Consider the following 115,343-nt stretch of genomic DNA (forward strand, 5'->3'; position numbering starts at 1 on the left):
AAACAGTTTTGTCTCGAATGGGAATATCTTTAATATGAACATAGACCTGATCGTGAACTTTTGTCGATTTGGTTGCACACTTTGGACAAACCTCAAATTTAGAAAACTTATATGCATCTAATTGAATAATATGGTTTGTGAGATTGCGTTTGTTAGTAAATTTTAGTTCTGGAAGTGATAGAAATTTGTTAATCTGTGATTCAAGCATTGAGTATTCTCCTGTAAAATTGTTTTGTGGTAAAAAGAATTTTATCAGATTTGAATACTCGTGCTTATCTTGATCGTTTTGGTCTTGATTATGTGCGTTCCACTGTTAACCGAGAAGACCGGTGTCGCACCTATTAAAGTTATGGCAATGGGTGGATGGGCCGACTTAAAAACAATGCAGCGTTACATTAGAAAAGCCGGTACGGAAATCAAAGGTATTACTGATAGCCTTAACCTAGGCTAAATACCGAGTAAAAGGGTCCAGGAAATGGACCTTTTTATTTAGTCATAGCTAGTCTTTACTTGTAAAGACAATTCATAAGTGTTTAAATTTACAGAAATAATTTTACTTTAATCTATTGAGGAAATCTTCATGACAGATGTAGATCGATGGCTCTCAGTTGAAGAGATTGCAAAGTATCTTGGTGTGAGCAAAGAAAGTATTTATCGGTGATTGGAATCTAAAAAGATGCCTGCTCATAAAGTAGGTAGGCAGTGGAAATTTAAGATTCAGGAAGTTGATGAATGGGTTATGAATGATGGAGCGACAAATGACTAAAAATAAAATTGAAAAGTTTAAAGATATATTACCAAAGGAGTTCTTTACTTTCTTTAGTAATGAACTTGAGAAAGCGCTTAAAGCATCAGATTGCTCTAGGTTAGAAGAGGAACTAGTCTCGTTAGAAAACACAATACCGAGAAGAAAAAATGAGAGTGAGTTTTTTGATGAGGATAAATTAAACCTCTTAATAGAACAATCTAGAACTTTTTTAAGGAATATTAATAACTATGATGACGAAACTAAGTCTTATATTCTCGCAGCAATCTCTTATTTGATTAATGAGGATGACGCCATAGAAGACTCCGATAAATATTCAGGGTTTGATGATGATTATGAAGTTATGAAGTTATGAAGGCCGTTATGGAGGCATTCAAGTTATCAGGTCCCCTGCTAGATAAGGAACTCGAGTAAGATGAAATTGCAAAGAGAGAGCATCGCTCCTGGAGCGAGAGTAGAAATTAGGGATGCTGAATGGATTATTAGAACTGTTCAACAAACATCAACAGGTGGTTATGCGTTACATTGCGTAGGGGTGTCAGAGATTGTAAATGGAAAAGAAAGCATCTTTTTATCTGACATAGAAAAACAAATCAATGTTCTAGACCCTGAAAATACTAAACTTGTCGTAGATGACTCAAGATATTTTAGGGATACGAAACTATATATTGAAAGCTTAATGAGGAATACACCTCCTGGTGATGAAAAAATCCATATTGCCCATAAGGCAGCGATAGATGTAGTTCCTTATCAGTTTGACCCAGCACAGATGGCACTTGAGCAGCCAAGGCAAAGAATCTTAATGGCCGATACTACTGGTTTGGGTAAGACCATTGAAGTAGGAATATTGTTATCAGAACTGATAAAAAGAGGAAAAGCAAAAAGAGTATTGGTTCTTGCCGTGAAAAGCATGTTGACACAATTTCAAAAGGAATTATGGTCAAGGTTTAATATCCCGCTTGTGAGGCTCGACTCTAAAGGCATTCAAAAAATTAGAAGTGATATTCCTTCGAATAGTAACCCTTTCTTTTATTACGATAAATCGATCATCCCAATAGATACTCTTAAAAGAGATCGCGAGTACAGAACTTACTTAGAACAATGTTATTGGGATGTAATTGTTATCGATGAAGCCCAACATGTTGCAACTAGGAAGAAGAAGTCTGATAGAGCAAAGCTTGCTGAGTTATTAGCAACAAGATCTGATACATTAATTTTAGCTTCTGCAACTCCACATGATGGTAGTGCAGAGTCATTTGCTAGTCTTATGAATATGTTAAACCCAACGGCTATTGCAAATCCATCAACATATGGGCCTGAGGACATTAAAGGGCTCTTCCTCAGAGCATTTAAAAAAGATATTAAGGACCAGGTGTCAGGGGATTTTCCTGAGAGACAAATCTTTAAACAAGTAATTACAGCTTCAAGTGAAGAAGAGGCACTATATGAGCAATTCACAAACTTAAAATTTAAAACAATAGATAATAAGCGTACGGGAAATCATTTATTTAAAACAGTGCTTGAGAAGTCACTTTTCTCTAGTCCTCAAGCTTGTAGTGCAACTATTAATAATAGAATTAACCGAATCAAAGAAGATTCACGATACGAGGATGATGTAAAGTTATTATCTGAGTTAGATAAGAGTGTTAGCTCAATTAAGAATAAAAGCTTCTCGAAGTACCAGGCTCTTTTAAGCACTATTAAGGAAAAATGTAAATTCGATGCAAAGGAACCTCTTTCTAGAATTGTAATATTCTCCGAAAGGGTGGATACAGTAAAGTTCTTGGTGGAAAACCTAAGAAAAGATTTAAAGCTCTCTAAAGATCAGCTTCAAAAATTAACAAGAGAAGGCATGTCTGACATTGAAATACAGAGTGTTGTCGATGAATTCGGACGTGAATCAAGTAAACTTCGTATTTTGGTTGCTAATGACTTTGCTTCAGAGGGTATAAACTTACATTTTACATGTTGTCAGCTTATTCACTTCGATATTCCCTGGTCTTTAATGACCTTCCAACAGCGTAATGGTCGTATTGATAGATATGGACAAAAAAGAGTCCCACAGATCCATTATTTATTAACTGTAAGTGAGAATGAAAAGATAAATGGTGATTTAAGGTTTCTGGAAATCCTTATCGAAAAGGATAATGAGGCTCATGAGAATATTGGTGATCCATTAAGTTTTTTAGATAAGGAATATAAAGAGGAACCAGAGGAGATTGTTTTTAACGCTATAGAAAGTAATCAGTCTGTAAGTGACTTTGAAGATATGTTTAACTCAATATCTTTGGAAGCAAATGACGTAAGAAGTAATACAGGTATAGAAGATGCACTTGCGACAGTAAACGCTTCTTATGGAAAAAGGGGGTGGTCTGTTGACTCAATGACAAGTTCTTACAGTCTTTTTGAAGATGAAATGAAATATTTTTTAACAGCCGTTGAGTATATTAACTCGGATGAAAGTTCGAAGAAGGTTAATGTGCGACTAGAGAACAATGATAAAATTGCCTACATCTCAACAAATGAAGAACTTAAGTTTCGTTATAAGTACTACCCAAAAGATATTTGGCCTGACGATAATGAATTTTGTGTTACTACAGATGAAGAACTTGTAAAGAATGAAATTGAGCATTCACGTAGTGAGGATGATACTTGGCCTAAAGTTCAATTACTCTGGGAGCAGAACCCATTAATGGAATGGCTCGGAGATAAGCTTCAATGCTCTTTTGGACGTCATGAAGCACCAATCGTTTCGCTCCCAGATTATCTAGATAAAGATGAATGTATTTTCTTAGTTAATGGAAGCTACCCTAATAAAAGAGGAGATATTGTAATATCTAAGTGGTTTGGAATTTTGCTAAATAAAGGTAAATTTCAAGACCACTTAACTATAAAAGAGGTCTTCGAGAGAATTAAAAAGATAGATCATCCAAACTCGGGGAATAGCTCTAATATTTCAAAATATCAAAACTTTCTTGATGTTGTTGTTTCTAATGCAAAAGAAATTATGAGTGAGTATAGAAAGGGGCGAGGAAAGAAGCTTGGCCCAAAATTAAAGTCGGAGCTCTTAAAATTAAAAGAATTAAAGAAGAAGCAATTGGAAGTTGTTCAAATGGAGTTTGATTTTGAAAATGGATTTGCTGAAAAGAGAAAAGCAAAAAAAGAGCAAAGAGAGAGAAAAATTCAGATTACATTTGAAGCTTATGAAAAATGGATCGAAGAAACCCTGGAAACTGAAGATAAGCCTTATATCCAGCTTGTAGCTTTGTTCAAGGGAGGAGAGTAATGGATTTAACAGGTGTTATAAATTCTAATGAGTTTTATCAAAATCACTATCTTAACTCTATAATTGAGACGGACTTAAAAGAGGTTTATAAAAAATGGACAAAGAAAGAAGAAGAAAATGTTGAATATCAATCTCCCGTTAAACTCATTGGCAGTATTGGAAAAAAATACTTTAGTAAGATTGAAGAATTTAATAATTTAAAAAGTTATGAGCAGAAAATAAAAATTCAACGTGAATTTTTCGAAGAGTTAATCAATATATTAGGGTATTCCTTTAAAGTAGATCATGTTGAAATTGGTGATCAAAAGCACGCTCCTCTTTTGTCTCAAGCTACGGACTCAAAAGGTGCGCCACTATTATGGATTATAGAATCATTAACGGACTTAAACGAAGATCCACTAGTTGTTAATGTCCAGTCTGATTTGTTTAAACCTTCAGATGTAGAATGTCTTGATACTACATATGAAAATTTGATCAATATTACTTTTTATTCAGTACCTGAACCTCCTCGGTGGATAATTCTTATGAGTTTGGGAGGAGTTACTTTATTCAACAGGGAGAAGTGGACTGAAAGAAGATATTTGAAGTTTGACTTCCAAGACATTTTTGATAGAAAAAATGTTGAAATTTATAAAATGATAGGTGCTCTTTTATCATCTGATAACCTAATTCCAAATGATGGCCAATCATTATTAGACGTACTTGACGAAAAATCCCACAAACATGCTTTCAGTGTATCTAATGATCTGAAATATAGTCTTAGAGAGGCTGTTGAGCTTTTAGGAAATGAAGTGATTTTTTATTTAAGGGAAGTTCGTAGAGAGAAAGTCTATGGTGTTGAATTAGCACAAAACTTAACGAGCGAGTGTTTAAGATATTTGTATAGACTACTATTTTGTTTCTATGTTGAATCCCGACCACAACTAGGGATATCACAAATGAAAAGTGATGCATATCGAAAAGGGTATAGTCTTGATTCATTAAGAGATTTAGAAATGATACCTTTGGTATCTCAGGACAGTGTAAATGGGTATTATTTGCACGAATCTTTAAATACTTTATTTAATATATATTATCAGGGGATCGGAAATCGGAGCTTAGAAGGTGATTATGAAAAGCTATCATTGCACCTTGAATTTACTGAAAAGAAAATGTTTAATACTTTTGAAATCCCATCTCTGAAAAGTCACCTTTTTAATGATTCAAAAATCCCTTTGATCTCAAAGGTAAAGTTAAGAAATGGAGTGTTGCAAAAAGTAATCCAATTGCTTTCTTTGTCTAGGCCAGGATCTACTAAAAAAAAGAGAGGAAGGATTAGTTACTCAGACTTAGGCATAAATCAATTAGGTGCTGTTTATGAAGGCCTACTCTCTTATAACGGTTTTTTTGCAGAAGAAGATCTTTATGAGGTGAAGATTGCGGGGAGTGATTACAACATATTAGATGAGGCTTTTTTTGTTAATAAAGATCAATTGGAGAAATATTCTGAGGATGAAAGGGTATTTGAAGCTAATAAGCTCAAAAAATTCGATAAAGGAACTTTTATATATAGACTTTCTGGTAGTGCTCGACAAAACTCTGCAAGCTATTACACACCTGAAGTTTTAACTAATACATTAGTGAAATATACTTTGAGGGATTATCTAAAAAATAAGACTTCTGAGGAGATACTCTCAACTACTGTTTGTGAACCAGCTATGGGGAGTGGAGCATTTCTGAATGAAGCAATTAGTCAGCTTGCCACAGGATATTTAAAGAAGAAGCAAGAAGAGACTGCTAAGGTTATTTCCCTAGATATTTATGAAGAAGAACTACAGAAAGTAAAAAGTTATATTTCATCTAATAATATTTACGGTGTAGATTTAAACCCTGTAGCTGTAGAACTTGCTGAGGTCTCTCTTTGGCTAAACTCTATTTACAAAGATTCTTCAGTACCATGGTTTGGATCTAGATTGAGGTGTGGAAATAGTTTATTTGGAGTAACTCTGAGTAAATATGATAAATCCGTATTAATTGAAAAAAGTAAGAAGAAGCAGTGGTATAACTTAAAACCAAATCAGGTAGAAAAGAACTTTGAGCTTCTAAACGAAGGAATACTTCATTTCTTAGTACCTAGTTCTTTTATGATAAATTATTCGGATAAAGTTATTAAATCTTTAGCTAAAGAAGATCTAGCACTCTTGGCCAAGACTAGAAAAGAATGGTTAACACCATTTTCAAATGAAGAAATTGAAGATTTGGAGCTTATTACATCTAAAGTGAAAGAGCTGTTTATTGATGTGGCTACCAATATGAAAGCAATTTCTGAAGAAAATAAATTACGGCTTAATGTTTGGGAAAGTGGTATCGAAAGCTTAATGAATTCCGATCCTATGACCAAAGAGGATGGAGTCGTTCGAAAGTTGTACACAACTTTATCAGGTAAATTATCATCCTATCATAAACTTAAAGTCATTTGCGATTTATGGTGTAGCTTTTTTTGCTGGCCTATAAAACATGCAAACCGACTACCTAGTCGCAAAGAACATATCGATTTATTAAAGTATGTAGTTTTTGAGGACAGTGTTAAACAAAAGCATACATTAATTAGCCTTAAAGAAACTTGTACTCCAAATATCATTGATTTCAGTTCTGTGAAAGACGACTTTGTTGAATTAATAAAAATTTCACAAGAAGTGGCATCCAATAACAAGTTCTTCCATTGGCCACTTGAATTTGCTGACCAGATCATTTTAAATGGTGGTTTTAACCTAATTCTTGGGAATCCCCCTTGGGTCAAAGCAGATTGGAAAGAGTCGAGCGTTTTGGCTGACTATGACCCAGGTATTGTTGTAAAAAAGATGTCTTCAAGTGAACTAAAAAAAATAAGAGAAAAGTTTTTTGAGAATAATGAGCTTAAAAAGGAGTACTTTTTTAGGTTTGAAATGAAATCAGGTTTAAAAAACTTCTTAAATAGTGAGATATATTTTGATCTAAAAGGGCAGAAGGCTAATTTGTATAAATGTTTTCTTCCGTTGTCTTGGAGAATGTTGACAGAAGATGGTTACTCCTCTTTTGTACACCCTGACGGAGTTTATGATGATCCAAAAGGAGGACCTCTTAGGGAACGTTTGTATAAAAAACTTAAGTTTCATTTCCAGTTTAGAAATGAGTTGAATTTGTTTGAAGGAACTAATGACCATGGTCGACTGATATTTAGTTTAAATGTTTACTCAGAGAGTCGAGAAGAAGATTATTTTGTTCATATTTCAAATTTGTTTCACCCAAATACTATTGATGAGAGCTTTAATCATAACGGCGATGGTGATGCTCCTGGAATAAAAGAAGGGGGTAAGTGGAGCACTAGAGGTCATAGTAATCGAATTATCAGGGTCACGGAAAATGAATTAAAGTTGTTTTCGCAAATGTTAGATGGTGCTCCGTCAGTATGCGGTAGATTGCCGGTTCTTCATTCCTCCTCCCTTAGTCAGGTACTGTTAAAGTTTAATCAATCAAATAGAAAGCTTATGGACATTTCAGAAGAATGTTTTGCTACTCAAATGTGGAATGAAGTTACAAGTCAGGATGACGGAAGCATAGAGAAAATTACGGATTTCCAAAGTATTGATTCATTTGTAATGTCTGGACCTCATTTCTATGTTGGAAATCCATTAAATAAAACCCCTCGAAGAGTTTGTACTGCAAATATGCATTATGATGTACTTGATTTGATGGATCTTGAGGATAATTACTTGCCTCGGTCTAATTTTAAAATGACTGATTCCCCAGAGGTGATTTCCCGTATCCCTAGATTATCTTGGGCAAATAAGCCTGTTCATTCAGAGTATCGTCATGTTAACCGTGAAATGATTGGTCCAGCAGCAGAAAGAACATTGATTTCGGCTATTATTCCTCCCGGGCTAACTTTTATAAACACATGTATATCATTGAACTTTAGAAATAAAGAAGAACTTCTAGATTTCCATTCTTTGACTCTCTCTCTGCCATTTGATTTTAGGGTTAAAAGTACTGGTATGGGGCACGCAAATATTAGTCTTCTTGAGCAATTGCCTTTGTTGGGTTCTAAAACGTTTCAAAAGCAGTTGCATTTGCGTAGTCTGCTTTTGAATTGTGTGAACTCATATTATGATGATTTGTGGACCTCGTCTTTTTGCAAAGAGTTCCTTTCAGATAGCTTTACGAAAGAGCATGAGTTGCTGTGTTTGGATTTTGGGGGGTTATCACCAAAAAAGAGAACGTTTTTGAAAAGTCCTTTTTCTAGAAGACAGGCATTAGTAGAGATTGATGTGTTAGCTGCAATGTCTTTGGGGATGAGCCTTTCAGAGTTAAAAGAAATATATAGAATACAATTTCCAACTTTAGTCCAAAATGAGAATGAAACCTGGTATGACTTTGAAGGGAAAATAGTGTTTACGGTTAATAAGGGGCTTATTGGAGTAGGGGTTAGCCGTAAGGAATGGAACGATATTGTTTCTAACAAGCTTGAAGAGTACTCTATTGAAAAAGAAATAGATGTTACTCCAGGTGAGCCATCTTTGAAAAAGATTACGTACAAAGCTCCCTTTGTAAAGTGTGATAGAGAAGAGGATTATGAGATTGCTTGGAATGCTTTTTCTAATATTTCTGGGGATTTATTATGATTCCAACACTGTTATCTTCCCAGGTTGAGCGTGGAGTAAAAGAATTTCTTGAGTCTTCATTTCAGATAACCAATGAAGCGTTTCATCCTTTAGTCAGAAATTTTGTAGCACAAGATGAAAATGTATTTAAGGGCCCATATGTTTCTTTAAAACTTCCATTTAAAAAAGGTATAAATAAGGAGTTATATTTCCAAAATATTCTTAGCACTCCATTTTATCCGTATTTACACCAAGAAAAAGCATTTAATCGCCTAGTCGGTGACAAACCTAAGTCAACAGTCGTAGCAACTGGTACTGGCTCAGGTAAAACTAAATGTTTTATGCTTCCTGTTTTAGACTATTGTTTTCGAAATCGAGATAAACAGGGCATAAAGGCCATTTTAGTTTATCCGATGAATGCTTTGGCAACAGATCAAGCCAAAGAATTAGCAAAACTTATATCTAGTAATGAATCATTGAAAAATAGAGTAACTGCAGGTGTTTTTGTGGGTGGGAAAAATGAGACGCCTAACAAGTTTATGAAAGATGATGAGCTTATTACTGATAAGGAAACTTTACGTAAAAGCCCCCCAGATATACTTATAACCAATTACAAAATGCTTGATATGCTTATGTTAAGGTCAAAAGATTATCCTATCTGGAGGCATAATGAGTCGGATACTCTAAGATATTTAGTTGTAGATGAGTTGCATACTTTTGATGGTGCTCAAGGATCGGATTTGGCATGTCTCATAAGACGCTTGAAATCAAGACTTAATATTTCGAGAGGCGATCTTTGCTGTGTTGGGACCTCAGCGACACTCGGAAGCGGGGAAGAGTCAAAAAATGAGTTGATTAGGTTCTCTAAGGAAATATTTGGAGAAGATTTTGATTCTGACTCGATTATCGGTGAATCTGTTCAATCAAGAATTGAATTTTTTAACGAAGTAGATTTAAACAATGATTTAAAGATACCAGCTATTAACGAACATGATCTATTGGTAGCTGAGGATGAAATAGGTTTTGCTAAATTACACTATAGAAAGTGGTTTAAAGATGAATTAGATACAGAAAATAAAGATTGGCCGCTTTTACTTTCTAAGTCTATTAAGAGTCACCCTTTGCTTAATGATATTTTAGCTGCTTTAAATGGGAAGACATTAGGTTATAAAGAACTAATTAGGCTCCTAGAGGAAAGCTTTAGTTATACAAAATTGGAAAGTCCTCAAAATATCTTAAGTAGTTTTTTAGGCCTAGTATCGCTAGCTAAAGTTGACATTGGGGAGTGCAGAGCACCATTTTTACATACTAGAGTACAGTCATGGATGAGAGAGCTTAGAAGAATGGTAGCAAGCGTAGACACTAAGCCTCAATTAAAGTTTTCAGATGATCTAACTGGAAATGACCTGAAAAGACATTTGCCGGTAGTGTGTTGTAATGACTGTGGATATACAGGGTGGGGGGCAACAAAAGAAAAGAATTCAAGTGTGTTAGAGCCAGGATTAAGTAACTTTTATCAGAAGTATTTTGCAAATAGTACTCAGGCGATTTTCATTTTCCCGTGGGAGGAGAGGTTCTCTAACAATGAAGAGTTACTACCTTGTTATCTACATAAAGAAAGTCTTTCTTTATACGACGGTATTCCTGAGGATGTTGAAAATTACGTGAGAGTTTATCCTTATCAAAAATTAGGAAAAAGAAAAGGTGGCGCAAATTTTTTAAGAAAAGATTGTCCTGTTTGCAACTCAAAAGAGTCATTAATTATTCTTGGAGCGAGAGCCGCAACATTAACAAGTTCACTTATTAGCCAAGTTTTTTCTTCCTCATATAATACAGATAAAAAGCTATTAACATTTTCTGATTCAGTACAGGATGCTTCTCATAGAGCATCTTACTTTGAGGCTAAAACATACAGACAGAGTTTGTTAATGGCTATCCAGCAATATGTAGATAATCATGGTGCAGATCTATGCTTAGATGAGCTCGATGCTAATTTTTCTCAAAAATGGATTGAGAAAAACGGAATTGATAACTATATCGCTACTTTTTTACCTGCGGACCTTTTTTGGTTAAAAGAATATTCTAATTTTAAAAAGTTAGTTCATAAGAAAGATGATATTGATACATTATTAAGAATTGTAAAAAAAAGAGTCTCTTTTGAAATAAATTGTGAATATGGTTTGAAGGCCAGGATTGGAGACTCTCTTGAGAAAGCAGGGGCATCTGTAGCTTACATTGATAGAAGTAAACTAGATGACTTTGTTAGTAAGTATTTAATAAAATATAATAATGAACTTGGTGGATTTAGAGATATTTCAAAAGACAAGTTTTATGCATTTCTCTTAATTTTTCTTAAAAAGATGCTTGTAAGTGGTGCGGTTGAACACGAGGATTGGTTTCCTTATATAGAAAATAAGGGCAATCCATATTTACTTGGTCGAAAAGAGCATACGAAATCATTCGGGCCATCGTCGAAGCTTCCTTCATTTTTAACGAATACAAAAATTGATAAGTTTAACTTGGTACTTCCAACATCGAAAAATGGACGAACTTGGTGTACTGAGAGATTTTTTCAACATCTTTCTACTACAACTTCAGCAGTAGATTTCTACAATTTATTTATAAATGATCTCGTAGCTGAAGAAATTTTGTTCCAAGTAGAAATAAATCAAATAAAGGTCTGGGGAATAAAGTCTTCAGTTGTGAAAGTAACAGCTGAGGTTAGTTCGCATAAGTGTGAAGAGTGTGGGCATAAAATATCACTTCCAAGTTTAGACGATTCTATTGAATTAACATGTCTTCAATTGGATTGTAGTGGAACTTACGGAAAATTTAACGAACAAACGTCTTTTTATAAGAAACTTTATAAAAATGGACAGGTTCAAAGAGTCTTTGCCGCTGAACATACAGGATTATTAGAAAGAGATGCTAGGGAGTCACTTGAAAAACGATTCATGAATCGTAAGTCTTTAACTGATGAAAACTTGTTGTCTTGTACTCCAACATTAGAGATGGGGATAAATATTGGAGACCTCTCCAATGTAGTGCTTTGTTCAATTCCACCAAGGCAGGCTAATTTTATCCAGAGGGTAGGACGTGCAGGGAGGACAACTGGGAGTGCATACGTTGCAACTATTGCGAATGCTAAGCCGCATGATTTATTTTTTTATGATGAGCCAGAACTCATGAGTAATGGAGCTGTAAGGTCTCCAGGTATATTTCTAGATGCTCCAGAGGTTTTAAAGAGACAGTATATAGCTTTTGTTGTTGATTCATGGGTAAATGATAATAACGGTGAAACCGGGATTCCGCTTAAGTTGAACAGTGTTTTATCTAGCTTTGAAGCGAGAAGTGAAAATAAGTTTCCGTATAATTTCATCGCATATCACAAAGAACATCGTGATCAATTATTGGAGAAGTTCTTCAATGTATTTGATAGAGAAGTACGAGATTCTTCTAAGCAATACATAAAAGAGTTTGTTGTCGGTGGAGATGAGAGCTCTGATAGTATTGGTAGTCTTATTATTGATGGCGTAGAGGGCATAAAAAAGGAATTAGACGGTTACCTTAAAAAAGTTCGTTCAATTACCCAAAAGATTAAATCAATTAAAGAGGCAAAGGATAAAGATAAAAACTATCTAGATCAAATAAAAGATTTAGAGAGTGAAAAGAAGATTTATAATGAGTTGGCAAATACGATAAAAAAGAAGTTGATGTTAAATCATTTAACAGATGAGGGACTTCTTCCAAACTATGCATTTCCCGAGCAAGGAGTCGTTCTAAAATCTATTATTTTTAGAGTCGTGTCAAAGGGAGACGGTGAGAGAAGTTTAGAGACAGATGTCTTTGAGTATGAACGTGCTGCAGCAACTGGTATTTATGAGCTTGCTCCACACTCCAAATTCTATGCAAACTCCAGAGTTGTTACAGTTAACCAAGTTAATATGTCGACAGCAACTAAAGAAGAATGGCTATTTTGTGATACGTGTGACCATATGGAGATTTATAATCCCTCAGATCCTGTGTCATCTTGTCCTGTTTGTGGAAGCACTGGTATTAGAGACAAAGCTCAAGTTAAAACTTTAATAAAAATGAGACAAATGATTGCGACTGCTAGCGATAAAGATGCGCGAGCTCTTGATAAATCTGAGGATAGATCATCAGCGTTCTATAGTACAAATCTATTTGTTGATATTGATAGTAAAGATGTTCAAAAAAGTTACAAAGTTTCCGACGAAAAGATTCCATTTGGCTATGAATTTGTAAGCAAGGTAGCTCTTAGGGAAGTTAATTTCGGTTCTCAGGGTTCTGGTGATGAACTAATTAAAATTGGCAATAAAGATTACCCAGTTAAAGGTTTCATACTATGTTCATCATGTGGAAGAGTCGCGGATGATTCTGGTGAAATCAATCATACAAAATCTTGCACTGCTAGAAATAAAGAAAAATCAGCAGTAGAAGGAGTCTATCTTTACAGAGATTTTGTTTCAGAAGGGATCAAAATATTACTACCAGTAGCTTCCTTTGATATTACTAAGTCTGAACAGCAAACATCTGTTGTGCAATCATTCAGTGCAGGACTCTTTCTAGGGTTGCGTGAAAAGTTCAAGGGAGATCCTGGGCATCTAAAAATCACATTATTTGATGAGCCCGATAAATTAAACCCTAATACGAGAAGATGGTACCTTCTTCTTTACGATGGAATTCCAGGCGGTACTGGTTATTTAAAAGACTTGATGAAAAGTCCTCAGGAACTCATGGATGTTTTAGAGTTATCTTTAGAGAGATTAAAATCATGTTCTTGTAATAAAGAGGAGAGTAAAGATGGCTGCTATAGATGTTTGTATGCCTATAGAGAAAGATTTAATAAGTTAAATACATCTAGAAATTTAGCAATAGAAATATTGAGTCAAATACTGACTCATAGAACAGGAATTGAAGAAATAGAAACGATTGACACGATTTCGTTAAACACTCTTATTGAATCAGAACTTGAAAGAAGTTTTGTTGAGGTAATGGCAGATTCTATTAGAAGAAATAATGGAAGTTTCGAAAAGGGAATTGTTAATGGTAAAAATGGGTGGATTGCTAAGATAAATGATTTCTCTTACGAAGTAGAACCTCAAGTAGAAATTGGATGGAACGAGGGAATAGATAGTCATATGAGGGCTGATTTTGTCATGTGGCCAAAACCTTTAAACAAAGAAAATCAAAGGAAAGTGGGGGCTCAAAAATTACAGCCAATTGTTATCTTTGTTGATGGGTTTGATTTTCATCCTGGAGGTCCTGGAAAACACTCAAGGGTAGGAAAAGACTTTGAGCAACGTATGGCCTTAATTGACACTGATTCAAGCATTAGTTTAAGTAAAGACTCTTCTTATATTGTATGGTCCCTAAGTTATGACGATGTGACTGATTTCAAAAATGGAATAACTCAGGCTGTCGGATTAAGTAATACAAATGATTATAATAAAATTTTGAAGGTTTATGCTTCAAAGATTCCTTCTCTTAAAAAGTTTCAGCCATACCATAATGAAAATTCCTTTTCTATATTAATGGAGTTTCTTGCAAATCCAAATTTGAACTTATGGAGAGCATTTTGCCATATAACAGCTTTGTCATTTTTCCCGAATGACATATTTACGAATGAAAAAGAAGTTGAAGATTTTAAGGATACACTTAAAAGAAATGAAATTGGTGAAGATGATATATCACCATCACCTGTAGACGATGGAAGTTATAAAGTATCATATAATGATTTTCATGGAGAGTTAGATCAACCAATACTAAGAATCTTTTTAAATGCGAATAAAAGTGAGATCACTTCTTTGGGGAAAATTGAAACTATTGTTAGGCTCTATGATGATCTTGAATTTAAGAATGAACCTTCATTTAAAAAATATTGGGAAGCATTTTTAAAGCTACATAATATATTTCAATTTGGAAGAAACCTTCAATTCTTTTCAAGTACGTCTGAATTAAGAAAAGCAACATCAATCCAAATTGCAGAGCCTTTTGTTGATGACTCGATTAATGATTTTCTAGACCTAGTTAAGATTACACTTAGACCAGTGGTTCAAGATGTTTATACAAGAATAGGAAAACTGCCAGAATGTCCTTTAGAGTTACTGGGCCAGTCAGGAGAAGTTATTGGACAGGGCGAAATCGGTTGGAAGGAAAGTAAAATAGTCGTTCTAACTGATGAAGACATGGTTGATTTAGAAAAGTTTAAAGATGCCGAATGGACAGTCTTTACAGAGTTTGAAGCAAACTCTGAGCAAATAATTAAAAAACTAAGTGAGAAATAAATGGAAAACATTAAGATAGCGATATCAGATGACTTTTTTACAGCATACTCCAAACTACCACAGGGGATACAGAAAAGAACTCGAGAGTTTATGGATAAGTTTCGATTTAACCCTAAGTCTCCAGGATTGAATTATGAAGTTATCAGAAATACAGCTTGTAAAGATTTGAGGTCTGTTAGGATTAATCAAGAGTATAGAGCTATCGTACTTGAACCGAGTGAAGGAAGTGTTTATTTATTACTTTGGGTTGATAAGCATGATGATGCTTATTCTTGGGCAATGAAAAAGAATATCCTTGTTAATTCATACACTGGAACTATTCAAATTTTAGATACAGAAGAGATAGAAAGGCTTACGCCCAAAAAGGAAGAGAAAGAGAAAAGGGATGACTTGTTCTCAGGGCTGAAAGACAAGCAATTATTACGCCTTGGTGTTCCGGAACCCCTTGTACCCGCAATACGAGCAATAAAGACAGAGTCTGAGCTCGATACATTAATACCTCATTTACCCTCAGACGTTTCAGAAGTTTTATATTTACTAGCATCTGGTTACTCTGAAGAAGAAGTCCACTTAGAGTTGTTATCACAAAATGACGATGTTGATACTGAAGATTACTCGGCAGCACTGGATGTTGGTGCGACGCGAAAGAAATTTTATGTTGTGGAGGATGAATCAGAGTTGTTAAGCATGTTGAATGCTCCAATGGATAAGTGGAGAGTGTTTCTCCATCCATACCAAAGAAAGCTAGTTGAAATGAATGCTTCAGGCCCTGTTAGAGTTCTTGGCGGAGCTGGAACAGGTAAAACTGTTGTTGCAATACATAGAGCTAAGCATTTGGCCGAAAATATCTTTAAGGATGAAAAACAAAAAATTCTCTTTACGACATTTACTAGGAATTTAGCAGCAGATATTGAAAATAACCTTAGAAAAATTGCAAGTGCAGATGTGTGTAAAAAAATTGAAGTTGTTAGTGTTGATCAATGGGTTATGAACTTTTTAAAGAGAGAAGGATATAAGTTTAAACTTGTTTTTGATAACTCAAAGGAATGGAATGAAGCCTGGCAATGTGCTTTAAACGTTAAGGACCCTGAGTTAAACCTTTCCGATCAATTTTTTAAGGATGAGTGGAAGCATATCATTCAAGCTAAAGATATAAAATCTTTTAATGAATACAGTAGAGTTCGAAGAATCGGCCGAGGGCAGAAAGTAGACAGAGCTACAAGAAAATTGGTTTGGGAAGTTTTTGAAGAGTACCGTGCAATCCTGGATGATAAGGGTTTGAAAGAAGTAAATGATTGTATCAACGACTCCTGTAACTTACTGTCTTCCAAGGGAGATGTTTTACCGTATGCAGCTGTAATAGTTGATGAAGCCCAAGATATGAATGAACCAATGTTTAAGCTCGTTCGAGCAATATCTGGAGCTGAAGATAGAAGAAACAATATATTTATCGTAGGAGATGGACATCAAAAAATTTATAGCAATAAAGTTGTTTTAAGTCATTGTGGTATAAACATTAAGGGCCGTTCTAAGAAATTGAAGATTAACTATAGAACTACAGATGAAATTCGAAAATGGTCTGTATCACTCTTAGAGGATCGTAAAATTGATGATCTCGATGGGGGAGAGGACAATAATAGAGGCTATAAATCACTTATGTTTGGCTCTAACCCCACTATCGAAAAATTTCCGACATATGATGATGAAATTTATTATATAGCTAAATATATCAACGAGCTGCTAACTAGTGGTGTAACTCCTGATAAGATATGCCTAGTAGCACGTACAAATAGTATTGTGGAAGACTATAAGTTGTTTTTGGCTGACCAAGGACTTGAGATACATCAAATCCAAAGAAGAAGTTCTGAGGACTCCAAAGAAAGAGGAGTTAGGGTTGCTACTATTCACAGAGTTAAAGGTCTAGAGTTTGAGCATGTCATTATTTCTTCTGTTAATGACGGAGTAATACCTTTAGAGTTCTCTGAAGACGAAGCCGATACTCCGTTTGACTTAGTCGAAAATGAAACTACTGAGCGTTCCTTGTTATACGTTGCTGCAACTCGAGCAAAGAAGAGTGTACTGATTACTAGTTACGGGAATCCAAGTAAGTTTTTGAGCTAGCAATGACGTTCAAATTAAGGAATTAGAGGGAATTGATTTAATAATGAGTGATGTTAAAGAGTATCAAATCTTTCTAAAAGGCGAAGATAAAACTAATTGTGTTAGTCGATTCGAAAAAATAGGCAGTAAGTACAAAATAGTTTTTAACAGTGGCAAGGCATTTACTTACAATGCGAGAAACGTTCAGATAGTCGAGTCTGTTTTAAAACAAGAAAAACCCAGAGATGTTTTTGACTACTTAAGTAAAGTAGCGAACAAGGTCGGTTTAAAAGCTAAAGTAGGTGATGGGAAAGAAATAAACATACTTTCTCATAATCTTTCTAAGTTAGGATTTATTGATAAAGACAGCTTACTGGGACACTTTTTATCCAAGAGTGGCCCGAATATTAAATCTCAATTGCTGAACCCGAAAGAACCCCAAAAAACCAAAAAAACACTAAAACATATCAATTAATCGTGGAAAAACCGAGAATTCGGAAGCCGAGTGACGAATTTTCGTCAGTATAAGACCATTAAAATTAACAAAGAAGGAGGACCCTATGGCGTATAGGAAGTACGATCCTATGGTTAAAAAGATGATCATTGAAAGTGGAAATCGAAATTTGTTTCCTGACTTGAATATACCGAGAACGACAATTAATTATTGGCTCAAAGAAAGTAAGGAGAGAGTGACGGTAGAAAGCGATTCTGCATATGAGCGTAGAGTTCAAAAGTTAAAAGAAGAGAACTTTGAACTAAAGGCAAAGAATTTACTACTAAAAAAAATATTTCATAAGTTTTTGGAAGAACTTGAAGTTCATAATTTAAAAGGTAAAGAGAAGAGGAGACAGGCCATTGAGCTGATAGAGTCCTTTCGCGATTTTCTAATTTTAAAACGCTATTTGCTAGGCGAAAAGCTGAACATCGCGGCAGCATTAACTGTAAGAGGAGCTTTTTGTTAAATGAGAGGGTTTATAATTAATCTCATTCTCAGTGTGGAGAGAATTAGATATTCTTAACTTAATATGTACGAAAATTCTCTCTTTAGTGAGAATTTAATGCTTTAAAGCTAAGTTTGTGTTATAATTCTCTTTGTAGTGAGAACATAGGAGAGTCGTTTGAAAGTCGAAATTCGAGATGAGATTAGCTTAGCAAAGGCCTTAAAAGAGAGAAGAAAAGAGTTAGGGGTTACTCAAAAAGATGTGGCCAAGCTTTGTAACTTATCTCATAACGGCATTAGTCGTATTGAGGTTGCCGATTCTGATATTAAATTATCAACACTTCTTAAAATGAGTAAACTTCTTGGTTTCAAAGTAATTTTAGAGATGGAAGACTAATGAAGAATTTAAATGTCTTTTTCGAAGGCCAGCTCGTTGGTGTATTTTCCCAAGATGAAGAACTTCTTCATTCGTTTAAATATGATGAAAAGTGGAGAGAGTCTGAAGCTTCTTTTCCAATTTCAATTTCAATGCCCTTAAGTGAAGAGACTTTTGGAAATAAGATAACACTTTCATTCTTTGAAAACCTCCTACCGGAAGGTGAGGTGAGAAAGCACCTTGAAAAGTGGCATAAATCCAAGGGAGTATTCAATACTCTTTTGAAGCATGGAGAGGACTGCGCTGGAGCACTTGTTATTACGGGTGAAGAAAATCCTCCCATTTTAGAAACGAATGTTTCTAACGTCGAAGTAAGATATGAAGATTTATATAAAGCAATCGATGAAAGTAAGAGTGCTGTGGACCTCATTGCAGAAATGAAGCCAGGCTACCTTTCTGTTGCCGGTGCTCAGGATAAGTTTCCTTGTATTCTTGAAAATGGAAAAATCTACTTACCAAAAAGTGGGATGCCGACGACTCATATTGTGAAAACACCAATCATGGTAAAGGGTGTAAAAGAGTCTGTTTATAATGAATACTTCTGTATGAAACTAGCTGCCAAAATTGGCATGAATGTTCCTGAGGTTCAAATTATCGAAGGGGAGTATCCTCTCTTTGTGATTAAAAGATATGATCGCTACCTTGATAGTGATCAGGTGAAGCGACTTCATCAACAGGACTTCTGCCAAGCCATTGGTATAACGAGTGATGAAAAGTATGAAGCTGAAGGTGGGCCGGACTTAGTAACAGTTTATAAGCTGATGCTTGAGAACGTAACAGCGAGAAAAAGAATTGAAAGTTCATTTCGATTTATTGATTGGATTTGCTTTAATTTATTAATTGGAAATAATGATAGTCATGCAAAAAATCTTTCATTTCTTATGACCGATAAGAAGCATGATCTTTCTCCATTTTATGATTTAATTTCAACTGCAATTTATCCTAATATTTCAAAGTCATTTTCATTTAAAGTGGGCGGTGCATTTGCATTTGAAAAAATGGGAAAGAAGAGACTTGCATTAGAGGAGAGCTTACTCGGTATCAAAGAGGGTACGATTGCAGAGAGAATGAGTCTTGTTTATAAGAATATTTTAGCTGTTCAAGATGAGCTGATTGAAGAAATTAGTTTGAACTTTCCCGAAGTGAAGATTCACAAAAGAATAAGGGAACTTATTTTAAAGCGTGCGAAGTTCTTTATTAAGGCGGGGATCATTGTTAAGTGAGGAAGAAGTTAAGAATGTTTCAATGGTTTATTAAACTACGGTAATAATTCTAAGAATGAACCCATATCTTAAGAGTAATTGAAGTTAATAGACTTAAAGAAGAAATTTATTTTTATTGCCTACACAATTTAGTAATTATAAAAGAAATCAGACCAAGCAATACAACTTGTAAGGGGAGTACTCGGTAAACAGTGGAGAAGCAATCAAACTATCGATCTAGAAATAATATAAAGCATTCTAAAAATCTAATTTTTTTTCATTAGTAATCTAACTATCGGTTTTCTTATTCAATATTTTAGCAATTAAATATAGCTCACTAGGCAACATTAAAAAATGAGGTCCAAAAACTATATTTAAAGATTTGATCTATCTACAATCGTAGATCAATCTAAGCCTATAGTTTCAAAATTTCTATAACCGAGAAGTACCCATGAAAGTTGTTAAAGTTAGTATAATGTTATTACAATGGATTTTAAGTTTAAGAAATGATATTCTCTAAAAGAAGAAGCCTCAGAGCAAGTCGTAGATAGAATTAGCATTGATAGCTTCATGTGACTTGACCTCCCTTTCTCGACTCTTAAAGAAAAAAATATTTTTTAAATTGTTATATTTATACTACTCCTAGCAGGATTGTTTTATATCCTTTTTGGCAAGTAACTTATCTTCAATGTGAGAGAATGTCTCTTTAAGTTTCTGTCGTTCATTTTCGTTATTACGTCCATAAACAGAGTTGTAAGATGAACCCGTTGCATTGTAGGGCGGAAGTACTCCATATTTCAACAAGTGTCCTGATAGAATACTTTTTTCTAATGAAGAAATTTCTCTCTTATAGTCAGGAATCTTATTCTTTAGGTAGTCTAGAGGTATCATTATTAAAAAGGCTTTGTTACCTGTAAACGTTGGAGCATTCAGCTTGTTTATGCAGTCATGAATAAGAATGTCTCTAAAATACTGATCACTTTCTTCGCTCTTGTCTTTAATTTTACGTGCAAACTCGCATTCCTGATCTTTAGAAATATCAAAATCTAAAACCCAATACAATGAACTATGGTCAAATCCATATTGAGTTTTCTTATGGTATGATTTTTTTTGAAATTTCTTAAGATTATGCCTATTTGCAAAGCTATTAATTGTTTTTCCTACATATAAGATTCCTAGCTCATCTTCTCCATATAACTTTGATATTGTAGTAAAAGAGCATAGAATATAGATGCCAATTTGATTCTCTATTCGTCTATTTGGCCAAAAATATAGCTCAACTTCGCTTAGGTAGTTATTTTTCATTTTTACTCCGATACAAATGAAGAACTATTGCTAGCAATATTATTGACTTCGATGATTAGACTTATCGTCGAATAATAGAAATCACTTTAATTTATTAGTCATTGAGAAATTTTCATAAAAATCCGCATTTTAACAGGACATAGTGACAATCTTTGTCAATTTATTCTGTTAATCTAATTTGTATAGACTTGCAAAATATGATTAAGAATTAGACTAGAGAAGTAGTTTACTTAGTTATAGTACAACTCTTAACAAGCTAGAATGAAGATCAGCTATCATTTTATGTGGTTATTTTCTTATAAACAATTTTCCAAAGTTTTCATGTTTTTTTTATTTTTTTTCCTTATTTATTTTCTTGTGACTAAAAATGTCACGTACTATTTATATGTTTGGTTTACTAATAAATTAGGAGTAAGTAATGGAGTATATTAGTACAAATCTCAATAAAGCTGCATATGAAATTATCAAAAGTTTTCTTAATAATTCTGCTAACAAGTATTCTCATACCCTTACAGTTTATGGTGAATCGGGGAGTGGAAAGTCCTATCTATTAAATGATTTAGTGGAGAAACTCTCGAGAAAAATAAATATCAAGAATATCACGGCAATGAAATTGGTCCGTGAGTACATCAAGGCCTACAAAGCAAATATTGTCGAAGATTTGAAAGATACATTTGTTAATGAGTATGATTGTATCGTAATTGATGATACCGAGTATTTAAAAAGAAAGCCAGGAGCTCAAGAGTTTTTAGTTGATCTAGTAGGAAGTGCATCACTTCTTGGTATCCGAATTATTTTTATCACATCTACTTTAGATGAGGGATGGTCTGATCCGAAGTTTTTCAATATCATTAGAGCTTCAACAAAAGTAAAGGTAAGTTCTCCAGATAAAAAGGAAAGAAAAGAGCTTCTGTTGGCTCATCTTGGAGACAATGCAAGTGAGCTGAAAGTTAAGGCTCTAAGTACAATGAGTGAGAGGAAGGTTGCTCTAAGCTCACTTATAGGTACTATTAAGTCGATGAAGAATAAAAGCGATGAGGAATTTTATAAATTATTTATCGATGAATATTGTATCGACGGAAAGTATGATGATAATTTGGGTCATTATACTAGTGAAGATATTCGTAGGCTTTTAACTAGAGTTAAATCTATAACGTATAAGGAAAAAAAATCAACTGACGAAGATTTTCTAGATAGGGTGTCTTCAATTGAGTTCTTTTAACTATGAACTACTTAATGAATGAAAGAAAGAAATGAATGAAGCCAATAGTTCTATTCAAAATAAGGCCAATAATTTAAGTTTCACAAAGAAAATGTTTATTTCTCTTATGTCAATAATTGGCGGCTATGCACTAATCATGGTCGTAGGATTACCTTTTGTCTGGCTCTTCAGTCCACTTCCTGATTCGTATAAATTTATACCTCATGAAAACTTAATATATTCGAAGCTTGGAAATATATTCTTTATTCAGGCTGTTCTGATGACGATATTTTTAACTTCGGTTTTTCTTATTGGAGATCAATTAGAGATTAGCTACGAGGAAATCTTAAAAGAGGTTCCTGTCTTTGAATTAACTTCTTTTTCTATAATAGTATTTATCATGGATATCATTAGCTTGATAGAAGTATTCAATCGTTGATTTTTTTAAAAAAATCAAACTACAATATAATGTAAAAAAGGTAAAAAAGGTAAAAAATGAAACTAAAACAATTTCAAGAGGAAATATATAAATCCCTTAAAAAATCTTATAAAGAAAATGATAACTTAAGAACCTATTTGCACATGCCAACAGGTTCAGGAAAGACAGTTGTTGCTTCAATGTTCATATTAAATGAATATATTAGTAAGGGGGGGCATGTATTGTGGATTACTGACTCTTGGGCCTTGATTAATCAAGCGTATAAAACTATTAAATCAATTTCTGGAGAAACATTATGTGATGATCTTGATTTTGGTTTATGGATAAAGTATTTGAGTAAAAAAAATCATGAGATAGCAAATAACCTTGATAGCTTTAAACGAGATTATATTGTTGATAATATGGACTGGATTCCTAAATTTTTGTTTTCGACGAATAGTACTCTCTCAAGAAGTTGTGAAAATAAAAGCTCTAAAGAATATGAAAAAATTATACATTTTAAACCAAGCATTATCGTCGTAGATGAAGCCCATAGAGGGAAGGGCGGAAAGCAAGAGGTTGAAATTTATGAGCTTTTAAATGGACCATGGAAGAATGTACCAGTATTAGGGTTATCGGCAACACCAAAATTAAGGGAAATTAATGGCTGGGATTCAAGAATGAAAGTCGGTAATTATTCGTTTCGAGATCTCGTAGAAATGGGGGAACTCGCGGAACCTATTCTTTTGAAAAGAAAAATTCAAGAGTCTGTTGAGTATAAACAGGATCGTAATGGTTTTCTGAATGAAGAAGAGTTGGCTGATGATAAAGTTAGAAATGATTCGATAATCGAAGATTATTTAAGGAACAAAAAGAACTATCGAAAAACAATGATTTTCGTTACAAATCAGATTCAGGCGAGTTACTTTGCTAAAGAACTATCGCATCATGGTGTCGAATGTTATTTGATTCACGGTAAGGTTAAAAACCCCTACAGAGTTTTGAAGAAATTTAAGGAATCAAAGGGTCATGACTGCATAGCCATTGTTATTCGTATGGCAATTTGTGGAGTTGATATTCCTGACATTAACACTATTATTCTTGCTAAACCTGTGACTAGTGATATCGAGTTTTCACAAATGATTGGACGTGGAAGTCGTATGCATACTGATACAGGTAAGAAAACATTTAATGTTGTAGATTTTTATGGAAGCTTAGAGAGGGAAAGTCATTCTTTAAGCTTAACTCATTTTGTCGATTTTTATAATGGTTCGGGTAGAAATAGTGAGCTAGTAAGTAAAGGTGCTCTCAGAAAAAAGAAAGTACAGTACACAAAGCATGAATATATTGATGGGTATGGTCTAACAACTCTTAATTATGAGGAAAGTTCTAAGTACTTTGAGGCCCTTGATGGTTTAAGAATCTATAATGGGCAAACATTTGGTATCGAAATCGAGCTTAGCACAGGAGAAGTTGATGTTCATGATATATCTCATGATGAATGGACTGCAATAGCTAATCAAATAATAAAAAAAATAATGGATGGTACGAACTATATCAATTTTGATCCAATTTCAGAGTATTCAGAACTTGGAAATATTAATCATGACGTATGGAATATAGTTTATGACGGATCTTGTGGGTTTGAAATTGTTTCTCGTATATTAAAAGGCCAAGAAGGGTTTGAAGAACTAGTGAATGTCGTAGGGCTCTTAAATAGTGAGTTCTTAGGGGAGTTGGGACTTAAAATCGATTATTCCACTGGGCTACATCTCAATCTAGGATGGAGAGATTTTTCTAAATCGAGTGTTCTTAATATGATTAATTATATGAGAAATATAGAACCTGCACTAAACTCTCTTGTTTCTCCTAGTAGAGTCATTGTAAATGATAAAGCTTCTTTTTATTGCAAGTCTCTAAGAAGTATTTTTGACTCGAAAGATTTAAAAGAAACGAGCTACAATAAACTTTTAACAAAAATTGACAGTGATGATGGAAGATATATGTCATTTAACTTACAAAATAGAGACGGGGATGGACAGAGGGTTGAGGTACGACTCCATAACGGGACAATTAGTACAAAAAAAATCTCTTTGTGGACCTCTTTGTTTATGAATATCTTTGTAACTATTAACTCTAGACATACTATTCCCTTGAAAGAAGATTTGGACTTTCCTTCAGAAATTGGACTACCTCAGATAGGTACTCATGGTGATATTCTATATATCGCAGAAGAATACCTTGGCCTTTCTAGTAATCAGAAATTGTTAAATAAGCTAAATCAAAGAAGAAGAGAGTTACTAAATAGCAGTGCATGGAGAGAAATATTAGGTGACGAGGTAATAGATGAACTCCTACGTTATTGGGATAGCTCTAAGTCTATTGTTAATCTTAATGAAGTAAGGGAGTACAGTAACATTTCTCTTTACGATAAAAATAGAATATTAACAAAACTTATTAAGACTAACGAGTTAAAAATACATCCTTCAAAACTTGATGAAAGAATATTTAGATCTAAACTTTTTTGTATAATTGAGGATGAGGATATCTTATGTGCAGGAGTAAAGGAAGATAGCCCTAAGCTTTTAAGTGCAATTCTAAATTATTTTGAAAAAAAAATAAGTCAATGCAATGACTCTTTTATTACTACCTTTATTGATGATATTAAAAATAATAACGCTTTCGAAAGAGGATGGTCAATGAATGCTTCTCGATCAAATGACATAAATAAAGAGCGATGGAGAAAAATCAATTTAAGGGTTGATCAACTGTTACGCGAGGAAAAATATGCAACAGCTTCAATTTTTTCGTCAGTAAGTATTGATAATAAAAAGGGGATGCAATATTTAAAAGAACAAGGTTTCCTAGAAATTATGACTATTCCAAGTCCCTGGAATAAAAATAAGAAGCTTAAAATATTATTGAAAAAAAATCAATAAATATTAAATAGTCCTGCTTAATTACGAGTTAATTAAGCAGGAGAAAGTTAAGCGCTATAGAAAACTAAGCATTATGTAGTTTTTTTTCAAGAATGATTCTCTAATAGTAAAATTTTCATCGTTATCATTATCAGTTTTCACATCAACTGTGCCTCTAAAGAACTTGCCTTTATTTACTTCTATAAGAGTTGCTGTCTTCATACACATCCATACTTCTGTCACGAGTCTCTCCTTTGAGGTTGTTATGGATATATTGTATATTTCTAATAGGACAAATTATGTCACATAAAGATTAATTCTATAACATAGTGAAGGAACGTAAAGAGAGATTAAGAAATATTCCTAATTCCAGACTCCCATATAGCTTTAACCTCATCATAAACTATTTTAGGAGTAATATTAAGAACATGGCCTCCAAATGAAGATATAAAACGAATTATCTCGGAACTGTCAGCGCATTTGAAGTTCAGAATATAATTTCCATTTCTAAGTTCATGTAATGTTTGACTTTGGTGTATCTTTTTTTCTTTAAAATATCCTGCCATTATCTCGTCGCATGTAATTTTTATTGAGATAGGTTTCTTTGTAATTCCAAAGCCTCCAACGTGAGACTTTAAATTTAGTTCTTCATTACGATTGAGTTCAGTAGCTTTCTTCTCTGTTAGATTCACATTTCTTAATCTCGAAACTCTCAGGGTCTTTATTTTTTTATCCTCCTCATCTTTAACTACAAGGTAAGCAGTTCCAGAAGCTAGATTAAAAAGTATGGGGGAGAATTGCCTTAGTCTCTCATTGTAAGCCTTATCTTTATAGGGAGACTCATTAAAGCAGGTAAAGATTCTTTTTTCCCTAATTGCTACCATAATCATTTCGAAGTCATATAAATTTGTGTCTTCTGGTTTTCCTGATGAATTGAATCCAAAAAAGTACTTTGTTTTAGCATGTCTGAGTTCATCAGAGAGACTTTGATCTATATTAGATAGAATAGCAGTTTCAGCTTCTGTTGCAAATTCATTGAAGTATTCATGAGATGTATGCTTTAGATTGTTTAGCGCAATCATTAGGACTTGGAGTGTATTTTCATTTAATTCGAGTTTATGTTTAAAATCTAAACTCTGCGAAATATAATATCTCTCAGGCCTATCCTCAGTAGAGAGCATCGCATGTACAAGAGAGAGTTCGTCAACATCTCTTCTAACTGTTCTTTCATTCACATAAATATCTTCGGACCTTAAGCGCGAGCATAGTTCACTAATAGATATAGCTGAGTCTTCATCTTTATTCTTTAAATACTCAAAAAGAATATCTTGTCGTCTACCTTTTGAAATCTTCGCCATAGAAACTCTTTCTATTTATAGTGATATTTATTGCTAACCTAATCGGTTATATTGATAAATACTTGAGGGATATACTCCGCCATAAGATGGCCAGCTCAGATAGAGTTTGTAAGATACTAATATTTCAAGAGTACTGCTTCATCAGATGATGATTTATATTTTTTTTAAATTATTAGCTTTCATGGCCAATATAATTTTTGTCCTAATTGAGGGAATCTACTGTTTAACTTCGAAAACCATAAAAGATCATATTTATCTTATTTTTTACAATCTTGATAAGTATCCATAATTATTAGTGATGAAAAGTATCTGGTTTATTGTGATAGATCTAAGCACCACTAAATATAGTGATTTCTATGTGTACTTTAAACCAGATGTGGTTTAATATATACCCATAAATCAATATATGGAGTAGTGAAATAAGTGTCTAAAATAAACCAAATGCTAATAGAGTGGGTAAAGGGTGATCTTCATTCACTTAAGTGGATGAAGAAGCGAGGTGTTCCTCAGAACTTGGCCTACCTTTATTATAAAAAAGGGTCTTTGGATAAAATAGGCCCTGGTATCTACAAAAGAAAAGGGGAGAGCGCTAGTTGGATGGGAGCAGTTCGACTTTTACAAGAAGAGCTGGGCAAAGCTTTACATGTTTCAGGTAGGACGGCTTTAGAGTTGAAGGGAGCTTCTCATTATACTCCAATGGGAAAAACTGCGAAAATATATTTGGCATCCTATGAGAAAGCGAAGCTACCAAAATGGCTATTAGAGAATGATTTTGGTTGTGAGTTTTCCTACCGAAGCTCGAAATTATTCACTAGAGAACTTGAGCTTTCTGAGTTCACTTCCCCATTAGGTTATAACCTAAAAATCTCAAGTAGAGAGTTGGCAGTTTTGGAGTTGATAGATCTATTGGATTTAAAGGACTCTTTTGAAACAGCAGAAAACTATTTAAATGGCTTATCAGGATTAAGGGCTGATAAGTTGCAAATACTTCTAGAAAATTGTACTTCGATAAAGGTGAAGAGGGTCTTTTTATATTTATCCGAAAAAATAGGACATAATTATTTTCATAAATTAGACACTTCAAAAATAGAATTAGGAAAAGGTAAAAGGCAAATTGTAAAAACAAACTCTCAATTAGATAAAAAATATAAAATTACTGTACCAAGAGATTATGGGGAGAATCCATTTTGAAAGAAACTTATAAAAAACAAGTTCAACTTCTTCTGATGGTTTTAGAAACTACTTTAAGCGATGAAAGATTTGCTCTTAAAGGAGGAACAGCAATTAATCTCTTTCATCGAAACTTTCCACGTTATTCAGTCGATATTGATTTAACTTATCTTCCTTTGGAGGATAGAGGTACAACTTTTGCTAATATGCACGAGATACTTAGAGATATTGAGAAGAAATTCAAGGAGGAATTTGGGCTTGATGTTACTAGCTCAAAGCCTCTTGATGGAAAATCAGAGACAAAATTATTTGTTTCAAATGCAGATGTTCAAATAAAAATAGAACCTAATTTTATTTTAAGAGGGAGCTTGTTTCCTGCAAAACAAACAAAATTATGTGAAAAAGCGAGTAACGAATTTGAAATGGAGATAAGTGTTAATTGTCTTAGCACTGAGGATGTTTACGGTGGGAAAATCTGCGCTGCCCTTGATCGTCAACATCCAAGAGATTTGTTTGACGTCAAGTACTTGTTTGAAAATGAAGGAATAACTGAAGAGGTAAAGGACTCATTTATTTTTTATCTTATTTCACATAATCGGCCGATCAATGAACTACTTAATCCAAATTTAAAAGATATTAGTGCAAGTTATGAGTCAGAGTTTAAAAGTATGGCCGAAGTAGAGGTTGAGTTAGCAGAGTTGATCAAAGTGAGAAAATTACTTATTTCAAAGGTTAGAGAGTCTCTTAATGAAAATGATATTGCGTTTATAAAAAGTTTTGTCTCGAATAAGCCGGACTGGAGTCTAGTAAATGATAGTAACGTTCAGAACTATCCGTCTGTGAAGTGGAAGCTATTAAATCAAGGGAAAATGGATAAAAAGAAACAAGAGAAATATATCGAAGACATAGCAAGCCTGTTTGATACAAACTCAGAGGTAAAATAGCTTGACCTATAAAGATAAAGCTTCAAAAGAAGCGGCTAAAAGATATAGCTCAATTAAAAGTAGGGCAGAGTTAGATTGGAAGAAGGAAGACTTCACTTTTTAATCAAATGACTGAAAACGAAAACTTCAAAAAGAAGTTTGAGGAACGTAAGCGTATTTTTGAGATTGAATATCAACTAGCTCACATTATGGAGCAATATGGGATCTCCCAAAAAGAACTAGCTGAAAGGTTAGAAATCGATAAGAGTGTTGTCAGTAAAGATATGGCCGGAGCACTCAAAAAAGCCGGAATGAAAAAACTTCAAGCTATAGCTGAGGCCCTAGATTGTGATTTTGTTCCATTGTTTATTCCTAAAGAGGATAAGAAGATGCATAAGCAATTAGAGGGTATACTCGCCGGGCAAGTTGAGAAGAGAGCATAAGAGTATTGTTTATTTTATAGGGTAATTATCTGAGTTCTAGAAAGAAAGCCTAAGTGTTTAAAATTACATAAATTAAGTTAAGTTTCGCTTGACTCCGACGATAAGCTAATCAGAGGAGTTCTTTATATGAGTGTGATACCTAAATCGAGTGTTAGCTGGATAACATTAACCCCTGAAGATGTTCAGCAGGCCAGAGAGGTTATTAGAAATTTAGGAGGAGATTCTACTGTTGACTCTATCGGACTAGGCCTTCCTTTTGAGGTTATATCAGATATCTTTTTCCCCGGAACTTCAACACTGCACACAAGAATTAGATATCAAATTTTTGTTTCAGGTATCTTGTATAAGATGATTATAGATTCCACATCTAAATCCAAAAAGATAAAAGATCCGAAATATTTACTAGATAAGTATGAACTTCAATTGCAGGATATTTTATTAAAAAATGATCCTGATGGTGGAGTTATTGGTAAAAAATCTCGAGAAAACTTAAAGTATTGGCCAAGTATAATCTACTGGGGTGGTATAAATACACTAAAGTTTTTCAATGAGTCTGGTGTAAGTAAAGAAGATTTATATAAAGAAATCTTAGGCCAAGGTAATAATACTGTTATTAATGATGATGGGGAAGTTGAAGGGGATGTTAAATCTGTTTTTAATTTTGATCATCAATTTGCAAATATTGTTCTTAATTTATTTGACGATGATACATTTAAAGAAAATACCAACTTTGAATTAACTAAAGAAGAGGCTTTGTTTTACTTAAGCAAATTCAAAAATGTATCGGTTGGTGAGGACACACTAATGAATGAGTGGATTAACTCTTCATACAAAAAAATAAGAGTATATAGTGATTTTAATCAAATAGAACCTACCGGAAATAAAAAAGTAGACACCTTATTAGAACAAGCAAAAAACTATTCAAAGTTCAGTATGGGGATTAACCATGCATATCGATGGGCTTTATGTAAGGAAGTGGCTAGAAGGTATCATGATCCAGAGCTTAAGGATGAGTGGACTCAACATCAATTAAATAATCAAAAATATTTTGAAAATTGGCTAGAAAGAAATGAAGAATTAAAACAATGGTCAATTACTCAATTGAAGTTTGCTGTCAAAGCTTATGATATCGATGACAAAGTTGATGGGAAGCTAATTGATATGTTTGATACATTCAAAGATTTATGGAACTCAGGCATTGATTCACAGAAGTTTTTGGAAAGTTTTGAAAAAACAGTTAGAGAACAAGAAAAGCATAGAAGGGGAAATAGAAGTCATTTTATAGACCCTACTATGAGTATTCCTAAACTGACACAGGGACAAGAGTCTGATTACCTATTTGACTTTCGTTTTTCCCAAGGCTTTAGGAATGCAAGAGATATTTTAAAAGCATTGGAGAAGAAAGGTGTTTAGTGAACTTAATAGAAAATCTTTCTTTGAAGAGATAAAAGCTCCTCATGGATATGAAATTGAATACTGTATTGGAACGACTTTCTCTATGGATTTAGAATGCTTAACACAAATGTGTATTGAAAGCTACAAAAGGCGTTTTATTGAAAAGGAAATAAGTGTATATGAAGCCATTGAGGCCATAGAGAATTTTTCTTCTAAATCATGTATTATTGTACAAAATTGTAGAATTAATGAATTACCAATTGAAGAAATTAGGAAGGACTCATCGAAAAAAGCAAAACTATATGTATTATTGGATTCTTGTGTTGAACAAGTTCCTCTTAAGGTCGCACAGAGTGCATTCCATCCAAAAGTATGGTTTGTTAAGTATACTGCACATGAAAAAGAAGAATCTTTTTGGAAATTGATCGTAATGAGTAAAAATCTAACGAAGTCTGTACATTGGGATATCTCATCTACGATGGTTGGCCAATTTTCAGAAAATAAAACTAAAAATACTAAAATAAAGAACTTTTTTACTTACTTGTTAGAGGAGAGTTCAGCTAAGAACTCGAAAAAGAATTCAGAGCATCTAAAGCAGGCAATTGAAGAGCTGGATCATATTCAATTTTCAGATCCCCAGGGGCTTTCTGATGGAGAGTTTTACTTTAAATGGGGAAGTCTAGAAAAAGGTAAAAGTTTTAAAATAGATGATTCCTATCAAAAAATAGTTGTTGTCAGTCCTTTTTTGTCAGAGTCAAGACTTTCTCAGTTGAATGAGCACCCCAATGCCTATTTAATTACAGGGAGAGCTGACTTATCTAAAATTAAACCTTATGAAAAGCTTCATAAAAGAACGTATGTTGTTAATTCGTTAGATTTGGAATTACATGCGAAAATATATTTAGGGTTAAATGATGAGTACACTGACTTATTCATAGGATCACAGAATTTTACAAATGCGGCTTGGTTTAATGAAAATGTTGAAGCAACAATTAATTACCATGCTCCAAAAAGTCACTATGATGCTTTTAAAAAAGCATTTATATTTCAAGATGAAAAAGCTAAAAAAGTACAAAATTGGTTAATTCCCTATGATAGTTATGTTTTTGATTCAGAATTAGAGTCGGAAAGTGAACTTACACAAATTAATGAAAGGAAACTTAGTTATGCCCAGCAGCTATTATCTACTTGTGAAGTAAAAATAAATGTTTCAAAAAAATCATGCTCAATTTCACTTGAGGGGAGTCTTGATGACTTTCCTGAAGAAGTAACTGGGAGCCTTAAGGTTATTGGTATCGATGATAAATTAGAATTAAAATCCCTCTTTGCAAATAAGTTTGAGACATCTAACTATCAAAAGTCTGAAATAAGTTCTTTTGTTATTTTGAGACTAGAGCTTGATGGTCAGGTTAAGTCTTTTTGTACTGTTGCAATTACAAATATTCAAAGGGTTTCTAGAAATAAAAAAATCTTTAAGGAATTGATTAAAGATTGGGCATCTTTTTGGGAATACCTTGGAGTTATTCTAGACATAGACACTGGTGGACCAAAGACCAAACTAAACAAGAATTCATCAAATAAAAGGACTGAAAATGTAATACCACTAAATCATAATAGAGGAGTTCTTCCCAAATATATAGAACCTATTATGTTAGGGGGAGCAAATGATCCAGAATTGATAGAAAAGGTAGACCGAGCATTAGATGTGTTACCAAAAGACAAAATTACTTCTGAGGTAGAAGAATTCTTAAAGTTCTGGACCCAATATAAGCTAGCATATGCGGAGTTTAAGAATCATGGTTAAGAAAACATTTGCACCGACTAAATTTCAACAATGTACTGTTAATCAAGTTGTAGAAGAACTTTACAATAAGAATAAACAAGGACCTAAAAGGTTTCTTGTCGCAGATGAAGTGGGACTTGGAAAGACAATAATCGCTAAAAATGTTATTGATCATTTAAGAAGTGATAACAAGTCACATACAATAATTTATGTAAGTTCAAGTTTAGATATTACAAAGCAAAATAAATTCAAGTTAGCACAAAATCCAGATCTTGAAATCGTACAAGCTGACAGGATTAATCTTGTATATGAAGAGGGTTTAAAAAAATCAAAAATCAAGATTATATCAATGACTCCTGGAACTTCACTGAACTTTGGAACAAGTTTAGGTCATCAGTACGAAAGAATTTATATGGCAGCGTTAATTCGATTAATACTTGGGTTTAAGAATGAAAAACTTGCTCGTGTCTTTTGTGGAATGGCCAACGAAGATAATTTTTATAACCGTTTGGCCGATTATGAAATTACAAATCGATTATGTTCTAAACTTGAAGATAAAATAGTTAAGCGATGGCAAAATATACAATTAGAATCAGGTGAGTCGTTTAGGGATACTCTTAAGCGAAGTAACCTAGACAAATCAGAGTGCAGAGAGCTTGTTAGAGCTATAAGAAAAGAAATGGCGATTGCTATTCTTGAAGATATAAATCCTGACTTAGTCATTTTTGATGAGTTCCAAAAATTTAAGGACATCACAGAAATTGATTCTAATGGCCGTTTAAGTCATGAGTTAGGAAAAATACTTCTGGCACCTAAAATACCAGTATTACTACTTTCAGCAACACCATATAAGTTGTATTCTGATGGACCTTTGAAAACATGGAATTCTATTAAAAATACAGATAACTACAATGATCTGGTAAGAACATTTTGCTTTTTGACTGGAGATAATCAATTAGCAGCTGATATCGTTGGTGAAATAAAAGAATATGGTGAGAAGGTTAAAGATTTATCTAGTGATAATATACTGCAAATGCTAATGCAAAAGGAACAAATCCAAAAACATGTAATGGAATATATGTCTAGAGCAGAAAGGATTAACTTTGAAAATGACCAGAAGCCAATGATAAAAGACCATTTCTTATCCGAAAAGTTATCAGGCTATGATTTAACTAAAGAAAATATTTTAGAATTTATGAAAATCGCACAGAATGCAAGTTCACGTAAAACTCTACTTACATACTGGAAGTCAGGTGTAAGTTCAATGAGTTATATGCATAACTATAAACTACTAGAAAATGCAATGCTAGAGAGTCAGAAAAAAACTAAGTGTATAAGTAAAGACAATTCATTGTACAGCTTGCTTAAAAAATCACCATCACAACACATTAAAATTAAATATTTATATAAAGAAGTATTTAAAGAAGGACAAAACCTGGCCTACCTATGGCTCCCTCCTACTAATCCATATTATGAGGGAACAAGTATTTACTCTCAAGAAAAGATTGCTGAAAATAATCCACAAAAAGCATTAGTCTTTTCTAGTTGGGTTTTTGTACCCAAAATGGTCGCTTCTGAGCTTGGAGCTATGAAAGAGAATATTCTTAAAAAGGTAGCTAAAAATGTAAATATTGAAGTCACTGGGCCTTCTTTTAGAAGATTATTATTTCCATCGACACTGTTGGCAAATTCGTTGTCTCACAAAGACTTTGTAGAGAGTAAATCATATAAAGAACTAGTTAATATTGCTGCAAAACGAATAAGAAAAGTACTTGAGGAAAAATATTGCTTTGAACTATCTGAAAGTTATACGGGGAACTCTTCCTGGGAAATTATGCAATATACAGAATTTACAAATAATCCAGAGAAAATGAAGTTGTTCCATAATTACTGTAACGGAACGGATAGACATAGAAAAAGATGGCATTTAAATGCAGGAAAAAAGTCTGAAAGAGAAGCATTTAGTATAAAAACAAGCCTTTCAGATAATAATATTCCACTGAAATTTAATAAACGTACACTAGAGAGTTTAGCGAAAGCAGCAATTTCAAGTCCTGCGGTATGCTTTCTTAGGTCTATAGAGCATATGCGTGGAAAGAGACTGCCATTTAAACAATGGATGCAATTAGCAGCATTTGGAATGCATGACATTAGGACATTTATAAACAGGGAAGGGCATAGTGCTATTATTTCTAAGTATGGAAAAGGAAAAAATTCTGTCTCAAAAGCTGCGGATTATTTTAGAATTGGAAACTTTCAAGCTGTTGTAGATGAATATCTCTATCAAATATATTTGAATAAGTCAGAGGAAGGAACTGTCACCTTAATCAAAAAACTCGGGCAAATTTTTGGGCCAAATAGATCAAGATGTACTGTTAGAACATCAAGAAATAGAGAACATGATAGGGCCATTTCTAATGATCTTGTTTGCTGTTTTGGTGATGGAGCAGAAGAATCAAATTCTAGAGATTTAAATAGAGAAGCATTTAATTCACCTTTTTGGCCATTTGCACTTGCTACAACTTCAGTAGGGCAAGAAGGTTTAGACTTTCATTTATATTGTAATAGTATTTATCATTGGAACCTACCTACTAATCCGGTAGATTTTGAACAAAGAGAAGGAAGACTAAACCGTTTCAATTGCTTTATGGTCCGCAAAAATATTGTTGCAGATCAAAAGAACTTAGAGGTTTCATTAAAAGAAGGTGAAACAATTTGGGAGCATTACTTTGATAATGCAAGGAAGTTTTCTAATTTAAGTGATAGATATAATTTAGAAATGTCTCCAAATTGGATTTACACACCTGACTCAAACGAATATTTCAGGTTTAATAGACATATACTAGATCTTCCTTGTTCAAATGATAAAAATAAATATTTTCAACTTAAGAAAGATATTGAGCTTTATCGTTTAGCTATTGGCCAACCTAATCAAAGAGATTTCTTAGAAGAAATTAAAAGTAACGAGTATTTTAGTCGAATTGATCCAAGAGGGGTTATTTTAAACTTCTTTCCATTCAAGTCTAGGGACTGGAAGGCTGAATTAAATAAATTCTTTGCGTCTAAGGATGAAGTAAAGCTATTGATTGAAGATAGTATGAATTTCTTAGGTAAAATTGAGGCAAACCTACTTTATCCCGAATTAAAAGTAGAAGTTATTCGTAATGTAAATAGAGTAGAGCGATTTATAAAGAATAATATTGGTACAGAAGAAGAGTTTAAACGAAGTATTGAAGCTCTATACTACTTTTTAGATCCATTTGATGAATTGTGCGATAGAGACCCTGAAATTGGATTTAGTGATGATTTGGCGAAATTGAAGGCAGCTTAAATGTACCAATTGCAGGAGGCTCTTACCGCCGAAAGCAATATTAGATTATTTAAATTAACATTTTATATTAACTAATTAATTTTCTTTATACCTTGTTCCCATGTGCGAATAACTTGTTCTTTTATTGATTTGGGACTTATTTTTGAAATGTGCCCACCATACGAAGCAATCAATCTTACAATTTCGTAACTAGGGGAGCATTTTAGGTGAAGCTTGTATTTATCCTTATTAATCTCAGTAATAGTCTGTGGGGAGTACTCGGTAGATATGGAAAAGCATGCTCATCAAGCTGATCTAGAGAATGAATATGATGATCTCGAATTAGATAGTGAAGAAGTTGAGGATGAGAAGGAGATTAATTCAACATCTCATTCTTTACCATACTAATTGATACAGTACTTATCAATTGACTTGAGCGTTAAGAGCTAAGCAGCCTTACTCATACCTGATGTCCATATTTCTTTGACATCATCATACAGATCATTAGGTGAGATGGAATTAACATTGCCACCGAATGATGAGATTAATCTTGCTAGCTCTGAACTCTTTGCACAATTAAAGGTGATCTCAAAAGTATTTTCAGAGACTTTTCTAACTACTTGAGTAGGATGGATAATCCTTTCTTGAAAGTATGTGGCCATTTGAGCATTACAGTTTATTTTAATTTCAGTAGATTTTTCAGATATACCGCCCCAACCGCCAATTAGTGTTTCAAGATGAACTTCATCTTTGATATTAATTCTTTCAAAAGACTTAGTTGAGAGGTGTACATTCTTTACTCTAGTGGCCCTAAGCTTTTTAAAGGTAAAGTCACTTTGATCTTGGACAATTAAATAAGGAATTCCTGAAGTTAGAATAAATATGTAAGGAGCAAATCTCCTTCTTTTCTTATTATACTCATCAGACTTATAAGGGGAGTCATTGTTGCAAGTAATTATTTTATTCTCACGAATAGCAATCATTATCTTTTCAAAGTCTTTTGTATTTGTACTGGCAGGCTTTCCGGCTGTACTATAGTCGAAGAAGTATTTTCCCTTCGACTGCCTCAGAGAATTAGCTAAACTTGAATCAAGTGAGTTGAATATCGTTGTTTCTGTTTCAGTCGCAAAGTTTTTAAAGTAATCATGAGAAGTAAACTTCAAGCTGTTTAAAGCAATTAGAAGAACCTGCAATGTATTTTCATTTAAATGAAGTTCATACTTAAGTTGATAATCAGAAGACGGATAGTACCTTTCTGGTCGAAGCTCATCAGAGCAGAGTCCATGACTTGATGTTAGGGCTGTTAAGTCTCTTCTTACAGTCCGTAAATCAATGGCCAGGCCTTCGTTTTTAAGGCGTTTATGTACTTCATTAGCAGTAAGGCCATCATCAATAGCTCTGCCCTTTAAAATTTGAAATATAAGCTCTTGGCGTCTTTGTTTAGTGATTTTATCCATAATTTAAGTTAGTTATAAGCAGTTGTTCGCGACACTCCTTGTCACAACTATCGGTCATAATAGAGAAGAACTTGAGAAAAAATGTTTATATGTTTAAGGAATCGAAGCAATTGCGAAATATGGAGTAGTAATATGAATAAGTCATTTTTTTATAGAGATTTTAAATACTGGTTAAAAAGAAATCGATCAAAGTTCTTAGTTGAACCATACATTGCTCATGTAAGAAAAGATCAGTTCAGAGTTTACTTTAGAGGCTGTAAAGGCTTAATTTACTTGAAAGTCGATAGGTGGGGTGAATTTTCTATTTGGAGTTATTTCAAGTCAGAATTGGTTAAGATGCATTATGAAAAACATTATTCTGATCGTTATCAATATGAAGGTGCTTTGATCGATTGGGTCGAGTCTTTTGATACTTCTGTATGGAGGGAGGATAATGGAAAATACTTTTGTGAGTTTTGCAGTATTTTGCCTGATCGCCATCGTGAATATTATAAATCCCGATCTGATCTAATGATCGATCATTGTTATAGCCCTTTTTTAGAATGGTGTAATGAAGTATTAGCTAAATCTGATTGTATAGCATTTTATGAGTGCTATACAGAAGTTGGAGTGAGAAAAGAAATTTTAAATGCTCCTAGTAAAAGAGGTTTAAATTCTATTGATCAGGTTATTTATGTCTTTGATATACCTAAAAGAACGAAATTTAAAATTATCGAAGGTGAGGAGCCAGTATAATGAAAGTTTTAACTTATGATATGGTACCTCAGTATGTTTTGCAGAATATGTTGTCACGTAAAACTAATTTCTTAGGTAGTGGCAATTGGGACTTGTTGCTGTGTGTAGTACAAAGCTACATTGAGCGAAATAAAATTGAAGAAGCTAGGAAGTGTTCGCTACTTTTAAGGTATTTTCAAGAGGTTGTTTTTCCAGATGAGGGAAACACAATCCATCATGAAGAAATGAAGCTACTAAAACAAGATTTCTCCTATATTGATCGTAAAGCTAGATGTGGTAGCAATAATTTATTTTATCATTTTTTTAATCATTGTACTTTAAAAGAAAGCTATCCTAAAAGTTATGCAAATGAAGAATTATTACACAAGATTTTAAAAGAAAATATTATTAAAGTTTTTCCTGATATTTCCTCTAAGAAAAATAAGGGTTGGGATCAAATAATTACGAATGCAACTAATGGAGAGTATCTTGAATCAATTGTTGAGGATGTTTTTCTTGATGCAATCTCCTATCGCTACAATGATGATTGTAGATTTACTCTAATAGGAGAAGTTTGCGAGACTTTATTTTTGCAAGATCGTAATTCACAATATGCAAAACAAATTTTAGGAATATATTTGGATGTCTTAAACTTACCTTTACCCACTCGTTATAGTCATCAATATTACCTGTGGACAACAACTCCAACTGAGCTAGGCCTTAAGTTTGGCCATATTGATATTGCAATTAAAGGAATAGAGAAGTGTATCTTATTGGGGCACTCAGAAGACCTTGATTGTCTTTCAACGCTCCTTGTTCCATATTTTGAAAACAATGATCTAAAATCACGTATGATAATCAAAAAAACATTAAAAGCATTAGAGATGATTCCAAGAACGCAGGGCCAAATACTATGTGATGTTGCAGATGTTTTTTTTGAAAAGGGTAATATAAAAGAAAGCTTTAGGTGTATAAGTTTGATTTTAGATGAAAATATTAGATTCGATGAATATCTGTTCTGGCTTCTGAATTTAAATGAAAAATCTATATTTAATGTACAGGAAGAGACCCGAGAAATATTGGAGCTTTCAAATGATATAATTGGATATGATACTGAAACGAGTATCGACGATCTATTAGAAGCAGGAAAGAAATATCTCAAGTTATAATTTATGAGAGCTGATGCTATAGCTCTATACATAAGTGCAAGCATATGGGGATAGGTGCCACGTTCATTAGAGTAGTCAAAGGGAGAAAAAAATGGATTCGAAAAAGATAAAGGATAAAATACTTGTATTAGATGTAATCACAGAAAGAGAACGGGGCTCATTTTTTAAATGGCTTAAAGAGCAAGAAGCTGAAGTCATGGACAAAGGTAAAGATGTTGTAAAAACTTTAGAAAGAACTGTTGAAGAAGTACTTGGGTAGAGAATAAACATGAATCGTTGTTTCTTTTATAAAAATTTTAAATATTGGCTTAGGGGAAATCGTTCACGGTTTAACTTTGTTCCTTATATAACAGAGGTCAAAAAGAATTCTTTTAAAGTAAAGTTTCATGGTCTTGGAAATATTGTTTTTTTAAGGATTCAGAAAGGACATGAGTTTTCAATGTGGACAAATTTAGTTTCACAGAAGATTAATTATCCTTGGGATTGGGTAGCCGACTTTGATCTTCTTGAGCAGAAAAGTTCTCGTGGTTACTCCTGTGGCCTCTGTGAAGGAGATTATAAAAAGTATTATCTTAACAGAAAAGATATGTACATTGAGCACTGTTATGAGCCTTTTCTTGAATGGTGTAATAAGAAGTTAGTGGTTGGCGACTACATTATAAATATGGGGAAGATTGATCGTGGAGGATGCTCAAGATTTTGTTCAAAGAGTGACCTGAAGACGATTAATAAAAACGAATTAATAGATGCATTTGAAATTAAACCTGTGAAGAAAGGAAGGAGGAAGAATGTCAATTAGCCATGTCAGAGAAACATTATTACTAAATGTCTTTGACCTTTCCCTAACAGAAAAAGAGATTCTTGCTTATATTCATGCAATAGGTTTTAAAGATGAATCTATTGTGAGAGCGTATTCATTTTCCGTAAAAAGAAAAATGCCAGTTTTAGCAAAAGCTTTATTTAAAGAAGAAGCTGTAACGAAAAAATTTTATTTTATGAAAGAGTCAATCCCATTCTTTATCGAGAATGATAATGTTCTTTCTTTGACGGTTTTATATGCACCATTAATAGATAAGTCATATGATGAAATTTTAGAAGTAATATTTGGAAGTGGACAGTTCGAACGATATCGAAAGAGAGTTGGTGCTGCCTTTGATAAGTTCGGAACAAATTTACTTAACAATATTTATATTTTAAGTCTTCTTGTTGATATACATCAATTCATAGATAACGTATTGGTACTAAATCACAGGCAAGCAATTGATGAAAATATCATAACTAAATTAAAACAGCCAGAGGTTAGTCTTGATTGGCTTGTTAGTAATTATAAATTAACTAGAGTGTTCAGAGTTCTTTTAACATGTGAAGATGAGAATTTTACTGATTCACTTAGAATTATAAATATGATCAGAAATGTTGAAGGCGATGACTACAAGGAAATTGTGAAAGAGTGTATTGGAAGAAAACCAATATCTTTCTATGATATTCATACAAAGTTATTACCAAAATCTTATGAAATAACAAACAATCAGCTACGGAGCATATCTTTAAATCAAGATATTGAGAATTTAGATGGAGAAAACCTGTATGAATATACTATTTCTGTTCCTAAGACGGGTGAAGACTTACTTATAACAGGTGCAACTTTAAAACATTGTGTAGGATCATTTATTGAGCCGGTCGTAAATAAGACATGCCAAATTATAAATCTAAAATATAAAAATAAATTAGCATATACAGTAGAACTCCTTCCTTCTTCATTGGGGTATAGGATTGGTCAATTTAAAGGGAATCGAAACTCTAGTGAGTACGAAGGTTATGAAGGAGAGAGGTATAGAAATGTATTAATTGAATTGTTAAATAAAAAAGTGGAGATAAAATGAAAAGATTAGATTTTTACATAGATGATGACTATCTTCATAGAAATAAAATAAAATTTTCAACTGGATATAGAATTTTAGATGATTTTTTTGAGGGCAATGGACTTGGCGAAGGAGAAGTGATTGTTATAGGTGGACGTCCAGCAATGGGAAAAACAAGTCTTGCTCTAAATTTATCATTAAATATATGTAAGAAGTACAGCAAAAAGATTCTATATTTCTCTCTAAACGAACCGGCAGATGATCTGGTTTCAAAGCAATTAGCTGCAGAGGCAAATATACCACTGCATAAACTTGTTCGTGGTAACAAAATGGATAGGAAATCTCTAGATAGAGTTATTGTGTCAATGAATGAAATGAAGAAGTTGAATATAAACTTTGAGGATTCTGATGATCTAACAATTGATATAATACAAGACATCTGCAATGAATATTTTGATTCAGATTTAGGAGCTATTTTTATTGATGATATACAAAGTATAAACATAAGGGCAGATCATTCAATAGAAGAATCTTATAGAATCATTATGAAGACTCTAAAAAGAATCTCTGTAAAACTAGGTTGTCCTGTTTTTGTATTATCTCAATTAGATAGGAGGCTTGAGAGACAACAATATAAAAGGCCACAGTTAGTGAATTTAAAGGGATGTGGCGAGATTGAATATAAGGCAGATGTTGTAATGCTTTTATATCGTGATGATTATTACCACCCTGATACAAGAGAGCCTGATGTTGCAGAGATAATTATTGCTAAAAATCGTAAAGGTGAGGTTGGTATGTGTAAACTTTCTTATTTCAGAAAAACTTTTAAAGTTAGGAGTTTATGAAAAAAATGACTATGTTTGCCCGTCAGGTCAACTGTTGACTGCGTTGTGGTTAATTCCTTAGCACATTCTTGATAATAAGAATGACTACACAAAGTTTTATTCATTTATCAAAAGTAAGGAGCCCTATTTTCATTCTTCTCTTTATCGGAAGAATCAATCCCTCTTTTAATATTAGTAGGTTAGTACTTCTCTTTTGTGACACTGATTATCACAAATAGAACCTAATATTATTAAGTAACTAAGGTTTTCAGAAGGGGAAGAGACGTGGAAATTAAATCAAGTAATCGACACATATATTCAGAAGAAGAGGAAAGGGTAACTTTCATAAGTACATATTTTGATATTGAATTTGTGTCCAAGGAGCATAACTTTACACTCTCTGATTTTGTTACATTATTTTTGTATTATAAAACTGACTATTATTCCGAAGGTGCATTATATAAAAAAGCAGCAGTATCTCTTGCTGAAGGGATAGGGCTCAATTTTAAGTTCTTAGATGAGGTTGTCCAGAAGAGTAATGATAAGTTTCAGCTATTTAATCTTAAGATTGAGACTGCTGAAAAAACGAACTCTACTTTAATATTTAATAATTTAATTAGAGTTAGGCAGAACTATATCAATGCTCTTGGTAGTGAGCCTGTAGGGTTGATTGAAGGGCAAGTTTGGAAACTTCGTTGTTACGTTCAAGATCCTCAAGAATATCTAGAAGCAGAGGGCCATCCGTTTAACAAAGATGAAGCTTTGAAAATTCGAAGTATTTTCGATCTTGAAAGTGAGAGAATAGTTTCTACTGTTAAGGTCTTTGATAAGTCATTATTACGATTATTTGGGCTGGAAAGCAGTAGAGAGTGTATTGATTTGAGTGAATTGGTCGGTGATTTTGATTTTCCTTTAGATGAACTTGAAAAGAACTTTGATTATCTCTGTTGAAATGTGAGATTCCTATTAGAATTTTCTATATATTATGACGAGAGTTCCGAAAAGAAGATAAGTTTAGTTTTAATAAAAATAATAGTTTAGATGCGAATTTAATTCGTAGAGCATTCTATTTGAGGGTTTTATGATTGTGAAGACTTATATAGTTAGTTCGAGTGAATTAATGTCAAAAAGGTACTGTAGAGAAATATCTAATATTGGATATATACCATGCACGCTTCGTAGTTTAGTGGAGGAGCTTTATAACCATCCCTCATTTTTTTTAGAGAACACCGATGTCGAATACTTAAATCATCACGAATTAGATTTAAAATTATGTGAAATTCACCAGAAATTAAAAGCTGATAATTATTTTCATGAAGCTATGAAAATACGCGGAAACAGAGGACTTATTCTTAATGCTCTTGAAGAGTTAAGGTTGAGTTTAGATGGAACAAGTATTGATAATTTAAAGCTTGAAGATCCACACAAATCGTCATCTCTGATTGAGTTATACACTCTATATCGAAGCGAAGATTTAGCTGACTATTCGAAAGTGTTTTTTTCTGTATTAGAACGTTTGAAGATAGGGAAATATGATTCTTTACTACGAGATATAAGAATTACATTTTTAGATGATGTTGAAGTTGTTGGTTATGAGAAAGTACTGATCGAATTGTTAGAAGAGAAAATTTCGATCACTCGCTTTTCTTCAAAAGAGATCGATGCCGATTTGTCAAAAGTTAGTTGTTCAAGCTCAATAACGGCCAATAGTAGTATAAGAAACACTTTTCGTTGGATGCATGAAAATAAATTTACGAGTGATAACACGAAGCTTGTTGCCTTAAATTATGATTTGTATGCAAATGAGCTATATAAGCTTAAAGAAGAAATGCCAGTGTACCTTGAGAGAGGGCTTAAGTGCTCAAACTTTTCGTTCTTTGAATCATTTATGACAACATTAGCAACACAGAACAAGAATAATAAAGAACAAGATATATTTTTAAATATAGTTGAATCTCTTGTCAGAATGAGAAGCGAAGAAAAAGAACAGACTGAATTATTTAGAGTTTTCTATAAGCTAGTACTTAATATTGTCTCTGATCTTAAATTGGCCAGCAATATATATCTTGATCTCAAAATTCCAATTGATGCATATGAAATTTTATCTAAAGAAGTATCAGACCTGAATTTCACAAGCATTGATCTTGATTTAGATCAAACAGGGCTAACTCTTTGTTCTCTTGATGATTGCTATGCCCTTAGCTGTGAAAATATAGCGGTATTAGGACTAGAACATGGAAATTATCCCAAACGACAAAAGATTGATCCTTTGCTAAAAAAGAATGAGCGAGATTTAATAAACAAATCTACAGATGCAATACTCATTGTCGATGCTTATAGAGTTGAAGATATGCTTGGAACATTAATTAAAAACTCGTCCGGTCAACAACTTTTAACATATGAGAGTCATAACTTAGAAACGGGTAAATTAAAAGTTCCTTCAACCTTTTTTAATAAGGTTCTAAAAGCGCAAGGAAAAGAGATCAAAATTGAAAACATTTACGATCTTTGTAATGTTAAGGAACAATATGTAACAGACCTTAAAGAGCAGGGAGTCTTTTTAAATACTCTTTCTAATGAAGGTCTAATGACCAGTATTAATAATCAAGCTAGTAAATTGTATTCTAAAGAAGTTGAAGATATTGATTTTGGTGTGAGCGATAACTTTAAGAAAGATTTGTCTGCATCATCATTAGAGAACTTTTATCACTGTCCTTATCGCTTTAATCTTAGGTCTAACCTGAAGGTCTATCCTCCAGAATTAGAGGAAGTAGATAAATCCTATTGGCTTGATGCGATGTCTCGGGGGACTTTTCTTCACAAAGCGTACGAGAACTTACTTAAGCCTTTTTGTGTAGATGATGGCCTTTATTCTGAATATCTTGGAAATATCAAAGATGCTGATATAAAGAAGGCAATTGAAGGTGCTCTTGATTCAAAACTGAACAAAGAGGTGACTTTCAGGGAATATAATTTAGATGTTCCTGAGTATGTCAGACAAGAAGAGCTAACTGAGATGAGCGAAAATCTTGTAACATTCTTAGCTCAAGAAATTGAAAAGAATGATTCTTTTTATCCAATAGCGCACGAATATGAATTTAATTTTAAATGGGTTCTTGATGGTGTAGAGCTTCTATTCGATGGTCTAATTGATAGAGTAGACACAGATGGAAAAGGAAACTATAGAGTTGTTGATTACAAAACTGGAAAAAACCCCTTTAAATCAGAGAAGCAATATCTTTTTGTAATTGAGGGGAAAAAGCTTAGAGATCCCTACAAAGTATACTTTCAGCATGCTCTTTATACAAAAGCGTTGCTTGAGTCGGAGTTTTCAAAAGATATTAAGTCTATTGAGGCCGGGTATTACTTTACATCCGATCGAGGTGACTGGACGAAAGTCTATCATGATGGCCAGACACCAGAAAAGAAATTTGAAAATATATTAAAAACATACATATCTGAAGCAAGTACAGGCAAATACTTTAAAAACTCTACTCAATGTTATTATTGTGATTACAAACAAATATGTGCCGGAAAGCAAGAAAAAAGAGAGCGCATAGACTTTGAGCAATTAGTTAACCTTAAAAACGCAGTTATGGAGGACTAATGGCGACTATTAAACAACCAAAAGATCAAGAGACTAGAGATAAGATAACTGGAAACAACACAATTGATGACTTGAAATGTGCACAATTTGTAAAGGCTGGTGCAGGAGCAGGAAAAACGAGCTCAATTAAAGACCGTGTATTAAATCTTGTTTCCAAAGCCGAATTATCGCCTGAGAGAATGGTCATCATTACATATACAACAAAGGCAGCGAATGAATTGATGACTCGAATTCGGGAAATAATGGAGAGTAATTTACAGCTTCCAAATGTTGAAGATGCACTAGCGAAGCTAACAGATTCTAAAATATCAACTTTTCATGCTTTCTGTTACGATCTACTCAAAGAGTATCCTATAGAATTTTGTATAGATCCAGAGCTTGAGTTAGCAGATGAAAAGACAACTGAAATTATGCTTGAGAACTGCTTTGACCTTATGTTGCAAGATAGTAATAACCAAGAGAGTGAATCAAGAAAGTTATTTGCTTCACAAATGGATACTTTTTTAAATCTTTATGATTCAAATACTCCAGATAGTCTTAAGCAAGCATTTCTTTCCCTTTATCAGAATAGAGATTTAAGCCCAATCAAGATAGATAATAGCTCTTTAAAAGATATAGATACTCTAGAGAAAGGTATCACACAAAGTATTGGAGAGTATTATAATTTAGTAAAAGATCTATATGCGAATATAAAATCAGGTAAAGAGACTGATAAAATGTATGTTTACATGCAAGAGTCTCTTATTAATATTATAAACTCAAAAACTGAAGAGCAATTTGTAGAGTATATCTGTGATAACAGGATTGGGTTGATTAAGGGGGTCGGTGCACAAGGTGCTTATAAAGATCCTCAAATCCTAAAAGACTTAAAGGCATGTGCAAAACTAGTTAAAGCTGATAGTGCTTATATAGAGAGTGTCATTAAGATTCAATATTACAATGATGCACTTGAAGTGTATCCGTACTTTGAGAGTGTTGTAGAGGATTATAAAGCGCTTTATGGCTTCATAGACTTCTTTGACTGTTTATACCTCGTAAAAAAGAAACTAGACTCAGATGATCATTTGAGAAAGTTGATTCAAGAACGTTTTGATATCGTGATTATTGATGAGTTTCAAGATAGTGATCCAATGCAAGCGGATATTGCTTTTCATTTAGCTGGTAAAAATACAGATAAATTATTCTTTGTAGGAGATCCCAAACAGAGTATTTATGGTTTTAGCCGTGCTGATATTTCTGTATATCTCGAAGTCATGGATAGAATATCGGATATGGGAAATGGTGAAGTACTTGAGCTAACATCTAATTTTAGAAGTTCTGGTGGACTTTTAGACTTCATAAATGCAAATTTTGAAAAGATTCTTATAAGATCTGAAGAACGCAAGGATGTGAGTGTTGACTATACTCCAATGGAAAAATGTGAAAAGAAAAAAGACCTACCATTTACAACAGAGCATTGGAAGTTAAATTATCTTCTTGATGAGGAGGCTGAACTACCTTTTAGGGAACGTCCCAACAAGGGAGTTCTTCGTCCAAGAGAAGCATATATGGTTGCAAGTCAAGTTAAGGTGATGATGGATGAGCAAGGTTTGACTCCTGGAGATTTTCTAATCTTATTTAGAAGTGGAACATCAATGGAAGCCTATGAAAAAGCACTTAAGGAATTAAATATTCCAGTTTTAAATACAAAGAGTAAGAACTTCTTAAAAAGAAATGAAGTCATAGAACTATTAAACTTATTGGCCCTTAGTGCCTTTCCGAAGGGCCAAAATGGTAAATTCTACAGATTCTGTGTTCTAGAGTCCGATTTACTCAATATAAGTGAGGAAAGTTTAAATATTGTACTAGAAAAGGATTGGAGTTTTGAAGACAAGTTTAGAGAGTTATGTAATATAGCAGGATTTACTTCTCTTGCTATTGAGTCAGAAGATGATCTTTACTTACAGTTTATTGAGAACTTATGCAGTCTTGCTAAAACTGAACTTGTTGCGAATAACTATGATCTCAAGAGAACGTTTCATAATCTGTTTGAAAAGGCGGTTAATGATTCATATTTCTCTGCGGTAAAAGTTAGTGATGAAAGTGTTAATCTTCAAACCAAAAAAGCTAATGCAGTTACTCTTATGACTATTCACTCGTCAAAAGGCTTAGAATCTAAAGTTGTTATTATGTCAGCTTTTGAATCAAAGCCATTTGAAGATAGACAATATGTGGATAGGCACAAGGGAGAAATCCTTATTGATTCTCCTTTTTTAAGCTCTAAATTGGCAGATGGACTAGAGCTAACACAATTGCAGGAATATTATAATAAAGAAGGAGTACGAAGAGAGGAAGAGGAAAAGAGAGTTCTTTATGTAGGCGTAACTCGTGCTGAAGAGCAATTTATATTGATATCAAAAGAAGATGGTGAAAATACTCAATTTATCTCTACATTATTAGATGTCGCTCCAGAGTTCAAAGAAACCATTGAACTTGATTTTAATAAGCATAGTAAAGAATATGAAACGAGAGAGATACATCACGAAATTGAATGTTCTAATAAGGCTCCTGTTTACAAAAAGGAAGTTCTTAAATCATTAATTAATACTGAGAACTCTTCTAAGTCAGTATCTACTCTTATTGAGGATAGTGAACTCTTTATGGGAATTGAGGGAAGGAAAAATGGACAGGCCTTTGGTACTTTTACTCATTTGGTAATGGAGTATCTTTGTAGCATAATTTATACCCAGAAAAATATTGAAATTGATACGAATCTTTTAATCAGCAAGTTGTATGATCAATTTGGTATAAAACTTGAGAATGAATATATAGAAAACCTTAAAGCTGTTTCAAAAGACTTTTTAAAGTCGAGTCTCGCAACTGATATTATAAGTGCTGATGCGATCTATACGGAATTGCCATTTTCATCAGAGGATAAATACCACGGTATAATTGATTTGATAGTTGAAAATGAAGAGAAAATTAGAGTTATTGATTTTAAATCTGACTTATTAAAAACAAAGAAAGAAGAAATTAAAGCTCATTATAAGAAACAAGTTGATATGTATGTTAAGGCCCTAGAAAGTAAAGTTGATAAAAATGTTGTAGGTGAGTGCCTGTACCTGTTTGAGGAAGGATAATGAATATTGAAGATATAAAAAAGACTGTTTGTCTTGAACTCGACAATTTGAAAAATGATGTAATGAAGGTTAATGCTTCAATTTCTGAGTCCTATCGTTTTAAAATTACCAACCTTTCTAAGTTAGAAGGGCTGATTAAAGAAACAAAACTCAAGTTTCCTAAAAATATAACAGTCGTTTACATTTTCGGGTTTATAAAAATGAAGGACTCTGTTGATGTTTATAAAGTGTATAAAGAGGACAAATTAAAAAAGAAGTCTGGTTGTAGTACAAGTCTTGTGCCTAAAGAATATTTTAAAACAAAGTCTCTTTATGTTGGTTCGTCTCAAAACATTTCAGCACGGTTAAGAAATCATTTTGGATTAGGAAAAGGAAATAGTACTTATTCATTGCATTTAAGAAAAGTTTACAAAAAAGAATTGGAGTTGACGTTAGAAATAATATCTTTGGCCAATGCTTCTAACGATTCTTCACAAATTATTGAAGATACAATATCTAAGCACTATAGGCCCTTGTTAGGAAAAAGGGGAGGGCTGTAGTTACAGGAAGTGATTGTAAAAACAATTGGATTAATGACAAATATGTAGATTTAAAGATGTTACATGAGTTAAGGAGCAAAATGAGTAATAAGAATTTAGAAAGATATAAATTATCCTTTTCAAAGGCAAAAATAACAGAATTTCAATTTAATGTTATGGAGGATCTTTGGTGGAAAAGAAAAAGGTGGAATGATAAAACAGTAAAGATTTACGATGAACATAAGAGTGAATATAGTTTTTCCTCAGATCTAAGACAAGATGTATGGGCATCAACAGAGGAGGGTGTTAATTTTTCATTTCACAATCTATGCATGGCTATCCCTCCAAAAGATAATGCTCAAATCTTCAATAAGCTACTAGGAGAAGAACTTTTCTCGACTTTATCTTTAACAAATTTATTATTTCCTTCAGATAGCAGCCTTAAGAGGATTCTTGGTAATCCTGATTTCTCAATGTATGATGAGATAAATAATGTTTTTATTATTGGGGAACAGAAAGTATCACTAGGTTCGTCTGCTCACAAGTTTAGCTTTGAACAGTTTTTAAAATATCAAAATCTATCAATCTTTTTAAAGTCCATTGATCCTTGTATGAAATTGAGAATAATTTTGTTCCATCCTTCTGAAAATATTGAGAATGATATATATACTTATGATAAGTGGGATTGGTCAACGAGAAAAACGGAGTTCGCTCATGTTAGTATAAGTGATGATTCATTTGTGAATAAAGGGAAAAAAGATGTCGTTGGGAATTACTCAACGATAGAGAATATTATCTCTCCATTGTTAGATAATGATATGTTTATGAATGAAAAAATAAATAATTTCAGTAAAGACGTACTTCAAAAAAGAAAATTTCCTTATTCTAAGATGAACACAGTTACTTGGAAAGATTATGTAGAAATATCTCTTAATTATATTAAAGAGAAAGAGCATTTAACTCATCTGCAAGATGAAATTAAAAACTTACTACCATTATTCATTAAATAACTATTAAGTTGAACTAGGAGTTCTTCTATGAATAACTTTTTTGTTGATAAAATATATAACGATGATCGAAGCATCACGATCTATGAATTCACTGAGTTATCTGCAAGCTTATTTGAAAAAGAAGTTGAAATGAATTCAGATATGGGATTTTGTACTATATTAGACACTGAGACAACAGGCCTTGATCATCACAATAATGAGATTATCGAGATTGCTATAAGGAAGTGGATTTATCATAAAAGAGATCATTATTTAATAAAGCCTGCTGCACCCGAAAGAACCCCAAAATACCAAAAAATACAAAAACATATCAATTAATGGTGAAAAAAATTGAGAAGACCTGTTGTGTCAATTAAAGAAGTAACAATTTAATTACTTACTTTGTTAAGTGAGGAAGAAGTGAAGAATGTTTCAATGGGTTATTAAGCTACGGTAATAATTCTAAGAATGAACCCATATCTTAAGAGTAATTGAAGTGAATAGACTTAAAGAAGAAATTTATTTTTATTGCCTACACAATTTAGTAATTATAAAATAAATCAGACCAAGCAATACAATTTGTAAGTTGTAAACGTTTTGGAAAGGGCCATAGATTTAGAGGCAATTTCAGACGGGGAGTACTCTGCATTCATACGAATAAATACTAAACTCTAAAGTTAATCAACATGATAAAGAGTTAACATAGAGGATAACTCAATATGAAATGCATCTGCCCAAATTGCAAAAGTAAGGTCTCGTTGAACAAGGTCTTCTTTTCAAATAAGTATAAGTGCAAAGACTGCTCAAAGAAAATCAGCATTTCAAGAATCTCACGTCTTAAGTGGATTGGACCTCTTCTATGTTGTGTAATTATTAATGAATTAGGTCTTGCCCCAAATAGCTCCTGGAGTATTTTACTCTCAGCTATATGGCTTATTATTTATCCTTTTTTGATTGGATTTGATCTTACTGTAGTTCGTTCTAGTAATTAGAAGTAACTATCATTGCTTCTGGTTCTTATTATGAAGGAAGTGTACTTGGAACCAAAGGGCCGTACTATTCTTAAATTTTACTAAGTACGTAGTCTATCTAAGTTTCATTGTTATAACCAGTTGTGTTTAAGAATCAAGCTGTGGTTTTTTCATAAAGTCTCCTATTTTGTTGTTAAGACTATTAAGCAGTATATTCCTAAAATTCTTAATATCTTCTGGAGAGTAGGGCCCAACCTGTTTTAGACTAAATGTTGAGCTTTATGGCGAAAAAGTCAGAAACTTATGGTTATTGATTATTATCCATAGATAGTCGAAAAAAAAATACTTTAAGAGTCTTTGATCATAAAGAAAATCTATATAAGCTCCGATAAATAAGGGTGAAAAAATCAGACAAAATACAGTCATTTCTAGAGAACAATGTCTATTATACAGCATTCTTATCTATTCTCGCTTTGGTTACAGGGCTTGAGAGTGTCTTTGATTTTTCTTTTGGTAAGAAATTTACTCATGAGTACTTTGATTACGGAGTCTTTGGAATTTTCGCATTTGATTTCTTGTTAAAAATTATCGTTTACGCAAGAGAGAAATTTGAAAATTCCAAAATTGCCTTTGGTGGTCTCTTTAGCATTCCGTTTACCTTTGTTGATTTTATAGCGCTAGTACCTGATGTAATTAGTCTTATTATAGGGACGCAACAAATTGATCTTAAGGCCTTGAGAGCATTACGTGCTTTAAAACTATTAAGGTTGACGCGAGTCTTTTCTAAGAATAAGAGGATGTTTAACTATGTGCTGAATTTTTTTAGATACAAGCTCTATGGTCAAAGTTTGGTTTTTGGAGCAAACTTTGCGATTCTATTTATTTTTGGAAGTGTTTTTTCTTTTATTCATTATGAGTATTCAGTTTATTCCGACTTAATCCCTTCTGTAAGAGCTTCGATCAATTGGGGGCTAAATATTTTCATTGATCCATATGGCTCTTCCTATAGTGAAAGTAATTCAATGCTACTGAAGGGAGTCTCTTTGGTTGGTTCGACATTTGGACTTTTTGTTTACGCTTCCATTATTGGTGTCTTTTCTAATTTATATAGTGGAATTTTTGAAATTATAGATAAAGGTGTTGGTATGACAACTATTAAAAAAGGTGATTTTGTAATTATTGGCTGGAATCATTTAATCCCGAGTGTAGCCGAGCATATCGTTTCTGCAAACAAGCAAAGAGTTGTATTAGTTACAGCATCAGATAAGTCACAGGTAAGAAAACTTTTTGAAAATGTTCCAGGTGGAGCTGATATTTTTAACAATCCACTATTTGAATATGTAAACACTGACTACTCATCAAGAGATGAGTTAGAACGACTCAATATTTGGAATGCCGAAAAAATTGTCATTGTTTATGATGACAATATCTCTGGAGATCTTGGAGACAACTATAGTTCTGCTAACGCTAGAGATGCGAAGATTCTCTTTACTATGAAAACGATTAGGGGACTCGTTAGACAGCATAATTCGAAGTCTAGAATTGTCTGTGAAGTATTTTGTAAGTCGAATAAGCATCTCTTTGGAGAGTACTCTGATGTTGAGATCATTAGTAAAGAATCTCTCTTTTCCAATGTATTTAGCCAGTCTGTGGCCCAAGATGAAATTCTGAATGTTTATAAGAGATTGCTAAAAACAGAAGATAAGGAACTTTATATTGTTCCTTTTTCAGATACTTCGGGTTCGATAGGACACGATCCAAAGGACTATTATGATTATCAAGCTAGCTACTCTAGACAGGGGATAGGTCTCGTCGGCTTATATTTTACGAGTATGAAAGGGGGAAAAGCCGGAGTAATCCTTTCTCCTTCTGAGGCTGAGCTAGAGGAAGCGGTAGCGAAGTACACCCTTGAACAATATGTCCCGAGCTTTATTTTATTAGCGGAAAGTCCTGAAGAATTAGAATTATTTAAAAAATCTTATAGAAAGAAGGCTGCTTAATGGCGAAGCTAAAATTTGACGGTACAAAATTAAAAGACGGCGGTCGTACAATTGCCAATGTTAGTGGTGATCGTATTCGAGAGGGAACAGGTTCGAGAACAGTGCTTAATATTAGTGGGGATAAAGTTCGAGAAGGTACGGGGTCTCGAACTCTTTTTAATGTCAGTGGTGATAAAATTCGTGAAGGTACAGGTTCTCGTAAAATCGCAGATATGGATGATGTCGACAAAAGCATTGATGGACCTGGTAAGGTCGTCAAGGCCGCTCTTTGGTTTTATTTTGTAAGATAGCATATAGTTGGTTTAAATTATATTTTCGTGTTAGTTACAATTTGAGAAAAAATAGCCTCGAAAAGGTTCACCTTTAGAAAATATCTTTTGTAAAATATTCTATTTTTAATGCAGAGAAGACTATTATCTACTCTTTGTATTTTATTTACATCCTAAACCTCGCTAGTTAAAGTATAGACACTATGAAAAATCTTAACCAAACCAAAGAATTCAAAATTTTCAAAGAACTAACAATAGGTGGACTGAATAAAGATGAGCTTCTACAGCGCTTATCTGCAGAAGGGATTCAGTTTAACGATTACGCAAATACTTTATTTGAGCACCCTCATTTTACTCCTTCTGAAACGATTGAAGTTGTAAAACTTGTAATGACAACTCTTTCTGATCTAGGACTAAAAGAGACTTGTACTCCTGATGAGTTTTCAAATCGTATTTCTGAGTTAGGTCTTGAGTTTTGTCCTCTGTATCTTGCTGCTTTTTTAAGACTAGACTACCTAGATCAAAATGAAAGAGCTTATTTGACGGTTGCCTCTGTAAAACCAGAGCTTGATGAGAATTATCCAAATGGATTCTATCTCAGAAATATTGAAGACACTCTCTGGCTAAGAGGTTATAGGGCCGATGGATTTGAGGGATGGCCTGAAGTTAATGAATTTATCTTTATCTCTTCAAGTAGACGATAAGCTTTCTAACTGTAGAAGGTATGATTTAATACTTTCACTAATTTACTTATTCTTCAAAATATCCACTGCATACTCTTCTCCCCTCTTTCTTAAACTTTTTAAGATAGGAGATAGAGTTCTTCCTTTTTCAGTCAGACTATATTCGACTCTAGGTGGCACTTCTGGGTAAGCCTCGCGGTGAACTGCAAAACTTCCGAAATCTAGACTAGACTTAGAAGAAATTATAACAAGGCTTTAATTATGGGAAAGAAAATTTTAATTACTGGAGCAACTGATGGCATTGGTCTAGAAACTGCTAAGAAACTAAAGAGCTTAGGACATGAGGTAATAGTTCATGGAAGAAGTTCAGAAAAGTTACAAAAGGTCGTTGATGAGTTAGGTGTCACTGCATTCAAGGCGGACTTTTCAAAATTAACTGAAGTTCGCAATATGGCCGATTCAATTTTGGAGAAGTATGACTCTATTGATGTCCTAATCAATAATGCAGGTGTATTTAAAACTTCAAGTCCGAGAACTGAAGATGGGCATGATGTTAGATATGTAGTGAATACTTTTGCCCCATATCTGTTAACTAAGAAACTCCTTTCAATATTAAAAGGATCAAGGGTCATTAATCTCTCTTCTGCGGCCCAGTCATCAGTTGATTTTGATGCAATGATTGGGAAAGTTGAAATGAGTGATTTTGAGGCCTATGCTCAAAGTAAGCTTGCTATAACAATGTGGTCAAGGTATTTGGCAAATGAACATAAGGATATAACTGTAATTGCCGTGAACCCAGGATCACTTCTTAGTACCAAGATGGTTAAAGAAGGATTTAATACATCTGGTAATGATATTACTATTGGTGTGAATATTTTAACAAGTCTAAGTCTAGAGGGGACCCATACTAGTCACTCAGGTGACTACTATGACAATGATAATCAACGATATGCTCCACCTCAAGCGGATGGACTTGACGATACCAAGACGAAAAAAATAGTAGAGCTATTAGAGGATCTAATAAAATAAAATCAAACCTTGATATTATAACAAGGCGATTACACTACCTTGTTATAATATCTAAGATTATCCTTTAATTTCTGCTATGGAATACTTTTGAAACAATTTTCCAACCAGTTCTAAATTTCAAAAGAAGTAAGTAATCAGTAAAGACAACTCTATTATTTTGAGAAAACTCAATTTTTACAGTACCAGCATTTCCATCAGCATCAATATTTAAGAAAGTATAATCATATTGATATTTAATTGGATCAAAGTCAGGTGATGTTTTTCTCTTTTCTACTGTAGCTATCCAATTATCAATTGAAAACCTGCCAATTTCTTCTCCACTTACTGAATAGATTTCAAAATCTTTATGAAATCCTTTTCTCATGGCATTTGTATTTAAATCATTGAAGGCCCCGTTTACATATGAATCTGTAACAACTTTTTGAATATGAAACCTTGGATCTGTGTCAGCGTTAATATTTAAACTCATAAATGTTAATAAAAGGGTTAGCATTGTCATTGTTTTCATTCTGTCTACCTTGTTAGTAATTGTTTTCCCATTATTGGGTTCTCTAGTATTGCTCTTCCAATTGCTGCAAAACTAAATGATTTATTCTGTAAATTTTCTTCTATATACTTCTTTGTTTTTATTCCACCAACACCTATGACCGGAGCATTGATATGCTTTTGAATTCGTCTAGCGTCTTCAACTAAATATCCTTCGCCCCTTCTATCCCTAGGCCTGCGCCATCCACCAATTCCTGAAGAAACATTGATAATATCCACACCAAGGTAAACAAGTTTCTTACTGATTAGTATTGAGTCTGTAGTAGTTGTCCCATTTTCAAAGTGGTCTTGACCTGGAATTCGAACAGAGATTATTAACTTAGGAAATAGCGCTCTAATTTCACTGACAATTTCAAAAAGAATTCTTGCTCTGTTATAAAGTGTTCCTCCGTACTGATCAGTTCTTTGATTTGTAATAGGGGAGAGCCATTGATTAATACCGTATCCATGGGCAGCATGAATTTCAATAACATCAAAGTTTGCATGAACAGCAATTTTAGCTGCCCTGATAAAGTCTTTTTTGAGCTTCTCTATATCTGCTAAAGTAGCTTGAAGTGGTATTTCAAGCTCTTGTCCTTTTACGGGAGTAGAGATTGGACTAGGAGCTATTAACTTTCCTCCAGTTAATTCACTTGTGCTCTTCGCTCCAGCATGTACTAATTGAATTCCGGCCAAAACTCTTGTTTGCTTAATCATATTTGATAGTTGTCTAAGACCCATGACTTTCTCATATGAATCTATTCCTAGCTGTTTGGGTTCACTTTTTCCGTCTAGTGAAACATAGGAATACTCTACAAGAACAAGAGAAGCATCTGAAGTTGCTAGCCTATGGTAGTGATTAAGAGTCTCATTGGTCACATAACCTAGCTCGTCGGCCGTTTGGGAGGCCATAGGAGGGACAATAACTCTATTTTTAAAAACCGAGTTCTTTATTTGTAATTCGCTATTTATATTAATCATTTCTTGCTCCTTAAGTCTGTAAGAGATATATAGATTAAAAAAACATCTAGCAAAAGAAACAAATGTGAGTTATATGTTTCCAATATGGAAATGAATGAATTACGCTATTTTTTAGCAGTATCCCAAACTGAGAACGTCCAAAGAGCATCTGAGAATATAAATGTCTCAGCAGGATCTCTTAGTAAGGCGATAGCAAGGCTTGAATCAGAGCTCGGTGTAAAGCTCTTTAACAGAGTAGGCAGAGGTATTACTTTAACAGAGGAAGGGCACTTCCTTACAAAGAAGGCCAGTGCGATTCTAAATCTTGAAACAGAGGTTAAATTAAGTATCTTAGGTCAGGAAGCTTCATTTAAAGCGATATTAGGCGCAAACGAGACTCTACTGTCACACTTTGGAGTTGAATTAGCTCAAAAGATAAAAGATCTTTATCCAAACTCCTCAATTGAGCTCGTTGGGTTAAATCATAGTTCATTATTAACAAAATTAGCTGATGGTGAGGTTAATCTTGGTCTAAGCACACAAGAGCCCAGAGATGACTTTGATTATAAGAAAATTGCAGAGGTGAAGTTTCATACTGTCGTATCAAAAGGGCATCCGTTATACAAAAAAGTTAAGAGGAATATAGAAATTTCCATAGAAGAAATTCTTGAATATGACTTTGTTGTTTCTAAAAATAATATTCTCGGTAAAACTTCGGCCAACCAATCTGCAGATGGATGGAGAGATGATAAGTTTAGACGAAAAATTCCATATATAACTCAAAGTCTAAAGACTTTAGAGTCACTAGTTAAAAGTGGAAAAGCTCTGGCCTATCTCCCAGACTATATGATTGTAAATTCAGATTATGAGATAGTTAATATTTTAGGATGTCCCTACCAGTGTAAACAGAAGGTTTACTTAATCTCAAGAAATAAAAAAGAGTTAAGTTGGATTAATCAAATTTTCTAATCTTGATAGAGATGAAGAAAAATCTTTAAATCTATAGCTTGAGAGAGCATTTAAAGATTGATGATATCAATGTATTCTTAATAAATGCCCTCTCTAATATTGATTAAAACTAAAAAAACTTAGAAGTATAAGTTCTTTATAATACTCATACAGCAACATCCTTATGGTGAAAGTGATCACCACGGTACTTGGAGTCGTAACTATTAAAGTACTTCATTGAGAAACGATTCTTCTTCCAATGGGTTAGTTGTTTATCTATATCTGCTTCAATTAAATCGAATACTTTAATAGGGTCGTTACCTTTTGCAGTTGATGAGAACTTCTGCCCAGCTGCGCTTATTTCCAAATGAGCTGTGATCGCGTTATTTCTCTTTCTAAAAGTAATCGTAGTGAATGAAGTTGAGGGAGTCTTAGGCATTAATTCCCTCAAGCGATTTTTGATTTGATTGTTAGATTCTTTTGACAATTTAAATCCAATTTCTTCAATTCTGAAACCATCGTGGAAGTGATTGTCAAAGTGTCTAAAAAGTAACTTCATAAGACCTCCTTGATAAATAGCTTCGCGATATCTGCTCTTTTACAGATCGCTCAAAATTAAATTATTAGGTAGTTAATAGCTTCGTTGGTAAGGAAGCCTATTACCATTGGCCCTTCCTTGCTGCCAACGTAAACCAAACTACCTAACTTATCGAAAGAAGATGGTATATATACCATCATTAAAAATAATAATATTCTCAGAAAAAATGTCAATATTTAGAAAGCAAAAAAATGTTAATTTTTTGTAAATTTTAATGACTTACTAAACAGAAAAAACAATTTTATTCTTATCTAAGTCCCTTATGTAGGCCGAGTACTTTGGCCCTCGTTGATTAGGTTCGCCTTCGCAGTTACCTCCTAATTTGATGGCCTTCTTATATAGGCGCTCAACTTCATTTTTAGAGCCGACATTAATACCTATCATTGTTCCGTTCCCATTCGTTGCAGGTAACTCATTAAATGGTGTGGCCAAAGCGAACGCAAAGTCTTGGCATTGCCAGAAAGTCATTCTATCTGTTGATAAGACTTTCTGTAATTCAGTTTCTTCAAAAAGTAAGTCATAGAACTTTGTAGCTTCTTCCATATTGTTAGTGCCAAAAACAAAATAATCTAATTTCATGGTTTTACTCCTATTAAAAATATATCCACTTTGGTTGGGTCCCACCTTGCTTCTATCTTTAGACCACTGTTTGTAACATCTTTAACAAAGTCTTCTTTAGTGAAAAAGTTGATAAAAGGTAGTTTTCCTAATTTATATCCTATGTACCAAATAGGCTTAAATAATTTTAAAACTCCGCCAACACAACCGGTAGAACTTATAAAGTATCCTCCAGGCTTTAAGTAATGATAAATCTTCGCAAGTACTTCCTCTTTATTTTCAACTAAATGAAGAATACTATGGGCCATAATCACATCAAATTCGTTTTTCGAGTAGCTCATTTCTTGTACTGATTCTTCTTTGAATTCGATGTTGCTTATGTTTTGTGTAACTGCTTTATGTTTTGCAATTTGAATCATTTTCTTTGAGAAGTCTGTTGCAATAATTTGAGAGACTAGGGGAGCGTGAATTAATGCAGTTGTTCCAGTGCCACAACCGATTTCTAATATCTTCATTTCCGAATTAAGTAACTCTTGAGTAAGCTTAAGCTTCTTTTCATAGACTTCTTGATTAGGTACAGGCTTTCTTGAGTACTTATCGGCCGTATTACTCCAAAAATGTGATTGATCGCTCATAAACCCCCCTTACATATTGAATATTAAACTAACGTAAAGTAATATGAAATAGATAATATTGCTAATTATGTATGCAAAAATGCATAGGTGTATATGGACTGGAATTCTATAAATTTTGACTGGAATAGAGCAAGAGCATTTCTTGTAGCAGCAGAGGAGGGATCATTTTCTTCTGCAGCAAAAGCGTTAAAAGTCACTCAATCAACACTTGGGCGACAAGTTTCAGGTCTTGAACAAGAGCTAGGTATGACTCTCTTTGAAAGAGTTGGTAAAGGCATTGAGATCACAGCTGGTGGTTTAAAGCTAATAGAATATGTAAAAGAGATGAGTGAAGCCGCAAATCGTCTCTCCATAGCTGCAAGTGGACAGTCTAGTTCGATTGAAGGGACTGTCGTAATATCAGCTAGTGAAGCCTTTTCTGTTTTTTTACTTCCGCCAATTTTGCAAAAACTTAGACAGAAAGAGCCTGGAATTAAGATTGAAATTGTGGCCACGAATGAATCATCAGATTTAAGGCGACGTGAAGCTGATATCGCAATTCGGAACTTTATGCCAAAGCATCCGGATCTGATCGCGGTTAAAAGTTTAGATCTCAAGGCATATTTATATGCCTCTAAGGACTACTTAAAAAGGAATGGGAAAATACGACGTAAGTCAGATTTAAATACAGCCGACTTTATAGGCTTCTCTGATAATACAAAGTATATCGAAGGTTTAAAAGAATTAGGACTAAATCTATCAGATGATAATTTTCCGTTTCTTTCCGAGAATCATATTGCCCATTGGTCACTTGTAAGAAGTGGCGCAGGCATTGGTGTAATGATGGAAAGTGTAGGAGAGCAAGATCCTTTAGTTGAGAAAGTTATGAAAAGTATCCCCGCCTTTCCTGTAGAGACTTGGATAGTTTCGCATAGAGAGTTAAAAACGAATCGAAGAATTAGATATGTTTTTGATTTCTTAGTAGATGCTTTTAAAGAAAAATAATGATCAGAGTAAAATATGAATAATACGAATCCAGAAAAAAAAGATATTTTTAATTTCTCCTTCAAAGGAAAACTTTGGAAAGATAAAGGAAAAGGGGCGTGGCATTTTATTACAGTCTCAAAGAAGCTCTCAAGGGAAATTCGAAACGTACATAAAGATTCTGAAGAAGGGTGGGGACGTTTAAAAACTAAAGCTACAATCGGAAACACAACTTGGAAAACATCTATTTGGTTTGATACAAAAGCAGACGCCTACCTTTTTCCTGTAAATGCCTTGACCCGTAAAAAGGAAGCATTAGTTGAAGGAAGTACTGTAGAGGTGTGTTTAGAGTTTTCGTTAGACAAATGGCTGATGGATAAACTCTAAACCTTTGATTTAGTCACAAAGCTTCTGCTCATTCAAATAAGCAGCAACATCCTTAATATCTTGTTCACTAAGTTTGTCAGTAAAGCTTCTCATATTAATTCTACTTGGACGTGGTTCGTACCAAGTTGTTTGAAAGCTTCTAATTGCATTTTCTAGATAACCAGTTTTCTGTCCGTGAATTACAGGAGCGATACCAGACCCGTCTTTTTTGTGACACTGAAAACAATTCTTGTTAAATATCTTTTTACCATTTTTAACATTCGCATCAGGGGGTAGGTCTATCTGTGCCTGTGCCTCACATAGTGAAAGACTTGAAACATACGCAGCGATTTCCTTCACTTCGGTGTCAGTGAAGTTTTCCATGACTTGGTTCATGATCTCGTGATCACGAAGATAGTCTCTAAAGTTAAAAAGCTCAAACTCTAGGAAGTCTCTTTTTTGACCTGAGATCATTGGAGCATCAAATATGGTTGGGTCCTTATGGCAGCTCATACACTCGTTATCAACCATTTGTGGTATTGATAACCTCTGTTGCGCGTATAGGTTGAAACTAAGTAGTCCTAAAAGTAAGATTATTGATTGCATACTCTCTCCATATTTTTGCAGAGACTATAATAAGATATGAGTATTGTGAAATACTAAGCAGTTTAAGTTTCCTGATCTTTATCAGGTTATGACAAATGATACAAAATTACATACACTTAGAGTTCATTGATTTTGTGATTTTATAGCTCCAAGCATAATTAGCAAATTCAAGGTTTAGTTCAAGGAGAAATAAGTGAAAAAGATTACCCTCAGACATCTAACACCTGAAGATAAAGAAAAGTTTATTAAGGCCAATAGTGCTGACTGGGGAGATTTCGCATTTGCTCATTATTGGGAATCTCTTGCTCAAGAAAACTTTGATACATTTATTCGTATCGTGCCGGAGTTTTCTAGAGGTATGCATATTCCAAAAGATCATGTTCCTTGTACTTTCCTATTTGTTTTTAATGAAGAAAATGAACTCGTCGGAAGAACTTCGATTAGGCATGAGTTAACAGAGTTTCTTTTAAAAGCTGGCGGACATGTGGGCTATGGTGTTGTTCCAGAATTTAGAAGAAGAGGGTACGCTTCAGCAATTCTCAATGAATCTCTTAATTATATTCGCAACAATATTTCTGAAATTGATAGAGTTCTAGTTACCTGTGATGAAGGAAATATTGGCTCTCAAAGAACCATAGAAAATAACAAGGGCATTCTAGAAGATATAATTGAAATGCCTAATGGACCTAGAAAGATGAGGTTTTGGATTCAGCTATAGTTCCAACGCAATTGATGGATATAAATATAATAATGAATTTTCAATACGTTAGGCTTTTTATAGCTCGTTTGGTTATACCCAATTGGATATAATTGTTAAAGTGTGATATGATTATATCCGATAGGGTATAATGTAAGAGGGTGTTATTATGAAGAACTATCTAGCTACTACTATTCAGAATGAAAGGTTAAAGACAGGGCTAAATCAGGAGCAAATGGCGAAGGCCACTGGCCTTGGGCTAAAAACAATTCGAAAGATTGAACAAGGCGATATGTCAGTTAAGATGAAAAATATCAATAAGTGTTTAAATTTTCTTGGTATGGAACTTGGCCCAGCTAAGCTTGTGGCCTCTCCGGAAATCAAGTTGAAGAAACAACTTTCTAAAGAGGAAGTTCTAAAGACACTATCAGGAGCTATGAGCATATTTAAGAAAAGGTATAATCTAAAAGAACTTGGATTATTTGGCTCATTCTCTAGAGATGAACAAGCAGAGGATTCAGATATAGACATTCTTTTTTGCGGAGATACCACCTTTAAAGAAGAAGGTGAAATGACATTAATTTTAGAACATATCTTGGATGGCCATAAAGTTGACTTTACTAATAAGGCCCATCTTAATGAAAGTTTGAAGGAGTCTATTCTAGAGGACGTTATTTATGTCTAAAAAATATAAGTCTGATAAGATTTATCTAGAGATGGTAATAGAGCATTGTGAGCGAATAAAAGAGTATTCAATTGACCTCACTCTAGATGAGTTGCAAAAGAAGGGACTTGTTTTTGATGGTATTTTAATGCGAGCGCAAGCTATCGGTGAAAATATTAGTAAAATTGAAAATGGACAAGATAACCTGATTAGAAACTTTAGAGATACAATTGATTGGAGTGGATTGAAAAGATTTAGAGATGTAATTTCTCATAGGTATGAACAAATCAGGCCAGATATTCTCTTTAATTTTATTCAAATAGAAATAGATAAAATAATTGAAGGGGCCCGACAGATTCTCAAGCAAAGATACTAAATTTCAAAGACAGCAGTTATTAATCTCCAGATAGTGATCAACACACATAGTCTCACTTGTGACAAAATTTTCATCTAGCATTTTCATCTCTATAAATCGATCAAGACGAAAGTTTCTATAGTCATCTCTCAGCTCACAGTGGGCCAGTAGTGTCCAACTTGATCCCCAGTACATTAGACCTAATGGACAGAGTACTCTCTCACTTGTGTTGCCTTTTCCATCTTGGTAATGAACGGAGACTTTTGTTTTATTCATTGAGGCATCTCTAAGTTGAGTGTGCCATTTTGTTTCTTCACGATAATCTGAAAATTTTGGTACGTAGTATGGAAGTAGCTCTATGAGACTCTTAATTTTTTCAGGAACGACAGAGACAATTTTTTCAAGGGCCGTATTAGCTCCAATTGAAAGGACTTCGTCACTATGACCCTTTACCATTTTTAGGGCCAGTACCATCGCGGTCATTTCTTGTTCACTGAACATGATAGGAGGTATTTCAAAGTTATATCCCAGTCGATAGCCTACACCAGCTTCTCCTTCGATTGGAACTCCTGATAAAGATAGTGCCTGAATATCACGATAAATTGTGCGCACAGAGACACCGAGGTTTTCAGCAATAGACTCTGCTGTTAAAACCTTACGGCGCCCCCTTAGAAGAGATATAATTTGAAATAATCGCTCAGCTTTTCTCATGCACTAAGCTTATACTAATTTTTCTCTGTTGGCTCATAGTGAAATACACAAAGCTTATTTCCATCTAGATCTCGAAAATATGATGCATAGAAGGCATCCATTTCTCTAGGTCCTGGCTTTCCTTCACATGCAGCCCCAAGCTCGATGGCGAGAGCATAAATTTCATTAACTTCCTTTTGAGATTTAAGTTGAAGTGAGATCATTGTGCCATTACCGACAGTCGCCATGGCGTTATTGTATGGCTTCATAATACAAATTTGCCCTGGAGAATCAGGCGTCCCCCAAGCGATGAACTTCTCATTATCCATATGTCTGCTAGCGTCAAATGCCCTAGATAATAGCTTGTCATAGAAAACAGCAGATTCTTGAAGGTTATTAGTTCCTAGTGTGATGTAACCGATCATAGTGACTCCTTTTAGTGTTTTAATACATATTATTTAAAGACTATAGATCAGGCCTACTGACAACGTAGTGTCAGTAGAGAATTATTATTCATCTTATGTTAGATCATTTTAAATGAGCTAGATTAAGCTGATAATTATGTGTACCATTTTCTTATGAAATCAATTATCTATATTCTTACAATTTTCATTTGTTTTAATACCTCTGCCATTAATGGAAGTGTGGAAGTAGCTAAGGTTCCACTTTCTAAATTAAAGCTAAAAGAGGTTTTAAATACTTCGGGAGTTGTATGGAGCTTTTCTTTTATAAACTCTCGTGAGCTTCTATACACTATTCGTGACGGAAAACTCTTTCATTTAAATATGGAAACAAACACGACAACTAGACTCTCTAATCCTAACGTCCACGCGAAGGGACAAGGTGGGCTTCTTGATGTTCAGTATTATAAAGTAAGAAATAAGTTCTACATCTATGTAACTTTTAGCGAAAAGAAAAGTGATGTTGTGACAACTAGTCTTGCACGAGCTTCATTTGAAATCATAAAAGGTATTCCCACTACTGGAAAGTGGGAAGTACTCTTTAGTGCAAATGTAAAAAGCAGTACCTCTAAGCATTTTGGCTCTAGATTAGTTAGAAGTGGTGACTACCTCTTTATGGGAATAGGTGATCGTGGTCATAGAGAGTATGCACAAGATAAAAATCTCCATAATGGTAAGATTCTAAAATTGACGATGGAGGGGAAGGTCCAATTATGGAGTATTGGTCATCGAAATCCTCAAGGCATGGATATTGACCCAGTGTCAGGAGATCTCTATAGCTGTGAATTTGGACCAAGAGGCGGGGACGAACTAAATCTAGTTATTAAAGGAAAGAACTACGGGTGGCCTTTAACTACTTATGGTAGTGAATACTGGGGTCCAAGTATTGGAACAACTCAGATGAAGGGAATGGAGCGGCCAATAATGTACTGGACTCCAAGTATCTCTCCCTCAGGAATGGCCTTTTATACTGGAGATAAAGTTAAGCAGTGGAAAAATAATCTCTTTCTTGCAAACCTCTCAAGCAGGCACTTAAGAAGACTTGTTTTAAAAGATAAGAAAGTCATTGAACAAGAGATCTTACTTTCTGATTTTAAACAGAGAATTCGCCATGTGAGAAGTGCTCCAGATGGTTATCTCTATATATCAACAGACTCTGGTAAAATAATTCGTATCTCTTATGAATGACTTTTAGAAAGCATTGTTTTTAAAATCAAACACATGATGAAAAGAAGAAGTATCTGTGCTGAAGAAGTACTAATATTTTCAAATACGATTGAAAGAAGCAATCCAACTACAGAAGCTGTCGCGGCCATTAGTGCGATAACTTTATTAGATGTTCTTTGACTTTTAAACGAAGTTCCAAGTATCAGATTAGGAATCAAAAGAAAGCTTAATGTGTATAGAAACCCTAATCCATAGAGTGAGACAACTAGTGGAATTGAAAATAGAAGTAGATCAAAGGTACTCTTTGGCCTTACTTTGAATATATTAATATCTAGCGATCTTCTGGAGATTTCTTTGGAGTAGATCTGACTCAAAAGAAAAAAGACTAAGAACACCACGATCAAGACAATATTTTCCATAAATGAAGAAGTCACCATATTTCCAAAGAATCCAAGACTCATGTGACTATCAAGTTGAGGAAAGAAGCCTATTAGCAGGTATTGAACAGAAATAATACAAAGGTATATACCAACCATATAAGGACCATAGATATTTTTTTGAATATCTATCTTTGAAAGTAATACCTTTCCTAGACTAAAAGAGACATAGCTGACGATGAGTGCTTGGGCGCCATTTTCTGAAGAGTGAAAAATGAGTTTTGCTAATAAATTACCAATTAGAGCAAATTGAGATAGCGCAAAAATCTCTAGCACTTTTCCTCTTACTAATTGATGATGACCTAGAATCGATAAGGATGAAGCTGAGCTAAATGCGACTAAGAATGAGAATTTATAAAAGAGTAGTAATTCCATTTAAAGAATAATCTCCTTCGTCTGAATATTATCAATGCTAATTTTAAGATGACTTACTAATAATAGAGAAGAGACAATCTTCGTCTTTATTAAAGAACTTAATAATTGTTTAATCATATCTACAGAGTCAGAATCGAGGTGGTTAAAAGGCTCATCTAGAATGAGTAGCTTTGAATTCTCTTTTACTTTTGTAAGGATCATTGTCTTTTGCTTCTCTCCACCGCTGGACTTTGTCCAACTTTGAGATAGTTGATCAGCTGTAAAGAAATCATAGTATTTTTTTGAAACACCGTATATTTCTAAAATTTCTCTTATCGTATATGAAAAGTGAGCTTCAGTATTAGTTAATTGTGGAAGATAAGAAACTTGCTCTTTTGTCACTGACCAATTGATCTGTCCATCAAGTTGTTTAACTTCACTTAGTATCGTCTTAATGAGTGTAGATTTTCCTGTGCCGTTTTTTCCTTGAAGAAAAGTCATTTCTCCTTCAAGGATATCAAATGAAAGATTAGACCTTAGGGGCGAGTTATAACCAATTGATAAATTTTGACAAGAAAGGATTTTATTTTTCATCTATACTTGCTTGTAATATCTTTCTAGCGATAAATTCTTGATGTTTGCCATAAGACGATAGGTCACTTTGATCAAGTATACTCAAAGGCAATTTAACGACAGGGATTTTACTCATCTCATTAAACTTCTTTAAGATTCCTGAAGGAGAAGTCGTTGTTGCTAAAACAGCATAGATATTTTGATTCTTTGCAGTTATAGAAACTCTTGCCAGTCGACCTGCAGAAGGCGGTACGCCTGGAACCTTTTCTACTGCGCCAAGGTTATTTAGTTTGTACTCATTCATAAAGTAAGTGAATTCTCTATGATATTCTAGAAAATTTGATTTTTGTACGGGTTCTAAAATTTGTGTAACCTTTTTCTTAATTGAGTTTAGTTCGGACTCTAAAGCTTCAAATTGCTTTAAGTAGTACTCAGCATTCTTGCTATCAACTGTGATTAGAGTATCAAGGATCGTTTGTGCCCCTTGAAGAAATGCCGTTGGGCTTAAGTGATAGTGCGGGTTTCCTTGAGGATGAATATCTCCTTGGGAGCGGTCAATCTTTCCTGTTGGAACATTGAGTGCTTTGACGGATTTTCCAGTTTCGCAATAACCTCTTCCTCCAGGTTGCACATGCTTATTACCAGATCGAGATAATATTTTCGGGGCCCAACCTATTTCTAATTCCATCCCAACTAAGCAAAATAGATCAGCATTTGCGACCTTCCCAATAAAGTGAGGCATGGCATCTATATAATGAGGATCTTCTGTACCATTTAAAAGAGATTCGACTTGAACTTTATCCCCTCCAATCTTTTGCGCAAGCCATTTGATATCAGTTGTCGTTGTTATAACTGAGAGCTTGGCCTGTGCCATTAATGGAAGGAGAAAGAATAGTGTTAAAAGTATTTTAGAAGTCATGTGCTGGGTGGCTCCCGATAATTAGAATAAGTTGTAACTGTGCTCTAGTATCTTTTGCAATTGTATGACCTTCTTCTCTGTCAAATTCATGAGCGAGAGTGAATCGAATCTTTGCAAATTCACTCGATGTGTAAGTTAACTGAGTGAGAGCGCCATAGCTGATATTATTTATTTTCTTATTTGTTATTGAGTTTGTTTTAGATAAATCCTTAAAAGCATCTAATCTAAAACCAATATTTGTAAACTGACCTGTAGAAAAATCATTGAAGATATAGGTTCCAACTTGTTCGCTAACTTCTTTATTAGCGTTTTCAACTGACTTATACCAAATCTCAGATAGAAATAGATAGTCTACGATTCTTCCATGCTTTGATTTACCAGTAAAATCAAAACCAATTAGCTTCATATCATTTTTTTGAGCATCAGTACGTCCAAGGTAGTTAAGACCGAGGTCTAGTCCACTAGTTGAACTAAAAGGGGAGAAGCTCGATAGGCGAAAATAGTGTGTAGGAACCTTTGGCTTTGAGCCTGAAGTGTGTGAGTGGCCATAGCTGTGTCCACTTGTTAATCCAACAGTTAAATTCAGAGAATGAGTCGTAGGAAGAAGGTAGTTATATTCTAGACCCGAATCGTAAACACCTTCATCGTCAAAGAACGAACGGTGAATTTTTGGCGCTCTTGTAAATGGCCAATCATGTTGATGGAATCTATTTAAGCGACCAATTCCAAGAAAGAACTGTCCCACTTTAAAGTTTGAGCGTGGGATAATTTTTGAAGAAGATAGGTAGAGTTCGTGTAGCTCAAAAACTGTTTGTCCGTCTTCATAATGAGCAGCAGCACTTAGAACACCATTAAATTGATGGTCAACAGGGGAGAAGAACACGATCTCCGCTCCTCTCATCGTTAATAACTCATTTGCCTGACTGTCACTATTAAGGCCTTGCTCGTAAAGCATATCACCAGAGACAGCAATTTCTAAACCTGTTCCTAAAAGACCTTGTGAAAAAGTCTTTGAACATAATAGAATTATAGTGAGAGTGAAGAATATTTTACGCATCAGATAGTGCACCCAATGGACCTTCTAATAAGATAATCAATTCACTGTCACCACTGAAGCCCCAAAATGATCCGCCTGCTTTACCAACACCTAGCCAAGTGTCAAAAGCAAAGTCTTCTGTGTTATAAAGACAACCACCATCAAAAGTACAATCTTCATCATCACTATGTGTGCCAAGGTGATCCCAAGCAAGCATATGAACATCTGTATGATCATTGTGAATGTCGATATCTATATCTATAACTTCAGTATTATTTAAAGTGCTGATTTCGCGCAAATGTGATTTGCCATTAATTGATATTTCTAGACTTACTTTGCCTGCATTTTTTGAAAATTCAAAATCAGCTCCACCAGATAAGTCTCTTGAAGAGAAGAAGTGAAACTTAAGTTTTCTACCTTCAGGAAGTTTGAACTTTAAGTGGAAGCTATGGGCCGAATTACCACCATTGTCGGAAGTTCCTCTAAGTAAGAACTTACCATCTGCAGTTGTGATTGCATCTAGTCCGCCAATGATTTTATTAATTGGATCATCTAATAAATTTGCTCCTGTATCAGCGCCAGTTAAGGCGCCACATGAAGTCACAAGCAAATTAAGTAGTGTAAGTATTATAATTGTAAACTTATTCATAGTTACCTCTTAAAGAGTTTTTTAATGAGCGTGATCGTGATCATCATCTCCAAAATCTAGAGTAGGTTCACCTTCACCTTCACCTTCTTTGCTGTAGTGACAAGCAAAATCCAGTTCACTTCCATGAACATGACATAGAACAAAAATTTCTTTAGCTTGTCCATTTAGAGAGTAATTGATTTTTGTCCAAACATCTGTTCCGGCACCATGACCGTCTGAGTGGTCATCCTTGTGAGTCCATACTTTATATGAAGTAGCAACACTAAGGTCAGCACCATTTCTAACCATTGCTTTTTCAAATTTATTAAGAGCGACGAGGTGACCTTTTTTGATAAAGTCTAAAGTAACTGATGGATCTTTTACTTGTCGATTATCTCCATGTCCGTGATGTTCTTCATGACATGCTAGTGAATCACCGTGTAAGTGACATCCGTATCCAAGTTGAATAGCGTCAGTATTAATGATTTTTACGACAATTTCTTCTTGAGACTCTAGAACTGTCTCCCAGGCCGTAATAGAGTTTTCATCTATTTCTACTGATGCCTCTAAAAGCGAAGCATTGGTTGCAGGAAGTAGCTGGAGACCATTTATTGTTGAAGCAAAAGTATTCGCTTGTAAGAGTAGAGTAAGGGCAGTTATTGAAAATAATGATTTAAACATGTAATCCTCCGTTTCTAGTATTTCTAGCAATAGAATCTAATAATTGCAAGTCACTTGCAATTATCTAGCAGGAAATAGGTCTTTGTCGCAATATTGTCTAGCTAAAATGTATTTATATCCACCTGGTTTCAAAGATCTGCAAATAGGTTAGACTTAATAAGTTTCAAGGAGAGGATATGGCAGTTTCAGCTAGTGAGACAATCAAAGCATCGATTGATCAGGTTTGGGCCTGTGTAATTGATATAGAAAGAGCAAAAGATAGAATTGAGTGTATTAAGGATATTGAAATTCTTGAGAAACCACATTCTGGAGTAGTTGGACTTAAGTGGAGAGAAACTCGTGAGATGTTTGGCAAAGAAGCAGTAGAGACCATGTGGATTACTGAGGCCCGTGAAAATGAATATTATATTACTGAGGCCAATAATTGTGGTTGTCTCTATCATTCAACTATTTCATTAAAAGACCTAGGTGACTGCGTTGAACTTTCCATGAGTTTCAAGGCCACTGCGCAAAGCTTTAGTGCGAAGTTGATGTCTCCATTGATGTTTTTAATGGGTGGCATGATTAAAAAGGCCTTCAAAAAAGACCTTCAAGATATTAAAAAAAGTTTAGAGGGCCAAGATTAGTAAAGCTTACACATTCCAGGGAAACTTGCCTTATCTAGTTTCTCTATGGCAAGTAAGCTTTTTTGAGGCTGATCTACGTATAGTCTCTTTGTCTTTATTGTAATAGTTTGTGCTTTATTTCTAAAACGACCATATTGATTTCTTCTTAGAAAAACGTAGGCAACTTCGTCCTTTATTAGAATATCATCATGATTTTTAACTACGAGTGAATACTTATTGGCCTTAATCTTCTTTAATTCAACAGAATCAAATGGAGCATTGGTTGTATCGGGAACACAGAGAATATCTTGGGAAAAAGTCTGTGTTGAAAATAAAATAAGGCCTAAGAGTGAGATCGTTTTCATTATAAAATTCTAGGGAAAAATTCATTCATCGTCAATTTTCAAATAGATTGGCAAAACTTCATTATTCAAATACTCTTTTAAGATATCATTTATAGGAGAGTATTATGAAAGTCTTGAGATTCATCATAGGACAGATATTATTAGCTTTGGACTTTTTAACGAGACCTTCACTAGGTAAACGTAGTGATGAGGAACAAACTAAAGTTAATGAGCAATTAAAAAACTATTCTCTCTATCAATTTAGTGCGTGTCCATTCTGTATCAAGGTTCGCAGAGTTATGAGAAAGCTTAATCTTCCTATTGAGTTAAGAAATGCAAATACTGATGACGAACTTAAAGCTGAACTTAAAACTCTTGGTGGAAGCTCTAAAGTACCTTGCCTTAGAATAGGGGATACGTGGATGTATGAATCAAACGATATTATTAAATACCTAGAAGATAAGTTTCCAATTTCTAAATGAAGACTCTATTTCTAGCTCTAAGCTTTCTTCTTATACATTCCACTTTGGCCCTAGCTAAGACCAATTATGATAGAAAGCATTTCAAGCACTGGGTTGATAATGATAAAGACTGTCGCGATAAAAGAGCTGAAGTACTTAAAGATAGAAGTCTTATCGATGTCACATATAAAGTGAGAAAAAATGGTAAGAGATGTGTCGTGGCCAGCGGAAAGTGGAATGATTACTACTATCCTGAAATCCTAACCGATGCTTCAAAGATAGATATTGATCATATCGTACCTCTTAAGCATGCATGGGATTTGGGGGCAAATTTATGGTCTGCTAAGAAAAGAGAGATCTTTGCAAACGATCCACTAAACTTAGTCATCACCAATAGAAGCTATAACAGACAAAAGGGAGCGCAAACTCCTCTGAGCTGGTCTCCATCTAATAGAGAGTACTACTGTAAATATTTAAACGATTGGATTAAGGTTAAAAGAAAGTATAAGTTCACTATCTCCACTGAAATACTGAAGTATCAAAAAGAAGCTCATTGTATATGAGCTTCTTGTATCTATTAAATTTAGGTCAATATTGTTTTAGCTTCCTTGCTAAAAGAGAAAATTTCAGTATCAATCTTATTAATCTTCTTAGTTTCAAATTGTAGTTTCGCGCTTAACTCTTTTGCAGCATCGCTACTTATAAGGGAATTTTGCATTAATTCAAAGTTCTCGGTACAGGTTTTGGCTATCTTGAAAACTTCAAGCATACCTCTAGGGATGTTTGATGATGATGCTTTTCTAGACAGATTCCTCACATTACCTAAGTACGCACCAATTTCATCAAAACCCATTGTTGTCGCCGTTCCATAGATCCTATCTATAATCTGGGCAAAGTTTTTGAATAGATCTTGTTGCTGACTATTGGTTTTTAAGCTCTCTAAAATTGGAGATATCTCCATCTTTAACTCGCCAATTTCATCATTAAAGATTTCAATTAGTTCTCTGTCCATTTTGATACCCCGTTTTAAAAGACTTATTTAGGTAAATTATATTACTAATAGGAGAGCTGACGTTGTTTAAATAGGTTAAGAATTGCTTAATAGTCAGTATACGGCTTAAGTCTTGAGTTATTATGGTGACTTGTAGGAGAGTGGTGGAGATTCAAAAATTCTCTGTGTAAATAGTTTTTAGAGAGCTAGTTTTGTATAGATTTAGAAAAAATTGATGATATTTTGTGGCAGCTCTAAGTTTTCATTATTTGAATCTATAGATTTAACATCAGGTCTTTATTCTTTTCCATCCAGTGAATCGCTCTTTCATAGAATATCTCAGTACCTTTTCTTTCTCTAAGATACCAAACTCCGAACTTTTCATACGAGTATGTTAAATCTCCAATGACTTTTAATTTCTTTGATTTAAGTTCGTTCTTAATTGTGTAAATTGGTAGTAAGGCCCAGCCATGAGATCCTAGGCAAAGTTCTTTACTGACAGCAATATCATTTGTATGAGCGACAATCTGTCTAGCACTAAAAGCTTTTCGAGAAACACTTTCTGGGGCCAGTCTTTCACACAGAATATGAGGGTAGTCTTCTAGTTCCTTAAAATTTGTTATCTTCTGGTATTGTTTAAAGTTTTTACTTGAGATTACTGGAGAGATTGGCTCTTTAAAAATTCTTTTAAATCTTATATCGGGAGAATAAGGTTTTTCACAATCAAATGCTAGGTCTATGTGGGCCGACAGAAGGGCACTTTCAATTGAACCATCTAGAGCGATAATCGAAATGGACTTCACACCTAGCTCTTTTACAAGAGTCTTATAATTACTCGCCAATATGCGCGAACAAAACTCTCGGGTCGAGCCAATCTTTAAATGTATCTCATTGTGAACGATTTTATTTTGACTTAGTAGATAGTCTTTGGTCGCCTGATTAAACTTTACACCTGTCTCAGTGATTTTCCATCTTCCCGAGACTTTCACTAAGAAGTCACTCTTTTCGCTAATTCTTTTAAGTTGTCTAGAAATTGCAGTAGGGTCTCTATGTAGTGTCTTTGCAAGAAGCTCCAGGCTTGGATTTAACTCAAATTGAATGAGCAGTTGGGCCTCTGTCGTTGATAGTATAAATTCCATAGGTCGCTCCACAGTTGACTCTTGGGTCAAGTCTATATGCATAAGTATCAGTTTGTAAATATCATTTCTATGTTATAAACGCTATAGCTCAAAAGGCTTACGGGTTAAGAATTTTTAGGAGATTATATGAAAGCAGCATTACTTTTACTTTTTAGTTTTATTTCTCTTGCTACTCAAGCTGGAGATATTCATGAGATTTTGAGGTGTTCTAACTCAAGTAATACAGAAGAAGTCGTATTTATAGGCTACATAGATGATACTGCTTCTCGAGGGTGGTGTTCTTCTGGAAGTGGTTCACTTTATCACAACGGAGAATTTGTTGGAGATGCAGATTTTAATAATTGCTCCATGCGAGGAACAAATGTCTTTGTAAGAGAGGGAAGTACAACCTATTGGTTAGGGGCACTTACTGGCGTAATTAAAGAGGACCAATCTAATGATGATAGAATTAAGCTCACTTGTGATCTTGTTTCCGATCAACTAAGACACTAGTTCTTATTATAGCTTAACTTGATTGCTTAATTTGCCATGGCCGATATAGTTTACAATATTGTCTATGGTAGTTTGAGCAATCTGAAATAGGGCCTCTTTGGTTAAAAATGCCTGATGAGAAGTTGTCAGTACATTTGGAAATGAAAGAAGCCTCGCGAGTACATCATCTTGAAGAATTTGATCAGATAAATCTTGAAAGAAAATAGAGTCCTCTTCTTCATAGACATCAAGTCCGGCTCCACCAATATGTGAAGACTTCAAACCCTCAATAAGTGCTTTCGTATCAATTAGGGCACCTCTACTTGTATTAAGTAAGATCACACCTTTTTTAGTTTTCTCAAGCATGTCATGATCGAGTAGGTGATGAGTATCCTTACTTAAAGGGATGTGAAGAGAGATGATATCAGAGCTCTTGACTAACTCTTCTAGCTCAACGTACTGGCAATAGTTCTCAAGCTCTTTAGATTTGTTTAAATCAAAGGCCAAAACTTTACATCCAAACCCATTCATAATTTTTACAAACTTTGTTCCAATTGCGCCTGTACCAATAACTCCTACAGTTTTACCTTCTAGGTCAAAACCAACTAGGCCATCTAAGGAGAAGTTTAATGATTGCACTCTCATGTGGGCCTTATGAACTTTTCTATTTAGTGAAAGAAGTAGGCATGCAGTATGTTCTGCAATGGCACTTGGAGAATAGTAGGGAACTCTCACTATTGGAATATTTAAACTACTGGCATACTCAATATCTACATGATTAAAGCCTGCAGATCTTAGTGCTATGAGTTTTATATTGATTGAGTTTAAGATATCGAGAGTTTCTTTATCAATTTTATCATTCACAAAAGAGCAAACTGCATCGTGGTCTTTTGCTAATATTGCTGTTTGAGAGTTGAGCCTCGGTTCTAAGAAAGTTATTTCGATATTATTCTTCTTAGCAAGTTCATAGAAGTAATCTTTTTCATACTTATGTGTTTGAAACAATGCAACTCTTATCATAATTCACCAGAGAATACGGATTAATAATAGGGTTCAATCTTCGGTAAAATTAATTTATTAATGTTTTATTGTAAAGAGAAAGCTGTACTTAGTGACTTATGTCATGACTTACTCCCTACTGGAGTAAGTCTCTTTGTTTTTGCATAAGTATGTTAAATTCTTCAAGGACTTGACCTTCTTTTGATTGGTGTAGAGTCGTAAGATCAATCTTGATACTTCCATCCTCATTAAATTGAGAGGCAAATGTCCCCATATCTATCATGTCTTCTGCTGGTCCATAGAGTTTAAAGATAATATAATTTGCAAAGAGAAATGCCTCATATTCATTATTCAAAGTTAGAAAATCGCTAAAGGAGAGTTTTCCTGAAAGTTGTGCTTGCGCTTTAAATGCCTGGTATAAATTCTGGTTGTTATCAAACTTTGCCTTATAGAGTTGAGCTGCATGACGTGTTTCATGTATAAGTAGAGATAAACTCATGAGAGGATTAGAGTCATAGGTTTTCTTAGGGTTTATAAATACTTCACCATTTGTCCCATCTTCTAAATTATATTTGAAATATGCCGCTCGAGGGTACTGGGTATCAATTGAAACTTCTGGTGCTGTTATACCGAGAGCTTGAACTTCAACATCAAAAACTTTCTTTAGCACAACTATTTGTTCTTCAAGAGGTAGCTGTTTATAGTTCAAAACTTGAGTGAGTAAGGGCTGATTCTTTCTTAAAAGTTCCAAGAAGTAATCGGCCTCAAGAAATACTTTACGTGCACTTTCTTTTACAAAATCCTTTGACTCAGCTTGAAGAGCAAAGGCCTGTTTATTTTGTACCTGGATATACTTATTGGCAAAGAAGTTGTCGTGAGCGTAGATATTTATTGATAAAATCAACATGATTAAGGTCTTAGTCATTTTCTTTCTCCACTGGAAGGCCCATTTAGATGGGGAGTATTTCTTTTATACATAGTATTTAGATACTTCTTTCGCTAGTTTAAATTAGATAGTATCTTCACGTGATACTTTTTCTCGTTTGAGGTATATATGGCCGATTTTGATACTATTCAACTAATTGATACTCTAAAGAAGGTTTTAAAGAGAAATAACCTTACCTATAAGAATATAAGTGAGCATTTAGGGTTATCTGAAGTTTCAGTAAAGAGAATATTTTCTAAGTATGATTGTTCTCTCTCTCGATTAGCAATGATCTGTTCACTGGCCAATATTTCGATAATTGAATTGGGAGAACTTTCAAAAAAAGAAAACCAAAACTTAAACTACTTTCTAACTCAAAAACAAGAGACATTGTTCACAAAAGAACTATACCTCTTTCACTTCTTCACTCGCATTTATAGGGGAGAGGAACTTGAAGTTGTTCTTTTGGAAATGGGGCTAACAAAGGCCACTGGCTTTAAGTATTTAAGGCAGTTAGAAAAGATTGAGCTTTTAGAGTTACTTCCCCATGATACTTATAAATTTTTAATCACTGGTAGATTAAGATTAAACCTCGATGGGCCTCTATTTAAAAAGGTTATCAAGTCTCATAATATTCAATTCTTAAATAAGGTCTATGATGAAATAAAAAGAGAAGATTGTTGTTTTCAAAGCTCCGAGATTAAGCTCACTAAAAAATCTCTTAAGCTTATGGTTCATGATATTAATGAGCTAGGAAGAAAGTATAGTGAGATTTCCTATCAAGAAGAGAGGCTTAGTTCTGAAAAAGACCTTGTTGATGTCAGCTGGCTATTTGCTTTTCTGCCTTATAAGACTGATTGGTCTCAATATAAACCGTGTTAGAGAAGGTAATTAATATAAGCTTTTAAAGATATCGTGCATGGTTGAGCTCTTATTGCTAAAAGGTTCTAAGTACTAAAAGAAAGAGGAATTATGTCAGAATTTAAAGTTGACCATGTCAGATACGATACAGAGAAGACTAAGAAGAGAAAGAGAATAAACTTATTGGTTTCAGCGAAGACTGAAGATGCTGTTAAGGAAAAACTCGAAAAAATTCATAAAGGTGACAAGGTTATCTCTATTTCAGAAATAAAATGGGGTGAAGTTAAACAAAAGAAAAGCGCTCCCAAAGAAGTACTAACAGGAAGAGTTAAGTTCTATGAAGAAGTTAAAGGCTTTGGCTTTATAGAGCCTGATAGTGATATGGACGATCTATTCTTTCATTCAACAGCACTTAGCGGTGTCAGACTTTATGAAGGTGATATTGTAGAATTTGAAGTTAGTGAAGGACCTAAAGGTCTAATAGCTATTCGAATTAAGTTATTAAAGAACTAGAGCTCTGAGGAATGTATAATTTTTTAAAAATTATGCGGCCTTCTTTGCAACCTCATCTTCCTCTGGTGCTAAGTCATCCTTCTTTAGTTGAATAACATTAGACTCTTCTAAATGCTCCTCAGTTTGAGCTAACTTACTTGCATTTGCATTATTAATAAATTTAGTCATTCTTGCCAAAAATGGTGCAAGAGTCATTGTTATGAGAATAGATGTAACAATCAACTTATTAATCTCAGCGCTAACAACATCAAACTTCAGTGCACTCGCGAGTACGACAACTCCAAACTCACCACCTTGAGAGATAATAAGTCCTACTTTTAATCCACTCTTGAAGCTTCCGTGTGAGAACTTTCCTATTATAGAGAGAATAATTGTTTTAAGAGTTATAATTGAAAATGATAGAAGTGCAATCTTTGCTAAGTTATTCATTAAAAAGTTAAGCTCTAAATTCATTCCCAGTGTCATGAAGAACAGTCCCATGAGTACACCTTTAAAAGGAACTGTTAATGTTTTGATTTGAATCTTTACTTCTGAGTTTGCTAAGAATGCTCCTGCGATAAATGCTCCCATTGGCATTGATAGACCAAGCTTTTCCATTCCTAGTGCCATTCCTATAATTAAAAATAAGAAAGCGGCTAGGGAGATCTCTTGATCTTGTGACTTCTTAATAAAACTGACTGCCGGTTTTAAGACATAGAAGCACAACATAATAAGTCCACAGAAAAGACCAAACTTAATTGCCATCTCTGTCATATTAATGATCTGATGCGAGCTACTATTAATACTTAATAGAGGTATAAGAGCTAAAAGTGGAACGATAATTAAATCTTGAAATAACAAAATACTTAATGATGATTGACCATGACTAAGTGTTAGTTGAGAGGTTTCGTTCATATAAGAAAGAGCGAAGGCCGTAGAAGAAAGTGATAACGAAACACCGATAACTAAAGCACTATAAGTACTAAGTCCAACAGCGATACCAATTGCAGTAAAGACTAATGTACTTAGTCCCATTTGCAGTCCACCTTCAAATATAATACTACTTCTTAATTGTTTGAGTCTTGCTGGACTAAGTTCTAGGCCAACAATGAAAAGAAGAAGCGTTATTCCAACTTCTGCGAGTTGAACAATATTATCTGAGCTATCAATGAGTCCAAGAGACATTGGACCTACAATGACTCCAGCTACTATATAACCAAGCATCGATCCTAGATTTAACTTTTTGAATAGCGGCACAAGCGCTAGCGTTGCGATGAGAAAGTAAAATGTTTCGATTAGAAATTCATGTAGTGCCAAGCTTCACCTTAAAGTTAAAAAGAACTATCCTGACTTAACTTGTCGGTTATTATCGCTAAAACTTTAGTAATTTAAGGGCCTTAACAATAAAAAATATAAGGTACTAGAATTATGTACGTACTTTGCTGATTGTGAGTGCATGGCGTCTAATTGATTTGTACTTGAAACACGACATCTTATTGAAACTACTGTAGGATTGCCGTCATGGAAAAGAAATTTTGGCGAGACACACTGAAACCTTACACTCAAAAATCAGATGCATTTGCGCTTTGGCAAATTGCATCTACAATTATTCCTTTTATGGGGATCTGGTTTCTTTATAGTAAACTGCTACCTCTATCAATTTGGGTCGTAATACCTCTGGCGTTCGCAACATCTTTCTTTATATTAAGATTTTTCGTCCTTCTTCATGATTGTGGACATGATTCACTATTTAAATCTCGTAAAGCAAATAAGTTCTTTGGCTATTTAATGGGTGTCATAACTGGGATGCCTCAGTATGTTTGGTCTAAACATCACTCATATCATCACAAGACAAATGGAAATTGGGAAAAGTACCATGGGCCATTTAATATTATTTCCACTGAAGAGTACTCAAAGTTAAGTCCAAGTAAACAAAAGAGTTACTGGTATTGGCGTCACCCTTTGATTTTAATACCAGGTGGTTTTGTCTACGTACTTTTTAATCCTCGTGTTAATTGGATGTTAGGCTGTATTCAACTTTCATTTAATATTTTGCGTACCCTGGTCGCTAAACCGTCAAATACTTTGGATACTATAAAAAAGTGTGAGTCAAAATATTGGAAGACTCCTAAAGAGTTTAGACATATGACTTATAATAACTTAACTCTACTGCCAATTTGGGCGTTGATGTGTAGTGCAATTGGTACTTATAACTTCTTTATTTTCTACGCTTTGACTTTAACTTTCTCGGGAGGGTTAGGAATACTCTTCTTTACAGTTCAGCATAACTTTGAAGGTTCTTATGGTTCAGATACAGAAAGAGTGGATTACTTTAAAGCAGGTTTAGAAGGAACAAGCTTTCTCGTTCTCCCTAAAATCTTAAACTGGTTTACTGCTGATATTGGCTATCACCATATTCATCATCTCTCGACATCTGTTCCTAATTATAATCTTGTTCGTTGTCACAATGATTTGGAACATTTATTTAAGAATGTAAAAAGAATCGAGTTCTCAGATATTCGTCATTCTCTTAATTATCAATTATGGGATAAAGACAAGGAGCTAATTGTCTCAATGGCCGAGTATAAAGAATCAATGAAGTCTGCGGCACACTAGAGCTAAAGGCCCGTCTCTAACAGCTACGGGCAGTGTTAAATATCTACAAATCTAAACTCATGCATAGCAACCATGATTATTAAAATCAGGTTTCTTATGAATGTATCTCAAAAAACTTTTTTAAAACTTTTAAAGCAAAAGAATAATTCTTCTGAGACATCAGATTTATATAAACTAGAGAAGTGCGAAAGTGAGTATCTATCCCCACTAGAAATGGCCAATCTCTATATTGACTCTGCCTTACTCGTTACTATCGCTGATTTTCTAAAAGAACAGCTGTGGTTAACTAATAAGCAAGACAAGCTCTCTGGAAAAAGTAGGAGTTATGAAGAATTTCTTAGACCTTTCTTTACCAATGAGCTTTTATCTATTTTCTTTCTTGAGGAATTTTTAATTTCAAATGGAGCAGATGAGTTAAAGAATATTAGAAAAGAAACTCAACTTATTGAGCATCAAGTTCTTAAGCTTATTTCCTCGAGATCCTCCCTCGCTCAAAAGGAGTTTGTGACACATTCTCTTAAAGAGATGACGAAGAAATTTATTTTAGAAGAAAATAACCAGCTTGGAGTTGACCAAAGCTTAGGTCATCAAGGTCCAGACTTATATAGAACATTTGATAATCTCGATGATATTTTTGAACTTAATTATCAATTAGATAGAGACATGACTATCGATTTTGATGCAAAGGAGAGGCTATATGAAGGTGCTGGAGTAGGCGTACAGTCTGGTTACTCTACAATCTTATTGGCCTTAGAGGGAATCAATGCAAAGAGGGGAAGTAAGATAGTTGATCTAGGTTCTGGTTATGGACGAGTGGGATTAGTGTGTGCACTGCTAAGACCTGATTTAGACTTCACTGGCTATGAATATGTTCCTCATCGTGTAGTTGTTTCTAATAAAGCATGCGACTTCCTTGATCTAGGAGATAGTCTAAACTTTGAAGTCCAAGATCTCTCTTTAGCTAGTTTCAAAATTCCCATTGCAGACATCTACTACCTATATGATCCCTTCACAAAAGAAACCTACCGCTATGTACTTGAACAAATTGTAGAAATTAGTAAAACTCAGCAAGTTACGATAGTTACAAAAGGCAATGGTAGAGCTTGGCTTCTAGATATTTGCAGGCAGAACTCTTGGCCTACACCTATTTTTATTGACGAAGGTAACTTGTGTATCTTTAAATCTTGTTAAGACCAATATTTTTGAATCATTTTCATCATTTCAAACTATCTAAGACTTAATATCTAATCTGTGGCATTGTATTGAAAATTTTTACATGGATAAATAATGATTCAATTGAATGATATTTCTAAGCATTTTGGTCTCCAAGTTCTCTTTGAGGAGCTAAATCTACTAGTAGGCAAGCGAGAACGAATTGGCTTCGTTGGTCGAAATGGTGCGGGAAAATCGACATTATTTAAAATTATCTTAGGAGAGATTGAGCTTGATTCAGGTGAAGTGATTATTCCTAAGGGTTATAAAATAGGAGCACTTGATCAGCATATTCATTTTACAAAGCCAACAGTTCTAGAGGAGTGTTGCCAAGTTCTATCCGAAGAAGAGCAATATGACTGGTGGAAGGCCGAGAGAATATTATTTGGTTTAGGCTTTAGTGAAGAAGATCTTGAAAAGGATCCTGCTAGTTTCTCTGGGGGTTACCAAGTAAGAATTAACCTAACAAAGGCACTTGTACAAAATCCAAATCTCTTACTACTAGATGAGCCGACTAACTACTTAGATATAGTCTCTTTAAGGTGGCTAAGAGGCTTTCTTACATCTTTCAAAGGTGAGGTTCTTCTCATTACACATGATAGAGACTTTATGGACTCTGTAACAACTCATACAGCAGGGCTTAGCAGAAAGAGACTGAGTAAGTACAAAGGAAATACCACTAAATTTTATGAGCAATTATCTATCGCTGACGAAATGTATGAGCAGACTAGACTCAACCAAGAGAAGAAGAAAAAGGAGCTGCAAGGTTTTGTAGATAGGTTTGGTGCAAAAGCTTCTAAAGCAACACAGGCGCAATCAAGAGCGAAACAAATTGAGAAAATGGGAACCATTGAAAAGCTCGATTCAGAAAATAATTTGGGCTTTACTTTTCACTATAAGGAATGCCCTGGAAAAGTTGTTCTTGAAGCGGACAATTTAAGTTTTTCATATTCTTCGAAGCAAGAAGACTGCCTCTTTGAAAATCTCTCTCTTAATATTGGACGTCATGACCGTATAGGGATTATAGGTAAAAACGGAAAGGGTAAGTCTACTCTTTTAAATGTAATAGCAGGAGAGTTAACTCCTAATACTGGAGCTATTAAAAGTCATCCTTCACTTTCAATGGGACACTTTGGTCAAACTAATATCGAACGCTTAGATGAAGGTAATACTATCATAACTGAGATCTCGCAGAGTAATCATGATCTAAGTATTGGTCAGGTGAGAAAGATTTGTGGAACTATGATGTTTACCGATGATCTTGCAAAGAAGAAAGTCTCAGTCCTGTCTGGTGGTGAAAAAAGTAGAGTCATGTTAGGAAAGATTCTCGCAAGAAAATCTAATCTTCTCCTATTGGATGAACCGACGAATCATCTCGATATGGAGTCAATTGAAACCCTAAGTGAAGAGATCGTTAATTTTCCTGGAGCTGTTGTATTAGTGACTCACTCGGAATTATTACTGCGATCTTCTGTTAATAAATTGATTATCTTTCATAAGAATCGCGCCGAATTCTTTGATGGGACTTATGATGAGTTTCTTGAAAAAATTGGTTGGGAAAATGAAGAAGGATAATCTTGAATTTTCTTTTTTGCAGATCCAATATAGGCCCTTTTAGATATAATACTTTCGATAATTTCTAAAAGGACCATAAACCTTCAGGAGGATTTAGTCTTTCTTTGGTCTTAAGCTATAGAACTGATAGGCACTCTTCAGAGTTTTGAAGACTTTTTCTAACAAAAGTAGTTGGTTTGTCGTAGTTACCATAACTGTCGACTTTCTTTTTGAATAAAAGTTTAATGTCGTTAAAGCTTAAGCAAATTTTATAAAATTTTCTGATGGGATTCTCCATAGTTACGTTATCGTTAAATAAATACTAACAGAGTTTTTACAGAATTCGGTGATTGATTTCTCTTATTAGGTAAAACCGAATATATGCCCCTATGTTAAGAGATCGTCATCAATATTTGAAATCTCTATTTGTAACTCTACGTCCTCATATCTCTCTGGAAGCTGAGAAAGTTTTGACTGAATAAGCTCTTGTAGCTTCTTTATTGAGATGAGGTTTTCATCACGTTTTTTCCAAATTGCATAAAGAGAAATTGTTAAAGGTATGTCTAGATCAAAAGTTTTTAGGCCGGGATATTTTTTTAGAGGATTCTTTGCAAGAAACATTGCACAGCGACCTCTAAGACATAAGTTCTTTATAAAGTCAGGGTGATCACTATAGATTCTCTCTTTTGGAATAATATCGTTCTTTCTTAAGTGTTGATAAATAGCCTTATTTAAACTCTTGTCCCAAGAACTCTCAGCAAAAGGAATATTAATGAGTAGATCTTTTTTATTCTTAAATTTCTTATAGAGCTTAGTTGAACAACAGAATACTACTTCAAAAGACCCAACCTCAGCATAGTTCAAAGATTTCCTCTTAGGCTTTCTGTGGGATATTCCCCAGTCAATATTGTCTTGTAGTAAATTATCAATTAGAACATCGTGCTCAGCTTGCCTTAGTGTATTTACAGTTCCAAAAGGGGCGTAGTTATCCCAATACTGAGAAGCGAGTTCAATTGAGAGGTCATATGAAATGGTTTCTTCAATTCCAATATTAACAGAATATCCTCCAATATCATCATCAGAAAATTTTTCAAGAACTCGACTTCCTTCTTCGAAAATAATCTTGGAGTGTTCAAAAAGTGCTTGTCCTTCAGTAGTAAGAGTAAGCCCTTTTGAACTACGGTTGAAGAGCTTCTTTGCAAACCTTGCTTCTAATTTCTTTAACTGCTCACTCAGAGTTGAAGGTGCAAGCTTTAGTGAAATTGCTGCTTGTTTAAGTGATTGGGCCTTGGCCACTTCATGAAAACCGTAGAGATGATTCCAGTTAATATCTTTTAATCTATTCAAAACTAATCCTTTTTATGGACTATATCAAAAGAGTAGGCAAAACCGAAGTTGTGAGTGAGCTTGTTTCGCTTATACCAAATTTATATAGGAGTTTTAATGTAAGCTCCTGTATTTATTACCATTCGGGGCGAGTGTAAATTATTCAAGTGGAATTTTTAAAATAGTTAATGAATAAAGTCCTTGGTAGTTTGGAGGCATACCATCAATGCTCATATATGAATACTATTTCAAATTAGGTGCAGAGCAAAGCCATAGGACTGAATTAAAATGAAAGTACTTGTTTTAATATTATTCTTTTTTCAAAGCTATGTACTTGCTGATACAAAGGCCTTTCAGCAACTTAAAGAAAAACAACGAAATAGTTGGGCCATCGAAGTAGATGAAAACTTAGGTTCGACAATTACTGAAAAATCCTTCTACGAAATAATTAATAAAATTTATGTTTTGTATATACGCAATGACTTTGATCGAAATCTTCAATTAGGTGTTGTTGACTGGAAGGTTCCCTATATGTCAGCTTGGGCATTTGAAACTGATGAAGCTTTCACTATAAATTTTTGGGGTGGATTTGCTCGAATTCCTTTTATGACAGAAAGAGCTTTGGCACTGACCGTGTGTCACGAAGTAGGGCATGTCCTTGGAGGAAGTCCATACCATTCTATTGCTGAGAGTAGGAATATGAGTGCTGAGGGTCAGTCAGACTTCTTTGCAGCTTCAAATTGTATGAAGAAATATTTAGACACATATTCCATAGATAATGAAGTTGATGGACTTCATCCAACTGCTGCGCAAAAATGTTTTGATGGTCTTGTACGAGAAAAGCAGAGGAGAATGTGTTACGAGATTGCCAAGGCAGCACAAGAACTAGCTGCTGTTTTTACATTTCTACACCAAGACCAAGTATTCTCTTATGATACACCCTCCTTGGATGTTGTATCTGAGACATTATACAATGGTTATCCTTCAATACAGTGTCGATTAGATACTTTTCTAGCCGGTGCCCTAGCGCCTTATCCTCTTGAGGAGAATATTGACCTTAGACCATCTTGTTGGTTTAAGAAGTAACCTTCGGGAAGGTTATATATAGATTGTACAAATAATTAATTATATAAATGGAAAGCTTCTTTAGTGCTAAAATAGTTCTATCGGAGACATAATATGAAGCAAATTATACTTTCTGTCTTATGTATTTGCAGTTTTAGCTGTTCTACTAAAGGTAATTATACAAAGACTGTAGAACACATAGATTTAGATAGATTTTTGACTAAGTGGTATGTGATTGCTGGTAGATTAACAATGTTTGAAGATGGTGCTCATAATGCAGTTGAGTCATACGTTTGGAATGAGTTAGAAAATAGAGTTGATATTAATTTTTCCATGAGAAAAGGGGCTTTTGATGGTGAAATAAAATCCATTCCCCAAAAAGGATGGATAGAAAATAATAAAACTAACGCTTACTGGAAAGTAAGTCCCTTTTGGCCATTAAAATTTGATTACTTAGTTATAGATTTAGCTTTTGATTACTCATGGACAGTGGTTGGTGTTCCTAGTCAAAAATGGGTGTGGATTATGTTTAAGGATTGGAATATTAGTGACACACAATTGCAACAAGTAGTAGCTCGGGTGGAAAAGTTAGGGTATTCGGTTAAAAATATCAAGAGAGTTCCTCAAAAATGGTAGAAGTACAGGAGAGTTTTTGAGGAACTCTTTTGAACTGCTATACTTAGTGTTTGATTTATTAAGGAATTATTAGAAGAAGCTCTTTAGTACTACAATAAATAACTCCTTCATGATTCATAAAGGTCGAATCCTTTCTGTTGAGATCTAGCGCTTCTTTATGATAATTACTATTAAAGCCACCTGCCTCTGATTGAATGATTGAGCTGGCAGCAAAGTCCCAAAGGCTACCACCGCCTAAACTCTCTTTAGGGAATTTGAAGTAAATGGCCGGGGCGAGATCAATGGTACTTATACCATTCATGACAGCACCTCCGAGGTGGAATATTTTTAATTCATTAAGTCCTAGTTTTTGAAGCTCTTTTTTTAATGACTCTATTTGTTGATTGAAGTCTGGATGCTTCAAGTAACTTTGATCGTAGAGTAATGTTAAAGTTTGTGAATTTCTTTCTACAGATAGGGGGAGATCATTTTTGAAAGCTCCTTCTCCTTTTATTGCATGATAGAGAGTGTTTGATCGAGGGTTGTACACTACTCCAATTACAGGTGAGCCTTCTCTTGATATTAGAGCAATAGAAACACTATAGCCGTCCTCTCCTTTTGAGTAGCAAAGGGTTCCATCTAGTGGATCGATACACCAGAAGTAGTCATGTGAAAATCTTGAGTTATCATCAACTGACTCTTCTGTTAGAAGACCTAGCTCAAATGGTTTTAATGTTGGAGTTAAGATATTTAAAATAGCTCTTTGTGCTCTTAAGTCAATTTCAGTAACGACACAAGATGCTATATTTTCTCCGCCTTCTTTGTTATTTACTTCAACTTCTTGCCCATGATTGCTCGCAATAATTTTCCCTGCTTCTAGGGCGGCGCTCTTTGCAATATTACATAATTCTCTCAACTTTAGGGACTCTAGATACATGATAAAACCTTCTTCGTAATATTTTCTGTGTAAGTGTTAATTTTGTAATGACCTGGAGACCAGCCTTTTAGAAAACGTATGAAATCACACCAGGCAACTGGATATAAATCTCGCCATTGTTTTTCTAATACTTTGAAATCGATATTCTTTTCTGTTTTTTCTAAAGCACTTTGTAGATAAAAGAAATAGTAGTCTAGGCACCACTTCTCTTGTTCGATCAGTTGCTCTTCTGAATATATACTACTTAAAAAATAGGCCAGATCTTTCATGCCAATGCCTCGACCAACATATTGGAAGTCTACAGCGGCACAGCTTTCTGTGTCTTTGAAAAGAAAGTTTGCGAGCTTAGCGTCTCCATGTACGAAGGTTTGAAATTGAGCATTATTAAGCAGATGATCAATCTTTCTTGCAGCTTCTTTTAGCTCTTTATCTTCAAGTGCCTCTAGTTCCTCAGGGCGTGTTTCAAGGTGCCAGTAAGTTCCAACTTTCCATAAGTTCTTTGGAGCTACATCAAGATAGGTTGCATGAAAAGATGCCAACCAATTTATGCAGAGTTTGATTTGATCTTCATTGATAAATGGCAGTGAAAGATAATCTCTCATTCCTAAGTCTTCAAGAATTAGATATTGTGAATCATCCATTTCTCCTGCAGCGATTAGCCTTGGGGAATAAGCATTGACGATATTCTTGTTATAATTCTTATACCAATAAATTTCAACTTCATAAGAATTAAGTTTTCTTTTATGGGAGAGATTAGAGTTCCAACCTCTGGGATGATCGTGAAGTTTAGGAGGCGTGACTAGCTTAAGGATTACTGAATAATTATCCGTAGTAACTCTTGTAAGAGTTCCATACCCACTCCATAGAGACTGTATTTCTTCTTCTTTGACGATACTCTTGGCATCACAGCTTTTTAGTATAGTATTCTTTAAAAATTCATTCATAAGTATATAGTACCAAGTTTAATAACCCTCTTTCAAATACAGATTATAGTTGACTCTTACTCTTTATAAAGCAGTTAAGTTAAATTTGATATAAACTGGGACAAAAATAGGCTAGAATATGAATATGTCAAAATTGGTCTTTATATTTTTACTTTCTAGTTCGATAAACGCGCTCACATTAAATTTTGCTGCGACTGAATGGTGTCCTTATACCTGTTCTAAAATGCCATCTCAAGGTATTGCTGTAGAGTATTTAAAGGTGGTCTTTAAAGAAGTTGGAGTAGATATTGCGGTTCGAATCTTACCCTGGAAAAGAGCAATCAATTTAGTCAATCGCGGCGAACTTGATGGACTGTTAACAGCTGTCGAGTCTGAAGCCCCGTCACTTGTATTTACTAATCAACCAACAATGACCTATAGATCTTGTGCGTTTACTGACGATCCAAATGTTAAGAAAATTCAATTTAAAGATATTCCTAATCATGTAGTAGGGGTTCTTGCTGGCTATTCTTATGGAGTAGAGTTTGATGATTTCTTTTTGAACAATAAAAATAAAACCGACTCAGCTTTAGTAATTAAAGGCAATGATGGTCTAGATCGCTTGTATAGGCTATTAAAGAAAAAGAGAATTAACTTCTTTCTAGAAGAAGAAAAGGTTGCAAGATATTCCATTAAACAAACTCTCTACCCAGTACTATGTGGAAAAGAGAATCCTTTTTATATTGGATTGAGTCCAAAAGTAATTGATGTTACAGATCTTATTAGTAGACTTGATGCTCAGTTAAAGAAATCTGGCAACAAGCTAAATTCTATTTTGAAAAAGCATGGATTGAACTAAAATCCGTAATTTTAGAGACTTATGTTAACTTGTACTGACTGTCTAAAAAATAGTCACTAGTAGTAACTCTTTCTATAGAGCTTCTGTTTATTGCAAATTCTGCTAGATTAAATTCATGAAAAAATTAATCTTTATGCTTAGTGCATACCTATTTGTTGGCCAGTTCGCGTGTGCAACTGAATTAGAAACCATTTTAAAAGTTTCAAAAACTATTAATGAAAAAAATATTCTTCATTATAAAGTTAGCTTTGAGCCTTCTCGATGCGAACTCTCTGGTGAGCTTGTTGCAGAGTGGAAAATGGATGAAGATGAAGGCCAGTGGAAGTCTTTAAATGAATCAATGAAAATGATAAGAAAGCCACTTACGGCAGAAATAATTTCTAGCAGTAGTGATGAAATCGTTTTTAGTACACCTTCGATGGAAGATTTAAAATCAAGAGGTGTTCTTGATGAAAGTAGAGTATCAATTCGTATCTCTCCTGGAGCTAACCAAACTTGTGATATACAGACTTTGGCCATGGTAGAAGGAGAGCTTGTTGAAGTTTCAAGACTTCATTCAAAAGTATCTATGTTTGGATCAGTTAAATGGGTTGAAGTGCATGGTCTAACACTCGATGGAGAAAAGATTCGCAAGAGATTTTCTAATAAGTAACATATAGTGACGAAGCTTTTTATTAAGTGTAAAATTCTCCTAACTTAGGAACTAAGAAGGAGAATTTATGACTTATGATCTTTTAGTTGAGCTATTTAAATGGGCCTCAATTATTGCGATGACCATTTATATATGGACAGCGGTAATGTGTATATTTGCGAACTCTTTTATTTTTAATATTCAAAAGAAAATGTTCAATATCTCTAAAGATACCTTTGATATAATTATCTATTCCTACTTAGGTTTATTTAAAATATTCCTAATTCTATTCTTTATTGTCCCATATATTTCTTTGTTGGTGGTTAAGTAATGTCTCACTTTAATCAAGCTGCCAATAATTGGGACTCACAAGAAAAAAAAGATTTAATGAAAACTCTAGCAAAATCTACTATTGAAAAGCTCTCGCTTTCTAAGAAGATTGACTTACTGGATGTGGGTTGTGGAACAGGTCTTTTTTGTCTCGAATTTTTAGACTACGCTAGCAGTATTACTGGTGTAGATACCTCTAGGGGAATGCTAGAAGTATTTGATTCAAAAACTAAAGAGCTTCCATTTGTTAAATCGTTAGAGCTAGATTTAGAGACGAAAAACTTAGAGGAAAAATTTGATCTTATTATAAGCTCGATGACCTTTCATCACTTAGATGAACCTGGGAAAATGCTCGTAAAACTAGCGGCAATGTTAAAAGCGGGTGGAAAAATAGCGATTGTTGATTTAGAAGAAGAGGATGGTTCCTTTCACCCTAGGCCTAAAGAGATGGGGGTAAAACATTTTGGATTTTCTAATGAGACACTTAAGTCTTGGGCGCAAGACATAAATTTGAATTTTTCGGTCTGTACGATAAATACTAAAGAGAAGAATGGGAAAGAGTATAATCAGTTCTTAGCTATTTATGAATAATTACTTCAGTGCTTTGAGATAAAGCACTGAAGATCTTTAGCTTAAATATGTTCTATAATTTTTTCTAATGGAAAGCGTACTTTTGCGGCAGTCGCATACTTATCACTGTCAGCCCTATAGCCAATTGGGCAAGCAACAATCGCTGTGAGTCCCTTTTCTTTAAGACCTAGGACTTCATCATATTTTTCTTTAATGATTCCTTCCATTGGACAAGCATCAATTTTTAAAAGAGCACATGTTGTAAGTAGGTTTCCAAGTGCTATATAAACTTGATCTTTCATCCATTGTTGCTTCTGCTCTAGGTTTTTATACGAGAGAAAGTTCTTAACAACTTTTGAATAACCTTCTAGGTCTGAAACAGATTGAGATCTTGCTTGAGCAGTGGATTCAATGAAAGCATCAACATCTTGATCAACATAGTCTAGGGGAGTACACATAACAATATGATGAGAGCAGTCAACAACTTGCTTTTGACCCCAGCTATGCTCTAGTAGAGAATTCTTTACTTCCTGATTGCTTATCACAAGAAATTTCCACGGTTGTACACCAAAAGAGCTCGCCGTTAATCGTAGGCTTTCATTTATAGTGTCCAGATCCTTTTGAGATACCTTCTTCGTTGAATCAAATTCTTTTGTTGCATAACGCCAGTTAAGTGCTTCAATAATATTCATTTTTTTCCCTTGAAATGTTTTTTAAACTATAATCTAAAGTCATAAGAAATAGCAAAGACCAAAAATGAATTAAGTTATACAAAATATAGAAATGGGATATGTATGAAAATTAGCAGTGAGTTAGCTCTACCTTGTGGAGTAATACTACCAAATAGAATGGCAAAGTCAGCGATGAGTGAGAATATGGCAAACCCAAAACTCTTTGCCTCTGAGCGCTTCTATAATGCATATAGAACATGGGCCAAAGGTGGAACTGGTCTATGTATCACTGGGAATGTTATGATTGATTCTAATCATCTTGGTGAGGCCAATAATATTGCTATAGAAAAAGGGCTCGATAACTTTGATAGTCTAAGAAAATGGTCAAGCTCTGCTGATGGAACGGCCTCACAAATTTGGGTTCAATTAAATCATCCAGGGAAGCAGTCTCCAAAGTTCTTAAATAAGACACCTGTTGCTCCATCTGCCATAGCACTTCCTGCTCCTTTAGATAATATGTTTAATACACCTAAAGCGTTAGATGAGAATGAGATTTTAGATATTATAGAAAGGTTTGGATTCGCTGCAAAGGCGGTTAAAGATTGTGGCTTTCATGGAGTTCAAATTCATGGGGCCCATGGATATCTTGTGAGCCAATTTCTATCCCCCGCACATAATCAAAGAAGTGATAAGTGGGGAGGTCCGTTAGAAAATAGAATGCTATTTGTAAAAGAAGTCTATAAATCTATAAGAAAGAGCGTAGGAGATGACTTTCCAATTGGGATAAAATTAAACTCGGCCGACTTCTCTAAGGGAGGCTTTACTCATGCTGAATCAGTACTGGTTGCCCAAGAATTATCTGAATTAGGAATAGATCTAATCGAAATTTCTGGAGGTTCTTATGAAGCACCCGTTATGACTGGAAAGTCCGTTAAAGAAAGCACAAAGAAACGAGAGGCGTACTTTTTGGACTATGCGAGTGATATTAAGAAAGTGATAAAGTGTCCATTAATGGTTACGGGGGGATTTAGAACAGCTCGCTTTATAAGAGAGGCGATTAATGAAGGTCACCTTGATATTGTAGGAATAGGTAGAGCATTGTGCTTAAATCCAGAGTTTAGTAAGCAAGTAATTGATGGAGAGGATGTTGTAAGCGAGGTAAAACCGCTTAGAAGTGCTTCTAAAATTTTAGATAGTATTTTTCCTCTTGAAATCATTTGGTATACCATGCAGATTCATAGAATGGGGCAAAATAAACGCCCAGACTCTGGTATAAGCGTTTATTGGGCCATCCTTCACTCGATTAAGGAAATAGGTGTAGAGAGCCTTAAGCGAGTACGTTCATAGATACGTATTATTACTTATCATTAAGAATATCTTGTAATTTGGAGTCTTTATTTATTTTTTTGCGCTCTCTTTTTAAAAACTCAGTAGTATTAAGATTTATAAAAATAGCTCTTTCTTTTGACTCTTCTGCATTGCATGGAACTCTTAAAAGATTATTTACTTCCATTCTAAGTTTTGATTTTCCGCTTTCTTTTATACCCATCACTATGCCTGTATAAATATTCTTCTCAGACAGATTAGATAATACTAGAACGTAGTAAGTAACTGGGCTATTTATTTTTATTATAGTTCTGTCTGAGATTTCCATAGGGGAGTAGAAGCTAATTGAATACTCAGATAAGGTATGTATGATTATTGGAATTTCTAATGTCAGTTGGTCAGGTATTTTTAGAATAGTTAAATCTTCTGGGGCTAATAGAAATCCTTCTTTTGGGGTTCTTTTTACAATGTTTTTTTTATTGAATATTTTGACGATACTGTCTAAGAAGTCAGGAGTCATATTAAATGGAACATTTAGTTGATTCTTGCAGATATTAGGAACGTTTTGATTGTTTAACCCAAATAGAATAATGATTGTTTCTTTCTGAATATTCTTAGAAATATAAAACTGCAAGAGTTCCAACATTTCAGAGTTTGAAACTTTCATAATATTATTATCTTCATCAAGAACTTTTAATCTGTCCCATTGGATTGCTATGATATGAGGAGAGATTTCTTTCGCGTTTTGGGCAGATTTCATTAGATATGGATAGCTATAAATATCGTAATGACTGCCTTCTTTCTGATGATCTTTTTGCATCAATTGAACTTCTTCGTCAAAAACTAATACTCTAGTCTTAGAAGAGTCTATTTTTTTATATTCTTCTTTAAAATTATCTTTAACAATTTTTCTTTCAAGGACATAGCTTCTGTCTTCTACCTTTGTAACATTAAAGTAATCACTATTTATAAATCTCTTGTCACGATAAGAATATCTTAATGTATTTATATCATCGAGCCATCTGAATTTCTTCTCATCACTTTGACTATTAGTAATAGCATAGCTTGTAGTAGTTAAGTCCGGCACAAAAGCTTTAATCCACTCTTTTGATGGATCTAATTTATCTAGGCCCATTTCAGCTTTTATGGACTCATGCGATATATATTTAATTTTACCAATAAAGTTAGCCCAAAGAACGTGGCCTTCTCCATTAGAAGTCGCATACTTTGGAAGATTTGTGTATTCGGGTGATTTTAAGAGTTGTATTGTATTTATGAGATCTTCCATATCTGGCTTTTTGTATTCTACAATTTGGCATCCATATGAAATGATTTCTTGTATTTCGAATGGATCATGACTTTCCGAAAAAATAGCTAATTTAATAATTGCTTGGGAGGCTCTATACTTATCTAATATCTTTAGAATGTCTTTCATTAAGTTAGCGCTAGTTTCAAAGTCTATTAAAAGTACAATTTTCTCTTTATTTGCTTTGATAATGAAATGAAAGAGTTTATTGATACTGAAATCAGCATCATCACTTATATTTGAAAATACTAGTGTTCTCCAGTCTTTTGAGATCGAGTTATTTTTAACGATTTGCCTAAATCGCCTTGTAAACTTAGAGTCGTCGCTTATAAATATAAAATAAGTCTTATCTTTCATAAAAATATTTTATAGAGATTTCAGATAGTAAATATGAATAGAATGTTAATTTCTATTCATAGATGTATAATATCAGAGATTTGAAGATCTATATCCTCATCCTCATTCAATATTATTTTTAAATTCAATAATACTTCTTGTTATTTTTAAGATGTCTTATAAAATAATGGAATGAAATATCCTAAGTTTATAAATGAAGAAGAATACTTGTCTTTACATGAAGGTCAGTCAGAGCTTGAACTATTAAAGAAGTTTAGCTCGAATCTTAAATTGATTCATAGACTTACAACTAAGAATTACACAGATCTAAATCTACTTATTAAGGAATATTTGGAAGTAGGAGTGAAGATATTCTCAATGGAAATTGGTATTGTTTCTAAAATTGATGGTGAAGAGTATACTATTTGTGATGTTATTTCACCAGGAGACACTTTAATTAGTGGTGATAAATTTGAACTTCAGGGGACTTATTGTAGAGAAGTCATTAGGTCAAATTCTATTCTTGGTTTTCCACATGTCGGAAAAATGGATGAAATGAAAAGTCATCCTGTCTATCAAAATATGAAACTAGAGTCTTACCTGTCTGCTCCTATTTATAAAAATAATATCATCTTTGGAACTCTTAATTTTTCATCAACATCAATTAGAGAAAATGGTTTTTCTGAATACGAAAAAGAGTTGATATCTATGCTGGCGTCTTCAATAGGAAGTTTTCTTGTCTTAAAAGATAAAGAGGAGAAGCTCGAAAATGCTTATAAGAGAATTCGTAAGTTAACGGGATATGTTGCACATGATTTAAGAACACCACTGGGAAGTATTATTTCCATTGTCGATATATTTCCTGATTTAGATGAAGATGAAAAGTTTGAAATGTTGGAAGAATTAAAGAAAGCCGCGTCTTCTGGGCTTGAAATCGTCCATTCAATACTTGAGGTTTCCATCGTTGGCGATGGAAAAGTTAGTCTAGATCGCGATAGTTTTATTCTTTCTGATATTGTAAATGAAAGTATAAAAGAGAATGAAAGACGTTTCAAAGCTGCTTCATTGAGCTTTGTTAAAAGTTTTGATTCTAGTTTAGTACTAGTAGATAAAGAGAGAATTATGCAAGTTTTTGCAAACTTAATCTCTAACTCTCTGAAATACTCTAAAGAAAACTCTGTGGTGACTATTTCTATAAAGAATGATAAGGGACTTACTACCTTTGAAATTCAGAATCAAGTTGATGAGAAAAAAGTAAGTTTTAGTCCAAGAGGTGTTACTGAATCTAGCTCCATTGGTTTTGGTATCGAAATAATTTCAGAAATTCTTTCTCTTCATTCTAGTGAGCTTAAAATTCGTAAAAATGAAGATATTTATATCGCAAGCTTTAGTCTTCCCATACATCATAATAAGTAAATCTATATTTTTTTTGAGAATAGAGTAATTACGATTTTTTAGCATCTTTTTTGTAATTAGTTAGAACGGGGACGAGAGCAACGCTTAATAAAACAAGAAAACATCCACTCATCGCGAGTGGTGTAAGAATCTCGTTAAAGAATATGTATCCAAATATGGAAGCAAATATTGATTCGGCCAAAAAGATTAGACTAACAATATGTGGTGGAATCCCTTGTTGAGCATAAACTTGTAAAGAGAAAGCTATTAACGAAGAGAAAATAGACAGAACGAAAAAGCCGCTTAGCGAGCTATCTATTTTCAGGGCATTCGTAGAATATAGGGGAGCTAGAGAAACGCTTCCTTCATACAGAAGGGCAAAGAGTGTACAAAAAACTCCAATATACACACACTGTGCAAAATTAAAGTGAAAAGCATTTCTATTTTGTCCATACCTATCGACTGCAAGTATGTGTAGTGAAAATAAAAGGGCAGAGCATAGAATATAAATATCGCCCAAATTAATATTTGTTACTTCCAGTTCACACAGCATTGCAATACCTACAAATGCCATTAAGACAAGACCCCAATAGGCCAGACGCAACTTTGTCTTAAGTAAGATCGCCGTAAGTATGGGGGTGAAAATGGCATAGAAAACAGTAAGAAAACCGCTTTTGGCAAGAGTAGTATGAGCAATGCCTATCGTCTGTAATTGCAGACCCGCTCCTAATAGAATTGAAGAAAATATAACTCCTCTTTCTTTGAGAATATTGTAGTTCTTATATAGAAGAATCAAAGAAATAGAACCGGCGAATAAAAACCTTAATGAGTTTGACCAAATAGGGGAAAAGTCAGTGAGAGTCCAGCGTGTACCGACAAAACCCAAACCCCATATAAATGTAGCAGTAATTAATAAAAATATTTTTGTCATAGAGCTTCCTATATTTTGTGAGAATATAGTTTAATGAATCTTGTATGACCATATAATTTTGTTAAGAGCTAGGAACTTTTGCGTATGGAAGTCTTTGTAGGAGACTAATTGAGTGATATGTCTCGAGGCCACTTGTGCAAATGGTATCTGCTTTTTCAAGATTTGCGTATTTATCTTCTCCTAAATAATCTTCTTTCATATAAACAGATTCAATTTCTGCGATGATTAAATGGGTTGCATTTTCTGTGATAGAAATTTCTCTAACGAAATTCATTGCAAGTTGAATATTAGACTCGCTGACAAATGGGGCGATGAAGTCTTCATGATACATTTCTGTAAGACCTGTTGCTTCGAACTCCGATGTGTCAGCACTATAGCGTGCACTGGTTTGGTGGGCCTTTTGATAAATATCGCTATTAACATGATTAATTGTAAATTTCTTAATATCCCTTATATTCTCAAGGGTATGCCTAGGGGATATATCCGGTCGTATTATGAGTCCAACTAATGATGGATTGGCACCCAGATGGAAGGTTGAGTTTACAATAGATAGATTAGTCTTTTTGGTGCTGTTTATGGTTCCAATAAGGCTGCATGGCTTAATTCCAAGTATAGAATTAATAAAATTTATTCTCTGTCTTTGACTAAATAGTTGAAATTGTATGGACTTTTTTGCAACGTTACACTTTTTTTCCACTTAAGTTTACCTTGTGTTGATTACTTTCTGTTTAAGTGATATCTTAATCAAGAGTTAATCATTTGTCCATAGGTTAAGGTATGAAGAAAAATATAGGTATTAAGGTTTTGTCGAATGCTTGTGGCGTTCAGCCACATTCTATTAGAACTTGGGAGGCCCGTTACAATATATTTAAACCTGAGAGAACTGATGGCGGACAGAGATTATATAGTGAAGAGGACCTGCAAAAAGGAAAACTAATCTCTACTTTACTTAATGACGGTCATGCTATTTCTAAAATAGCGAACCTCAGTATCAGTGATCTTAATAAGCTTGTTAAGACAGAACCATCGAATAAAGTTAGAGAAAATCTGCACACTAACATAAGTATCGCTCAGCTTTTTAAATATTTATCTAGTTATAATATAGATGATGTTGCTAAAGAAATTCAGTATTTGAGAATGAACTCTAGTGCGAAAGAGTTTGTTTTTAGTGTTGTTCTACCAGTTATGCAAGAGATTGGTACAAAGGTCGCTTTAGGCAATTATTCTGTGACGCAAGAACATATTATCTCAACGATTGTCAGAGACCAGCTTGGACAACTTACAATACCAAATATTGGAGATATGAATAGAAAGATTGCACTTGCTACACCTGATGGAAATTTACATGAATTGTCTATCTTGATCGCAGACATTGTATGTCGATCTAATCGAATATCTACAAGCTACCTTGGTGCTTCTCACCCGGCCGAGTGTTTGGGAGAAGCATTAAATGCACTTAAGGTTTCAACCGTTGTAATGGGAGTCGTGTCTTCAGATAAGTGGAATTATGACAAGAATATTGTGAAGTATTTAAAAGACCTAGATAAGCATTTAAAAAGTAAGGTTGAAGTTGTGTTAGGTGGTGGTCATGAGAAAGACTTTCCTAATTTTAAAAATATAACAAACGTAAGGGTTGTTCCCGACTTTGAAACCTTTGATGAACTATTAGCTAATTACAAAATTGGTAACTAATCTGCTCTTGGAGTTCTTATGAAAAAGATAGCAGTTATAGGCGCAGGCATTACAGGTATATCTTCTTGCTATTATTTAATTAAGAAGGGATACGATGTAACACTTCTAGAGTCGAGTAATTACTTTGGAGGTCACACAAATACTATAGATATAAGCTTTGAGAATAAAACTATTCCAATTGATACAGGATTTCTAGTACATAATGATAGAACATATCCTAACTTAATTGATTTCTTTAATGAGCTAAATATTAATGTCCACCCAAGTGACATGACCTTCTCTGTAAAGAGGGTTTCTGAAAATATTGTTTGGGCGGGGACAAATTTGCTAACAGTATTTGCCCAGCTCAAAAATCTTTTTAGCTATAGGTTCTATAAGTTCTTATTTGAGGTATTGAGATTTAATAAAAACTCAAAGCGCTATCTGGATTATTGTACAGATGACTTAGATATCACTCTTGGAGATCTTCTCTCTAGGGAAAGCTACAGCGATGATTTTAAAAGATGGTATTTACTACCGATGGGAGGTTGTATTTGGTCAACTCCGACAGATGAAATGCTCAAGTTCCCTGCTAAAACATTTTTAGTTTTTTGCATGAATCATGGTCTCTTGCAAATATTTAATCGTCCTCAATGGAAGACTGTCCTTGGTGGTTGTCGCAATTATGTAGCTAAGGCACTCGAGAGATTGGATAAGAAATATTTAAACGTAGAGATAAAGTCAATTGAGTCTATTAATGGAAAAGTTCGAATAGTATCGAATAGAAAAATAGAGCATTTTGATTACTGTATCGTTTGTACACATCCTCCTCAGGCACTAGAAATAGTAAAGTTCGCTAATGATGAAATTAAGAAGAATTTAGAGAGTTTTAAGTACCAGCCAAATAAAGCTGTAGTTCATTATGATTCGTCAATATTGCCTAAAAATAAAAGAGCTTGGGCAGCATGGAATTACTCTTCAGTTTTAGATAAGGATGGAGCAGATAATGTTTCTGTAAGTTATTTGATTAATAAATTGCAGCCCCTTCCTACTTTACAACCAATTATCGTGTCTCTTAATCCTGTTGATGTAATAGATCCTAAAAAAGTTTTTAAAGAAATTCAATATGAACACCCGCTTTTTGATACTCATGCAGTTAGTTCACAAAAAAGGATAGATGAGCTAAATGGCGAGGGTGGAATTTATTTTGCTGGTGCCTGGATGAGGTACGGGTTTCACGAAGATGGTATTTTAAGTGCCAAGAAAGTGGTTAGACAGATTTTAAAATCTGACAATATTTCCGAGACTATCGAGATCTTATGAGGAAGTTATTTGTAGCCGATATTTATCATAAGAGATTCTTACCAAAGGTAAATGAATTTCACTATGGCGGATTCTACATTAAATTTGACTTAGATCAAGTGGACTCATTAAGAAATACAATTTTTAGCTTAAATAAGTTTAATTTTTTTTCTTTCTACAGTAAGGATCATGGATCAGGAGATGATGAATCATTACGAGATTGGGCCTTAGGGATTTTGTCCAAATCAGGAATTCGTAGCTTTAAAGGTAAAATCGTTTTACAAACTTTCCCTCGCGTTCTTGGTCATGTATTTAATCCCGTTAGTTTTTGGTTTTGTTATCAGCAAGATCAGGTCGTTGCAGTTATTTGTGAAGTTAATAATACTTTTGGACAGAGACATTGCTATGTTGTTAAACATGGGAAAAAGGGAGTACTTCCAAAAGAGTTTCATGTCTCACCATTTTATGATGTCTGTGGTAATTACGAATTTACCTTTGAGGAAGATTCTGTTGTTATCAAATTATTTGATAATAAAGTAGAGCAAATTGTGACATCAATAAAGGGGCGAGAATTAGAGTGGACGGTAGGTAATTTTCTTTCTTTATGGATAAAGTACCCTGTCTATTCAATTATGATTTTATATAGAATTCATTATCAAGCACTAAAATTATTTCTAAAAAAAATAAAGTATTTTACTAAGCCTAAGCAAAAAGACAAAGAGGTTACTTATGAATTCGAAAGTTGAGATAAACGCAGATTCTGAACATATACCGTACTGGGGAAAGCTTTTTTTAAGAGCGATTTCACGAATTGATTATGGCGTTGCAAGTGTCACTCTTCCCAATGGAAGTGCTATGGACTTTAGAGGAAGCAAGGGAGATGGGACTCATGCTCATATTGAAATATACGACTGGAAGTTTTGCGAGTTTCTTTTTACTAAAGGTGATATCGGTTTAGGTGAAGCATATATAGAAGGATTATGGGCATCTAGAGATATTTCTAAACTTATTGAATTTGGAATTGAGAATGGGCACGCCCTTGAAAGGGTAATAAAGGGTTCAATATTTAAGATTTTTTTCTACAGAATTAAGCATTTACTAAATAGAAATACTCTTGAAGGGAGTCGGAAGAATATTTATGCTCATTACGATTTAGGTAATGATTTTTACTCAAGATGGTTGGATCGTTCAATGACTTACTCTAGTGCTCTTTTTCGTGAAAATGAGGACCTCTATACTGCACAGCAGAATAAATATGAAAATATTTTTAATAACCTAAATGTCAAAAGAGGTGATCATATACTTGAGATTGGTTGTGGATGGGGTGGCTTTGCAGAATTTGCTTGCTCAAGAGGAGTTAAGGTTACGGGGGTGACGATTTCTAAGGCACAGTATGATTATGCTTGTGAAAGACTTGTTTCGTACGGGGAAATGGCAAATATTGAGCTTGTCGATTATAGAAAACTAGAAGGGAAGTTCGATCATATCGTATCGATTGAAATGTTTGAGGCCTTAGGGCAGGAGTATTGGAAAACATACTTTAAAAAACTTGATGATCTTTTAAGCCCTAATGGGACTGCAATAATACAAAGTATAACAATTAATAATGCTGACTTTAATTCATATAGAAAGGGAACTGATTTTATTCAACAATATATATTCCCTGGAGGTATGTTACCATCAGTTGAAGTTTTTGAAAAAACAGCTTCAAAGAGAAATCTTATTGTGACTGATCGTCTAGACTTTGGCGAAAGTTACGCTAGAACACTTAATGAATGGGAAAAAGAGTTTACGAAGCTTTATCCAGATATTCATTCTTTAGGTTTTGATCATTCTTTCTATAGAACTTGGGAGTTTTACTTAAAATATTGTGAAGGTGGGTTTAGAGCTGGAAAGATAGGCGTGTCTCAATTTACGTTGTCAAAGGCCTCGCTATGAAAGAGATATTACTTGGACTTTCACTATTTCTAGTTAGTATTAATTCTCTTTCTTTTGAACCGAAATATATACTTAGTGGACAAGCTAAATATAGTTGGTTTTTTATAGATGTTTATGAGGCTAAACTGTGGAGAATAGAGGGAGGATCGCTATTCTCAAAGCCTCTTAAGCTTGAGTTGAAGTATCTGAGAGACTTCAAGGGACGAGACATAGCACAACAAAGTGTTAAAGAGCTGAGTTCTATGGGAATGAGTGAGGAAGAACTCAAGATATGGTTCCCCAAATTAGATATGATCTTCCCTAATGTAAAAGAGGGAGATACGATAACTGCTTACTTTTCGCCTGCTAGTGGAATAACCTTCTTTTTAAACTCAACCGAAGAAATTGGTAGAATAGATAGTTTAGATTTCTCAAGACAATTTCTTAATATATGGCTTGGAGAAAAGACAAGTGCGCAGGGGTTAAGGAATAAGTTATTGGGGAGTTTAAATGAATAATTCTAAAGAATTGATGAGCTGGTATGAAGGATTAAGCTTAAATACGCTTGTCGATATTTCAAAATTTTATCATAAAGATTGTTTTTTTAAAGATCCATTTAATGAACTAAATGGTATCGAAAATGTAAGGAAAATCTTTGTACATATGTTCGAGGAACTTCATGACCCGAAGTTTATATTTATAGACATGATAGCTGAAGACAAACAAACGTTCGTTACATGGGATTTTAAATTTCAATTGAAGGGAGAAGTTCATACTATTCATGGAAGTAGCCATTTGAAATGGAAGAATGGGTTGATAAATTATCATAGAGATTATTGGGATGTTGGTGAAGAAATGTTGTTAAAAATACCTCTTGTAAGATCTTTCTATAAAATACTAGTAAAGAAAATGTCTATCTAAGGAATATGATGGTTTTAAAACTTTTAGGTCTACAGCTATTTTGGTTTGTCATTGTTAAATACATGTCGCAAATGAATGGTATTGTTAGTGTTCTTTTTTCTGTGATAATAGTTTTAATCCTTTCAAAGATTTCTAAAAATATTAGACATAAAGAAAAGTTTTTTCTATTTGTTGTTTTTACAACTCTTTGGGGAACTATTCAGGAATTAGTATTGTTTAAATTCAATATTATTTCTACTTCAAGCTTTCCAATATGGATGGTCTCTCTTTGGATTTTGATATGTGGTTACTATATTGATTTCTTCTCTAAGTTTAAGAGCACTCACTGGGGAGTCCTATCTGTTCTTGGATCACTTTGTGCTTTAGCATCTTATCATTTTGGTATCGAGCTTAGTCAGTTAACTTTAAATCCGGATAGAGAGAAAACTTTTTATTTAATCGTTTTAATTAGTTGGTCCTTATATTTTCCAATCAGTATAAAGGCACTCTATTCTTATTCATTTCTTGATCATCTTTTGGATAGGTTGATTGTTTTTTCTTTTGATAAAAGTGGATATTATAGGCATGCGGAATTCTTTGATAAAGATACACTAGTCGATCTTTCTGGAAAGAATGTTTTAGTTACAGGTGGAACTTCAGGTATTGGTCTATCAGTGGCAAAGAGACTTCACTCTTTTGGGGCCACTGTTTATATAACTGGGAGAAGTATTGAAAAGGGGAAGATGCTTGAAGTGGACGGACTACACTTTATTCAAATGGACATGTCAGACTGGAAGGAACTTAAGCAGTTTTCGCTAGAGTGCGTTGAGTTTGATCATCTCATCTTTAATGCTGGTGGTATGCCAGAAAAAATGAAACACAATGAATACGAAGTAGAGCATCAGGCTGCGTCACAGTTATTTGGACATTACTATCTTCTTAAATATTTAAATTTTTCTAAAAAGATCGTTAATAAAGCTCGTATTATTTGGGTTAGCTCCGGAGGAATGTATTTGAAAAAACTCTCTCTTGATGAGCTAGTAAATAAAACGACTTATGATAAGGTTGATACCTATGCAAATGTAAAGCGTGCGCAGGTGAGTTTAGTTGAAGAACTATCAAAAATGAGCGAATGGGATGGTTTTTCTTTTTACTCTATGCATCCCGGGTGGGTTGATACTACAGGTATTCAGGGGGCGCTTCCTAAATTTCATAAGTTTACCTCCAAAAGACTGAGAACTTGTGAGCAGGGGGGCGATACGATTGTCTGGCTCATTGTGAAAACAGTTGAGCCAGAGCGAGGAAAGTTCTACTTTGATCGTAGATCGGTTTCACCGTATATTTCAAACAGCTTTATACCAAGCTCAAAAGATAGAGAGCGACTGATGGAGTTGTTGGAAAGATATGATATCTTCTAAAATATAATATTTATCTTGTATTTTTTTACAGGTATTATAGAAGTAATGAATACAAAAGAAAAAATCTCTATCTTAAGTCTAAATATATATTTTGATGATAAATCTGGTGAAGTTCGTTATCCACAGATCATTAGTTTTTTAAAGAATCATCATTTTGATATTATTTGTTTACAGGAAGTTACTGATTCATTTTTAACGCTTCTAAATAGCTGTCCACGTTTAAGTTCTGAGTATGGGCAAAGAATTTATGGGGAAGGTCGTTACAGAAATATCATTATCTCTAAGCTTTCAAGTTTAAACAAAGGGATTATCAATTTGCCATCTCAGTTGTCGAGGCAAGCTCCTTTTATTGATATTAAAGTATCTAAACAATTACTGAGGATTTACTCGGTTCATCTTGAAAGCTGCCTTGATGATGAACAGATACGGCTTGCGCAATTAGATCATCTTTATCAAAAGTATTTTGAAGACGGAATCAATTTTATTCTTTGTGGTGATATGAATTTTGGTGATGAGGATTCGGAGTCTACAACATCAGCTAATCTTTACCATGATCACAGTAATGGAGATAAGACCTATACATTCGATGTTGAAAATAATGCTCTGGCCTCAAGTACGAGATTTCCTGATGAACCCAGTCGTCGCTTAGATAGATTTCTATCAAATTTAGAGATCGAGTCTAAGAACTATAATGTCCATAGAAGTAATTTTTCAGATCATTATGCCATATCTATAGATCTATTTCTGTAGACTTTTTAAAGCAGATTTTAAAGTATTATCATCTTTTGCAAAACAGAATCTAATGAGTCTCTGCTTAGGAGGTTGTTTGTAAAAAGGACTAAGAGGTATTGTTGCAATTTTATACTTCTCAATCAGCTGCGTGCAAAATACTGTGTCTTCTTCCGTGCTTATCTTTGAGTAATCAACAAGTTGGAAGAAGCTTCCTTCACATGGCAAAATTGTAAAGTCAGTTTGCTCGAGTTCTTTTTGGAAAAGGTCTCTTTTGTACTGGTAAAATTGAGAAAGCACTAGAATTTCAGCTTCTTTATTATCGAGCATGTCACTGATTGCCATTTGCATATTTGCTGGAGTTGAGAAAGTTACATATTGATGTATTTTTCTAAATTCTGTTGAGAGCTCTTTTGGGGCAACACAATATCCGACCTTCCATCCTGTCGCGTGAAGACTTTTTCCAAATGAGGAAATGGCAAACGTTCTACTTCTAAATCTTTGATCATTAAAAGGGGATAGGTGTTCTTTGGCATCAAATATTATGTGTTGGTAAACTTCATCACTAATTATAAATATATTCTTATCTTCAACAAGTTCCCATAAAGAGTTTAAATCTTCATTTGTGAGACACTTTCCTGAAGGATTGTGGGGAGAGTTCAGTATAATGGCCTTAGTTTTTGAAGTAATATTCTTAGCAACGAGCTCCCAGTTAATGGAGAAGTCCCCATTGAGGTTAACTCTCACTGGTACACCTCCATTTAATTCTATATTTGGAGCATAACTATCATAGCTTGGATCAAAGAATATCACTTCATCGTCCTGTCTTGTTATGGCCGATATCGCGCAGAAAATTGCTTCTGTAGCACCACTTGTCACTGTGATCTCATCATCACCATTTATTTCTTGAGAGTATACTTTGGAATGTAACTTAACTATGCTCTGTCTTAGCTTTTCTAGTCCAGTCATAGGGGCGTATTGATTTAGTCCAGCATTTGTGTGGAAGGCCAATCTTTCGAGAAGATATTCAGACGCAGAGAAGTTAGGAAATCCTTGTCCGAGATTTACAGCATTATGTTTATTTGCTAATTGAGATATTTGAGTAAAAATAGTCGTTTTCATATGTGGAAATTTACTTTGTATTTTCATGGAGTACCCTAGTGTCATTTATTTTTATGCTTCTTTTGTTACTTAATTTTGCTACTATCTAAGCTTATAACAAAATTAAGGAATATGTTATGGATAATGCTATCTCAATTATTACAAATAATCTAAATTCTGAGAATTTTGAAAAGTGTACATTTTCTTCTCCTCGTTCAAAGAGTGATGAGCTAAAGAGTCTTGTTGTATATAAAGTTCAATCTTCGCAGGAGTTAAAAGTTGAATATCGTTACAAGAAGCATAATGATATTAAAACAGTAAAAAAAATAGATTTCATAAATAATGAACTTCCTAATTTTCTTGCGGGCTTTAAGCAGTGTCATTTAAAAAGTAGTAATGAGGATATTCAAATTCTTATCAATAGTAAGTTAAAGTCTAAAGTCGTATTTAGTACTGGTAGTACTAAGGTATCTAAGAAACATAATAAAACTAAGAAATATTTGATCCCTGATGGAGTTGTATGCCCTTTTCTTATTGAGATTGGAGTAATGGATAAGTATGGCAAAGTTAAAACAAATTACTATAAGAAATTCAGGCAGATTAATCGTTTTCTTGAAATGGTTGATGACCTCTATAAGAATGAAGAAGTGGATAGCTTGCATGCAGTAGACTTTGGTTGTGGCAAATCATATTTAACTTTCGCTCTCTACCATTACTTTGAAAATATTAAGAAGATAAGAATACAAATAACTGGTATAGATTTAAAAGAAGAGGTTATTTCTCATTGCAATGAAATTTCTAGAAAATTACATTTTAGTGGATTGAAGTTTGTTCATGGTTTTATTCACGACTTTACCACTGATGATGATGTTGACTTTGTTGTTACTTTACATGCCTGTGATACGGCTACAGATGATGCGATTCTCTTTTCACTTAGAAATAAAGCACAGAAGATGATGTTCGTCCCTTGCTGTCAGCATGAGCTAAATAAGCAGTTGAGCTCTAGGGAGTCGGAAGTCCTACTAAAGCATGGTATCTTTCGTGAAAGGATGACCTCTTTAGTAACTGATACAATGAGGGCCCAATTATTAGAGGCCTGTGGATACAAAGTTCAAAGCATGGAGTTTATAGATCTTGAACATACTGCTAAGAATATTCTTTTGAGGTGTAACTTTATAGATCGCTCAGGGTCTCAAAGAGAAGAGAAACTGCAACAGTATCTTGAGTTCAAAAAAGAGTGGTCTATAAGTCCTTATCTTGAAAAGTGCTTATACGAAGAGAAGTTTATTCGCTAGATTAGTGATCATTTGCCAATGCTATTACATGATTGATTCTTTCAAAGAACAAACTCGCATCCGCGTGTCCTAGATAAGAGATAACTTCTTCTTCAAATTCTATCGTGAGTGATTTCTTTAGATTGAGTAGAATTTTCTGACCTTCTTTAGTGTTTAAAAAATCCTTTATTTTATTCTCGCTTGTCTTTAGACTAACTTTCTTATAACCATGCCCAGTGAAACTACTCGCATTGTCGATAGAAATTATTCTACTTTCACTATCGAAGAGGTAGTTATTGACGTTTCTATCATTGTTTAGAAGTAAGTAATCAAATAGAGTCTGTTTTTTTAAGTCTAGTTCTAGACGAGTTGGATTCTTTAATAGTTCATTATCTCTATGGTATTTAAGAAGTACGCCAGCGGTACCTTCTTTAAATAATTGTAGGGATCCGATATCTCCATCTATAGTACGCACTACGGTTGGGGGAACAAGGCCAAAGCCAAATTTTACATCAAGTTCATAGGCCAAAACCTCGGCCCGGTAATTTGAAAGTTTTATTCGCTTGTGTGGCTTCCATACGGCCTTTGTACCATCGGAAAGAATGACAAGAGTAGGTTTGGTTGAGCCTGAGTTGCCAAGAGCAGTTAGATCAATTTCTTTTATAGCAGCTGTTTCAAGAACTTCCTCTATAGCTGATACTTTTCTTCCTTGTAGTTTAAAGATTTCTGTATCAATAATTTGTGAGGTGTGAAGTTTTCCTACAAACCTATCGTAGAGATCTCGTTTGCTTTGACTAAAGAAGAATTGAACAGCTTCTTTACAAGAAAGAGGTTTATTTAATTGAGCTGGGGATCGAAGATTATGTGAAGAGCACGACGACAAAAGTAGTGTAGTAAATAGTAGCGTTATCATCGTAGATTTCATTACTATTTATCGGATTAGATTGGTTTTATTTTAGGCAAATTTACACAAGCTCTTTTAGCTTTTCTCGCTCGATCATGCAGTCATAGTCACCTGCCTGATACTCTCGACATAGAAAGGGTCTTTGTTCATAGATAGTACAAAGCATTGTCTCAGTATTTAAAGCAATACAGTAGCCATTTTTAGCCTGTTTCATGGCCGTATACATGCCATTCACTTTAGTAGTGTATTCTTCGGGGACTTGATCATCAGAATCATCGATTAATTGAACTTCTAATCTGCAGCAAAGAGCACGGCAACTAGAGCAATTAATTTCAATTTCTTGGGCTTTTTTCATTATCTTCCATTTTTTAGACAATTCTTACATATCTAATATTTGAATATTTTACTTTAGTTTTACGTAATTCAAGTGGTTTACATCATTTTATGCATCTTTTTTGCATCGTGTGCTAAATGTCATGAAACTCATATTTCCATTAAGGGAATAAATAATGTATATATATTAAAAATAGTAAAATTAAGTAATTCACTACTTAATAATGAAAGGATTAGCAATGAGTACAGGTACAGTAAAGTTTTTTAATGATGAGAAAGGTTTTGGATTTATAACTCCGGATGACGGTGGTAAAGATCTATTCGTACACATCTCTTCAATTGATGATGGAACTTTACATGAAAATGATAAAGTAGATTACGAAATCGGTGAAGGTCAAAAAGGACCTTGTGCAGTTCAAGTAAGAAAGCTTTAGTAGTTTTATAACGTTGAGGAAAGATCTTCTTTCCTCATGTTTTTTCTTTTTTCAAATCTTCATTTCTTAATATTTCTACTCCCCTAAAAAATAAAACACGTGCTACAATACAAAAATATATTTGTTCATAGATTTATGTTGTGAGGATTGCTTTGAAGAAAATAATTGGATGGAGAGAGTGGGTAGAGTTACCTGAGATAGGTGTTAAGTCAGTTAAAGCTAAGGTTGACTCTGGAGCTAGAACTTCTTCGCTTCATGTTTTTGATATGACATTCTATCATCGTGCAGGAAAAGAGTATGCAAAGTTTAGTGTGCACCCTTATCAAAAGGACGATAAGACTTCAATTGTTTGTAGAGAAGAAGTCATTGAATATCGTAAGATAAGAAGCTCTAACGGTCAGGTTGAAAAGAGACCTGTTATCTTAACAAATGTGAAGCTTTTAGATGAAACATGGCCAGTTGAGATCACTCTGACAAATCGTGACGAAATGGGCTTTAGAATGCTCTTAGGTAGAACGGCCTTTAGAAAGAAATTCTTAGTTGATTGTGATAAGTCTTTCTATAGTAAGAAAAGAGTTAAATAGTTTTATCGAACATGAAGCTGAATATCGGCATCAGCTTCATGATAATAAATAAGGGGGCTTAGTTTAAATCTAGGTCTCTTACGTCGAGTAAGCAATTATATAATTTGGGATTTCTTCCCATATTAAATTTACACTTCTTATCTACTGACTGAATGCTTGTCTTAAGAGCTTCGTGTAGTTTGTCGACGTTATTGAATCCTGCCATCGGGAAAGAGAACTTTTGTAAGTTAACTCTATTTACGTAAACATCTTGCTCAAAACCTGGGTTGCATTCCTCAGAAAATGTACCCATATCTTTATATTCTTCAACAATACTGTTTTTAATAACTTTAAGATCAGCGTTGGACACACAAGTCGTTTCAGACTTATATAGAAAGGTAAATTGAACCAGTTCTGTTGCCGTCGTTGCTCCGTACTTTCCCTCGTTCGCTTGGCAAACGAATGATCCAGAGTAGAAACAGGTCGCTAGTACTTGAGTATTAAGTGCCAAAAGGGCAAGTGTAATGAGTGCTTTCATAGATGATTCCTTTTTTTAATTTTTGAGCTTTTTACTTCTTTTGATGGAATATGAAAAGTGAAGAATTTCAATATGTATTATTTATTATTATTACAGAATAGTTCTAGATTAATCTTAATGAAAATGAGAATATATAGCTTTATTACTTGAAAAGGGTTCATCCATGAAGTTAGCGATTCTATCTAGAGAGAAACATAATTATAGTACGAAGAGACTTGTAGAGGCATGCAAGTTGCGCGGACACGAAGTTAAGGTACTTAATACTTTGAAATTTGCAATTGATCTAGAAGAAGGTGATCCTGATTTATATTATAACTCTAAAAGAATTGGTCACTTTGATGCTGTTCTTCCACGTATTGGAACTTCGGTTACGTACTTTGGAACAGCTGTTGTTAGGCAGTTTCAACAAATGGATGTTTACTGTGCTAACTCTGCTGATGGAATTTTAAACTCAAGAGATAAGTTAAGAAGTTTTCAAATTCTTAGTAAGCTTCATGTTGGTCTTCCTTATACAACTTTTGTAAAGAATAAGGCCGATGTTATTCCTGCGATTGAGAGAATCGGCGGAGCTCCTATAGTGATTAAGTTACTTGAGGGGACACAAGGTATTGGAGTTCTTCTTGCTCATACTATGGAGTCGGCGACATCAATTATTGAACTATTGCAAAGTCAAAAACAGAATATTCTCATCCAAAAATTTGTAGCAGAAAGTAAAGGTAAAGACATACGTGCCATCGTTATTGGTGATCAAGTAGTTGCTGCTATGAGAAGAGTTGCACAAGGACAAGAATTTAGAAGTAATGTGCACAGAGGTGGTAAGACTGAACTTGTTGAGCTATCTGATGAATATAAAGAAACAGCAATTAGAGCAGCCAAGATTTTAGGCCTTGGGATCGCTGGTGTTGATATGCTTGAAGGTCACGATGGCCCACAAATTATGGAGATTAACTCTTCTCCAGGACTTGAAGGAATTGAAGGTTGTACGAAGAAAGATATCGCAGGTGCGATGATTGACTATATTGCAGCTCAAGTAGACTTCCCTGAAATTGATATCAGACAAAAGCTTTCTCTTAGTAAAGGTTTTGGTGTTTCTGAAGTCTATATTCCGGCTGAATCAGAATACGTAGGGAAAACTATTGTTGCTTCAGGATTAAAAGAAAAAGATGTAAATGTTCTTACTCTTCACAGAGAGGGAAAAGTTATTCCAAATCCAAGAGGTGAGAGAGAACTTCTTGCTGGTGATAAACTTGTTTGCTTTGGAAGACTTGATTCTTTAAGAGATCTTATTCCTGATAAAACTCAAAAAAGAAGAAGACCTAAGCTTAAAAAACTTAAGAAAGCACCGGCTCCATCAGTGGATTAGCCTAGGCTAATCCTACTCGGAACTTCTTGTTCTTTATCTTTCCATTTTGTAGCTTTTGAATTGTGGAATCTATGAGTTCACTTTTGATTGCTACAAAACTTACGACATTTAGAATCGAAATATTTCCAACATCTGTAGCCGCAATACCGGCCTCGCCAACGAGAGCTCCCAGAATATCTCCAGGTCTAAGCTTACTCTTCTTTCCTCCAGCAATAAACATTGTCTTCATTGGTGGTGACAGATCGTAAGTTTTCTCATCGCTTAAGTCATCAATATTTTCAATATTGCATTTAAGATTTGTTAGCTCTTCAATATCATCTAGAATATAGAGATCTTTTCGAGTAAATAAGCTAAATGCCTGTCCATTTTTTCCTGCTCGTGCTGTTCTACCTATTCTGTGAACATAAGATTCAGCATTATTAGGTAGATCAAAATTGATAACAGCTTCTAAGTCTTTTATATCGAGTCCTCTTGCAGCTACGTCTGTAGCAACTAAAACAGAAAGACTTCTATTTGAGAACTTTGTAAGCACTGATGTTCTCTCATTTTGTTCGAGGTCTCCATGTATTGCACAGGCCAGGATACCTTCTTTGTTTAATAGTTTTGCTACATTGTCAGTGATGACTTTTGTCTTACAAAATACAATTAATCTTTCAGGCTTATAGTTAGCTAGAATCTTAATTAGAGCTTGGTTTTTTTGTTGATGATCATTCATTTCGAAAAAGGCTTGATCAATAGAAGATGAATCATGCTCGACATCGATAGTTACTTCTATTGCATCTTCTTGTAAGTCTTTACTAAGAGACTTAATTTCATCAGGAAAGGTTGCTGAAAATAAGAGTGTTTGGATATCTTCTACGAGCTCTTCTCTAATTGTTAAAATATCATCGTAAAAACCCATATCAAGCATCTTGTCAGCTTCATCTAGAACAAGAGTTTCAACTCTATGGAGTTGTAATGCCTTACATTTAATAAGTCTTAAAACTCTACCTGGAGTTCCTACAATTATATGTGCACCGTGCGCGAGTGAATTTTCTTGATGAATCTGGGCCATTCCACCACAAATTGTTAGGACCTTTACATTCTTTTGCATTCTCGCAAGGGTTCTTAGTTCTTTTGCAACTTGCTCGGCTAGTTCTCTTGTAGGGCAAAGAACGAGAGACTGAATACTCATTCTTGAAAGATCAAGTTGATTTAAGATACCTAGTCCAAATGCTGCTGTCTTTCCACTTCCTGTTTTTGCTTGTGCAAGAACATCTTTGCCGTCTAGGACGTGAGGAAGACTCATTTCTTGAACAGGAGTCATTGATTTGAAATTTAGCTCTTCTAGATTTATTAGAAGGGATTCGTTTAATTTGAAGTCTTTAAAGTTTTTTGTCATGTGCTTATATACACATATCTAGACACTTAAGCGAATTTACGTAGCTACTTCTAGCTACGGTCTCGTAGTTTATGAATTTATTACAATAAATTGCGTAAATATCTCAACAAGCATATATAGAAAGACTAATTAAGAGGAATAAATGGACAATAATACTGACGATTGCTTTGATGAACTTGTAAACAGCGAAAAATTAAACTCATTCTATGTAATAGAGAAATTTTGTGAACAATGTGGTGATATGTCTCCCCATCATATTGAAGAAGAACCAGTAAACAATTTTAAGAAGTTAGCTTCAGATGTTAATGAGGTTGCACCTATGTCATTAATTGAATGTGTTTACTGTAGAGAAGAGCAAGAGCAGTGTCTTGACGCCCATGGATATTAATTAAGTGCGACATTTCTGAACTCTAGTATTTATAATTATTGATGATGTTGCTAGACGGTGTGTAATTATTTTGACTTAAAATGATTTGTTGCCGTAATCTTTCCAAAAGAACTAAGGAAATTAATAATGAAGAAAATAGAATTTAATGTAGACGGTATAAACTGTAATAGTTGTGTAAATAAGATTAAAAATCATTTTGCTGATAATAATATGATCAGTTGTGTAGATGTCTCAATTGAGAATAAGTCTGTGCTTATTGAGTTAGACGATAGCATTTCTAACATGGCAACGAAGAAAGAGCTAGAAGATCTTGGCTTTAGTATTTTAAGTATGAAGAAGATTTCTAATGTCTAAAGTAACTCTTGCTATAGGTGGAATGAGTTGCGCCAGTTGTGCTCTTTCTATAGAAGCTGAAGTTAAGAAAATTGATGGAGTATTAGAAAGCAGTGTAAATTATGCTACTGAAACTGCCTACTTTGAAATTTCTGATGATAAATTACTAGATGTTATCAAGTCTAAAGTTCAAAGTTTAGGTTTCTCGACTAGTGATGAACTTCATACGCCTACTGAGAAAACAAGTGGTGAGAATTATTTAGTAAAGTTCTATATTTCTATTGCTTTGTCTTTACTTCTTTTTTCCCTTGCGATGTGGCCACTCATGGGATGGCCCAATAGGGAGGTAAATTGGTTTATTCAGCTTGTGCTATGTCTACCAATTTGGGCATGGATTGGACTTAAGTTTCAAAAGTCTTTAGTTCGATTTTTCTTAACTGGTAAGTCTAATATGAATACGCTTATCGGGCTAGGGACAACTGCTGCATTTGTCTATAGTGCAATAATAACAGTATTTAATGACGCTTCAGTTTCTTTTGGACTTACTCAAAAGGTCTATTTTGAAGCCGTAGGTTTTATTATTTCTTTTGTTTACCTTGGGAATTATTTTGAAGAAAGGGCAAAGAGGAAGACTAAAGAGGCCCTAAATTCATTGTTTAAATTATCCTCTAAGAAAGCTCTAGTAGAAATAGATTCAAAATTTGTTGAAGTGGATATTGATGAGGTTCAAAAAGGTTCTGTCTTGCGAGTGAAGCCTGGGGAGAAATTTCCTGTTGATGGAAAGATCTTGAGAGGCTCTAGCTTGATAGATGAATCTATGATTACTGGTGAGCCAGTACCATTGTTAAAAAGTAGCGATGATCTTGTTTATTCTGGAACAATTAATGGAGATAGTGTCATTGAGTATATAGCAACAAAAGTTGGGAAGGATACATTTTTGTCACAAATTATTGCTTTTGTTGAACAGGCGCAAGGATCAAGGCCAAAGATTCAACAATTTGCGGATAGGATAAGCTCTATCTTTACACCTGTTGTTATTGCAATATCAGTATTGACCTTTATTTGCTGGTTTTTCTTAGGTCCTGAACCTTTTTGGGGAAATGCTATTTCAAATATGATTGCTGTACTTGTTATCGCTTGTCCATGTGCTCTTGGCTTGGCCACTCCTACAGCTGTTGTTGTTGCGACTGGACGAGCTTCCTTAAAAGGAATTCTAATTGGAGGTGGGGAGATCATCGAAAGGTCTGAAAAAATTGATACTATCATCTTTGACAAAACAGGAACTATAACAGAAGGAAGGCCTTCCGTTGTTGAGGCCCTTTTTAATAATGATGAAGAGACGACATTGATGGATATTGCCTCTATAGAACAGTTTTCCGAGCATCCTTTATCTAATGCGATTGTAAAGTATTCACAAGATCGAAAGATACCGTTATCTGAGCCAGATTCTTTTGAAATAGTTAAAGGAAAAGGGATTATTGCAAGCATTGATGAGCGCGAGTATGTAATTGGTAATAAGTTGCTTCTAGAAGAATCATCTATTGAGTTTCAGCAAAATTTGACTCCAAATGAAATTGGTAGCTACGTATTTGTTGCTTGTAATGGTGTCCATTGTGCAACTCTTGTTGTCGGAGATAAAATTAAATCAACTTCTAAGTCGGTTATAGATGAGCTTAAATTTTTAGGTATTGAAACGTGGATGATTACAGGTGATAACGAAATTGTTGCCGAGTATGTAGCAAAAGAGCTTGGTATAGAACACTTTGTCGCCAATGCACTTCCTCTTGAGAAGTCTTCCTATGTAGAATCTTTGCAAGCAAAGGGAAAGAATGTTGCTATGATAGGTGATGGGGTAAACGATGCTCCTGCCTTAGCAAAAGCTAATGTTTCGATGGCAATGGGAACAGGTGCGGATGTTGCGATGAATGCTTCTGATGTAACACTAGTTAAGGGTGACTTATCTAAAGCAATAGATTTTTTGAAGCTTTCACACGGAACAATGAAAATAATTAAGCAGAACCTTTTTCTTTCTATGGTCTACAACTCACTTCTTATTCCAATTGCGGCAGGGGTATTGGTCATATTTGACGGGCCTATGATGCCTCCTGTTCTTGCTAGTATTGCAATGGGATTGAGTAGTATCTCGGTTGTGAGTAATAGCTTAAGGATTAAAACTATAATTTAGAATTTATCAGTGCACCTCTCTTAGAGAATCTCTAAGAGTTATTGCACTTTTAAATATGACGATAGCACTCACTATAGAACCAATCGCCCATAGTGAAGCCATTTTCAAATAAATCTCGACTCCATAGACAAAGAATAAACTAATAAAGATACCTGTTAATGAAGTGAAGTAGAGAAACCTCGATTGGTATATTTTTTTTATCTCAGTTATGGATAGCAAGAGGCTAGAAAGTATGGCCCCGGCTCCCATGAAAACTGCCCCACATAAAATCATACAAATATGAGCACCAAAGGTTCTGTGAAAGTAGTGAAATAGATCATAGTTATTCGTTAAGCTCAATTCAAATTGTGGACAGAAAGTAAGTGATATAACTCCAAAGAATAATTGTGAAGTGAGGAGTTTAGAATAGATAAGGGCATGAGAAGGATTGAGTTTGGTCGTGATCTGTGTACAAACGTCTTCTTTTAACTCTCTAGGAGTCTTATCCTTTTCATGGGTAACAAATTTTTTGAAATCGTTATTCGTCTTCACAGAGTCTCCAATCCGATTATATAATCTTTACGATAGAAACCTTTTATTTGTGACATTTAAATATAACTGTTAGTTATTTCAGTAGGTTAGGTTGCTGGACTGTTTTTTTGTCACAAATGATGACTTTCTTTCGTAATGCAAATATATGAGGAGTTCGTGTGAAAGTTATTGGTTTGTTATTCATGTATATTTGCAGTTTCTATCTCTATGCTCATGGTGGCGTAGAGCATGACCTTTCAGATATTAAAACTAGCGAGTCTAAAGAGAAGAATAA

The 115,343-nt window shown here is 34.1% G+C and carries 114 protein-coding genes and 2 pseudogenes (1 of these 116 running past the window's edge); 77 read left to right on the top strand and 39 right to left on the bottom strand.

Annotation, left to right across the window (positions count from 1 at the left end):
* Window positions 1-208 (bottom strand): annotated as a pseudogene (locus DPQ89_RS09545) (hypothetical protein); the annotation flags it as partial.
* A gap of 90 nt (window positions 209-298) precedes the next feature.
* Here DPQ89_RS09545 and DPQ89_RS18510 point away from each other — a divergent pair.
* From DPQ89_RS18510 to DPQ89_RS09595, 11 genes and pseudogenes are all read left to right on the top strand, one after another.
* A complete protein-coding gene (locus DPQ89_RS18510; protein ID WP_164848339.1) occupies window positions 299-451 on the top strand; it encodes a hypothetical protein in 153 nt (50 codons plus the stop codon).
* A gap of 129 nt (window positions 452-580) precedes the next feature.
* Window positions 581-766: pseudogene (locus DPQ89_RS18825) on the top strand (helix-turn-helix domain-containing protein).
* On the top strand, window positions 759-1,121 hold the full coding sequence (locus DPQ89_RS09555) for a hypothetical protein (protein ID WP_127716710.1): 363 nt from the start codon (window positions 759-761) through the stop codon (window positions 1,119-1,121). Before DPQ89_RS18825 ends, DPQ89_RS09555 begins: the two are co-directional and overlap by 8 nt.
* Window positions 1,122-1,181: 60 nt before the next feature.
* Window positions 1,182-4,052: a DEAD/DEAH box helicase gene (locus DPQ89_RS09560; protein WP_127716711.1), complete on the top strand. Its 2,871-nt coding sequence runs from the start codon at window positions 1,182-1,184 to the stop codon at window positions 4,050-4,052.
* Window positions 4,052-8,692 (top strand): N-6 DNA methylase, encoded by a 4,641-nt coding sequence (locus DPQ89_RS09565; protein WP_127716712.1) that lies wholly within the window; start codon window positions 4,052-4,054, stop codon window positions 8,690-8,692. Before DPQ89_RS09560 ends, DPQ89_RS09565 begins: the two co-directional genes overlap by 1 nt.
* Complete coding sequence (locus tag DPQ89_RS09570) at window positions 8,689-14,979, top strand: DEAD/DEAH box helicase (RefSeq protein WP_127716713.1); 6,291 nt, start codon at window positions 8,689-8,691, stop codon at window positions 14,977-14,979. The genes DPQ89_RS09565 and DPQ89_RS09570 overlap by 4 nt, the downstream gene beginning before the upstream one ends.
* Window positions 14,980-17,100, top strand: a complete 2,121-nt coding sequence (locus DPQ89_RS09575) for a UvrD-helicase domain-containing protein (protein ID WP_127716714.1) — start codon at window positions 14,980-14,982, stop codon at window positions 17,098-17,100. It abuts the gene before it with no gap.
* 43 nt (window positions 17,101-17,143) lie between these two features.
* On the top strand, window positions 17,144-17,554 hold the full coding sequence (locus tag DPQ89_RS09580) for a hypothetical protein (protein ID WP_127716715.1): 411 nt from the start codon (window positions 17,144-17,146) through the stop codon (window positions 17,552-17,554).
* Between the two features lie 85 nt (window positions 17,555-17,639).
* Entirely contained in the window at window positions 17,640-18,041 is a 402-nt protein-coding gene (locus tag DPQ89_RS09585; protein WP_127716716.1) for a hypothetical protein, read from the top strand.
* 156 nt (window positions 18,042-18,197) lie between these two features.
* The gene (locus DPQ89_RS09590; protein WP_127716717.1) at window positions 18,198-18,416 is read left to right on the top strand and encodes a helix-turn-helix domain-containing protein; all 219 of its coding nucleotides are present in this window, start codon (window positions 18,198-18,200) and stop codon (window positions 18,414-18,416) included.
* Complete coding sequence (locus DPQ89_RS09595) at window positions 18,416-19,678, top strand: type II toxin-antitoxin system HipA family toxin (RefSeq protein WP_127716718.1); 1,263 nt, start codon at window positions 18,416-18,418, stop codon at window positions 19,676-19,678. The genes DPQ89_RS09590 and DPQ89_RS09595 overlap by 1 nt, the downstream gene beginning before the upstream one ends.
* Window positions 19,679-20,299: 621 nt before the next feature.
* Here DPQ89_RS09595 and DPQ89_RS09600 read toward each other — a convergent pair.
* Window positions 20,300-20,962, bottom strand: coding sequence for a hypothetical protein (locus DPQ89_RS09600; protein WP_127716719.1), 663 nt, complete (start codon window positions 20,960-20,962; stop codon window positions 20,300-20,302).
* 418 nt (window positions 20,963-21,380) lie between these two features.
* Here DPQ89_RS09600 and DPQ89_RS09605 point away from each other — a divergent pair, with 418 nt between their 5' ends.
* Genes DPQ89_RS09605 through DPQ89_RS09615 form a run of 3 tightly spaced genes read left to right on the top strand, consistent with a single transcriptional unit; the run spans window position 21,381 to window position 25,520 of the window.
* Window positions 21,381-22,184, top strand: a complete 804-nt coding sequence (locus tag DPQ89_RS09605; protein ID WP_127716720.1) for a DnaA ATPase domain-containing protein — start codon at window positions 21,381-21,383, stop codon at window positions 22,182-22,184.
* 31 nt (window positions 22,185-22,215) lie between these two features.
* Window positions 22,216-22,602, top strand: a complete 387-nt coding sequence (locus tag DPQ89_RS09610) for a hypothetical protein (RefSeq protein ID WP_127716721.1) — start codon at window positions 22,216-22,218, stop codon at window positions 22,600-22,602.
* A 56-nt stretch (window positions 22,603-22,658) separates the two neighbouring features.
* On the top strand, window positions 22,659-25,520 hold the full coding sequence (locus tag DPQ89_RS09615) for a DEAD/DEAH box helicase family protein (protein ID WP_127716722.1): 2,862 nt from the start codon (window positions 22,659-22,661) through the stop codon (window positions 25,518-25,520).
* Between the two features lie 54 nt (window positions 25,521-25,574).
* Here the strand turns inward: DPQ89_RS09615 and DPQ89_RS18515 are convergent, their stop codons facing one another.
* Together DPQ89_RS18515 and DPQ89_RS09620 are read right to left on the bottom strand one after the other, a co-directional pair.
* The gene (locus tag DPQ89_RS18515; RefSeq protein ID WP_164848340.1) at window positions 25,575-25,742 is read right to left on the bottom strand and encodes a hypothetical protein; all 168 of its coding nucleotides are present in this window, start codon (window positions 25,740-25,742) and stop codon (window positions 25,575-25,577) included.
* 107 nt (window positions 25,743-25,849) lie between these two features.
* Window positions 25,850-26,857 carry a YafY family protein gene (locus tag DPQ89_RS09620; protein ID WP_127716723.1) on the bottom strand — a complete coding sequence of 336 codons (1,008 nt, stop codon included), beginning with the start codon at window positions 26,855-26,857 and terminating at the stop codon, window positions 25,850-25,852.
* Between the two features lie 423 nt (window positions 26,858-27,280).
* Here DPQ89_RS09620 and DPQ89_RS09625 point away from each other — a divergent pair, with 423 nt between their 5' ends.
* The 6 genes from DPQ89_RS09625 (at window position 27,281) to DPQ89_RS09650 (ending at window position 35,902) form a co-directional block, all read left to right on the top strand.
* Window positions 27,281-28,048, top strand: a complete 768-nt coding sequence (locus tag DPQ89_RS09625; RefSeq protein WP_127716724.1) for a type IV toxin-antitoxin system AbiEi family antitoxin domain-containing protein — start codon at window positions 27,281-27,283, stop codon at window positions 28,046-28,048.
* Window positions 28,045-28,971, top strand: a complete 927-nt coding sequence (locus DPQ89_RS09630; protein ID WP_127716725.1) for a nucleotidyl transferase AbiEii/AbiGii toxin family protein — start codon at window positions 28,045-28,047, stop codon at window positions 28,969-28,971. The genes DPQ89_RS09625 and DPQ89_RS09630 overlap by 4 nt, the downstream gene beginning before the upstream one ends.
* A 107-nt stretch (window positions 28,972-29,078) precedes the next feature.
* The gene (locus DPQ89_RS09635) at window positions 29,079-29,393 is read left to right on the top strand and encodes a helix-turn-helix domain-containing protein (RefSeq protein WP_127716726.1); all 315 of its coding nucleotides are present in this window, start codon (window positions 29,079-29,081) and stop codon (window positions 29,391-29,393) included.
* Between the two features lie 126 nt (window positions 29,394-29,519).
* Window positions 29,520-30,806, top strand: coding sequence for a DUF6361 family protein (locus DPQ89_RS09640; protein WP_127716727.1), 1,287 nt, complete (start codon window positions 29,520-29,522; stop codon window positions 30,804-30,806).
* On the top strand, window positions 30,799-32,592 hold the full coding sequence (locus DPQ89_RS09645; protein ID WP_127716728.1) for a phospholipase D family protein: 1,794 nt from the start codon (window positions 30,799-30,801) through the stop codon (window positions 32,590-32,592). The genes DPQ89_RS09640 and DPQ89_RS09645 overlap by 8 nt, the downstream gene beginning before the upstream one ends.
* The gene (locus DPQ89_RS09650; protein ID WP_164848341.1) at window positions 32,585-35,902 is read left to right on the top strand and encodes a DEAD/DEAH box helicase; all 3,318 of its coding nucleotides are present in this window, start codon (window positions 32,585-32,587) and stop codon (window positions 35,900-35,902) included. The genes DPQ89_RS09645 and DPQ89_RS09650 overlap by 8 nt, the downstream gene beginning before the upstream one ends.
* A 425-nt stretch (window positions 35,903-36,327) precedes the next feature.
* Here the strand turns inward: DPQ89_RS09650 and DPQ89_RS09655 are convergent, their stop codons facing one another.
* The gene (locus DPQ89_RS09655) at window positions 36,328-37,338 is read right to left on the bottom strand and encodes a YafY family protein (protein ID WP_127716730.1); all 1,011 of its coding nucleotides are present in this window, start codon (window positions 37,336-37,338) and stop codon (window positions 36,328-36,330) included.
* A 132-nt stretch (window positions 37,339-37,470) separates the two neighbouring features.
* Between DPQ89_RS09655 and DPQ89_RS09660 the strand changes: the two genes are divergently transcribed.
* From DPQ89_RS09660 to DPQ89_RS09730, 16 genes are all read left to right on the top strand, one after another.
* The gene (locus DPQ89_RS09660; protein ID WP_127716731.1) at window positions 37,471-38,073 is read left to right on the top strand and encodes a hypothetical protein; all 603 of its coding nucleotides are present in this window, start codon (window positions 37,471-37,473) and stop codon (window positions 38,071-38,073) included.
* Window positions 38,073-39,221: a hypothetical protein gene (locus DPQ89_RS09665; RefSeq protein ID WP_127716732.1), complete on the top strand. Its 1,149-nt coding sequence runs from the start codon at window positions 38,073-38,075 to the stop codon at window positions 39,219-39,221. The genes DPQ89_RS09660 and DPQ89_RS09665 overlap by 1 nt, the downstream gene beginning before the upstream one ends.
* Window positions 39,222-39,312: 91 nt before the next feature.
* The gene (locus tag DPQ89_RS18520; RefSeq protein WP_164848342.1) at window positions 39,313-39,480 is read left to right on the top strand and encodes a hypothetical protein; all 168 of its coding nucleotides are present in this window, start codon (window positions 39,313-39,315) and stop codon (window positions 39,478-39,480) included.
* Window positions 39,481-39,489: 9 nt separating this feature from the next.
* A complete protein-coding gene (locus DPQ89_RS09670) occupies window positions 39,490-40,020 on the top strand; it encodes a hypothetical protein (protein WP_127716733.1) in 531 nt (176 codons plus the stop codon).
* A complete protein-coding gene (locus tag DPQ89_RS09675) occupies window positions 40,010-41,104 on the top strand; it encodes a PcfJ domain-containing protein (protein WP_127716734.1) in 1,095 nt (364 codons plus the stop codon). Before DPQ89_RS09670 ends, DPQ89_RS09675 begins: the two co-directional genes overlap by 11 nt.
* A complete protein-coding gene (locus DPQ89_RS09680; protein ID WP_127716735.1) occupies window positions 41,101-41,928 on the top strand; it encodes a DnaB-like helicase C-terminal domain-containing protein in 828 nt (275 codons plus the stop codon). The genes DPQ89_RS09675 and DPQ89_RS09680 overlap by 4 nt, the downstream gene beginning before the upstream one ends.
* Before the next feature lie 264 nt (window positions 41,929-42,192).
* Window positions 42,193-42,858 carry a hypothetical protein gene (locus DPQ89_RS09685; protein WP_127716736.1) on the top strand — a complete coding sequence of 222 codons (666 nt, stop codon included), beginning with the start codon at window positions 42,193-42,195 and terminating at the stop codon, window positions 42,856-42,858.
* Between the two features lie 169 nt (window positions 42,859-43,027).
* Window positions 43,028-45,514: a PD-(D/E)XK nuclease family protein gene (locus tag DPQ89_RS09690; RefSeq protein WP_164848343.1), complete on the top strand. Its 2,487-nt coding sequence runs from the start codon at window positions 43,028-43,030 to the stop codon at window positions 45,512-45,514.
* Complete coding sequence (locus DPQ89_RS09695; protein ID WP_127716738.1) at window positions 45,514-48,633, top strand: exodeoxyribonuclease V subunit beta; 3,120 nt, start codon at window positions 45,514-45,516, stop codon at window positions 48,631-48,633. Before DPQ89_RS09690 ends, DPQ89_RS09695 begins: the two co-directional genes overlap by 1 nt.
* Window positions 48,633-49,172, top strand: a complete 540-nt coding sequence (locus DPQ89_RS09700) for a hypothetical protein (RefSeq protein WP_127716739.1) — start codon at window positions 48,633-48,635, stop codon at window positions 49,170-49,172. Before DPQ89_RS09695 ends, DPQ89_RS09700 begins: the two co-directional genes overlap by 1 nt.
* An 80-nt stretch (window positions 49,173-49,252) precedes the next feature.
* The gene (locus tag DPQ89_RS09705; protein ID WP_127716740.1) at window positions 49,253-50,161 is read left to right on the top strand and encodes a hypothetical protein; all 909 of its coding nucleotides are present in this window, start codon (window positions 49,253-49,255) and stop codon (window positions 50,159-50,161) included.
* 27 nt (window positions 50,162-50,188) lie between these two features.
* On the top strand, window positions 50,189-50,479 hold the full coding sequence (locus tag DPQ89_RS09710) for an exonuclease domain-containing protein (RefSeq protein WP_127716741.1): 291 nt from the start codon (window positions 50,189-50,191) through the stop codon (window positions 50,477-50,479).
* Window positions 50,480-50,859: 380 nt separating this feature from the next.
* Window positions 50,860-51,132: a hypothetical protein gene (locus tag DPQ89_RS09715; RefSeq protein ID WP_127716742.1), complete on the top strand. Its 273-nt coding sequence runs from the start codon at window positions 50,860-50,862 to the stop codon at window positions 51,130-51,132.
* 377 nt (window positions 51,133-51,509) lie between these two features.
* Complete coding sequence (locus DPQ89_RS09720) at window positions 51,510-53,111, top strand: ion transporter (protein WP_127716743.1); 1,602 nt, start codon at window positions 51,510-51,512, stop codon at window positions 53,109-53,111.
* Window positions 53,111-53,401, top strand: a complete 291-nt coding sequence (locus DPQ89_RS09725) for a hypothetical protein (protein WP_127716744.1) — start codon at window positions 53,111-53,113, stop codon at window positions 53,399-53,401. Before DPQ89_RS09720 ends, DPQ89_RS09725 begins: the two co-directional genes overlap by 1 nt.
* 182 nt (window positions 53,402-53,583) lie before the next feature.
* Window positions 53,584-54,084, top strand: a complete 501-nt coding sequence (locus tag DPQ89_RS09730; protein WP_127716745.1) for a hypothetical protein — start codon at window positions 53,584-53,586, stop codon at window positions 54,082-54,084.
* A 42-nt stretch (window positions 54,085-54,126) separates the two neighbouring features.
* Here DPQ89_RS09730 and DPQ89_RS09735 read toward each other — a convergent pair whose 3' ends face one another.
* Complete coding sequence (locus tag DPQ89_RS09735) at window positions 54,127-54,243, bottom strand: winged helix-turn-helix transcriptional regulator (RefSeq protein ID WP_370350785.1); 117 nt, start codon at window positions 54,241-54,243, stop codon at window positions 54,127-54,129.
* A gap of 81 nt (window positions 54,244-54,324) precedes the next feature.
* Between DPQ89_RS09735 and DPQ89_RS09740 the strand changes: the two genes are divergently transcribed.
* Window positions 54,325-55,092, top strand: a complete 768-nt coding sequence (locus DPQ89_RS09740; RefSeq protein WP_127716746.1) for an SDR family NAD(P)-dependent oxidoreductase — start codon at window positions 54,325-54,327, stop codon at window positions 55,090-55,092.
* 64 nt (window positions 55,093-55,156) lie between these two features.
* Here DPQ89_RS09740 and DPQ89_RS09745 read toward each other — a convergent pair whose 3' ends face one another.
* Together DPQ89_RS09745 and DPQ89_RS09750 are read right to left on the bottom strand one after the other, a co-directional pair.
* Window positions 55,157-55,600, bottom strand: coding sequence for a nuclear transport factor 2 family protein (locus tag DPQ89_RS09745; protein ID WP_127716747.1), 444 nt, complete (start codon window positions 55,598-55,600; stop codon window positions 55,157-55,159).
* Window positions 55,601-55,605: 5 nt separating this feature from the next.
* Window positions 55,606-56,598, bottom strand: coding sequence for an NADH:flavin oxidoreductase (locus DPQ89_RS09750; RefSeq protein WP_127716748.1), 993 nt, complete (start codon window positions 56,596-56,598; stop codon window positions 55,606-55,608).
* 84 nt (window positions 56,599-56,682) lie between these two features.
* On the opposite strand from DPQ89_RS09750, the gene DPQ89_RS09755 reads away from it, so the two are divergent.
* Entirely contained in the window at window positions 56,683-57,546 is an 864-nt protein-coding gene (locus tag DPQ89_RS09755; protein WP_127716749.1) for a LysR family transcriptional regulator, read from the top strand.
* Window positions 57,547-57,691: 145 nt separating this feature from the next.
* Here the strand turns inward: DPQ89_RS09755 and DPQ89_RS09760 are convergent, their stop codons facing one another.
* From DPQ89_RS09760 to DPQ89_RS09770, 3 genes are all read right to left on the bottom strand, one after another.
* The gene (locus tag DPQ89_RS09760) at window positions 57,692-58,084 is read right to left on the bottom strand and encodes a hypothetical protein (RefSeq protein ID WP_127716750.1); all 393 of its coding nucleotides are present in this window, start codon (window positions 58,082-58,084) and stop codon (window positions 57,692-57,694) included.
* Window positions 58,085-58,345: 261 nt separating this feature from the next.
* Window positions 58,346-58,702 (bottom strand): VOC family protein, encoded by a 357-nt coding sequence (locus DPQ89_RS09765; RefSeq protein WP_127716751.1) that lies wholly within the window; start codon window positions 58,700-58,702, stop codon window positions 58,346-58,348.
* Entirely contained in the window at window positions 58,699-59,316 is a 618-nt protein-coding gene (locus DPQ89_RS09770; protein WP_127716752.1) for a bifunctional 2-polyprenyl-6-hydroxyphenol methylase/3-demethylubiquinol 3-O-methyltransferase UbiG, read from the bottom strand. The genes DPQ89_RS09765 and DPQ89_RS09770 overlap by 4 nt, the downstream gene beginning before the upstream one ends.
* 93 nt (window positions 59,317-59,409) lie before the next feature.
* Between DPQ89_RS09770 and DPQ89_RS09775 the strand changes: the two genes are divergently transcribed.
* Window positions 59,410-60,300, top strand: coding sequence for a LysR family transcriptional regulator (locus DPQ89_RS09775; protein WP_127716753.1), 891 nt, complete (start codon window positions 59,410-59,412; stop codon window positions 60,298-60,300).
* A 15-nt stretch (window positions 60,301-60,315) separates the two neighbouring features.
* The gene (locus DPQ89_RS09780) at window positions 60,316-60,666 is read left to right on the top strand and encodes a DUF1905 domain-containing protein (RefSeq protein WP_127716754.1); all 351 of its coding nucleotides are present in this window, start codon (window positions 60,316-60,318) and stop codon (window positions 60,664-60,666) included.
* Between the two features lie 9 nt (window positions 60,667-60,675).
* Here the strand turns inward: DPQ89_RS09780 and DPQ89_RS09785 are convergent, their stop codons facing one another.
* Window positions 60,676-61,251: a c-type cytochrome gene (locus tag DPQ89_RS09785; protein WP_127716755.1), complete on the bottom strand. Its 576-nt coding sequence runs from the start codon at window positions 61,249-61,251 to the stop codon at window positions 60,676-60,678.
* Window positions 61,252-61,444: 193 nt separating this feature from the next.
* Between DPQ89_RS09785 and DPQ89_RS09790 the strand changes: the two genes are divergently transcribed.
* The 3 genes from DPQ89_RS09790 to DPQ89_RS09800 all read left to right on the top strand — a co-directional run bounded on the left by DPQ89_RS09790 (window position 61,445) and on the right by DPQ89_RS09800 (window position 62,988).
* Window positions 61,445-61,969, top strand: a complete 525-nt coding sequence (locus DPQ89_RS09790) for a GNAT family N-acetyltransferase (RefSeq protein WP_127716756.1) — start codon at window positions 61,445-61,447, stop codon at window positions 61,967-61,969.
* A 148-nt stretch (window positions 61,970-62,117) separates the two neighbouring features.
* On the top strand, window positions 62,118-62,633 hold the full coding sequence (locus DPQ89_RS09795) for a nucleotidyltransferase domain-containing protein (RefSeq protein WP_127716757.1): 516 nt from the start codon (window positions 62,118-62,120) through the stop codon (window positions 62,631-62,633).
* On the top strand, window positions 62,626-62,988 hold the full coding sequence (locus DPQ89_RS09800; RefSeq protein WP_127716758.1) for a DUF86 domain-containing protein: 363 nt from the start codon (window positions 62,626-62,628) through the stop codon (window positions 62,986-62,988). Before DPQ89_RS09795 ends, DPQ89_RS09800 begins: the two co-directional genes overlap by 8 nt.
* 3 nt (window positions 62,989-62,991) lie before the next feature.
* On the opposite strand, the gene DPQ89_RS09805 is transcribed toward DPQ89_RS09800, so the two are convergent.
* Complete coding sequence (locus tag DPQ89_RS09805; RefSeq protein WP_127716759.1) at window positions 62,992-63,678, bottom strand: YafY family protein; 687 nt, start codon at window positions 63,676-63,678, stop codon at window positions 62,992-62,994.
* A 14-nt stretch (window positions 63,679-63,692) separates the two neighbouring features.
* Window positions 63,693-64,082 carry a VOC family protein gene (locus DPQ89_RS09810; RefSeq protein WP_127716760.1) on the bottom strand — a complete coding sequence of 130 codons (390 nt, stop codon included), beginning with the start codon at window positions 64,080-64,082 and terminating at the stop codon, window positions 63,693-63,695.
* A gap of 153 nt (window positions 64,083-64,235) precedes the next feature.
* On the opposite strand from DPQ89_RS09810, the gene DPQ89_RS09815 reads away from it, so the two are divergent.
* Window positions 64,236-65,306, top strand: coding sequence for a PQQ-dependent sugar dehydrogenase (locus DPQ89_RS09815; RefSeq protein WP_127716761.1), 1,071 nt, complete (start codon window positions 64,236-64,238; stop codon window positions 65,304-65,306).
* Here the strand turns inward: DPQ89_RS09815 and DPQ89_RS09820 are convergent.
* From DPQ89_RS09820 to DPQ89_RS09845, 6 genes are read right to left on the bottom strand one after another with little or no spacing between them, the layout of a single operon-like run.
* A complete protein-coding gene (locus DPQ89_RS09820) occupies window positions 65,297-66,097 on the bottom strand; it encodes a hypothetical protein (RefSeq protein ID WP_127716762.1) in 801 nt (266 codons plus the stop codon). The two genes, DPQ89_RS09815 and DPQ89_RS09820, sit on opposite strands and share 10 nt — an antisense overlap.
* On the bottom strand, window positions 66,098-66,670 hold the full coding sequence (locus DPQ89_RS09825) for an ATP-binding cassette domain-containing protein (RefSeq protein WP_127716763.1): 573 nt from the start codon (window positions 66,668-66,670) through the stop codon (window positions 66,098-66,100).
* The gene (locus DPQ89_RS09830; RefSeq protein ID WP_127716764.1) at window positions 66,660-67,568 is read right to left on the bottom strand and encodes a metal ABC transporter substrate-binding protein; all 909 of its coding nucleotides are present in this window, start codon (window positions 67,566-67,568) and stop codon (window positions 66,660-66,662) included. Before DPQ89_RS09830 ends, DPQ89_RS09825 begins: the two co-directional genes overlap by 11 nt.
* The gene (locus DPQ89_RS09835; protein ID WP_127716765.1) at window positions 67,558-68,625 is read right to left on the bottom strand and encodes a hypothetical protein; all 1,068 of its coding nucleotides are present in this window, start codon (window positions 68,623-68,625) and stop codon (window positions 67,558-67,560) included. Before DPQ89_RS09835 ends, DPQ89_RS09830 begins: the two co-directional genes overlap by 11 nt.
* Window positions 68,618-69,253 carry a hypothetical protein gene (locus DPQ89_RS09840; protein ID WP_127716766.1) on the bottom strand — a complete coding sequence of 212 codons (636 nt, stop codon included), beginning with the start codon at window positions 69,251-69,253 and terminating at the stop codon, window positions 68,618-68,620. The genes DPQ89_RS09835 and DPQ89_RS09840 overlap by 8 nt, the downstream gene beginning before the upstream one ends.
* 21 nt (window positions 69,254-69,274) lie before the next feature.
* A complete protein-coding gene (locus tag DPQ89_RS09845) occupies window positions 69,275-69,913 on the bottom strand; it encodes a hypothetical protein (RefSeq protein ID WP_127716767.1) in 639 nt (212 codons plus the stop codon).
* 176 nt (window positions 69,914-70,089) lie between these two features.
* On the opposite strand from DPQ89_RS09845, the gene DPQ89_RS09850 reads away from it, so the two are divergent.
* Entirely contained in the window at window positions 70,090-70,539 is a 450-nt protein-coding gene (locus DPQ89_RS09850) for an SRPBCC family protein (RefSeq protein WP_127716768.1), read from the top strand.
* Here the strand turns inward: DPQ89_RS09850 and DPQ89_RS09855 are convergent.
* Window positions 70,536-70,883, bottom strand: a complete 348-nt coding sequence (locus tag DPQ89_RS09855; protein ID WP_127716769.1) for a hypothetical protein — start codon at window positions 70,881-70,883, stop codon at window positions 70,536-70,538. The genes DPQ89_RS09850 and DPQ89_RS09855 overlap by 4 nt on opposite strands.
* A gap of 104 nt (window positions 70,884-70,987) precedes the next feature.
* On the opposite strand from DPQ89_RS09855, the gene DPQ89_RS09860 reads away from it, so the two are divergent.
* Complete coding sequence (locus tag DPQ89_RS09860; RefSeq protein WP_127716770.1) at window positions 70,988-71,344, top strand: glutathione S-transferase N-terminal domain-containing protein; 357 nt, start codon at window positions 70,988-70,990, stop codon at window positions 71,342-71,344.
* Complete coding sequence (locus tag DPQ89_RS09865) at window positions 71,341-71,886, top strand: HNH endonuclease family protein (protein WP_127716771.1); 546 nt, start codon at window positions 71,341-71,343, stop codon at window positions 71,884-71,886. The genes DPQ89_RS09860 and DPQ89_RS09865 overlap by 4 nt, the downstream gene beginning before the upstream one ends.
* A gap of 20 nt (window positions 71,887-71,906) precedes the next feature.
* On the opposite strand, the gene DPQ89_RS09870 is transcribed toward DPQ89_RS09865, so the two are convergent.
* Entirely contained in the window at window positions 71,907-72,335 is a 429-nt protein-coding gene (locus DPQ89_RS09870) for a hypothetical protein (RefSeq protein ID WP_127716772.1), read from the bottom strand.
* Window positions 72,336-72,589: 254 nt separating this feature from the next.
* A complete protein-coding gene (locus tag DPQ89_RS09875) occupies window positions 72,590-73,453 on the bottom strand; it encodes a LysR substrate-binding domain-containing protein (RefSeq protein WP_164848344.1) in 864 nt (287 codons plus the stop codon).
* 126 nt (window positions 73,454-73,579) lie between these two features.
* Between DPQ89_RS09875 and DPQ89_RS09880 the strand changes: the two genes are divergently transcribed.
* A complete protein-coding gene (locus tag DPQ89_RS09880; protein WP_127716774.1) occupies window positions 73,580-73,945 on the top strand; it encodes a hypothetical protein in 366 nt (121 codons plus the stop codon).
* 6 nt (window positions 73,946-73,951) lie between these two features.
* Here the strand turns inward: DPQ89_RS09880 and DPQ89_RS09885 are convergent, their stop codons facing one another.
* Window positions 73,952-74,941, bottom strand: coding sequence for a 2-hydroxyacid dehydrogenase (locus DPQ89_RS09885; protein WP_127717329.1), 990 nt, complete (start codon window positions 74,939-74,941; stop codon window positions 73,952-73,954).
* A 118-nt stretch (window positions 74,942-75,059) separates the two neighbouring features.
* Window positions 75,060-75,848, bottom strand: a complete 789-nt coding sequence (locus DPQ89_RS09890) for a hypothetical protein (protein WP_127716775.1) — start codon at window positions 75,846-75,848, stop codon at window positions 75,060-75,062.
* 129 nt (window positions 75,849-75,977) lie between these two features.
* On the opposite strand from DPQ89_RS09890, the gene DPQ89_RS09895 reads away from it, so the two are divergent.
* Window positions 75,978-76,730: a helix-turn-helix domain-containing protein gene (locus tag DPQ89_RS09895; RefSeq protein WP_127716776.1), complete on the top strand. Its 753-nt coding sequence runs from the start codon at window positions 75,978-75,980 to the stop codon at window positions 76,728-76,730.
* A gap of 90 nt (window positions 76,731-76,820) precedes the next feature.
* The gene (locus DPQ89_RS09900; RefSeq protein WP_127716777.1) at window positions 76,821-77,222 is read left to right on the top strand and encodes a cold-shock protein; all 402 of its coding nucleotides are present in this window, start codon (window positions 76,821-76,823) and stop codon (window positions 77,220-77,222) included.
* Window positions 77,223-77,252: 30 nt separating this feature from the next.
* Here the strand turns inward: DPQ89_RS09900 and DPQ89_RS09905 are convergent, their stop codons facing one another.
* Entirely contained in the window at window positions 77,253-78,518 is a 1,266-nt protein-coding gene (locus DPQ89_RS09905; protein ID WP_127716778.1) for a cation:proton antiporter, read from the bottom strand.
* Between the two features lie 204 nt (window positions 78,519-78,722).
* On the opposite strand from DPQ89_RS09905, the gene DPQ89_RS09910 reads away from it, so the two are divergent.
* The 3 genes from DPQ89_RS09910 (at window position 78,723) to DPQ89_RS09920 (ending at window position 82,604) form a co-directional block, all read left to right on the top strand.
* Window positions 78,723-79,817, top strand: coding sequence for a fatty acid desaturase (locus tag DPQ89_RS09910; RefSeq protein WP_127716779.1), 1,095 nt, complete (start codon window positions 78,723-78,725; stop codon window positions 79,815-79,817).
* Between the two features lie 72 nt (window positions 79,818-79,889).
* Window positions 79,890-81,008, top strand: a complete 1,119-nt coding sequence (locus DPQ89_RS09915; RefSeq protein ID WP_127716780.1) for an SAM-dependent methyltransferase — start codon at window positions 79,890-79,892, stop codon at window positions 81,006-81,008.
* A 96-nt stretch (window positions 81,009-81,104) separates the two neighbouring features.
* Window positions 81,105-82,604: an ABC-F family ATP-binding cassette domain-containing protein gene (locus DPQ89_RS09920; protein WP_127716781.1), complete on the top strand. Its 1,500-nt coding sequence runs from the start codon at window positions 81,105-81,107 to the stop codon at window positions 82,602-82,604.
* Window positions 82,605-82,970: 366 nt separating this feature from the next.
* Here the strand turns inward: DPQ89_RS09920 and DPQ89_RS09925 are convergent, their stop codons facing one another.
* Window positions 82,971-83,930: a LysR family transcriptional regulator gene (locus tag DPQ89_RS09925; RefSeq protein ID WP_127716782.1), complete on the bottom strand. Its 960-nt coding sequence runs from the start codon at window positions 83,928-83,930 to the stop codon at window positions 82,971-82,973.
* Window positions 83,931-84,197: 267 nt separating this feature from the next.
* On the opposite strand from DPQ89_RS09925, the gene DPQ89_RS09930 reads away from it, so the two are divergent.
* Window positions 84,198-84,995 (top strand): hypothetical protein, encoded by a 798-nt coding sequence (locus DPQ89_RS09930; RefSeq protein WP_127716783.1) that lies wholly within the window; start codon window positions 84,198-84,200, stop codon window positions 84,993-84,995.
* Between the two features lie 93 nt (window positions 84,996-85,088).
* Complete coding sequence (locus tag DPQ89_RS09935) at window positions 85,089-85,610, top strand: lipocalin family protein (RefSeq protein ID WP_127716784.1); 522 nt, start codon at window positions 85,089-85,091, stop codon at window positions 85,608-85,610.
* A gap of 58 nt (window positions 85,611-85,668) precedes the next feature.
* On the opposite strand, the gene DPQ89_RS09940 is transcribed toward DPQ89_RS09935, so the two are convergent.
* Window positions 85,669-86,526, bottom strand: a complete 858-nt coding sequence (locus tag DPQ89_RS09940) for a 3'(2'),5'-bisphosphate nucleotidase CysQ (protein WP_127716785.1) — start codon at window positions 86,524-86,526, stop codon at window positions 85,669-85,671.
* Window positions 86,517-87,470 carry an aminoglycoside phosphotransferase family protein gene (locus DPQ89_RS09945; protein WP_127716786.1) on the bottom strand — a complete coding sequence of 318 codons (954 nt, stop codon included), beginning with the start codon at window positions 87,468-87,470 and terminating at the stop codon, window positions 86,517-86,519. Before DPQ89_RS09945 ends, DPQ89_RS09940 begins: the two co-directional genes overlap by 10 nt.
* Window positions 87,471-87,594: 124 nt before the next feature.
* On the opposite strand from DPQ89_RS09945, the gene DPQ89_RS09950 reads away from it, so the two are divergent.
* The 4 genes from DPQ89_RS09950 to DPQ89_RS09965 all read left to right on the top strand — a co-directional run bounded on the left by DPQ89_RS09950 (window position 87,595) and on the right by DPQ89_RS09965 (window position 89,860).
* Window positions 87,595-88,308, top strand: coding sequence for an ABC transporter substrate-binding protein (locus DPQ89_RS09950; RefSeq protein ID WP_164848345.1), 714 nt, complete (start codon window positions 87,595-87,597; stop codon window positions 88,306-88,308).
* A 115-nt stretch (window positions 88,309-88,423) separates the two neighbouring features.
* Window positions 88,424-88,960 carry a hypothetical protein gene (locus DPQ89_RS09955; protein WP_127716788.1) on the top strand — a complete coding sequence of 179 codons (537 nt, stop codon included), beginning with the start codon at window positions 88,424-88,426 and terminating at the stop codon, window positions 88,958-88,960.
* Between the two features lie 67 nt (window positions 88,961-89,027).
* Window positions 89,028-89,270 (top strand): DUF6868 family protein, encoded by a 243-nt coding sequence (locus DPQ89_RS09960; protein WP_127716789.1) that lies wholly within the window; start codon window positions 89,028-89,030, stop codon window positions 89,268-89,270.
* On the top strand, window positions 89,270-89,860 hold the full coding sequence (locus tag DPQ89_RS09965; RefSeq protein ID WP_127716790.1) for a class I SAM-dependent methyltransferase: 591 nt from the start codon (window positions 89,270-89,272) through the stop codon (window positions 89,858-89,860). The genes DPQ89_RS09960 and DPQ89_RS09965 overlap by 1 nt, the downstream gene beginning before the upstream one ends.
* Window positions 89,861-89,901: 41 nt before the next feature.
* On the opposite strand, the gene DPQ89_RS09970 is transcribed toward DPQ89_RS09965, so the two are convergent.
* Window positions 89,902-90,531 (bottom strand): NAD(P)H-dependent oxidoreductase, encoded by a 630-nt coding sequence (locus DPQ89_RS09970; RefSeq protein WP_127716791.1) that lies wholly within the window; start codon window positions 90,529-90,531, stop codon window positions 89,902-89,904.
* A gap of 102 nt (window positions 90,532-90,633) precedes the next feature.
* Here DPQ89_RS09970 and DPQ89_RS09975 point away from each other — a divergent pair, with 102 nt between their 5' ends.
* On the top strand, window positions 90,634-91,857 hold the full coding sequence (locus DPQ89_RS09975; protein WP_127716792.1) for an NADH:flavin oxidoreductase/NADH oxidase family protein: 1,224 nt from the start codon (window positions 90,634-90,636) through the stop codon (window positions 91,855-91,857).
* Window positions 91,858-91,867: 10 nt separating this feature from the next.
* On the opposite strand, the gene DPQ89_RS09980 is transcribed toward DPQ89_RS09975, so the two are convergent.
* Complete coding sequence (locus DPQ89_RS09980) at window positions 91,868-93,499, bottom strand: hypothetical protein (RefSeq protein WP_127716793.1); 1,632 nt, start codon at window positions 93,497-93,499, stop codon at window positions 91,868-91,870.
* Between the two features lie 171 nt (window positions 93,500-93,670).
* On the opposite strand from DPQ89_RS09980, the gene DPQ89_RS09985 reads away from it, so the two are divergent.
* Window positions 93,671-94,894: a GAF domain-containing sensor histidine kinase gene (locus DPQ89_RS09985; protein ID WP_127716794.1), complete on the top strand. Its 1,224-nt coding sequence runs from the start codon at window positions 93,671-93,673 to the stop codon at window positions 94,892-94,894.
* A gap of 28 nt (window positions 94,895-94,922) precedes the next feature.
* On the opposite strand, the gene DPQ89_RS09990 is transcribed toward DPQ89_RS09985, so the two are convergent.
* Complete coding sequence (locus DPQ89_RS09990; RefSeq protein ID WP_127716795.1) at window positions 94,923-95,804, bottom strand: DMT family transporter; 882 nt, start codon at window positions 95,802-95,804, stop codon at window positions 94,923-94,925.
* A 61-nt stretch (window positions 95,805-95,865) separates the two neighbouring features.
* Window positions 95,866-96,501, bottom strand: coding sequence for a flavin reductase family protein (locus DPQ89_RS09995; protein ID WP_206611159.1), 636 nt, complete (start codon window positions 96,499-96,501; stop codon window positions 95,866-95,868).
* An 80-nt stretch (window positions 96,502-96,581) separates the two neighbouring features.
* On the opposite strand from DPQ89_RS09995, the gene DPQ89_RS10000 reads away from it, so the two are divergent.
* The 8 genes from DPQ89_RS10000 to DPQ89_RS10035 are packed head-to-tail and all read left to right on the top strand — an operon-like array spanning window position 96,582 to window position 103,762.
* Entirely contained in the window at window positions 96,582-97,496 is a 915-nt protein-coding gene (locus DPQ89_RS10000; RefSeq protein WP_127716796.1) for a MerR family transcriptional regulator, read from the top strand.
* Window positions 97,497-97,514: 18 nt separating this feature from the next.
* The gene (locus DPQ89_RS10005) at window positions 97,515-98,798 is read left to right on the top strand and encodes an NAD(P)/FAD-dependent oxidoreductase (protein WP_127716797.1); all 1,284 of its coding nucleotides are present in this window, start codon (window positions 97,515-97,517) and stop codon (window positions 98,796-98,798) included.
* Window positions 98,795-99,523, top strand: coding sequence for a DUF1365 domain-containing protein (locus tag DPQ89_RS10010; RefSeq protein WP_127716798.1), 729 nt, complete (start codon window positions 98,795-98,797; stop codon window positions 99,521-99,523). Before DPQ89_RS10005 ends, DPQ89_RS10010 begins: the two co-directional genes overlap by 4 nt.
* On the top strand, window positions 99,507-100,715 hold the full coding sequence (locus DPQ89_RS10015) for a cyclopropane-fatty-acyl-phospholipid synthase family protein (RefSeq protein WP_127716799.1): 1,209 nt from the start codon (window positions 99,507-99,509) through the stop codon (window positions 100,713-100,715). Before DPQ89_RS10010 ends, DPQ89_RS10015 begins: the two co-directional genes overlap by 17 nt.
* Window positions 100,712-101,212: a chalcone isomerase family protein gene (locus tag DPQ89_RS10020; protein WP_127716800.1), complete on the top strand. Its 501-nt coding sequence runs from the start codon at window positions 100,712-100,714 to the stop codon at window positions 101,210-101,212. The genes DPQ89_RS10015 and DPQ89_RS10020 overlap by 4 nt, the downstream gene beginning before the upstream one ends.
* A complete protein-coding gene (locus DPQ89_RS10025; RefSeq protein WP_127716801.1) occupies window positions 101,205-101,615 on the top strand; it encodes a nuclear transport factor 2 family protein in 411 nt (136 codons plus the stop codon). The genes DPQ89_RS10020 and DPQ89_RS10025 overlap by 8 nt, the downstream gene beginning before the upstream one ends.
* 8 nt (window positions 101,616-101,623) lie before the next feature.
* Window positions 101,624-103,012: an SDR family NAD(P)-dependent oxidoreductase gene (locus DPQ89_RS10030; RefSeq protein WP_164848346.1), complete on the top strand. Its 1,389-nt coding sequence runs from the start codon at window positions 101,624-101,626 to the stop codon at window positions 103,010-103,012.
* A 45-nt stretch (window positions 103,013-103,057) separates the two neighbouring features.
* Window positions 103,058-103,762 (top strand): endonuclease/exonuclease/phosphatase family protein, encoded by a 705-nt coding sequence (locus DPQ89_RS10035; protein ID WP_127716803.1) that lies wholly within the window; start codon window positions 103,058-103,060, stop codon window positions 103,760-103,762.
* Here the strand turns inward: DPQ89_RS10035 and DPQ89_RS10040 are convergent.
* Window positions 103,751-104,890, bottom strand: coding sequence for a methionine aminotransferase (locus DPQ89_RS10040; RefSeq protein ID WP_127716804.1), 1,140 nt, complete (start codon window positions 104,888-104,890; stop codon window positions 103,751-103,753). The genes DPQ89_RS10035 and DPQ89_RS10040 overlap by 12 nt on opposite strands.
* An 89-nt stretch (window positions 104,891-104,979) precedes the next feature.
* Between DPQ89_RS10040 and DPQ89_RS10045 the strand changes: the two genes are divergently transcribed.
* The gene (locus DPQ89_RS10045) at window positions 104,980-106,137 is read left to right on the top strand and encodes an SAM-dependent methyltransferase (protein WP_127716805.1); all 1,158 of its coding nucleotides are present in this window, start codon (window positions 104,980-104,982) and stop codon (window positions 106,135-106,137) included.
* A gap of 1 nt (window position 106,138) precedes the next feature.
* Here DPQ89_RS10045 and DPQ89_RS10050 read toward each other — a convergent pair whose 3' ends face one another.
* Both DPQ89_RS10050 and DPQ89_RS10055 read right to left on the bottom strand, forming a co-directional pair.
* Window positions 106,139-107,041: a hypothetical protein gene (locus DPQ89_RS10050; RefSeq protein WP_127716806.1), complete on the bottom strand. Its 903-nt coding sequence runs from the start codon at window positions 107,039-107,041 to the stop codon at window positions 106,139-106,141.
* Between the two features lie 40 nt (window positions 107,042-107,081).
* On the bottom strand, window positions 107,082-107,375 hold the full coding sequence (locus DPQ89_RS10055) for a YkgJ family cysteine cluster protein (protein WP_127716807.1): 294 nt from the start codon (window positions 107,373-107,375) through the stop codon (window positions 107,082-107,084).
* A gap of 217 nt (window positions 107,376-107,592) precedes the next feature.
* On the opposite strand from DPQ89_RS10055, the gene DPQ89_RS10060 reads away from it, so the two are divergent.
* Complete coding sequence (locus DPQ89_RS10060; protein ID WP_127716808.1) at window positions 107,593-107,787, top strand: cold-shock protein; 195 nt, start codon at window positions 107,593-107,595, stop codon at window positions 107,785-107,787.
* Window positions 107,788-107,939: 152 nt separating this feature from the next.
* The gene (locus DPQ89_RS10065; RefSeq protein ID WP_241558827.1) at window positions 107,940-108,371 is read left to right on the top strand and encodes a RimK/LysX family protein; all 432 of its coding nucleotides are present in this window, start codon (window positions 107,940-107,942) and stop codon (window positions 108,369-108,371) included.
* A 58-nt stretch (window positions 108,372-108,429) separates the two neighbouring features.
* Here DPQ89_RS10065 and DPQ89_RS10070 read toward each other — a convergent pair whose 3' ends face one another.
* On the bottom strand, window positions 108,430-108,888 hold the full coding sequence (locus tag DPQ89_RS10070) for a hypothetical protein (RefSeq protein ID WP_127716809.1): 459 nt from the start codon (window positions 108,886-108,888) through the stop codon (window positions 108,430-108,432).
* A gap of 163 nt (window positions 108,889-109,051) precedes the next feature.
* On the opposite strand from DPQ89_RS10070, the gene DPQ89_RS10075 reads away from it, so the two are divergent.
* The gene (locus DPQ89_RS10075; protein WP_127716810.1) at window positions 109,052-110,251 is read left to right on the top strand and encodes a RimK family alpha-L-glutamate ligase; all 1,200 of its coding nucleotides are present in this window, start codon (window positions 109,052-109,054) and stop codon (window positions 110,249-110,251) included.
* 1 nt (window position 110,252) lies between these two features.
* Here DPQ89_RS10075 and dbpA read toward each other — a convergent pair whose 3' ends face one another.
* Complete coding sequence (dbpA, locus tag DPQ89_RS10080) at window positions 110,253-111,632, bottom strand: ATP-dependent RNA helicase DbpA (protein WP_127716811.1); 1,380 nt, start codon at window positions 111,630-111,632, stop codon at window positions 110,253-110,255.
* Between the two features lie 142 nt (window positions 111,633-111,774).
* On the opposite strand from dbpA, the gene DPQ89_RS10085 reads away from it, so the two are divergent.
* The 3 genes from DPQ89_RS10085 (at window position 111,775) to DPQ89_RS10095 (ending at window position 114,538) form a co-directional block, all read left to right on the top strand.
* Entirely contained in the window at window positions 111,775-112,020 is a 246-nt protein-coding gene (locus DPQ89_RS10085; RefSeq protein ID WP_127716812.1) for a hypothetical protein, read from the top strand.
* A 126-nt stretch (window positions 112,021-112,146) separates the two neighbouring features.
* Window positions 112,147-112,374: a heavy-metal-associated domain-containing protein gene (locus DPQ89_RS10090; RefSeq protein WP_127716813.1), complete on the top strand. Its 228-nt coding sequence runs from the start codon at window positions 112,147-112,149 to the stop codon at window positions 112,372-112,374.
* On the top strand, window positions 112,367-114,538 hold the full coding sequence (locus tag DPQ89_RS10095; protein WP_127716814.1) for a cation-translocating P-type ATPase: 2,172 nt from the start codon (window positions 112,367-112,369) through the stop codon (window positions 114,536-114,538). The genes DPQ89_RS10090 and DPQ89_RS10095 overlap by 8 nt, the downstream gene beginning before the upstream one ends.
* A 6-nt stretch (window positions 114,539-114,544) precedes the next feature.
* Here the strand turns inward: DPQ89_RS10095 and DPQ89_RS10100 are convergent, their stop codons facing one another.
* Entirely contained in the window at window positions 114,545-115,069 is a 525-nt protein-coding gene (locus DPQ89_RS10100) for a hypothetical protein (protein WP_127716815.1), read from the bottom strand.
* Between the two features lie 158 nt (window positions 115,070-115,227).
* On the opposite strand from DPQ89_RS10100, the gene DPQ89_RS10105 reads away from it, so the two are divergent.
* On the top strand, window positions 115,228-115,343 hold the 5' end (the start) of the coding sequence (locus DPQ89_RS10105) for a heme-binding domain-containing protein (RefSeq protein ID WP_127716816.1). 352 nt of this gene lie beyond the right edge of the window; 116 of the gene's 468 nt are visible here — the first part of the coding sequence; the start codon lies at window positions 115,228-115,230; its stop codon lies beyond the right edge, outside the window.

It is taken from the genome of Halobacteriovorax sp. HLS (assembly GCF_004006665.1).
Lineage (GTDB): Bacteria > Bdellovibrionota > Bacteriovoracia > Bacteriovoracales > Bacteriovoracaceae > Halobacteriovorax.

What these genes read in the sequence shown, in the direction of transcription:
- DPQ89_RS18510 (WP_164848339.1), top strand. Translation starts at nt 299, where the DNA reads ATGTGCGTTCCACTGTTAACCGAGAAGACCGGTGTCGCACCTATTAAA.
- DPQ89_RS09555 (WP_127716710.1), top strand. Translation starts at nt 759, where the DNA reads ATGACTAAAAATAAAATTGAAAAGTTTAAAGATATATTACCAAAGGAG.
- DPQ89_RS09560 (WP_127716711.1), top strand. Translation starts at nt 1,182, where the DNA reads ATGAAATTGCAAAGAGAGAGCATCGCTCCTGGAGCGAGAGTAGAAATT.
- DPQ89_RS09565 (WP_127716712.1), top strand. Translation starts at nt 4,052, where the DNA reads ATGGATTTAACAGGTGTTATAAATTCTAATGAGTTTTATCAAAATCAC.
- DPQ89_RS09570 (WP_127716713.1), top strand. Translation starts at nt 8,689, where the DNA reads ATGATTCCAACACTGTTATCTTCCCAGGTTGAGCGTGGAGTAAAAGAA.
- DPQ89_RS09575 (WP_127716714.1), top strand. Translation starts at nt 14,980, where the DNA reads ATGGAAAACATTAAGATAGCGATATCAGATGACTTTTTTACAGCATAC.
- DPQ89_RS09580 (WP_127716715.1), top strand. Translation starts at nt 17,144, where the DNA reads ATGAGTGATGTTAAAGAGTATCAAATCTTTCTAAAAGGCGAAGATAAA.
- DPQ89_RS09585 (WP_127716716.1), top strand. Translation starts at nt 17,640, where the DNA reads ATGGCGTATAGGAAGTACGATCCTATGGTTAAAAAGATGATCATTGAA.
- DPQ89_RS09595 (WP_127716718.1), top strand. Translation starts at nt 18,416, where the DNA reads ATGAAGAATTTAAATGTCTTTTTCGAAGGCCAGCTCGTTGGTGTATTT.
- DPQ89_RS09600 (WP_127716719.1), bottom strand. Translation starts at nt 20,962, where the DNA reads ATGAAAAATAACTACCTAAGCGAAGTTGAGCTATATTTTTGGCCAAAT.
- DPQ89_RS09605 (WP_127716720.1), top strand. Translation starts at nt 21,381, where the DNA reads ATGGAGTATATTAGTACAAATCTCAATAAAGCTGCATATGAAATTATC.
- DPQ89_RS09610 (WP_127716721.1), top strand. Translation starts at nt 22,216, where the DNA reads ATGAATGAAGCCAATAGTTCTATTCAAAATAAGGCCAATAATTTAAGT.
- DPQ89_RS09615 (WP_127716722.1), top strand. Translation starts at nt 22,659, where the DNA reads ATGAAACTAAAACAATTTCAAGAGGAAATATATAAATCCCTTAAAAAA.
- DPQ89_RS09620 (WP_127716723.1), bottom strand. Translation starts at nt 26,857, where the DNA reads ATGGCGAAGATTTCAAAAGGTAGACGACAAGATATTCTTTTTGAGTAT.
- DPQ89_RS09635 (WP_127716726.1), top strand. Translation starts at nt 29,079, where the DNA reads ATGACTGAAAACGAAAACTTCAAAAAGAAGTTTGAGGAACGTAAGCGT.
- DPQ89_RS09640 (WP_127716727.1), top strand. Translation starts at nt 29,520, where the DNA reads ATGAGTGTGATACCTAAATCGAGTGTTAGCTGGATAACATTAACCCCT.
- DPQ89_RS09650 (WP_164848341.1), top strand. Translation starts at nt 32,585, where the DNA reads ATGGTTAAGAAAACATTTGCACCGACTAAATTTCAACAATGTACTGTT.
- DPQ89_RS09655 (WP_127716730.1), bottom strand. Translation starts at nt 37,338, where the DNA reads ATGGATAAAATCACTAAACAAAGACGCCAAGAGCTTATATTTCAAATT.
- DPQ89_RS09660 (WP_127716731.1), top strand. Translation starts at nt 37,471, where the DNA reads ATGAATAAGTCATTTTTTTATAGAGATTTTAAATACTGGTTAAAAAGA.
- DPQ89_RS09665 (WP_127716732.1), top strand. Translation starts at nt 38,073, where the DNA reads ATGAAAGTTTTAACTTATGATATGGTACCTCAGTATGTTTTGCAGAAT.
- DPQ89_RS18520 (WP_164848342.1), top strand. Translation starts at nt 39,313, where the DNA reads ATGGATTCGAAAAAGATAAAGGATAAAATACTTGTATTAGATGTAATC.
- DPQ89_RS09670 (WP_127716733.1), top strand. Translation starts at nt 39,490, where the DNA reads ATGAATCGTTGTTTCTTTTATAAAAATTTTAAATATTGGCTTAGGGGA.
- DPQ89_RS09675 (WP_127716734.1), top strand. Translation starts at nt 40,010, where the DNA reads ATGTCAATTAGCCATGTCAGAGAAACATTATTACTAAATGTCTTTGAC.
- DPQ89_RS09680 (WP_127716735.1), top strand. Translation starts at nt 41,101, where the DNA reads ATGAAAAGATTAGATTTTTACATAGATGATGACTATCTTCATAGAAAT.
- DPQ89_RS09690 (WP_164848343.1), top strand. Translation starts at nt 43,028, where the DNA reads ATGTCAAAAAGGTACTGTAGAGAAATATCTAATATTGGATATATACCA.
- DPQ89_RS09695 (WP_127716738.1), top strand. Translation starts at nt 45,514, where the DNA reads ATGGCGACTATTAAACAACCAAAAGATCAAGAGACTAGAGATAAGATA.
- DPQ89_RS09700 (WP_127716739.1), top strand. Translation starts at nt 48,633, where the DNA reads ATGAATATTGAAGATATAAAAAAGACTGTTTGTCTTGAACTCGACAAT.
- DPQ89_RS09705 (WP_127716740.1), top strand. Translation starts at nt 49,253, where the DNA reads ATGAGTAATAAGAATTTAGAAAGATATAAATTATCCTTTTCAAAGGCA.
- DPQ89_RS09710 (WP_127716741.1), top strand. Translation starts at nt 50,189, where the DNA reads ATGAATAACTTTTTTGTTGATAAAATATATAACGATGATCGAAGCATC.
- DPQ89_RS09715 (WP_127716742.1), top strand. Translation starts at nt 50,860, where the DNA reads ATGAAATGCATCTGCCCAAATTGCAAAAGTAAGGTCTCGTTGAACAAG.
- DPQ89_RS09725 (WP_127716744.1), top strand. Translation starts at nt 53,111, where the DNA reads ATGGCGAAGCTAAAATTTGACGGTACAAAATTAAAAGACGGCGGTCGT.
- DPQ89_RS09730 (WP_127716745.1), top strand. Translation starts at nt 53,584, where the DNA reads ATGAAAAATCTTAACCAAACCAAAGAATTCAAAATTTTCAAAGAACTA.
- DPQ89_RS09740 (WP_127716746.1), top strand. Translation starts at nt 54,325, where the DNA reads ATGGGAAAGAAAATTTTAATTACTGGAGCAACTGATGGCATTGGTCTA.
- DPQ89_RS09745 (WP_127716747.1), bottom strand. Translation starts at nt 55,600, where the DNA reads ATGAAAACAATGACAATGCTAACCCTTTTATTAACATTTATGAGTTTA.
- DPQ89_RS09750 (WP_127716748.1), bottom strand. Translation starts at nt 56,598, where the DNA reads ATGATTAATATAAATAGCGAATTACAAATAAAGAACTCGGTTTTTAAA.
- DPQ89_RS09755 (WP_127716749.1), top strand. Translation starts at nt 56,683, where the DNA reads ATGGAAATGAATGAATTACGCTATTTTTTAGCAGTATCCCAAACTGAG.
- DPQ89_RS09760 (WP_127716750.1), bottom strand. Translation starts at nt 58,084, where the DNA reads ATGAAGTTACTTTTTAGACACTTTGACAATCACTTCCACGATGGTTTC.
- DPQ89_RS09765 (WP_127716751.1), bottom strand. Translation starts at nt 58,702, where the DNA reads ATGAAATTAGATTATTTTGTTTTTGGCACTAACAATATGGAAGAAGCT.
- DPQ89_RS09770 (WP_127716752.1), bottom strand. Translation starts at nt 59,316, where the DNA reads ATGAGCGATCAATCACATTTTTGGAGTAATACGGCCGATAAGTACTCA.
- DPQ89_RS09775 (WP_127716753.1), top strand. Translation starts at nt 59,410, where the DNA reads ATGGACTGGAATTCTATAAATTTTGACTGGAATAGAGCAAGAGCATTT.
- DPQ89_RS09780 (WP_127716754.1), top strand. Translation starts at nt 60,316, where the DNA reads ATGAATAATACGAATCCAGAAAAAAAAGATATTTTTAATTTCTCCTTC.
- DPQ89_RS09785 (WP_127716755.1), bottom strand. Translation starts at nt 61,251, where the DNA reads ATGCAATCAATAATCTTACTTTTAGGACTACTTAGTTTCAACCTATAC.
- DPQ89_RS09795 (WP_127716757.1), top strand. Translation starts at nt 62,118, where the DNA reads ATGAAGAACTATCTAGCTACTACTATTCAGAATGAAAGGTTAAAGACA.
- DPQ89_RS09800 (WP_127716758.1), top strand. Translation starts at nt 62,626, where the DNA reads ATGTCTAAAAAATATAAGTCTGATAAGATTTATCTAGAGATGGTAATA.
- DPQ89_RS09805 (WP_127716759.1), bottom strand. Translation starts at nt 63,678, where the DNA reads ATGAGAAAAGCTGAGCGATTATTTCAAATTATATCTCTTCTAAGGGGG.
- DPQ89_RS09810 (WP_127716760.1), bottom strand. Translation starts at nt 64,082, where the DNA reads ATGATCGGTTACATCACACTAGGAACTAATAACCTTCAAGAATCTGCT.
- DPQ89_RS09815 (WP_127716761.1), top strand. Translation starts at nt 64,236, where the DNA reads ATGAAATCAATTATCTATATTCTTACAATTTTCATTTGTTTTAATACC.
- DPQ89_RS09820 (WP_127716762.1), bottom strand. Translation starts at nt 66,097, where the DNA reads ATGGAATTACTACTCTTTTATAAATTCTCATTCTTAGTCGCATTTAGC.
- DPQ89_RS09825 (WP_127716763.1), bottom strand. Translation starts at nt 66,670, where the DNA reads ATGAAAAATAAAATCCTTTCTTGTCAAAATTTATCAATTGGTTATAAC.
- DPQ89_RS09830 (WP_127716764.1), bottom strand. Translation starts at nt 67,568, where the DNA reads ATGACTTCTAAAATACTTTTAACACTATTCTTTCTCCTTCCATTAATG.
- DPQ89_RS09835 (WP_127716765.1), bottom strand. Translation starts at nt 68,625, where the DNA reads ATGCGTAAAATATTCTTCACTCTCACTATAATTCTATTATGTTCAAAG.
- DPQ89_RS09840 (WP_127716766.1), bottom strand. Translation starts at nt 69,253, where the DNA reads ATGAATAAGTTTACAATTATAATACTTACACTACTTAATTTGCTTGTG.
- DPQ89_RS09845 (WP_127716767.1), bottom strand. Translation starts at nt 69,913, where the DNA reads ATGTTTAAATCATTATTTTCAATAACTGCCCTTACTCTACTCTTACAA.
- DPQ89_RS09850 (WP_127716768.1), top strand. Translation starts at nt 70,090, where the DNA reads ATGGCAGTTTCAGCTAGTGAGACAATCAAAGCATCGATTGATCAGGTT.
- DPQ89_RS09855 (WP_127716769.1), bottom strand. Translation starts at nt 70,883, where the DNA reads ATGAAAACGATCTCACTCTTAGGCCTTATTTTATTTTCAACACAGACT.
- DPQ89_RS09860 (WP_127716770.1), top strand. Translation starts at nt 70,988, where the DNA reads ATGAAAGTCTTGAGATTCATCATAGGACAGATATTATTAGCTTTGGAC.
- DPQ89_RS09865 (WP_127716771.1), top strand. Translation starts at nt 71,341, where the DNA reads ATGAAGACTCTATTTCTAGCTCTAAGCTTTCTTCTTATACATTCCACT.
- DPQ89_RS09870 (WP_127716772.1), bottom strand. Translation starts at nt 72,335, where the DNA reads ATGGACAGAGAACTAATTGAAATCTTTAATGATGAAATTGGCGAGTTA.
- DPQ89_RS09875 (WP_164848344.1), bottom strand. Translation starts at nt 73,453, where the DNA reads ATGGAATTTATACTATCAACGACAGAGGCCCAACTGCTCATTCAATTT.
- DPQ89_RS09880 (WP_127716774.1), top strand. Translation starts at nt 73,580, where the DNA reads ATGAAAGCAGCATTACTTTTACTTTTTAGTTTTATTTCTCTTGCTACT.
- DPQ89_RS09890 (WP_127716775.1), bottom strand. Translation starts at nt 75,848, where the DNA reads ATGACTAAGACCTTAATCATGTTGATTTTATCAATAAATATCTACGCT.
- DPQ89_RS09895 (WP_127716776.1), top strand. Translation starts at nt 75,978, where the DNA reads ATGGCCGATTTTGATACTATTCAACTAATTGATACTCTAAAGAAGGTT.
- DPQ89_RS09900 (WP_127716777.1), top strand. Translation starts at nt 76,821, where the DNA reads ATGTCAGAATTTAAAGTTGACCATGTCAGATACGATACAGAGAAGACT.
- DPQ89_RS09910 (WP_127716779.1), top strand. Translation starts at nt 78,723, where the DNA reads ATGGAAAAGAAATTTTGGCGAGACACACTGAAACCTTACACTCAAAAA.
- DPQ89_RS09915 (WP_127716780.1), top strand. Translation starts at nt 79,890, where the DNA reads ATGATTATTAAAATCAGGTTTCTTATGAATGTATCTCAAAAAACTTTT.
- DPQ89_RS09920 (WP_127716781.1), top strand. Translation starts at nt 81,105, where the DNA reads ATGATTCAATTGAATGATATTTCTAAGCATTTTGGTCTCCAAGTTCTC.
- DPQ89_RS09930 (WP_127716783.1), top strand. Translation starts at nt 84,198, where the DNA reads ATGAAAGTACTTGTTTTAATATTATTCTTTTTTCAAAGCTATGTACTT.
- DPQ89_RS09935 (WP_127716784.1), top strand. Translation starts at nt 85,089, where the DNA reads ATGAAGCAAATTATACTTTCTGTCTTATGTATTTGCAGTTTTAGCTGT.
- DPQ89_RS09940 (WP_127716785.1), bottom strand. Translation starts at nt 86,526, where the DNA reads ATGTATCTAGAGTCCCTAAAGTTGAGAGAATTATGTAATATTGCAAAG.
- DPQ89_RS09945 (WP_127716786.1), bottom strand. Translation starts at nt 87,470, where the DNA reads ATGAATGAATTTTTAAAGAATACTATACTAAAAAGCTGTGATGCCAAG.
- DPQ89_RS09950 (WP_164848345.1), top strand. Translation starts at nt 87,595, where the DNA reads ATGTCAAAATTGGTCTTTATATTTTTACTTTCTAGTTCGATAAACGCG.
- DPQ89_RS09955 (WP_127716788.1), top strand. Translation starts at nt 88,424, where the DNA reads ATGAAAAAATTAATCTTTATGCTTAGTGCATACCTATTTGTTGGCCAG.
- DPQ89_RS09960 (WP_127716789.1), top strand. Translation starts at nt 89,028, where the DNA reads ATGACTTATGATCTTTTAGTTGAGCTATTTAAATGGGCCTCAATTATT.
- DPQ89_RS09965 (WP_127716790.1), top strand. Translation starts at nt 89,270, where the DNA reads ATGTCTCACTTTAATCAAGCTGCCAATAATTGGGACTCACAAGAAAAA.
- DPQ89_RS09970 (WP_127716791.1), bottom strand. Translation starts at nt 90,531, where the DNA reads ATGAATATTATTGAAGCACTTAACTGGCGTTATGCAACAAAAGAATTT.
- DPQ89_RS09975 (WP_127716792.1), top strand. Translation starts at nt 90,634, where the DNA reads ATGAAAATTAGCAGTGAGTTAGCTCTACCTTGTGGAGTAATACTACCA.
- DPQ89_RS09980 (WP_127716793.1), bottom strand. Translation starts at nt 93,499, where the DNA reads ATGAAAGATAAGACTTATTTTATATTTATAAGCGACGACTCTAAGTTT.
- DPQ89_RS09985 (WP_127716794.1), top strand. Translation starts at nt 93,671, where the DNA reads ATGAAATATCCTAAGTTTATAAATGAAGAAGAATACTTGTCTTTACAT.
- DPQ89_RS09990 (WP_127716795.1), bottom strand. Translation starts at nt 95,804, where the DNA reads ATGACAAAAATATTTTTATTAATTACTGCTACATTTATATGGGGTTTG.
- DPQ89_RS10000 (WP_127716796.1), top strand. Translation starts at nt 96,582, where the DNA reads ATGAAGAAAAATATAGGTATTAAGGTTTTGTCGAATGCTTGTGGCGTT.
- DPQ89_RS10005 (WP_127716797.1), top strand. Translation starts at nt 97,515, where the DNA reads ATGAAAAAGATAGCAGTTATAGGCGCAGGCATTACAGGTATATCTTCT.
- DPQ89_RS10010 (WP_127716798.1), top strand. Translation starts at nt 98,795, where the DNA reads ATGAGGAAGTTATTTGTAGCCGATATTTATCATAAGAGATTCTTACCA.
- DPQ89_RS10015 (WP_127716799.1), top strand. Translation starts at nt 99,507, where the DNA reads ATGAATTCGAAAGTTGAGATAAACGCAGATTCTGAACATATACCGTAC.
- DPQ89_RS10020 (WP_127716800.1), top strand. Translation starts at nt 100,712, where the DNA reads ATGAAAGAGATATTACTTGGACTTTCACTATTTCTAGTTAGTATTAAT.
- DPQ89_RS10025 (WP_127716801.1), top strand. Translation starts at nt 101,205, where the DNA reads ATGAATAATTCTAAAGAATTGATGAGCTGGTATGAAGGATTAAGCTTA.
- DPQ89_RS10030 (WP_164848346.1), top strand. Translation starts at nt 101,624, where the DNA reads ATGGTTTTAAAACTTTTAGGTCTACAGCTATTTTGGTTTGTCATTGTT.
- DPQ89_RS10035 (WP_127716803.1), top strand. Translation starts at nt 103,058, where the DNA reads ATGAATACAAAAGAAAAAATCTCTATCTTAAGTCTAAATATATATTTT.
- DPQ89_RS10040 (WP_127716804.1), bottom strand. Translation starts at nt 104,890, where the DNA reads ATGAAAATACAAAGTAAATTTCCACATATGAAAACGACTATTTTTACT.
- DPQ89_RS10045 (WP_127716805.1), top strand. Translation starts at nt 104,980, where the DNA reads ATGGATAATGCTATCTCAATTATTACAAATAATCTAAATTCTGAGAAT.
- DPQ89_RS10050 (WP_127716806.1), bottom strand. Translation starts at nt 107,041, where the DNA reads ATGAAATCTACGATGATAACGCTACTATTTACTACACTACTTTTGTCG.
- DPQ89_RS10055 (WP_127716807.1), bottom strand. Translation starts at nt 107,375, where the DNA reads ATGAAAAAAGCCCAAGAAATTGAAATTAATTGCTCTAGTTGCCGTGCT.
- DPQ89_RS10060 (WP_127716808.1), top strand. Translation starts at nt 107,593, where the DNA reads ATGAGTACAGGTACAGTAAAGTTTTTTAATGATGAGAAAGGTTTTGGA.
- DPQ89_RS10070 (WP_127716809.1), bottom strand. Translation starts at nt 108,888, where the DNA reads ATGAAAGCACTCATTACACTTGCCCTTTTGGCACTTAATACTCAAGTA.
- DPQ89_RS10075 (WP_127716810.1), top strand. Translation starts at nt 109,052, where the DNA reads ATGAAGTTAGCGATTCTATCTAGAGAGAAACATAATTATAGTACGAAG.
- dbpA (WP_127716811.1), bottom strand. Translation starts at nt 111,632, where the DNA reads ATGACAAAAAACTTTAAAGACTTCAAATTAAACGAATCCCTTCTAATA.
- DPQ89_RS10085 (WP_127716812.1), top strand. Translation starts at nt 111,775, where the DNA reads ATGGACAATAATACTGACGATTGCTTTGATGAACTTGTAAACAGCGAA.
- DPQ89_RS10090 (WP_127716813.1), top strand. Translation starts at nt 112,147, where the DNA reads ATGAAGAAAATAGAATTTAATGTAGACGGTATAAACTGTAATAGTTGT.
- DPQ89_RS10095 (WP_127716814.1), top strand. Translation starts at nt 112,367, where the DNA reads ATGTCTAAAGTAACTCTTGCTATAGGTGGAATGAGTTGCGCCAGTTGT.